The 82,177-nt window shown below is 40.3% G+C and carries 81 protein-coding genes; 45 read left to right on the top strand and 36 right to left on the bottom strand.

Features of this window, described 5'->3' with window-relative positions; genetic code table 11:
- Positions 1–107: 107 nt before the first annotated feature.
- From pspC to A923_RS0116840, 3 genes are all read right to left on the bottom strand, one after another.
- Positions 108–497, bottom strand: a complete 390-nt coding sequence (pspC, locus tag A923_RS0116830) for an envelope stress response membrane protein PspC (protein ID WP_017222857.1) — start codon at positions 495–497, stop codon at positions 108–110.
- Positions 494–715 carry an envelope stress response membrane protein PspB gene (gene pspB, locus A923_RS0116835; protein ID WP_017222858.1) on the bottom strand — a complete coding sequence of 74 codons (222 nt, stop codon included), beginning with the start codon at positions 713–715 and terminating at the stop codon, positions 494–496. The genes pspC and pspB overlap by 4 nt, the downstream gene beginning before the upstream one ends.
- A 131-nt stretch (positions 716–846) precedes the next feature.
- The gene (locus tag A923_RS0116840) at positions 847–1,287 is read right to left on the bottom strand and encodes a MarR family winged helix-turn-helix transcriptional regulator (RefSeq protein WP_017222859.1); all 441 of its coding nucleotides are present in this window, start codon (positions 1,285–1,287) and stop codon (positions 847–849) included.
- Positions 1,288–1,543: 256 nt separating this feature from the next.
- On the opposite strand from A923_RS0116840, the gene A923_RS0116845 reads away from it, so the two are divergent.
- Together A923_RS0116845 and A923_RS0116850 are read left to right on the top strand one after the other, a co-directional pair.
- Positions 1,544–2,308, top strand: coding sequence for a hypothetical protein (locus A923_RS0116845; protein ID WP_017222860.1), 765 nt, complete (start codon positions 1,544–1,546; stop codon positions 2,306–2,308).
- 53 nt (positions 2,309–2,361) lie between these two features.
- Complete coding sequence (locus A923_RS0116850) at positions 2,362–3,807, top strand: cupin domain-containing protein (protein WP_017222861.1); 1,446 nt, start codon at positions 2,362–2,364, stop codon at positions 3,805–3,807.
- Positions 3,808–3,862: 55 nt separating this feature from the next.
- Here A923_RS0116850 and A923_RS0116855 read toward each other — a convergent pair whose 3' ends face one another.
- The 5 genes from A923_RS0116855 to A923_RS0116875 all read right to left on the bottom strand — a co-directional run bounded on the left by A923_RS0116855 (position 3,863) and on the right by A923_RS0116875 (position 8,527).
- Positions 3,863–4,522, bottom strand: coding sequence for a potassium channel family protein (locus tag A923_RS0116855; protein ID WP_017222862.1), 660 nt, complete (start codon positions 4,520–4,522; stop codon positions 3,863–3,865).
- A complete protein-coding gene (locus tag A923_RS0116860; protein ID WP_017222863.1) occupies positions 4,522–5,607 on the bottom strand; it encodes an AI-2E family transporter in 1,086 nt (361 codons plus the stop codon). Before A923_RS0116860 ends, A923_RS0116855 begins: the two co-directional genes overlap by 1 nt.
- Before the next feature lie 26 nt (positions 5,608–5,633).
- Positions 5,634–6,719 (bottom strand): DUF2955 domain-containing protein, encoded by a 1,086-nt coding sequence (locus tag A923_RS0116865; protein WP_017222864.1) that lies wholly within the window; start codon positions 6,717–6,719, stop codon positions 5,634–5,636.
- On the bottom strand, positions 6,709–7,860 hold the full coding sequence (locus A923_RS0116870; protein WP_017222865.1) for an HlyD family secretion protein: 1,152 nt from the start codon (positions 7,858–7,860) through the stop codon (positions 6,709–6,711). The genes A923_RS0116865 and A923_RS0116870 overlap by 11 nt, the downstream gene beginning before the upstream one ends.
- Positions 7,861–8,149: 289 nt before the next feature.
- Positions 8,150–8,527, bottom strand: coding sequence for a MaoP family protein (locus A923_RS0116875; RefSeq protein ID WP_017222866.1), 378 nt, complete (start codon positions 8,525–8,527; stop codon positions 8,150–8,152).
- A gap of 367 nt (positions 8,528–8,894) precedes the next feature.
- Here A923_RS0116875 and A923_RS0116880 point away from each other — a divergent pair, with 367 nt between their 5' ends.
- From A923_RS0116880 to rimK, 4 genes are all read left to right on the top strand, one after another.
- The gene (locus A923_RS0116880) at positions 8,895–9,347 is read left to right on the top strand and encodes an Hsp20 family protein (RefSeq protein WP_026006302.1); all 453 of its coding nucleotides are present in this window, start codon (positions 8,895–8,897) and stop codon (positions 9,345–9,347) included.
- A 182-nt stretch (positions 9,348–9,529) separates the two neighbouring features.
- The gene (locus A923_RS0116885; RefSeq protein ID WP_017222868.1) at positions 9,530–10,060 is read left to right on the top strand and encodes an Hsp20 family protein; all 531 of its coding nucleotides are present in this window, start codon (positions 9,530–9,532) and stop codon (positions 10,058–10,060) included.
- Between the two features lie 221 nt (positions 10,061–10,281).
- A complete protein-coding gene (locus A923_RS0116890; protein WP_017222869.1) occupies positions 10,282–11,310 on the top strand; it encodes an arginase family protein in 1,029 nt (342 codons plus the stop codon).
- 88 nt (positions 11,311–11,398) lie between these two features.
- Positions 11,399–12,277 (top strand): 30S ribosomal protein S6--L-glutamate ligase, encoded by an 879-nt coding sequence (rimK, locus tag A923_RS0116895; protein WP_017222870.1) that lies wholly within the window; start codon positions 11,399–11,401, stop codon positions 12,275–12,277.
- Between the two features lie 294 nt (positions 12,278–12,571).
- Here rimK and A923_RS0116900 read toward each other — a convergent pair whose 3' ends face one another.
- On the bottom strand, positions 12,572–12,952 hold the full coding sequence (locus A923_RS0116900; protein WP_017222871.1) for a MaoP family protein: 381 nt from the start codon (positions 12,950–12,952) through the stop codon (positions 12,572–12,574).
- Positions 12,953–13,119: 167 nt separating this feature from the next.
- Between A923_RS0116900 and A923_RS23135 the strand changes: the two genes are divergently transcribed.
- On the top strand, positions 13,120–13,278 hold the full coding sequence (locus A923_RS23135; protein ID WP_017222873.1) for a hypothetical protein: 159 nt from the start codon (positions 13,120–13,122) through the stop codon (positions 13,276–13,278).
- A gap of 170 nt (positions 13,279–13,448) precedes the next feature.
- On the opposite strand, the gene A923_RS0116915 is transcribed toward A923_RS23135, so the two are convergent.
- On the bottom strand, positions 13,449–14,294 hold the full coding sequence (locus A923_RS0116915) for an alpha/beta hydrolase (protein WP_017222874.1): 846 nt from the start codon (positions 14,292–14,294) through the stop codon (positions 13,449–13,451).
- A gap of 165 nt (positions 14,295–14,459) precedes the next feature.
- Positions 14,460–15,047 (bottom strand): TetR/AcrR family transcriptional regulator, encoded by a 588-nt coding sequence (locus tag A923_RS0116920; protein ID WP_017222875.1) that lies wholly within the window; start codon positions 15,045–15,047, stop codon positions 14,460–14,462.
- A 321-nt stretch (positions 15,048–15,368) separates the two neighbouring features.
- Here A923_RS0116920 and A923_RS0116925 point away from each other — a divergent pair, with 321 nt between their 5' ends.
- Positions 15,369–16,496: a M14 family metallopeptidase gene (locus tag A923_RS0116925; RefSeq protein ID WP_017222876.1), complete on the top strand. Its 1,128-nt coding sequence runs from the start codon at positions 15,369–15,371 to the stop codon at positions 16,494–16,496.
- A gap of 218 nt (positions 16,497–16,714) precedes the next feature.
- The gene (locus A923_RS0116930; protein WP_017222877.1) at positions 16,715–16,987 is read left to right on the top strand and encodes an acylphosphatase; all 273 of its coding nucleotides are present in this window, start codon (positions 16,715–16,717) and stop codon (positions 16,985–16,987) included.
- A 48-nt stretch (positions 16,988–17,035) separates the two neighbouring features.
- On the opposite strand, the gene A923_RS0116935 is transcribed toward A923_RS0116930, so the two are convergent.
- Positions 17,036–17,347, bottom strand: coding sequence for an MGMT family protein (locus A923_RS0116935; protein ID WP_017222878.1), 312 nt, complete (start codon positions 17,345–17,347; stop codon positions 17,036–17,038).
- A gap of 1 nt (position 17,348) precedes the next feature.
- Entirely contained in the window at positions 17,349–18,245 is an 897-nt protein-coding gene (locus A923_RS0116940) for a methyl-accepting chemotaxis protein (protein ID WP_017222879.1), read from the bottom strand.
- 398 nt (positions 18,246–18,643) lie between these two features.
- On the opposite strand from A923_RS0116940, the gene ohrR reads away from it, so the two are divergent.
- Positions 18,644–19,087 carry a transcriptional regulator OhrR gene (gene ohrR, locus A923_RS0116945; protein WP_017222880.1) on the top strand — a complete coding sequence of 148 codons (444 nt, stop codon included), beginning with the start codon at positions 18,644–18,646 and terminating at the stop codon, positions 19,085–19,087.
- Between the two features lie 168 nt (positions 19,088–19,255).
- On the opposite strand, the gene A923_RS0116950 is transcribed toward ohrR, so the two are convergent.
- On the bottom strand, positions 19,256–19,948 hold the full coding sequence (locus A923_RS0116950; protein WP_017222881.1) for a VV20781 family protein: 693 nt from the start codon (positions 19,946–19,948) through the stop codon (positions 19,256–19,258).
- Between the two features lie 257 nt (positions 19,949–20,205).
- A complete protein-coding gene (locus A923_RS0116955) occupies positions 20,206–21,261 on the bottom strand; it encodes a transporter substrate-binding domain-containing protein (protein ID WP_237716235.1) in 1,056 nt (351 codons plus the stop codon).
- Positions 21,262–21,519: 258 nt separating this feature from the next.
- Between A923_RS0116955 and A923_RS0116960 the strand changes: the two genes are divergently transcribed.
- Positions 21,520–22,293, top strand: coding sequence for a DUF4377 domain-containing protein (locus A923_RS0116960; protein WP_017222883.1), 774 nt, complete (start codon positions 21,520–21,522; stop codon positions 22,291–22,293).
- Positions 22,294–22,349: 56 nt separating this feature from the next.
- On the opposite strand, the gene A923_RS0116965 is transcribed toward A923_RS0116960, so the two are convergent.
- Entirely contained in the window at positions 22,350–22,694 is a 345-nt protein-coding gene (locus A923_RS0116965) for a PilZ domain-containing protein (RefSeq protein ID WP_017222884.1), read from the bottom strand.
- Between the two features lie 234 nt (positions 22,695–22,928).
- Between A923_RS0116965 and A923_RS0116970 the strand changes: the two genes are divergently transcribed.
- The 11 genes from A923_RS0116970 (at position 22,929) to A923_RS0117020 (ending at position 34,841) form a co-directional block, all read left to right on the top strand.
- Positions 22,929–23,600: a response regulator transcription factor gene (locus A923_RS0116970; protein ID WP_017222885.1), complete on the top strand. Its 672-nt coding sequence runs from the start codon at positions 22,929–22,931 to the stop codon at positions 23,598–23,600.
- Positions 23,597–24,994, top strand: a complete 1,398-nt coding sequence (locus A923_RS0116975) for an ATP-binding protein (RefSeq protein WP_017222886.1) — start codon at positions 23,597–23,599, stop codon at positions 24,992–24,994. The genes A923_RS0116970 and A923_RS0116975 overlap by 4 nt, the downstream gene beginning before the upstream one ends.
- Before the next feature lie 261 nt (positions 24,995–25,255).
- Positions 25,256–27,331: a TonB-dependent siderophore receptor gene (locus tag A923_RS0116980; RefSeq protein WP_017222887.1), complete on the top strand. Its 2,076-nt coding sequence runs from the start codon at positions 25,256–25,258 to the stop codon at positions 27,329–27,331.
- 186 nt (positions 27,332–27,517) lie between these two features.
- Complete coding sequence (locus tag A923_RS0116985) at positions 27,518–28,324, top strand: DUF3450 domain-containing protein (RefSeq protein WP_017222888.1); 807 nt, start codon at positions 27,518–27,520, stop codon at positions 28,322–28,324.
- Positions 28,321–29,844, top strand: a complete 1,524-nt coding sequence (locus A923_RS0116990) for a MotA/TolQ/ExbB proton channel family protein (RefSeq protein WP_017222889.1) — start codon at positions 28,321–28,323, stop codon at positions 29,842–29,844. Before A923_RS0116985 ends, A923_RS0116990 begins: the two co-directional genes overlap by 4 nt.
- A 4-nt stretch (positions 29,845–29,848) precedes the next feature.
- Entirely contained in the window at positions 29,849–30,421 is a 573-nt protein-coding gene (locus A923_RS0116995) for a MotA/TolQ/ExbB proton channel family protein (RefSeq protein WP_017222890.1), read from the top strand.
- Positions 30,411–30,815, top strand: a complete 405-nt coding sequence (locus A923_RS0117000) for an ExbD/TolR family protein (RefSeq protein ID WP_017222891.1) — start codon at positions 30,411–30,413, stop codon at positions 30,813–30,815. Before A923_RS0116995 ends, A923_RS0117000 begins: the two co-directional genes overlap by 11 nt.
- Positions 30,815–31,429 (top strand): energy transducer TonB, encoded by a 615-nt coding sequence (locus tag A923_RS0117005; RefSeq protein ID WP_017222892.1) that lies wholly within the window; start codon positions 30,815–30,817, stop codon positions 31,427–31,429. Before A923_RS0117000 ends, A923_RS0117005 begins: the two co-directional genes overlap by 1 nt.
- A 56-nt stretch (positions 31,430–31,485) precedes the next feature.
- Positions 31,486–32,802 (top strand): tetratricopeptide repeat protein, encoded by a 1,317-nt coding sequence (locus A923_RS0117010; RefSeq protein ID WP_237716236.1) that lies wholly within the window; start codon positions 31,486–31,488, stop codon positions 32,800–32,802.
- 363 nt (positions 32,803–33,165) lie between these two features.
- Complete coding sequence (locus A923_RS0117015; RefSeq protein ID WP_017222894.1) at positions 33,166–33,471, top strand: hypothetical protein; 306 nt, start codon at positions 33,166–33,168, stop codon at positions 33,469–33,471.
- Entirely contained in the window at positions 33,471–34,841 is a 1,371-nt protein-coding gene (locus tag A923_RS0117020; RefSeq protein ID WP_017222895.1) for a PKD domain-containing protein, read from the top strand. The genes A923_RS0117015 and A923_RS0117020 overlap by 1 nt, the downstream gene beginning before the upstream one ends.
- A 135-nt stretch (positions 34,842–34,976) precedes the next feature.
- Here A923_RS0117020 and A923_RS0117025 read toward each other — a convergent pair whose 3' ends face one another.
- Together A923_RS0117025 and A923_RS0117030 are read right to left on the bottom strand one after the other, a co-directional pair.
- Entirely contained in the window at positions 34,977–35,387 is a 411-nt protein-coding gene (locus A923_RS0117025) for a hypothetical protein (RefSeq protein ID WP_017222896.1), read from the bottom strand.
- Positions 35,388–35,447: 60 nt separating this feature from the next.
- A complete protein-coding gene (locus A923_RS0117030; protein WP_017222897.1) occupies positions 35,448–36,263 on the bottom strand; it encodes a sterol desaturase family protein in 816 nt (271 codons plus the stop codon).
- Between the two features lie 93 nt (positions 36,264–36,356).
- Between A923_RS0117030 and A923_RS0117035 the strand changes: the two genes are divergently transcribed.
- From A923_RS0117035 to A923_RS0117045, 3 genes are read left to right on the top strand one after another with little or no spacing between them, the layout of a single operon-like run.
- Entirely contained in the window at positions 36,357–36,896 is a 540-nt protein-coding gene (locus A923_RS0117035; RefSeq protein ID WP_017222898.1) for a hemerythrin domain-containing protein, read from the top strand.
- Complete coding sequence (locus tag A923_RS0117040) at positions 36,896–37,291, top strand: DUF2249 domain-containing protein (RefSeq protein ID WP_017222899.1); 396 nt, start codon at positions 36,896–36,898, stop codon at positions 37,289–37,291. Before A923_RS0117035 ends, A923_RS0117040 begins: the two co-directional genes overlap by 1 nt.
- Entirely contained in the window at positions 37,288–38,733 is a 1,446-nt protein-coding gene (locus A923_RS0117045; RefSeq protein ID WP_017222900.1) for a hypothetical protein, read from the top strand. Before A923_RS0117040 ends, A923_RS0117045 begins: the two co-directional genes overlap by 4 nt.
- 93 nt (positions 38,734–38,826) lie before the next feature.
- Here A923_RS0117045 and A923_RS0117050 read toward each other — a convergent pair whose 3' ends face one another.
- Both A923_RS0117050 and A923_RS0117055 read right to left on the bottom strand, forming a co-directional pair.
- A complete protein-coding gene (locus tag A923_RS0117050) occupies positions 38,827–39,849 on the bottom strand; it encodes a calcium/sodium antiporter (RefSeq protein WP_017222901.1) in 1,023 nt (340 codons plus the stop codon).
- A 413-nt stretch (positions 39,850–40,262) separates the two neighbouring features.
- Positions 40,263–41,291, bottom strand: coding sequence for an endonuclease/exonuclease/phosphatase family protein (locus A923_RS0117055; RefSeq protein WP_017222902.1), 1,029 nt, complete (start codon positions 41,289–41,291; stop codon positions 40,263–40,265).
- Between the two features lie 342 nt (positions 41,292–41,633).
- Here A923_RS0117055 and A923_RS0117060 point away from each other — a divergent pair, with 342 nt between their 5' ends.
- The 4 genes from A923_RS0117060 (at position 41,634) to udp (ending at position 46,191) form a co-directional block, all read left to right on the top strand.
- A complete protein-coding gene (locus A923_RS0117060; protein ID WP_237716237.1) occupies positions 41,634–42,632 on the top strand; it encodes a virulence protein in 999 nt (332 codons plus the stop codon).
- Between the two features lies 1 nt (position 42,633).
- Positions 42,634–43,893 carry a DUF4056 domain-containing protein gene (locus tag A923_RS0117065; protein WP_017222904.1) on the top strand — a complete coding sequence of 420 codons (1,260 nt, stop codon included), beginning with the start codon at positions 42,634–42,636 and terminating at the stop codon, positions 43,891–43,893.
- Positions 43,893–45,203, top strand: a complete 1,311-nt coding sequence (locus A923_RS0117070; RefSeq protein ID WP_017222905.1) for a BamA/TamA family outer membrane protein — start codon at positions 43,893–43,895, stop codon at positions 45,201–45,203. Before A923_RS0117065 ends, A923_RS0117070 begins: the two co-directional genes overlap by 1 nt.
- A gap of 220 nt (positions 45,204–45,423) precedes the next feature.
- Entirely contained in the window at positions 45,424–46,191 is a 768-nt protein-coding gene (gene udp / locus A923_RS0117075) for a uridine phosphorylase (RefSeq protein WP_017222906.1), read from the top strand.
- Positions 46,192–46,321: 130 nt separating this feature from the next.
- Here udp and A923_RS0117080 read toward each other — a convergent pair whose 3' ends face one another.
- Positions 46,322–46,987: a glutathione S-transferase gene (locus tag A923_RS0117080; RefSeq protein ID WP_017222907.1), complete on the bottom strand. Its 666-nt coding sequence runs from the start codon at positions 46,985–46,987 to the stop codon at positions 46,322–46,324.
- Positions 46,988–47,165: 178 nt separating this feature from the next.
- On the opposite strand from A923_RS0117080, the gene A923_RS0117085 reads away from it, so the two are divergent.
- From A923_RS0117085 to can, 5 genes are all read left to right on the top strand, one after another.
- On the top strand, positions 47,166–47,669 hold the full coding sequence (locus tag A923_RS0117085; RefSeq protein WP_017222908.1) for a type II secretion system protein: 504 nt from the start codon (positions 47,166–47,168) through the stop codon (positions 47,667–47,669).
- Positions 47,670–47,965: 296 nt separating this feature from the next.
- Positions 47,966–49,447 (top strand): glucose-6-phosphate dehydrogenase, encoded by a 1,482-nt coding sequence (zwf, locus tag A923_RS0117090; protein WP_017222909.1) that lies wholly within the window; start codon positions 47,966–47,968, stop codon positions 49,445–49,447.
- Positions 49,448–49,544: 97 nt separating this feature from the next.
- Positions 49,545–50,264, top strand: coding sequence for a 6-phosphogluconolactonase (pgl, locus tag A923_RS0117095; RefSeq protein ID WP_026006306.1), 720 nt, complete (start codon positions 49,545–49,547; stop codon positions 50,262–50,264).
- Between the two features lie 561 nt (positions 50,265–50,825).
- Positions 50,826–52,028: a Na+/H+ antiporter NhaA gene (nhaA, locus tag A923_RS0117100; RefSeq protein ID WP_017222911.1), complete on the top strand. Its 1,203-nt coding sequence runs from the start codon at positions 50,826–50,828 to the stop codon at positions 52,026–52,028.
- 209 nt (positions 52,029–52,237) lie between these two features.
- Positions 52,238–52,861: a carbonate dehydratase gene (gene can, locus A923_RS0117105; protein ID WP_017222912.1), complete on the top strand. Its 624-nt coding sequence runs from the start codon at positions 52,238–52,240 to the stop codon at positions 52,859–52,861.
- A 256-nt stretch (positions 52,862–53,117) separates the two neighbouring features.
- On the opposite strand, the gene A923_RS0117110 is transcribed toward can, so the two are convergent.
- Positions 53,118–53,327, bottom strand: coding sequence for a cold-shock protein (locus tag A923_RS0117110; protein WP_006030497.1), 210 nt, complete (start codon positions 53,325–53,327; stop codon positions 53,118–53,120).
- A gap of 722 nt (positions 53,328–54,049) precedes the next feature.
- A complete protein-coding gene (locus tag A923_RS0117115) occupies positions 54,050–54,316 on the bottom strand; it encodes an acyl-CoA-binding protein (RefSeq protein WP_017222913.1) in 267 nt (88 codons plus the stop codon).
- Positions 54,317–54,951: 635 nt separating this feature from the next.
- Between A923_RS0117115 and A923_RS0117120 the strand changes: the two genes are divergently transcribed.
- Positions 54,952–55,770, top strand: coding sequence for a hypothetical protein (locus A923_RS0117120; RefSeq protein ID WP_026006307.1), 819 nt, complete (start codon positions 54,952–54,954; stop codon positions 55,768–55,770).
- Positions 55,771–55,846: 76 nt separating this feature from the next.
- Here the strand turns inward: A923_RS0117120 and moeB are convergent, their stop codons facing one another.
- Positions 55,847–56,644 carry a molybdopterin-synthase adenylyltransferase MoeB gene (gene moeB / locus A923_RS0117125; protein ID WP_017222915.1) on the bottom strand — a complete coding sequence of 266 codons (798 nt, stop codon included), beginning with the start codon at positions 56,642–56,644 and terminating at the stop codon, positions 55,847–55,849.
- Positions 56,644–57,876, bottom strand: coding sequence for a molybdopterin molybdotransferase MoeA (gene moeA / locus A923_RS0117130; RefSeq protein WP_017222916.1), 1,233 nt, complete (start codon positions 57,874–57,876; stop codon positions 56,644–56,646). Before moeA ends, moeB begins: the two co-directional genes overlap by 1 nt.
- Before the next feature lie 184 nt (positions 57,877–58,060).
- Between moeA and folE the strand changes: the two genes are divergently transcribed.
- Together folE and A923_RS0117140 are read left to right on the top strand one after the other, a co-directional pair.
- Positions 58,061–58,711: a GTP cyclohydrolase I FolE gene (gene folE / locus A923_RS0117135; protein WP_017222917.1), complete on the top strand. Its 651-nt coding sequence runs from the start codon at positions 58,061–58,063 to the stop codon at positions 58,709–58,711.
- Between the two features lie 195 nt (positions 58,712–58,906).
- Positions 58,907–59,494, top strand: a complete 588-nt coding sequence (locus tag A923_RS0117140) for a hypothetical protein (protein ID WP_017222918.1) — start codon at positions 58,907–58,909, stop codon at positions 59,492–59,494.
- 41 nt (positions 59,495–59,535) lie between these two features.
- Here the strand turns inward: A923_RS0117140 and A923_RS0117145 are convergent, their stop codons facing one another.
- Complete coding sequence (locus A923_RS0117145) at positions 59,536–61,509, bottom strand: exoribonuclease II (protein ID WP_017222919.1); 1,974 nt, start codon at positions 61,507–61,509, stop codon at positions 59,536–59,538.
- A 183-nt stretch (positions 61,510–61,692) separates the two neighbouring features.
- Positions 61,693–62,172 (bottom strand): glutathione peroxidase, encoded by a 480-nt coding sequence (locus A923_RS0117150; protein WP_017222920.1) that lies wholly within the window; start codon positions 62,170–62,172, stop codon positions 61,693–61,695.
- A gap of 276 nt (positions 62,173–62,448) precedes the next feature.
- Here A923_RS0117150 and htpG point away from each other — a divergent pair, with 276 nt between their 5' ends.
- The 3 genes from htpG (at position 62,449) to hemH (ending at position 66,351) form a co-directional block, all read left to right on the top strand.
- On the top strand, positions 62,449–64,359 hold the full coding sequence (gene htpG, locus A923_RS0117155) for a molecular chaperone HtpG (RefSeq protein ID WP_017222921.1): 1,911 nt from the start codon (positions 62,449–62,451) through the stop codon (positions 64,357–64,359).
- A gap of 176 nt (positions 64,360–64,535) precedes the next feature.
- Positions 64,536–65,180: an adenylate kinase gene (gene adk / locus A923_RS0117160; protein WP_017222922.1), complete on the top strand. Its 645-nt coding sequence runs from the start codon at positions 64,536–64,538 to the stop codon at positions 65,178–65,180.
- Positions 65,181–65,355: 175 nt separating this feature from the next.
- Positions 65,356–66,351: a ferrochelatase gene (hemH, locus tag A923_RS0117165; protein ID WP_017222923.1), complete on the top strand. Its 996-nt coding sequence runs from the start codon at positions 65,356–65,358 to the stop codon at positions 66,349–66,351.
- Between the two features lie 43 nt (positions 66,352–66,394).
- Here hemH and A923_RS0117170 read toward each other — a convergent pair whose 3' ends face one another.
- From A923_RS0117170 to A923_RS0117180, 3 genes are all read right to left on the bottom strand, one after another.
- Positions 66,395–66,700: a hypothetical protein gene (locus tag A923_RS0117170; protein ID WP_017222924.1), complete on the bottom strand. Its 306-nt coding sequence runs from the start codon at positions 66,698–66,700 to the stop codon at positions 66,395–66,397.
- A 178-nt stretch (positions 66,701–66,878) separates the two neighbouring features.
- A complete protein-coding gene (gene argA / locus A923_RS0117175; RefSeq protein ID WP_017222925.1) occupies positions 66,879–68,207 on the bottom strand; it encodes an amino-acid N-acetyltransferase in 1,329 nt (442 codons plus the stop codon).
- Positions 68,208–68,333: 126 nt separating this feature from the next.
- The gene (locus A923_RS0117180; protein WP_017222926.1) at positions 68,334–68,648 is read right to left on the bottom strand and encodes an HI1450 family dsDNA-mimic protein; all 315 of its coding nucleotides are present in this window, start codon (positions 68,646–68,648) and stop codon (positions 68,334–68,336) included.
- 193 nt (positions 68,649–68,841) lie between these two features.
- Between A923_RS0117180 and aroG the strand changes: the two genes are divergently transcribed.
- A complete protein-coding gene (gene aroG / locus A923_RS0117185) occupies positions 68,842–69,903 on the top strand; it encodes a 3-deoxy-7-phosphoheptulonate synthase AroG (RefSeq protein ID WP_017222927.1) in 1,062 nt (353 codons plus the stop codon).
- 152 nt (positions 69,904–70,055) lie between these two features.
- On the top strand, positions 70,056–70,550 hold the full coding sequence (locus A923_RS0117190; protein ID WP_017222928.1) for a DUF3085 domain-containing protein: 495 nt from the start codon (positions 70,056–70,058) through the stop codon (positions 70,548–70,550).
- A gap of 95 nt (positions 70,551–70,645) precedes the next feature.
- Here A923_RS0117190 and ylqF read toward each other — a convergent pair whose 3' ends face one another.
- The 4 genes from ylqF to A923_RS0117210 form a co-directional block, all read right to left on the bottom strand.
- Complete coding sequence (ylqF, locus tag A923_RS0117195; protein ID WP_033197654.1) at positions 70,646–71,572, bottom strand: ribosome biogenesis GTPase YlqF; 927 nt, start codon at positions 71,570–71,572, stop codon at positions 70,646–70,648.
- 323 nt (positions 71,573–71,895) lie between these two features.
- Positions 71,896–72,900 carry a LacI family DNA-binding transcriptional regulator gene (locus A923_RS0117200; protein WP_017222930.1) on the bottom strand — a complete coding sequence of 335 codons (1,005 nt, stop codon included), beginning with the start codon at positions 72,898–72,900 and terminating at the stop codon, positions 71,896–71,898.
- A gap of 98 nt (positions 72,901–72,998) precedes the next feature.
- Entirely contained in the window at positions 72,999–74,015 is a 1,017-nt protein-coding gene (locus A923_RS0117205) for an ester cyclase (RefSeq protein WP_017222931.1), read from the bottom strand.
- A 100-nt stretch (positions 74,016–74,115) separates the two neighbouring features.
- On the bottom strand, positions 74,116–75,411 hold the full coding sequence (locus A923_RS0117210; RefSeq protein ID WP_026006310.1) for an MFS transporter: 1,296 nt from the start codon (positions 75,409–75,411) through the stop codon (positions 74,116–74,118).
- 289 nt (positions 75,412–75,700) lie between these two features.
- Here A923_RS0117210 and A923_RS0117215 point away from each other — a divergent pair, with 289 nt between their 5' ends.
- On the top strand, positions 75,701–77,242 hold the full coding sequence (locus tag A923_RS0117215; protein WP_017222933.1) for a sodium:solute symporter family transporter: 1,542 nt from the start codon (positions 75,701–75,703) through the stop codon (positions 77,240–77,242).
- A gap of 63 nt (positions 77,243–77,305) precedes the next feature.
- Here the strand turns inward: A923_RS0117215 and A923_RS0117220 are convergent, their stop codons facing one another.
- Positions 77,306–78,217, bottom strand: coding sequence for a LysR family transcriptional regulator (locus tag A923_RS0117220; protein WP_017222934.1), 912 nt, complete (start codon positions 78,215–78,217; stop codon positions 77,306–77,308).
- Positions 78,218–78,391: 174 nt separating this feature from the next.
- Between A923_RS0117220 and A923_RS0117225 the strand changes: the two genes are divergently transcribed.
- A complete protein-coding gene (locus A923_RS0117225) occupies positions 78,392–79,585 on the top strand; it encodes a glycine C-acetyltransferase (RefSeq protein WP_017222935.1) in 1,194 nt (397 codons plus the stop codon).
- Positions 79,585–80,619, top strand: coding sequence for an L-threonine 3-dehydrogenase (tdh, locus tag A923_RS0117230; RefSeq protein WP_017222936.1), 1,035 nt, complete (start codon positions 79,585–79,587; stop codon positions 80,617–80,619). The genes A923_RS0117225 and tdh overlap by 1 nt, the downstream gene beginning before the upstream one ends.
- A gap of 417 nt (positions 80,620–81,036) precedes the next feature.
- On the opposite strand, the gene A923_RS0117235 is transcribed toward tdh, so the two are convergent.
- On the bottom strand, positions 81,037–81,825 hold the full coding sequence (locus tag A923_RS0117235) for a winged helix-turn-helix domain-containing protein (RefSeq protein ID WP_017222937.1): 789 nt from the start codon (positions 81,823–81,825) through the stop codon (positions 81,037–81,039).
- Positions 81,826–82,177: the final 352 nt, after the last annotated feature.

An 82,177-nucleotide genomic window follows, 5' to 3' on the forward strand; every position in this document is an offset into this window, starting at 1 on the left:
TAACAATACCATTACAACAACAATAGCACACGTAAAATCAACCTGTTTTATAGTCAACGCCGTTATCACTAAGGTGCTTATAATTAAGGCTGATAACAGGCTAATTGTTATGGCTGTTTAAATTCTCGATCCATTTTGAATGAAAAAGACGTCACATAACTTTCCATGTCTTGCAGGTCTTTATCAATACTATCGAGCTCTGTGGCAATGTTCTCAAGTAACTTCTCTGCTGTATGGCCTTGTTGCCATGGTTTTGTTTTCATCGAATGGTTGGCATAAATACTTTGTTGTTTTTGCTGCTTGATTGGCATTTTATCGAGCAGTAAACAGGCAATAATATAAAGTAATATTGCCAGAAAGAAACCGGTGAAGAAAAATAGCGCGACAAACACGACTCGTACCAACCAAACTTCAGCGCCTAGGGTGGCAGCTATGCCTGCGCAAACGCCGCCTAATTTGCCATTTTCAGTGTCTCGATAGAGTGGTGTTGTGATCATCGGTCTCTCCATTTTGGCGATTCTTGGTCTAAAATCTGCTCCAATGAGATAACCCGATCTTGTAATTTTTCAGTACGGCTAATCAATGTATGCAGCTTGTCTTTGTCTTTTTCTGACAGGCCTTGATTGCTTTTTCGTTTACTGCGGTAATATAAAATAAGCCACAATGGTGCGACGAAGACTAAGAATACGGTGACCGGTATTTGAATGAAATCCATGGTTATTCCTTATTGAACACAGGTAGCGGCAAATTAACGAAACGATACGCACAATTAATGATGGTTTATTATTGTATTTTATACATATATGGATTGTTTGTATTGCTTAAAACCATCGGCCTTACACTTTATTACGCGACGTCCGCCGTACTGGTGGTACTTAAATAATCATTCATGGCTTTTATTGATTGAGATAATGTATCAACTAACGTTTGTTGATCTCGAAACATCACCTGAAATTGCGTGGTTAACTCAGACTCTGTTGTCTCCACGACTTCCTTGCCTTGCGGTGTTAGTTGCAGCTGTTTTTTGTATTTTGATATGTCGATTCGAGCAATAAGGTCACGTTCTTCCAGCATGTTGACAATTTGATGCACTCGCTGAACTGAAAATCCTGTTGTTTGGGCTATTTTGTATTGGGTGATGTCTGGATTATCAAAAATGCTATTAAGCACAATATAAGCACCATAATTTAAGTGTTTTTTTTTCAATAGCACTTCAGCACTTAATCTAAAATACTCATTAAGTTTGTGTATCTCTTTGAAATAATTTTGTTTCGGATTATTTTGCATGAGTATCCTTTGGCTCATCAGGTGATGAACGAATCGCTTGTCTTGATAATTTTAATTATAACGCTTAACGCCTCGTTTAAATCATTCTTTATTGTGATGCAGGTCAAATGTTAAATAATAAGTGACAGTGTGCCACATTATGTTAACACACTGTTTTGACGATATTTTATGGAAAACAGTAAAGAAACTTTCAGGTTGTCATCCTACTCTCTAATGGTGATTGTAGAGACACATTCAGACATGGAAAGTTTAAAAAATGAAAATGACATTACCTAAAACATTACTCGCGTTAAGCTTATTTCAACCTCTGGTTGCGTTTGCTACTGAGGCTGATAACGAACCCGATTTGGCAGATTTAACCAAAGTGAACACGGCGTTAACGCTCGTTGTAAAAGATGATAGCAGCGGTGTTTTTAGCATGGAGGTATCAGGAAAGTATAGTGCCGATGTCTCGTATATGGTGCATGCCGAAGGGGAGTGGAATGATGAGCAAGAGTATTCAGCTTCGCGCTACCAATTTTATAATGTAATGAATACAGGTATGTCTTTCGCCCCTAAAGCGGGCGTGTCTTATGATTATTTTCGTATTTATGAAGACAATGACTATTTAGATGTTGATATGCATGCCATTGGTTTTGTGTCGTTAATTCCGATCAGTAAAAGTTGGAAATTAAATTTATTCCCGCAAGTGACTTACTTAGACGCCACATTTGATTTTAAACAAAATGGTGTTCGTAGTACTCAAGGAACCATGCTAGCGGCTTATTTGTCAAAATATGTGGGTGATAATGGCTCTTACTTCATGTTATTTCCGGAGTACTACAAAGTGTCTGGTGAAGGCGTGGAATACGAAAAACAGAACATTAACTTATCTTGGGGATCCACAATCACAGACGATAAGAAGTGGTGGTATATTTTACAGTATAGTCATACAGAAGAGGAACTTTCGCTTGATGGGATGAGTGATGGGTTAGTCAAAAACGATATATTTAAACTCAAGATAAGACGGTTCTTTTTTTAGTGAACGGTATCAGGCTTTCCATTTATAACGATGAATATTTTAAAGGATATAAAATGAAATTATCAACCCTCACCATTGCATTAGCGTTAGTCGTCTCTCCTGTTTTATCGCATGCCGAGCTGTACATTCCCAAAATGGGGGAAGTCTTTTCTTATAAAGATATCTCTCAAGAAATCTATGTAGAAAAGGCAGAAAATAAAAAGGATGATCCTGCTAATAGTATATTTGCAGCGATGCGGGAAAAACGTAAAGTCGATATGGCTAACCCAAGTGGCCCACAAGCATTTGTGGGTGAGGACGTTATTCAACCTGAATTTAGCGCTTCAACGTCACCTTGGCAGGCATTAGAAAACGTATTCCCGAGTGATTGGGATGCGATTAAAGCGGCATCGTCCATTGAATTAGCGCAGTTACGTACTGCGGTGAAAGTGAAAACGGTAATGGATCATCCTGATTTTAAAATTATTGAACTGGCGTTGGCGCCGGGTGCATTGTTGCCACGATTTTCTGATGCTGCACCGGGCAGTTTCCATGTGTTAGAAGGCGCAGTCGAAGTGACTGTTGACGGTAAGACGATCGCGGGTTATACCGGCACGTCGGTGAAGTTAGAGTCATTGTCGCAACGCCGTATTAAAGTTGTATCAGATAAGCCAGCTAAAATACTGTGGTTTCGCTGGGCACCGGCAGGTGATCAAACATACTTGAATTATGGCTATTACTTAACGGGCTGTAATTTCCATGCCCAACCTTTAGAAGCTGTTATGCCTGATGACTTTGAGCAATGGGATGAATCTGCACGCCAGCGCTTTACGCCTCTTCAACATCGCACTGTGTCTGAACCGGCTAAGAACAGCTTTTATGGTAGCCAAGTTAAACAGCTAGCGAAAATGAAAGATGAAGATGTTTCGGTATTGTCCCGTTATCCATTGACGCCGTTATTCTCAAATGAGAAAGATGTGCAATGGCTGGATTTTACTAAGATAGATGCTAAATCATTTTTCTGGTCAAAAGATGCAGCGAAAGGTGGTGATTTACTTGCCGCGTGGGACAAAATTGTGCGTATGAAAGGGATTTTTCAAGCCAAAGTGCCAGAGCAGCTCTATGACTTTAATATGTCTTATATTGCCAATGGTCCAAAAGGGAAGTATGTCACTCACTCCCATGCCACGCCTGAGTTTTATTATATCCTCGGTGGTGAAACGGAGTGGTTATTAAATGGTAATAAGTATACAGCGGTACCAGGTAATGTGTATTTCCACAGCCCGTATTGGGATCATGAAATGCAAGGGCTAAAAGAGGGAACACCAAAAGTGGCAATTACAGGGAGCTGGTCGCCACATGGCGATCGCAGTGTGTTCGAAAAAGACATGGTATTTACTGAAGCATTAACGACTCAGGTAAATAGCGCGGTATTTAGTGATAGCTTTAATTTCTATGACTTTAAACTAAAGCAGGGATTAACATTTGATGCTAAACAACAGGTCGTGATGTCTCACTAGGCAACGACAGCGGAGCTTATTGTGTTTTTTAGTCATCACAATAAGCTCCATTTTACTATTTGTGTGGCGTTTGGTTTAAGCGATTACTGACTAAGCTTGCCACCATAATGGCTAAGTAAAAACTGCCTAAAATAGATTCAATAAAAACAAAAAATCTTGGTATCGGTAACGCGGGGGAAATATCGCCATAACCCACGGTGGTTAAGGTGATGAAACTGAAGTAAATCGCTTCAAACATGTTATCCAGCCAAGGTTTCGCCTCGATACCATTAAACGCCTGCGGAAAAAGTTCGATTTGTATTAGATAGATAATTGCCCATGAGACACCAATAAGCAGGTAAACGCATATAGAACCGATAATCTGATTTTTGCTTACATACTCACTCTGCATGACCTGTTTTAGTGCTGTATGTGTGTGAGATAATAGAAAAATCAATAATGCGAATAAGGTCACCAACGAAAGATCATACTCATCAAAAAAGGTAACACTGCCTGATACTGCGGCAAGGGTCAGCAAAAAAGCATACCAATTTCGATAAAAACTTTGTTGATGCTTAACGCCAACAATTGAGAACCCCAAACAAATAATGATTAGCGCTAGTACTGTTTTTTGGCCTCCACTGAAAAGCTGCTGCATCATCGCACTGCTAAATAGCAAACCTAGGAGTGCGACAAGTAAAAAGTAGAAGTTGTCATCTTTCGATACTGTTTTCATTATGATTTTTCTTTTTCTTTTTCTTTTTCTTCAGCTTCGTTGATCAACCAAACGGTAAGTAGCTGATAGGTAAGGCTCAATACTACGGCGCCGACAAATAAGCCGATAATACCTGACATTACCATACCGCCAAGTGCACCCAGTAAGATAACCAGTACGGGTGTATCTGATCCACGCCCTAATAGCATAGGTTTCAGAACCGCATCACTCGCACTCACCAGAATACACCAAACTAAAAATAGTACGGCTGTGGTAGTAGTATCGACTGTGAATGCATAAATGATAGCGGGTAGTAATGCTAGGATTGGCGGAAGTTGAATGATCGCCACTATTAAGATTAAAAACATCCATAGTGCAACGCCTGGAATGCCTGCAATTGCAATGCCTAATCCTGCCATAATAGATTGGATAACAGCGACCCCGATAACGCCTTGTACAACCCCTCTTACTGTTGTTTTTGATATGGTTGTTAGTTCTTTACCTTGTTTGCCGCCGGTTAAACGACTTGCGATTAGTACGAAAGCTTGTTCACACTTATCTGCATTTACCATGAAAGCGCCAGCGATGACGGTTGAGATAATAAATTGAATAAAACTGCCTCCCAAACTGCCTAGAAATGAGGCCATTTTAGTTATTGTACTTTTCACTTCGTCACTGTAATTGGCTAGCATGCTTTCTAAGTTTGATGATGCTTGTAGAGCAAACCCATATACTTTGTCACCAATGATGGGCCAATCTTTGATACTGATATTTGGCGTTGGTATCACTATTGTCCCATCCTGAACACCAGTGACTAATGCTGAACCACCTGTATATATTCCTGTTGAAAGTGCAATCAGCGGAACTAAGAGTAGTAATACACCGATAACTGAAAGCGCCGAGCTTGCTTTACTTTTGCTTATGCCAAACTTGCTATTTGCCCAAGTCGCAATCGGGTATAATGCCGTCGCGATAATAGCGCCCCAGACCACCATGAGGAAAAATGGCTGTAAAATGGAATAGCACCAATAAATGAGTAACGAAATAGCGGCTATTTTTATATACACATCAATTGCTTGAGTTGAAAGGTTACTGTTGTTTGGCATGGGCATTCCCTATTTTTATATCAAGACTAAGGCTGTATTTGTAAGAATTTCCAGTTTCTTGTTTCTAAGAAGAAAGACACAAAGATCATGTAACCCCCCACTAAAAATAGTTGGAAAATACGTATAAACATATTGTTATCTATATCACCTCCGCTCATTAGGGTACTGCCTAACAAGACCAATACCGTGCTAAAAGCCGTTGCGTAAATCGGTGCTTTTTCAGGTTTAGTATAGATCTGTGTGGCAATCACAATGGCGACTAATGAAATAGATAAAGTATAAAATAATAAGTTTGGTACCAGCGACAGCATGGCGAAAATAGCAATCGCTAAGATACCGCCAATGCTATTAGTGATAATTAAAAATGTACTTAATTTGACGGATTTTTCACCGGTGATCATTAATGACAGTAAAGCAATGAACATCATCGTAAATAAGGCTTCGGTTATCTGAAAGGCAAAGAAAAAACAGACAATAGGAAAAGAGATTAGCATGGCTCTAAAGGCTGCATACCAGCGTTGTTGGGTTGTTAACGGCGATAATTGATAACCTTTAAAGTGAGCTTGTTGTTCAGGGAAGTAAATATGTACGAAGGCAAAAATAGCCACAGCTACCACGCCTGAACTCGCGAGTCCGACCGCTAAAAAGACGGATGCGCCTGGATTTGAAATTGCCATGAAAGGTAATAATAAGATGGCGATGATAAGGATCGTGGCAAATAAATTCCATTTTGGATCAGTAAATAAGTAGTAACCCCATAACATCATTAAGCCAATAAGCACGAGCATAGGTAGTGGGTAGTGGGTGATGCCATTGGATAAGAGCAAACCTAAGACGATGGTCGCTACCATTGCCATCAGCAATTCATAGATAGTTTCTTTATTTAACTCGGCTTTATCAACCAAAAACTTGGCGACAAAGACCGGCGCTACAAATGCTAAGGGCCAATTGAACAGCGACGCAAGCAATACCGCGAGGCCAACGCCGACGGTATAGCGGATGATCTTAACTTGAACTTGTTTATTGTCTAGCGGGTTGTTGTCGACCACGCTATTGTCGGACATTTTATCGGACATTTTATCGGACATTTTATCGGACATTTTATCGGACATAAGACATCAAGCTGACAACGCGGATCCACAACTTACCAAGCATATTAAATAGGGGATTATCATCGCTATAAACAATGACATCAGCTTGACCCCCTATGCGTATTAAGCCACTTGCTTGAGCTTGATCGAATTCGATTGAAATAGGGAGCATTTGCGTTTGGCGTAACCAACCTGTTTGATTGTTGGCTTGAGCAAGTTTACCAGCCTGTGAATTTTGTCCCCAATCGACGCCCCAGTCGACACTGGTTACTTTGCCTTTAATGACTTTACCGGGCGCAAAATCTAACGCTACTTCTACTTCATCGCCCGCTTCAATATTGCCCAAACTGTTCTCACTGAAATAGGCTTGAATCCAAATTTTTTCTGTCGAGACGAATGTCATTAATGGTTGTCCTGCAGACGCAAAAAATCCCTCTGAAAGGCTGAAATTGGAGACTGCACCCATTGTTGGCGCTTTAATGCTGGTACGTTCGAGGTTGATTTGAGCTTGTTCAAGCGCGAGTATCGCCGCCTTGATTTTACTGTTGTCTTCGCCATCTAAACCTAATTGTAATTCAGATTTTTTGAGTTCTGCTTCAAAATTAGTTACGTTGGCTCGCGCTGTGGCTAAATTTGCGCGGGCTTGATCAGCGTCTGATTGAGACATAATACCGCGTTTCGCCATCGCCAGAACGCGACTAGTTTGTAATTTGGCATTTTCAAGTTCAACATTCGCGCTGGTTAAACGTGCTTGTGAGGATGCGATCACCGCTGTTTGAGCGCCAACATCTTGGCCTGCGATCTTTAAGTTTTGTTCGGCTTGTTTGACTGCAATCTCAAAGTCACTCGGATTCAACTTAACCAGTACATCACCGGCTTGTACCGGTTGATTGGGTCGTACTAATATATCGATAACCTGACCGGAGACTTGTGGTTTGATCGGTACGACGTAACCTTTTACGCGAGCACTGTCTGTAGAAGGAATGATGCGGTCTGCAATAATACTAAAGACCAACATGCACGCAACCGCAATAAGTAAATAATTGGTAAGCTTGCGTACTTTGTTGTGTGTTTGTTTTTCTCTTGTCTCGTTTGTATCACTTGTTTCACTTGATTCTATTGTATGTGGTGTTTCTATGACGTTGACGTTGACTTCAGGCATGAGAGTCCCTAATGATGACTTAGATCATTGCTTATTTAGGGTGCGTTTAGGATTAATTTACGAGCCCAAGACTAAGGTGTAATATTATTATAGTCTATATTATCGGCTTTTTATCATGGGGTTATAATTATGCTGGGAAGCGCTATCGCATGCGCTTTATCATGATGTTGGACTGTGCTTGTCGTCGCAATCAAGTAAGTAAAGACCACGTTAGCTTACGTGCTCTTTACTCTTTCAATTACTCTCTCAATGAGACTGCATTCCAGACTTGCGGGGGAGGTTTAGCCAGTTATGAATCCAGATCTAATTCATCATAGGTGTTATCCATGTCTTCAAATGTCGATAATTCATCGACAAAGTAATCACGACTCGGCTGTTTTGCATTGCGCTTCGTTATTGAATGACGAGCTGTATTTGTGTGTGTGATTTTATGGCTATATTTGCGCCAGCACCGGGCAAAATCAGAGGTTAGTTCGAATTCGCCATCAAGCTCAGCGAGAAAGAAATGTTCATCAGCAGTGGCGGGTAAGATCTCGCCTTCTTGAAGTCGCAGCATTGTTAAACCGTAGTTTTCTAATAGCTGTGACTCATCTACATTAAATGCATTTTGTTGTTGAAAACCAAGCGGAAAATGCACTTCATCTAAAAATATACCCATGCTTCTCATATCGATTACCTTGCGTTAAATTAATTGTGTCTTGAACATTTTAACTACTGATTTAATTGTTCTCTAAACTAACGTTGGATTTTGACAGTTTAATGACAATGAAAAAAAAATTGTAATCAGACGTCACAATTGTGTTTAATTATTTTTTAAAATAATGACACTCTTTCCTTGAAAACGTCTCTCTGCATCCACATCTATTAATTAGGCGCTTTCGAGGCCTAACCAAAATAAAGTATCAACCACTGCCTAACGGAGTTTGTTGTGCTTAATGAAAATGACCATCAATAGAAATAAAATACATCATGGCTAGGCGCAAACTAATTTGGCTTAGTGACAATGATAATATTGCTCAATGGAGAATATGATTATGCGTACTTTCGACTTTACTCCCCTATACCGCAGTGCAATTGGTTTTGAACGTTTAGCAGCACTTGCTGAAACGGCTGCATCAAATCGCCAATCCGGCAACAACTTTCCTCCGTATAACATCGAACAAATCGATGATAATAATTATCGCATTACCATGGCTATCGCCGGTTTTGACGACGCTGAAATTGATATCTCAACGCAAAATAATGAATTATTAGTCAAAGGCACCAAAGAAACTGTGGCCAAAGAAGACGATAAACGTACCTTCTTACACCGTGGTATCGCAGAGCGTAACTTTGAACGTAAATTTGAGCTAGCAGACCATGTTTTTGTCAACGGGGCAGACATGAAAAACGGCTTGTTGTTTATCGATTTAGAACGTCAGCTACCCGAAGCGATGAAGCCGCGTAAAATTGTTATTAACGGCGCGAAAACCCTATCTGCTGAGTAATACCGTATAAATACGGGTCATCGTTACGGATGATAGCTCTGCAGTAAACACCCAAAATAAACCACATTCGTCTTAGCGGGTATTATCTCGCTAAGCGGTAACACCCGAATCTCTTAAAAAACTTGGGTATATAAGTGCTGCTCAGCAGGCTTATCGCTCTCTATTGTTTGAGGAAAATAGACATGACTACAACGACAACATTCGATTTCGCACCACTCTATCGCCACGCAGTTGGCTTCGACCGATTTGCTAACATGGCGCAAAAACTGATCGCGCAGCAACAGAATGACCAACAACGGACAGATCAGAAATTAACAGCCCAGCGTGCGGTTGATACTTGCAACGCTAAAAAACGAGCGGTTAAAAATGCAAATGCTAAACGTACAGAAGCGAGTTATCCACGTTACAATATTAGCCAAACGGGTGAGCTCGATTATCAAATTACGCTGGCGCTAGCGGGCTTTTCACTGGACGAAATTGATATTACCGTGACCGCAAATGAGTTGGTTATCAGCGGTAAAAAGCTGCCTGTAGAAAAAAGCACAACGCTATTACACCAAGGTATTAATCAAGCTAATTTCAAGCGTGAATTTGCCTTGGCCGATCATGTTCATGTTGTCAATGCTGATATGCATCAAGGGCTGTTGACGATTAATTTAAATCGTGAAATACCTGAATCATTACAACCACGTAAAATTGCTATTGGTCGTTAACAGGCCGTCTAAAGCAACGTTATAAAATACGGCTGTAAGACACCGTTTTCAACCTATTAAAGCGCATCAATTTTGATGCGCTTTTTTGTTATTTATTGTTATTTTATATGCAACACCACGACAAATTTTATTCATCGTCACGACAAAAAGAACTCATTTGCCAAATCTTGTCTCAAAGCGTTTAATCGCATTCTTTCGCGACTAAAAGGGGATAGGCGGAAATGACATTTACTCAACGATTACATCAGAATTTAAATCTTTGGTTTTGTTCGATTAAAGTGTTACGACCTTATAAACAACAATCGGCTCCCGGCGCTGTTTTATTAGGTGTCGCTGCGGATGGTCGATTCCCGAGTAATGTTGTCGCGGATAACAGTGTCGTTAACTTGCTATCAAAACCGGGTGGCTTAGAAAGTATTGCTCGACGTGTTATGCATGCGGCATTCACTAAAACCAATATACCGGTTTATAACGCCGGTATGCTCGATGATATCGACGGTTTTGATGATTTGGATGTCGATGATATTCAACTGGAACAATACCTAAAAGTACTGGTGTATTTAATGGCGGGTCATTTCCCTATTACGATAGGCAGTGCGGATTCCATTTCAATCGCCAACTATCAAGCGTTATCGGCGCATTTATACCAACAGCAATACCATCAACACCAGCATAACAAATGGTATGGCAGTGATTATGTCGCCGGTAATAACAAAATAGGAATTATTAATTTTGACCCGAACTTTGAGTTACGATTAACACCGTCACCTAAGCTGGATTCTGCATTCAATGCAGTGAATCAATATTGCTTGGAGACATTTAGAATTTTTAATTATTTAGGATTAGGCATTTGTAAACGCACAAACTCTGTAGACACGTTTGATTATGCTAAGCAGCTCGGTTGTGATTGGCTATTGGATAAACACATGAGTATCACGCATTGTGAACTCATTGAAGAAACATTAGCGCGATTCATTGAGCAAGTAGACCATATTCATTTGAGTGTCGATTTAGCGGTTATCTGTGAGCAGGTATTGCAGTCCAAGGAGAGTCATTTACATTCAAGTCAGACCCAGGGCATCACCCTAGAAATACTGACTTTTGCGTTAAAGATTATCGCGCGTAGTGGCAAGTTGAAAATGCTCGATATCGTCACGCTAAACCCTGAACTGGATTACAGCCATAAAACCGCTGCTTATGTGTCATCGATTATCTGTCCGGTATTACAACACCTGAAGGTATCGAATTAATTTATGAAATTGTGATTGTTGGTGATGTTGATTACCGCAGTTAAGAACAATTATTAAGTGTTATTAAAAGTTAAATAGAGAAAGTAAAATGAAAATAGCCATTTTATCGCAAGGCCCAACGTTATACTCAACACGCCGCATTGTGGAAACTTGTTTAGACCATGGGCATGAGCCTGTGGTGATTGATGTATTACGTTGTTACATGAATATTAACGATACCAAACCTTCCATTCACTTTGATGGTCAAAGCCTCGAGGGGTTTGATGCGGTGATCCCGCGCATTGGTACCGAAGTCAGCTTTTACGGTTGTGCGGTATTACGCCAGTTTGAAATGATGGGGGTATTTACCATTAATCCGTCGTTGGCTATTACCTGCTCACGGGACAAATTACAGTCGCTGCAGTTACTCAGCCAGAAAAATATTGGTATGCCAGTGACTGGGTTTGCCAATTCACCAACCGATATCCCGGATGTGATCAGTTTGGTGGGCGGGGCACCTTTAGTGATAAAATTGCTAGAAGGTACTCAAGGCATTGGTGTGGTGTTAGCAGAAACGAATCAAGCTGCTGAGAGTGTGCTTGAGGCGTTTATGGGCATGAAAGCCAACATACTGGTGCAAGAATATATCAAGGAATCGAAAGGCGCCGATATTCGCTGTTTTGTGATTGGTGATGAAGTTGTCGCTGCGATGAAACGCCAAGCACCTGAAGGCGAGTTTAGATCGAACTTGCATCGCGGTGGTCATGCTTGTCAGATTGATATTACCTCTGAAGAGCGTGCAACGGCGATTGCAGCAACGCAAGCGATGGGTTTGAAAGTCGCAGGTGTTGATTTGTTACGCTCTGAGCGCGGACCGTTGATTATGGAAGTAAACTCTTCACCAGGGTTGGAAGGTATTGAACGAGCAACGGATATCGATATTGCTAAGTTAATCATTACTTACATTGAAGAGAATATGGCAAGCTAACCGCGAGTAGTTGATAGAGTAATACCAATTCCGAAAATTAAGTGATCAAAATGATATTGCTCCTGCAAACCGCTCAAGACATCCCTGTTCGCTTAGACAAGGCCATCCATGGCATGTCTATTTGCGATAGGTTTGCGATAGCAATAGCATTTTTCTGTACAGTTATTTATAGGCATTGGTATAAAGAGTAGAAAGTCGAGAATAGAGAATAGAAAGTAGAAGGTAGAAAGTGCTTTTCGATAATATCCACCGTCATTATTATCGTGGATATTATCGTTTACATTGCGGATCCTGTCATAAGTCGAATGCTAAACTTCCGTATTCCTCATCGTTATCATCTTCTTCTGTACTGATATTCAGACCTGAATCATCACGCACGGGTGTTGCTCGTTTGGATTTTACTCGGATGGTCAGATTATTATCGAAACGCGTGATCTTGTTGTTGTATTTACGCCAGCAGCGCGCAAAGTGAGAGGTGGTAGGTAACTCACCATCTAATTCAGCCAAGAAATAGTATTCAGCAGCGGTTAGTGGCAGTAAATTACCTTCTTGTAATTGCCGCATGGTTAAACCATAGCTTTCTAGAATGGTGACTTCTTCTGGACTGAAAGTACTGTTTGTTTTAAAACCAAAAGGGAAATGTAATTCATCTAATAATACACCCATATTTCTCATGTCATCAACCTCATCATTTTTTGCAGATAATCGTTTAGTTTTTATAACTTGTACAACAAAAAAAATTGCTGGTGACGATGAACAGATTGATTTATTTTTTTGGCTAAGAGGGTGTAGTATTTGTATCTGGTGTGGTGCGTCAACACCGTCATATTGAGGAATTGAAAGTGGCTAAATTAGATCTTAAATTTAAAAAAAAACCAGTCTTTAGATTTGATGATGATAATGAGATAGGTATTGCAGTGCGTAAGCAAGAACAGCGTTCGCGTCGCAACTTACGTAAAGCGAAGAAAGAGATGGATGATGATGACAGCTTTATCCATTAAGGCTAAATAGGCTAGTGAGGTAAGTTAGTTCGGTAAGGTAGTTAGAGTCGTTAGATTAAATAAGCTCGCTAAAATTATTCGCGCTTTAGTCGTTTGAACCCACGACTAAAGCGCTGTTGTTTTTATCGCTTAATATTCTTCACCACAACGACGTCTAAATTAAGCTATGCCTAAATTAAACTGTCGAAAGCCGCCATGGTCGAATCACACTTAATCACGCGACCATGGCCTTGACCTTGTGTTGGTATTAAGGTGATTTTAGTTGCCGCGTTAGCCGCTAATTCTGAAGTCGCGAAATCAGCAAATCTATCACGTTTATCGTGCACTATCGTTGTTGCATGATGACGAGAGACCAGTTTTTGATAAGGGTTGATGGTATCTAAACTGTATTCATATTTGTCTTCAATATGTTCGATCATCGCGCCAAATAACTTCATTGAATATCCCGATTTACCCACCATGTTATATAAGTTATCGACGTAGTTGAGCACAGGTGCAATTAATAACAGTGGCAGCGCATCGACTTTTGGATGACGGCTTTCGAGTACCGATGCCGAGCCCATGCTGTGGGCTATGATACCTGCGACATCATCGACGTTATCAACGAGTTCATCAAAAGCTTGTACAAAAGCGGGCAGGTGAGCATGGCGACCTTCGCTTTGTCCATGTGCAGGGTGATCGTAAGCTAGCGCAGTAAAACCTTGTGCAGCGATGTGTTCCATTAACGGAAAAAACTGACTCGCACTACCAGACCAGCCATGGCTTAAGATCCACACCGGACCATTACCTATTTGATAAGTATTTAACCGCCCTTCAGAGGTCAAATGAGTCGAGCGTAATAAGCCCACTGGATCATCGCTGTTTGACGTACTACGTACAGGGGTAAGCAATAAGTTACGTGTTGTTTTTATGGCGTGTTTCGGTGCGATACTGTGATGTAATCGGGTTCCGATATTAATCATGCTACGACGGATAGTAAACTTGCTACGGGTATTAAAATAAATGTTGCTGCTCATGGTAAGTTCCTTAAATAACACCCTTTAAACGAACGGTCGTGCTATTTCTGTTGTGTTTAAAAGGCGTCGCCGCCCATTATTTGTTAGGTCTAAGTTTATTGATTAAGTCTAAATTAACTACTTTGTCTTATTAAACTAGGTGCCTCATTAAACTATTCTGACGTATTATTGCCACTGCTTATAAAGTTGTTTTACGCCTTGCCAAAAAAGGCTGCGTTCATCATTTTCAAGTTCGATGGAATGGAACAAGTGACTGCTTAAATACAGGCCATAAAATTGGAACACCGCTTGTCTTGGATCTAAGTCTTTGCGGAATAAGCCACTTTGTTGACCTTTACTGATCTGTATTTCTAAATAGCTGATCCAAGTATGCAGTTGCTTACGTAATGTTTGCTGCAAGATGTCTTGGTTACTATTACTTTCTTTCCACGCATCCATAAACATACAGCTGCCTTGGAATGAATGGTTCCAGTCTAACCAGTGGTGTAACAAGGATTGTAAGCGCGTACTCACATCGATATGTTGCTCGCGCCTCACGGCCACTATTACACGTTCGTTAAAACATTCACCGGCATATTCAATCACCGCGACTTGCAAGTTTTCTTTGGAATTAAAATGTGAAAACAAACCACTTTTAGACATGCCACAGGTTTTGGCAAGCACACCAATCGTTAAACTCTCTAGCCCAGTTTCACTGGCGATGGTGAAAGCTATATTGAGGATATGTTCGCGGGTTATACGACCTTTACTCATGACTATCCTTTAGGCTTGTTAGTGTGCTGGTTGTTTTATCAATGAAGACATTTTTAGCACGACCGTTCTTTTAATGCCAGCGTATGGTGAGTAATAGCTATAAAATATAACTAAGGTGGTAGCGTTAGAGGGCTGTTGATGTTATTTGTTGTGGTTGATTATGGTTACTGCGATACAAATTCGGGATCTTTTGTGCTGAGTTTTGTCAAAATATGGAAATTAAATAAGGTATTTAGTGTTATTAATAAAGATCTGCTCTACACACTTACACAGGGATCGTTTATGCTTAAGTCAATTTTAAAAGTGAATTAAGGAAGTCGTATGCGGATCACCGCCAATTTTGATGCTGGTAATATTGAAGTTATTAATTTAGATGACAAAAATGATGTTCAACTTGCGATCCGTCCGGACGTAGGTGAAGAGTTTTTCCAATGGTTTAACTTCCGTGTTGAAGGTGTAGTCGGTGAGCAATATACACTGAACATCATGAATGCTGGTGAAGCGGCTTATTTAGAAGGTTGGGAAAACTACCAAGCAGTTGCATCGTATGATCGCCAGCACTGGTTCCGTATTCCGACTTTTTATAAAGACGGTAAATTAACTATCATTGCCGATATGGATTGTGAATCAATGCAAATCGCATACTTTGCCCCGTACAGTTATGAACGTCATCAAGATCTACTTGCTGCTGTGCAAATGCACCCGCTAGTAAGCTTAGAGCACCTTGGTGAAACAATTGATAAACGTGACTTAACGTTAGTTAAAATTGGTGATGGCGCGGAAGGCAAACGTAACATCTGGATCACTGCTCGTCAGCATCCAGGCGAAACAATGGCTGAATGGTTAGTTGATGGCTTAATGCATAGCTTACTTGATAGTGACAACCCAACGGGTAAAGCATTATTAGACAAAGCTAACTTCTACATCGTGCCAAATATGAATCCAGACGGCAGCGCACGTGGTCATCTACGTACCAATGCACTCGGTGTAAACCTTAACCGCGAATGGTTAAACCCAAGCTTAGAAAAAAGCCCAGAAGTATTCCATACCATCAATAAGATGAAAGAAACTGGCGTGGATTTATTCTATGACGTACACGGTGATGAAGCATTACCTTTCGTATTCCTAGCGGGTTCTCAAGGTACGCCAAGCTATAACGACAGATTAGCTAAATTACGTGATCGTTTCTCTGAAGTGTTCAAACTAGCAAGTGCAGACTTCCAGTCAGAATTTGGTTATGACGTTGATGCACCTGGTACTGCAAATATGACTGTTGCGACTAACTGGGTTGCTGAAGAGTTTGATTGCTTAGCAAATACCATGGAAATGCCATTTAAAGACAATGATAACTTACCTGACCCTATGATGGGTTGGTCACCAGAGCGTTCTATTAAGCTTGGTGAAGCGTCATTAGTGGCGATGTTAGCTGTGGTTGACGACTTACGTTAATTTTTAATTGACCTGATGGTTGCTTATAAATAACGATATTAAGCCCGTTAGTTTACTGTTTTTAAAACAGGACTGATGGGCTTTTTTGTATCTGTAATGCGAAATAGGCGAGCTTTTGTGAGCTATATCAATTTGTTGAATTAATTAACGTGGTCTAAATAACGAATGTAGACATATACTCAATAATAGTTGATCAAGTTCGGTGAAGGATATGGGTTATGTTACAAGAAGGCAATCAGATCATTGTGCATGGCAGAGTGCAAATGGTCGGTTTTCGTTATGCGACTGTGCAACAAGCGCTGCAGTTGGGCTTAACCGGTCATGCTATTAATTTAAAAAATGGCGATGTCGAAGTGCAGGTATTTGGTGATAAGGTTGACCGAGACAAGTTAATCTTATGGTTAAGAGGCGGTCCTGATACTGCGCAGGTTGATGCGTTGGAAATTAGCGCGCTTGAGCATAAGCACCTGTCGAGCTTTACCCAGGGGTAACTTGCGAGATGCGATACGTCTTATAAGCTGTATGTCGTGATACCTATTCTATAGGTGGTTCATCGCTATTCTGTATTTCTTGAGTGAAATAGTGCCGTGTGCAGAAAGTAAAATACCCTCCGCGGCGAGCTGTTGCCGTTGGTAGTCACCACGATCACCTTGTAGCGATATTTTCCCTTGGCTATTCACAATACGATACCAAGGTAGTTTGCTGTCAGCCGGCAAGCGACTAAGCACTTTACCAACCTGACGAGCATGACTTGGCATTCCCGCTAACTTAGCGATATCACCATAGGTGGCAACCTTACCAACAGGTACTTGATAGACAAAAGCAAATACCTGCTGATCAAAGTTGTTCACATTAAAAACGCAGTTTAGTGACTAGTTGCTCACCTAACTGAACGTTATTTGATGAACCACTTAACGCTTCACGCGTATCACTTAGCAACGATTCCATACCCGTTTTAATTGTGTGAGAATGGCTTAACTGTTGTTGAACTTGACTGATGGTCTGTTCAACTAAGCTTGAGCTTGAATTCGCTTGTGATACTAGCTCTTGTAAGCTTTTCATTGTCACTGTTGCGATATCCACACTGTCATCAATAATGTTGGTTACTTGTTTTTGCTTATTAATGATGGCAGCAGAGATATCCATGATTTTTTTCATTTCACCTTGGATCTGATCTGCTGATTGATTTGCTGTATTTGCCAGTGCACGTACTTCATCGGCTACCACGGCAAAACCACGGCCATGTTCACCCGCACGTGCCGCTTCAATCGCCGCATTGAGTGCTAGTAGGTTGGTTTGATCGGCAATGCCTTTAATCGAGTCAACTAATTGACCAATATTCTTGTTGTTATCGTCTAAGTTGGCTAACAAGATAGTGAACTCTGCAATAAATCGCGCAGAATCGGTGATGTTGCCAGTTAGTTCTTCAAGCTGTTGAATACCAGTCTGAGAAATATTCGCTGTGCTTTGTGCAGAACTGAAAGAGTCATTAGATAAACTTTCAATCCCGCGTGATTGTTCCATAAACCCTTGAACTAAATCAAAGTTTTGTTCAATATTACCCAATCTTTTCGCTGACGATGTATTTACATTTTGGGCATTCTTGGTAATTTCTTGAGCAATAGACAATGCGCCACTGCTCTGTAATTGCTCTAAAATACTGACTTTATTTTGCAGTGCTGCTAAGTCTGTTTCTGAGATAAGAACTTGTCCAAGAGGGACTTTATTAGAGTTGAAAAAATTAAACATAGCTTAGATCTGCCTTATTCTAGTCGTTTATAATTTATAGCGGCAATTTTTGATCCGCTGTATACGGTTAAGCAATAATTAGACCGTAACGTCAATAGTGGATAATTTATTTTTGTTATTAATTATATAGTTATTGTTTATTACCATTTTGACCATTAAATGTTGGGTCATGGTGTCACATTTATCTCCCTGCTTGTCGTTAACAAGAGTTAGCAACCAGTTGATAAATAGTTGTTAAAATTGTGACGTATATATTATCGGCCGCAGCTGTTATTTGTTTAGCAATTTATGGCGCTATAATGTTAAAAGTTATGTGCTACGAATATTTTTGTAAAGCTATCGACATTTATCAAAAGTTAAGTATATTGTGCGCAAGACAATTAAGAGAGGTTACCCTGATGTCAGAATTGAATGAAGAGACGATGTTACACTTAGATAATCAGGTTTGTTTTGCTCTATACAGCGCAACGAATGCCATGATCCGTGCATACCGCCCAATGTTAAAAGCACTGGATCTGACTTACCCGCAATACTTAACTATGCTCGTATTTTGGCAACAAGATGCGATAAGTGTGAAAGTATTAGGGGAGCAATTACACCTTGATTCGGGCACGTTAACCCCTTTGTTAAAACGCTTAGAATTGAAAGGCCTTATTCGTCGAGACCGTAGTAAAGAAGACGAACGGGCGCGTATATTGTGCCTAACGGATGCGGGCACTGCATTAAAAGAGCAAGCAAAATCGGTCCCCCTGAACATGTTTTGTCATGCCGGTTTACCAAAAGAAGAATTATTGATGATGAAAGCCAGTTGCGAAGCATTACTGAGTAATTTAACCGATTAGTCGTGACGATTATGACGCTAATAACTGCGGTTATAATGAGAAAATAGTAATGAGAAAAAAGTAATAAGAAAAGAGTAATGAGAAAAGCACTGAGGGCTGCTGATTACAGCCCTTTTATGTGCGTTTTTATGTTAACGCTACATGATCACATGATGACAATAATTTAGGTTATTCTGGGCGCCAGCTTAGTGCACTTGCGATAGAACCTACTGCGATCAGATCTTGCTTGTCAGCCGATAAATCAGGCAGTGTTTGCAAGCTTAATAAACCATTGGTTTGTACTGCCGCAATACTTTGCGTACCTTGCTCAAATACGTAGCCGAGTGGATTTTCAACTGTCATGAATAAGTCATCTGATTTATGCACTGATTTTACATTTAAGTGTTCGTTGTTGATACGTACAACCCCCGATTCATACTTTGCTAGATCTAATGAAATGGCTGCGCTTGATGGTTGCATTTCATATTCACCAACAATTTTACCATCCATATTAATGTCACAATGGTACGGGTCGTTACCACCAAAAGATAAACCGCCAAAATTAACACTGGTGCCGCCACCGCTACAGACTAAACCCCACGTTTTGCCATTATCTGCTCGTGTTATCTCAGCAACCATTTTACCTTCAGTTGTACTGATTGTATTGAACCAAGTTGAACCTGATGAACTGCGATCGTATTTCCCGGTATATTTGCCTGCCATATCAAAGTTACCTTCCTGGCCTAAGCCCCAAAAATCGCCATCTGTTTTGATCAACATCTCTGGCTGCGCTTTCAATTCGCTAGTTTTGGTCATGAGTGCCACGCTACCACAGCCTGAAATGAGGGTAGCAGCAAGTACAGGAAGTATAAGTTTTTTCATAATATGTCCATTGTATATATCGGAAAATGACTAGTGTTGTCTTTAGGGCGGCATTATCATTATAAACATACACTAAGTCTAGTTTGATGAGCTGATTAAATGTAAGCGAATGTAAGCGCTTGTCAGCTTGTATTCGGGGGGAGGGGAAGTGAAAAAATAAGGCATAAATTCGAATAAGTAGGAGCAAGTGAAAATAGGTGAAACAAGTCAAAATAGGGCGAGATAGGTCAGTTATTAGTAAAGCCTGATAGGCTCAACTAATACTCTGCGAAGTATTGATTGAGCGCCTGCTGCCACTCTGGACTTTGGCGCACATTCAGCAGCGCACGGTTTAATTGCTCGGTGTAAGGGCTACTGTCTTTAATCGCTAGACCATAATTCTGTTTTTCAAACTGATAAGGCAATGCCGATATATGCTGATAGCGGCCCTCTTGCTTAGCCTGCTTAAGCTTGTATTTTAATATCGCATTATCTTCGACAATAGCATCTACTTCGCCGTTATTTAACGCCAGGAGCATATCATCGATATTGTTAAATGTTTGATGCACAATTCCTAAATTAGTCAGATAAATAGACGACGTGGTGGATACTTTAGCGCCGACATTGAGGTGTATCAGATCGTAGGGGCCTTTAATGTCGCTGTTCATCAAACCGAGTGTAAAGGTACTGGCCAGGATGGCGGTAATGCTGGCAATAAACAGCGTTGAGGTGATCCCGAGTAATACCGTGAGCACACGGCCTGTTAAGGTTTTAAATTCGAAGTAGTTAAATGGTCCTTTGGTGATAAATAATAACCCCAAAATGAAGGCCTCTAACCATTGTGCACGCTTTGATGGCATTGAATAGAGTTTTTCATTAATGTGGTGTTCAAGTTTATAAAATATCCCGCCAATAATGCCAGCCAACACGATGATAATCGCTAAGATTATAAGTAGCGTTTTGTTGGTGATTAAATCGATGAATGAGCGCAGGTAGCTTTTTTCTTTTACCGCAATCGCCAAGTGGGTTTCGTAAAATGAGTGAGAGAAATCCATCACTAACTCACGTTCTGGGGTAATCGAAATACAAGAGATACCGACTTCAACATTACCGGCTTCAATCTCATCGAGTAAGTCTTGCAAGGCATAGTTTTTAATCTGGTATGGTAAATCAAGACTGTTGGCGATGCGTTGCCATAATAGAATACTTAGCCCAGAGCTGGTGGATTGTGGACTCCCATTTGGATGTACACTCATGACAAAAGGTGGGCAGTGGTAACTGCCGACGTTAATGACGGGATTGCTTATATTATTAACTGGACTACTTACAGTCATTACACTACTTACAGTAATTGCTGAACTACTTATGTTAATAAGGGCGCTACTGATATTTATCACTGAACTACTGTAGCTATACGCTGCCATACTGTATAAATAACAGAATACACACAGTTTTATGATTGAACGTAACAGTGGCGGCATAACAATCCTTAGTGCATAGTCAAAAGCGCGGTATCAAACTCTGTCAAAGGTCTGGTGTATATTGTTATTTATTTACTAAGCTTAGTGGAAAACGGAAAAAGGTTTATTAATATGAAATTTAAATTGCCAGCAGCTTTATTATTAACGGGTATGTTAAGCGGGTTACTGATTGGCTGTACAAGTGGCAGCCAGAATGACGCTGAATCAAATAATGAGGGTACTAATACTGCCGTCGCGAAAACTGAAATTTATTGGGTTGCGCCCGAACGTGTTGCTTGTCAAGGTATCGTCCCCATGCAGTGCTTGGTGGTGAACAAAGTCGTGGATGGTAAAACCAGTGAGTGGCAGTATTTTTATAACGACATTGCTGGTTTTGAATATAAACCAGGTTCGTTTTATAAATTATCGGTGGAGACATCTGCAGTGGCGAATCCGGCCGCAGATGCTTCAAGCTTAACGTATAAGTTGATTGCAGAAATAGATAAAAAACAAAATCATTATGCCGAAAATACCATGTTAACCGAAAACCGACAATGGAATTTGAAGCAACTGACAGGCTTAGGTAACGTTAATCCGATGATGTTAAAACAACCTGCGTATATCAGTATTGCTGGTGATCGTTTGTCAGGGTTCTCGGGCTGTAATAATATCTTTGGTCAAGTGCAGCATTTATTTGAAGCTGAAGAAGTGCAGAATTCGTTGTTAAAGCTGGGCCCGCTTGGTTCTACGTTGATGGCGTGTGCGGATCCAAATGGCAATGCCGTTGAACAAAAACTGCAACAAGTACTCGGTGACGTGAATGCCATTAAAGTACAGTGGCCGTTCTTAAATATGTATCAGAATGATGAACTGATGATCCAGTTTGTAGCCGAAGATTGGGATTAATCAATTAATCAACTTGTTAATGCATTAAGCGCTTAGTGACCTTTTCTATGAGGTCATTAAGCTATATTAAGCGCAATACGTTCGATCAGTTTTATCTCACGACTAAATTTCACCGCCAGTAACTGGCTATCAGGTTCCCAGCGCACCACCTTTGAGGGGATCACGTCGGTAAAGTAATTAGCAAACTTAATAATGATCCCTTCACCAATACTAAATTTATCTTTAGTTTGAACTCTCGCTAACATCCCTGATTTTGAAATATTTATTACTTGTACTGGAATTTTGAAAAAATCAAATAATCCGAGTTTATCCACATATAATACCGGATACGGCTCCCAATAATTATAGCGAGTATGATCTCGGTTTAGTTTGAATGTCAGATCCTTTTTTACACTAAACATGGTACGTCCGTATATTCCCGTATGGGTTTGTATGTTTGCAGATTCGCAAATTGGTGTAGCTCATTTTTCAATATAACTGAAAATGAATAATTTATCATATTAACAGTCTGTAAAAATAAGCTTTTTTAGTTTTAGCTGTTGATCTGTATCAAGTGAGCTCGAATGTTTGTTGTACTTAACGTAGATCTTCATTAAAATGCTAATACGAATTGTTTTTATTTGGGTGTTTAAGCTGTGGCGCAAATTCTTATCGTCGATGATGATATACAACTATGTGAATTACTAACTGAAGTTTTAGCCGAAGATGGCTATGAAGTGCATAGCGTGCACTGTGGTGAAAGTGCGCTTGATTACATGCAGACCAAACCGGTTGATTTAGTCTTACTTGATGTCATGTTGCCTAATATTAATGGCTTACAAGTGGCAAGACGTATTTGTCAGCGCTTTGCTACGCCTATTTTAATGCTAACGGCGTTGGCGGATGAAAGTGCCATGTTGGATTGTTTGCAGGCTGGCGCGGATCAGTATATTGCTAAACCTTATAGCGTACCGGAACTATTAACCCGTATTCAAGTGATGTTACGCCGTGTTGGTTTGGAAAAGCAAAGACAAAACTTGGGTGGCGAGAGTTCTGTACTCACGCAGCTATCACGTTTGTCATTGACTGGCACTGAAGCTGAATTACTGGAATACCTTGTTTCTCGCCATGAAATTGTGGTATCGAAAGCCGAATTACAAAAACAAGTATTAAAGAAAGACTTATGCCCGTTCGACCGTAACCTGGATATGCACATCAGCAATATCCGCCGTAAGATGGTGCAGTCAGGTTTGTCTAAATTACATATCAAAACGGTACGTGGTAAAGGTTATAGCTTTTTTGAGCATGTCGGTAGTATGGTTATATGAAGTTGAATTGCTTAAAAAGCGCAAAAAAATGGTTCTTTTTAGGTGATCGCCAAGGACTGGCGTTTCGTTTATTCAGTTATTTTGCCATTACCCTCGTGTTGATCCTCAGTTTACAAAGTATCGCTGAAATGGCGTTAGTGCGGGTACTACTGCATCTGCCAACGACTGTTAAAACTGAAATGTTAGATCTTGCCGAACAGGCGAATTTATTACTGGATAGTAAAGACAGCGAAGGTAATGTAGACCGCGATAAACTTGCGGCATGGGAAGCGGCACAGTCGAGTTATTTATTTGTGCTTAATGATGATTTCGATGAAGTCAGTACGCGTGTTATGCATCCGCATTTTAAATTTAAACTGCGTTTTATTCGTCAACTCGATACCATTTTAGAAAAGCATGTGAGTAAGCCCGTTATTGGTTTGCCGTTACGATCAGGTTATCAGCTGGTGGTGCAGTTTTCTGATAAACAACATCCTGCCCGTTACTTCCCTTATTACTTTGCCGCTATTCAATTTGTGATCACCAGTATTCTGCTCGCTATATTTTCACTGTTACTGGCACGACATTTACAGCAGCCTTTGCATCGTTTGCAGGCGGCGAGTCGCGGTCTTGCTGAGGGGGACTTTAGTATTAGGGCTTCGCATCAGGTCGGTAACAGTGTGACTGAATTCAATCAGCTGGCACAAAACCTAGATGATATGGCGGAACACATTCAACGTTTAATTAGCAAACAAAAAAAACTGATCACGGACGTATCTCATGAATTACGCACACCATTAGCACGACACAGTTTGATCTTACATTTGTTGCGTAAACGCTGTCCGCAAGAAGTAGGCGGGTTATTAGACAGATTAGACAATGAATCAGCCGAAATGAATAATCTCGTTAGTGAAATACTGGAATGTAGTCGTTTAGAGCATGAGAATGTATCCGTGGCACTGGTGCCAACTCAGTTGGAATCTCTGTGTCAGATCCAAGTAATGCAAAATGAAATCGATTTAAAACCACAACAAACTTTAAATGTTGAATTAGATAATGCTACTCCTATGGTACTTGCTGACAGCCGCTTATGTTTAAGGGCCGTTAAAAATCTACTTGAAAATGCCATTAAATATGCAGGTGAAAACGCGGTTATTGCCTTAACGGTACGTCAGCAAGATAACATTGTTGAAGTCATTGTTACCGATGATGGTGTTGGTATACCTGCGCAGCAATTAGAGCGTGTCTTTGATCCATTCGTGCGTATTGAGCAAGCGAGAAACAAGCAATCGGGTGGTTATGGACTGGGACTAGCGATTGTAAAGGAAGCGATGCTGATCATGCACGGCGAAGTGGCCGCGGAACTTAATGTAAATAATGGCGTCACGGTAAAATTACGTTTTCCCATTCCTTAATGGTTATTAATGACTGTGTTTTTATAAAAACGGCTTATTTCACTCTGAAATAGGCCGTTTTACTATTCAATAAAGACTCAACTAGGTCAATAACTAACCACTCTTTCTGTTGCACTAATCTTTCGCTTCATTTCAAATGCAAAGAATGTAAATTTGATGCAAATGGTAATGATTATCAATTAGAATCCTGTTCATCAAGTCGACCTACTGTAGTAGGCGTGAAATTTAAATTAATGAAAGATGAATCGGAGATAACGGAATATGTTTTGTAAAACTCGATTAGCTGTCGTAATTGCGACGGTACTTGCAGCACCAGCAGCTTACTCTACTGAAACGGTAGAAACAGATGAGCACATGGAAGTTGTTGGCCGTGATTATGGCTATAAAGTTGATACCAACAGTACTGCAATGCGTGTTGAAGCAACACAACTTGAAACACCGGGACAAGTTACTGTTATTGACGAACAGCTAATTGATGAACAAAGAGCAAGCACACTTGGTAACGTACTTAAGAATGATTCAAGTATCTCTGCTGGTGGTGTAAGCCGTAACCGTGAATCGTTCAAATTACGTGGTTTTGATTTAGAAAGTAGCAGTGGTTTCTTACGTGATGGTAAACAGCATTGGTCGCACTACCGTCAACCGATTGAACTGCTAGAGCGTGTTGAAGTATTGAAAGGCCCTGCAGGCCTACTTTACGGTAAATCAGCACCGGGCGGCCTAGTAAACATGGTTTCTAAAAAGCCAACGTACGAAACGCAAGTGAATATCAGCCAAGATTTAGGCTCTAACAATGATTCACGTACAACCGCGGATGTAAGTGGTGCATTAAATGATGCGCAAACATTACGTGCCCGTGCGATTGTGTCTAAGCAAAGCTATGATTCATCACGCTCATATAGCGATGGTAGTACACCGTCGACAGAACGTTTTGTTGGTGGTCTATTTGTTGATTACGACATCAATGACAAAGTAACAGTATCTGTACATTACGATAAGACTAACGATAACGGCAGCGTAGATTCAGGTGCTTATATTGTTGATGGTAAACCTGTACTTGGCGAAGATCATATCTGGGATGCACAGTGGTCAACAATTGAAAATGACGTTGAAAATGCTGGTTTTGATATCGCCGCGCAGCTATCTGATAACTGGAATATGAAATTAGGTTATAACAACCAAGACTTCAGACGTCGTGATACAGAAAGTTTTACAGACCCAACAAGTTACAATCCAGCGACTGGCGAAGTTAATTATGAAGTATACGACCGACTAGATCACTGGGTATTTAATACCGCGTTTATTGATTTTGTCGGTGAATTCGATGCATTTGGTGTTCAGCATCAAACGTTAATCGGTGCGAACTGGTTAGGTTATTACTATTCAAAACTAAGTGAAAGCAGCGATGAGTTAACGGGTGTTGTTGGTCAACCATTTGCTAAGCCAAGCGGTACAAATGCTGAGAATGATCCGAGTAAATCGATTACTGAACGTGATTCATACGGTATCTATGTACAAGACATGGTTACAATTAATGACCAATGGCAAGTACTTGCTGGTTTACGTTTCGATCGTGAAGTAAATGAAGATCATACCTATAACAACGTATTACCGAAATTAGGATTGATTTATCATCCGAAACAAAACGGCTCGATTTACGCAACTTATTCTGAAAGCTTTGAACCAAAAGATCCTGTTAATAGTTCAAAAGATATCAACGATGGCATGGAGTTAGATCCTGTAAAAGGCAAGTTATACGAACTTGGTTCTAAATGGGAGTTAATGGACAACCAACTGCTTCTATCGGGTGCAATCTTCGATATCACACAAGAAAACATTGTGATTTCTCAAGATATCAGTGGTACTCAAACAGAAACAACACAAGCGGGTAAACAAGTTCACCGTGGTGCTGAATTTAGCGCTATGGGGTACGTGACTGAAGCTGTGTCACTTAGTGGTTCAATGACGTATTTAAACGCAGAAATTCATGATGAGTTTGATGCAGCTATTGACGGCAATCGCCCTGCTGATGTACCAGAGTTCTCTGCGAGTGTTTGGAGCCGTTACTCTTTTGCTAACAACACCGATGTAAACTTAGGTGCTATCTATGTTGGTGAACGTTTTGGTGATGAGAAAAATACTTACAAAAAAGACGCTTACACACGTTTTGATACCGGTATTGCGCACACGATTAATTATGATAAAGACATGGACCTTGTAGTACGTTTCAACATCGAAAACCTGTTTGATACGGATTACCTAGCGGGTGGTAGCCAAAAGAAAACTATCATCGGTGAAGGTCGTAACTACATGGCTTCAATCCAATTACGTTACTAAGAACACAGGTGGCTATATGCTGAGCGGCTATATTCTAAGTGACTATATGCTAAGTAAATACGTGCTCAAGCTAAATAGCTAAACCTGCATAAACAGCAGCAATCGACTCTTGGATCCCATAGATGTCGGTTGTTGCTTTTTGTGGTTTTATTCCTTTTTTAATTTTAACTCGAATGTAGATTAATTATGCTTAAAAATAAAACTTACTCTCTTGTTCTCGCTGCAGCATTGAGCAGTGTTACGTTTAGCAGTGTTGCGATTGCGCAAACGAATGGCAGCACACAAGCGCTTAATGATGCCCAAGCACTGACTGAAAAAATGAATAATAAGGCGGCGCACAGTCAGCATAAAATTGATAACAGTGCCGATCGTACTTTAAGCATGCAAGCAGAAATAGAACGTTTACAAGAAGAAGTCGACAACTTAGCTGTATATCGCGACCATCTTGCCAAATTAGTCAACAATCAAAATCAAGAGTTAAAGAGTTTAGACGAACAACTTCAGGGTATTAAAAGTACCCGCCAAGGCATAGTGCCATTGATGTACAAGATGCTGTCAGGGCTCGATGACATTATCAATACCGGTAAACCAATTAAGAAAGAGCAACGCCTAGCAAGGTTAGAAAAGTTAAATACCATGATGGGACAGGCTAATGTCAGTGATGCTGAAAAATACCGTCGTATCCTAGAAGCTTATCAAATCGAGATCGATTACGGCACTAAATTGGGTGTCTACCAAAGCGAAATTAGATTGGCGTCATCAGGGCAATCTATCACCGTTGATTTGTTGCATCTGGGCCGTATTGCCTTTGTGGCGCGTAGTCTCGACAGCGAAAATTACTGGCAGTGGCATGACGAACGTCAGGAGTGGGTGACGATCACAGAGCAGACTCAGGATATCGATAAAGCCTTCAAAATGGCCAATAAACAAATAGCCCCAAGCTTAATTTCTCTTCCTGTGACAACGGCACAAAATGTAGGTAATGCTCAATGAAAACATTTATTGCAATGAATCAAGCGAAATCACTTTTAGCACAAGCACTGTTAGCACAAGCACTGATGTTTGGCGCATTAACCTTTAGCGCACAGTCTTTAGCGGCGAACGATGACGTTGTCAACAATGAAGCTGCAGTAATCAGCGCAACATTACTCAACGACACTAAACAAGATAATAAGCAATTAATCACAGCGTTAAAGCAACGCGAAGCGGGTTTTAAATTAACAGAACAACAAATTAAGCAATTGCGTCAAACGTTATTAACAACACAACGCCAATTGCAAAATGAAACCGAAACACTAAGCCAACAGTTTACTCGCAATGAAGAACTATTAGCCAAGCAAGAAACGCGTCTACGTTTAGAAACCGGTAGCTTAGGTGAGCTATTTGGTGTGGTACGCCAATCGGCGAAACAGTTAAGCAGTGAAATTAATACGGCCGTCACGGCTATTGATAGTGCGACGTTTGCACCGGTTGTTGCTGATATTGTGGCAGCTAGAACCTTACCGTCAATGGTGCAACTCACTGGTTTATGGTCAGCATTAGCCGAGCAAATTAACGCCAGTGGTGATGTTAAAACAGTGAATGTGGCTGTTATTGATGGCGCAGGGCAATTAGCGGATAAACCGGCCGTACGTCTGGGCAGCATTGGCCTTGTCGGTGAACAAGGTTATTTAGCGTGGAATGGCGAGACGCAAACCGCTACTGCGTATCTAAAACAACCTCAAAATGGACCAACCTCGGCCAATCTATCTGCACCTAATACCGTTGCAAATGTGGTTGTTCTTGACCCATCTCGTGGTTTGATGCTCGCGCAATTAGAAAATACCCCAACATTAAAAGACCGTTTAGAAAATGGTGGCACTGTCGGTTACGTGATTATTTCATTATTGGTGGTTGGTTTATTCATCGCGCTGATACAAGGTATCAAGTTAGTGCTTGCTCGTCGTAAAATCCAGCAGCAATTAGCGGATCCTAGCGTGATAGGGGATAACCCATTAGGGCGTATTTTACAAGTGTATGTGGATAGCAAGGCTAAATCAGCCTTACTACATAGTACCGAAGCGTTAGAGTTACGTTTGATGGAAGTGGTCGTTGATGAACAACAAGGGCTAGAAAAAGGCTTGTCTATGTTGAAACTGCTGGCCGCTCTAGCACCTATGCTAGGTCTGCTGGGCACGGTGACGGGTATGATTGAAACATTCCAAGTGATTACTCAATTCGGTAATGGCGATCCGAAAGTGATGGCGGGTGGTATTTCAATGGCGCTGATCACGACTGTATTAGGTTTGGTTGCGGCGATGCCGTTATTACTGGCGCATAACATGCTAAGCACGCAAGCGGATAATATTCGCGATACGTTAGAGAAACAGGGCATTAGCCTCGTCGCTGAAGAAGCTGAAAAGTTAGCCATTGCGGCGGTTGAAAGCTCGCAAGTGAACAGTCCGCAAGTTAAAAGCTCGCCCGTTAACAGCGCTGCAGTTGCAAGTGCGACGCTCACCCAACACGCAGGTTAATCGCATGGACTTTGATATTACCTTTGCGGATTGGCTAAACAGCATCAATCACTTTATGCAACAAGGCGGGCCAATTCTGTATTGGCTTGCGGCTGTTGTTATCTTGTGTTGGTTTTGTGTCATGGAACGCTTGTTATATTTGTACGGTTATTTTCCTGCACTGCAACGCCAACTGTTAGCGCGTTGGCATGCTCGTAAAGAGCAAGAATCATGGCATGCTCACGCTATTCGTGGTGGCTGGTTATTGCAGGCGAAACAAGCGCTGCAACAGAACCTTAATTTTTTAAAAGTGTTAGTGGCTATCTGCCCTATGTTAGGGCTTTTAGGCACGGTTACCGGCATGATCAGTGTATTTGATGTCATGGCGACATTAGGTAGCAGTGAACCTAAGTTAATGGCAGCGGGCATTTCATTAGCGACCTTACCGACAATGGCGGGCATGGTCGCGGCACTGGCCGGTATGTTTGCCCATGCTCGATTAACTAAAGCTTGCGATACCCGTTATAACAAATTAGAAAAACAGTTAAGACCATCTATTAAGACAGACTATTTATTAAGGAAAGCGCATGAGATTTAATCGCCGTTCAGCTGCACGTGAAGATGCTCAAATTGATATGACGTCGATGTTAGATATTGTATTCATCATGCTGATTTTCTTTATCGTAACCAGTTCGTTTGTACGTGAATCAGGGGTTGAAGTTAACCGTCCGCAAGCCAGTAACGTGGTTAGCCAAGCGGGTGCCGGTATCTTTATTGCTATTACTTCGAACAACGATATTTTTATTGATAAACGCATGGTAGATGTAGAGCGAGTACAAGCTACACTTGAGCATTTATTGTTGTCGCAACCTGACGCGTCTTTGGTTATTCAAGCCGATGAGCATGCGTTTAACGGTACTGTGGTTAAAGTCATGGACGCGGCGAACGGCGCGGGTGTGAGTGGTATCGCATTGGCGGTGGAGAAGTCTTAATGTTACGTTTTTTATTGGCCATCCCTTTGGCTTTTGCTGTGACCTTAGGTTTATTTACGTTAATGGCGTGGATGGTCGATAACGGCAATACAGGTAAACCTGAAGAGTCGACCGCGCAAGCGTTCGATATCGTTATGGTTGAACAAGAACGTGATGTTAATCGTCGCCAGCGCGCACTGCCAGAGCAACCTAAAAACGCACCACCACCAACTGACAGTGTGCCAGTGGCGAATGCTGAGGTTAAGTCGTTAGCCTTACCCGATATGCCGGTACTTGGTATTGATATGGCCGGTATTGGTGTCGAAATTGGTTTGCCTGCGATAGGCGAGTTTAGTGCTAATCAGCAAGCGATGCCTTTGTATCGTGTTGAGCCGCGTTACCCATCACGAGCGATGAAACAAGGCGCGCAAGGGTGGGTGAAAATGTCATTTACCATCGATACCTTGGGTCGTCCGATTAATATCAAAGTGATGGATGCGAAACCAAGACGTTTATTTGAAAGATCGGCCGTAAAAGCATTAAGAAAATGGAAGTATCAGCCCAAGTTGGAAGCGGGAAAAGCCATGATGCAAGTTAATCAGACGGTTACTTTGGAGTTTAAATTAGAGCGATGATTAATTACTTAACTATTTATAAAACCAAGCTAACTATGTATAAAACCAAGCTAACTATGTATAAAACAAAGCTAAAAAGCACGTTGTTATTCGTCTTAATGTGTTTGTTTACATCATCAGCTTATGCAAACCCGCCGCAATTAACGCAGTTTATTGCCGGCAAGGTCCAAGCCGCACAAGCATTGCAACAACAAGATCGTTATAGCGATGCTATTGAGTTATTAACTGAGCTGACCCCACGACAAGCGTACGATCAAGCTTTTGTACATCGCGTATTAGGGATATTTCATTGGCAACAAGAAGATACGCAGCAAGCGATTAAATACTTATCCTTGGCCGTTGAGAGTCAGTTATTACCCACTGAGCAGACTTGGGTGACGCAGCGTATGGTTGCGGATATCTTGCTTAGCGAGCAGCAGTATAAGCAGGCGCTACCGCATTATTACGGACTGGTGAATAACTATGCGTTACTCGATGGCGTGCTGGTTAATACGCAGCTCAAAGCTGATGAAAATCGTAATAAGATAGCTAAACGTAATAACAAATCATCTGATATTAAGATCAAAGCGTTTACTGAACTTTGGTTACGTATCGCCCAAACTCATTATCAGCTGCGTGAATGGGATAAGGTACTGAGCGCTGTGCAATCATTCGAAGGGTTAAATACCCAAGGTGATCAAGTTCAGGCATTAAATTTACAACTGACCGCACAATCACAATTGCAACGCTGGCCTGCAGCGATTACTACGTTAGACCGTATCATTGCCGTTGAACCCGATAAGTTATTATGGTGGCAGCAGCTTGCTGGTTTGCAACTGCGTATCTCGCAGCCACAAGCAGCCTTAACTACCTTGATCCTAGCGCAGCGTCAAGGACTGGAATTAAGCGTTGCAGAGCGCCGCACTTTAGCGCAGCTTTACGCACAACAAGGTATTCCAGCGCAAGCTGCACATGAATTAGGTCTATTAGCGGCTAATATTACGGATAAAAACGAGCGTCAAAAACTGTTAGCCGAACAAGCACAATATTGGCAGATGGCAAAAGAATGGCATAAAGCCATTGGCACATGGCGTGAAGTTATTAGCTTGTCAGAAAATGGCGCAGCTGAATATCGTTGGCCACTTGCACAATTATTGTTACAACAAGGGCGTTATGAATCGGCGCTTGTGGAGTTAAAACACCCGCAAATTAAACAAGATAAAAGTAACAAGGAACAAGCGGCGATGGAATTAGCGAAAGTCCGTGCGTATTATAAATTAGCGCAATTTGATCGTGCGATTACCCATGCGAAGTTAGCCCAGCACCTTGCGCCATCAGCAAGTGCGAAAGGTTGGCTTAAGTATTTAAAGCAAGTACGTCAGATTAATAGTTAATACTTCAAGTCATAAAATTGAAGTAATAATTCTATTTATGTCGTTATGTTAGTAGTTAAGCTGGCATAGCGACCTCATTTAACGCGAAGGTTCACATTTTCAACCTTGTTATATAAATGCCGAACGTGGTCGGGTTACGACTTTAGTTTGAGGCTGTTTTTTCGTTATGCCTTGTTGTCACTGTCTACCATTTCATCCCCAAATAGCATATCTCATACTTCTTATTTTATCCTCCTCATACTGGCTAATTGTCGTTAGCACTTTTGTTTTTATTGTAAATGTTAGTCTTTGCTGCGGATGAATAAGGATTGTTCATCATCCAAATGGAACAAGTCATCGTAAAATTAAATAAGGATATTTATTATGTTGAAGAAGTTGCTTCTTGCAATGACATTGATGAGTGCGAGCACTGTTGCTATCGCACAACTTCAAGTCACAACCACAAGTTATGATAAAAACGTACTTGGCGTTATTAATGTCACGAATAGTGTTGTTGAGATGAACATTAATGAATCAGGGGATCTCGATCTAAACGGGATTGATGTCCAACTTGCAGACAGTAATTTTATTATACCGTGCTCCTCTAGTGCTCAAGTGACAATCACTGCAGCAGGCTTTGATGAAGAAGTTGATTGTCCAGGATTTGTTACTATCGAGGAGACTGAATAATGAAAAAATTATTACTCGTAATGACACTCGGGGCATTATCTGGCTGTATGAGTGACTCGGATGATACTGAGGAACTGAGTTCGCCGATCATCACTGCCGATTTTTCCACAGCGAAAGATGATCTTAAAGTTACTTTCACGAATACATCAACCAGTACTGATAGCCCAATAGACAGTTATCAGTGGGATTTTGGTGATGATTCAGCAGCTAGCTTTGCTATCAATCCAGTTTATACTTATACAGTGGCTGATACCTATAGCGTGCTACTTACTGTTACTACTGAAGACGGCGGCAGTACCAGTATTACGCGTGATGTTAGCGTGGCGAAAATACCTGGTAACCCAACGGCTGACTTTACTTATAGTCCCGATGGCTTAACGGTGACGTTTACTGATAGCTCGGCTGTGGCTAACGATACCATAGCCAATTACAGTTGGAACTTTGGCGATGTAGCACCGGGTAATACCTCGGCACTTGCTTCACCATCACATACTTACAGCGCCTCTGGTGATTATGATGTGACCTTAGATATTACGTCTGAGCTGGGTAATAAAACAGCTACTGTGAGTTATCAGGTGACTGTTACTGATAATGTAATCGACCCGGTGAATCCGCAGGCTGACTTTAGTTCGGTTGTTACTGATTTAGACGTTACGTTTACTGATTTAACCAGTGTAGACAACGGCAGTATTACTGACTATTTGTGGGGTTTTGGTGATAGCACATCGTCTGCACTTGCTTCACCTTCTCACTCTTATGCCGCTGGTGGCACTTACTCGGTGAGATTAGATGTAACCGGCAGTGATGGTACGACTGCAAGTAACAGTAAAGACGTTACTGCTTATGATCCTGCGATAGAACCGACTACACCGACGGTGAGCTTTACGTCTGATGCATTAGCTGAATTACCAAGTTTTACGGTTAACTTTACCGCTGACGCTGCCAATGAAACAAGTCCTATTACTACTTATGCATGGGATTTCGATAGCTTAGGTGCGTCGAGTGCATTTAACCCGACGTTTACCTTTGCTGATGCAGGTATATATACAATACAGTTAACAGTGACGTCAGAAGAAGGTATTGAAAACAGCTATTCGGAAAGTGTCGAAGTATTTGCCCCTGTGATTGAGTTACCTGAATATATTGCTTGTCAGGTTACCTCAACCTCGTCATCAAATGCTTCAAACAGAGACGAAGAGCTCGTAAGTTGTTTTGTCAGTGATGTAGCTATTTTAGATAAGAAGCAAGCGGGTGTTTGGTGTGCAGAGCAAGTATCTTCGTACATTACTGGTCCGGATTTCAGTGGTTTAAACTGGTTTCGAGCCCGCCCTACATTAACGGCAAATGTATTAGAAACTGCTTGTCCATAAACCGTTAATTGTAATGGTTACTACCATCCCAACGTCGTAATCGATATAAAGTGTAACGTTAGCCCTGTATTAGTTTATTCAAACTTGCAGGGCTTTTTCGTTTTACGGCGTTAATGTCTTAATCCTTTAACCTTTCTAACGTCTTAATAAAGCTAACAAGGCTAGTTCAATAATCTGGGTATCATTTAGCTGTTTATATTGGTCTTGTTGTTTTAACGTTTCCAGCATGTTTTTATGGGTTTTACTGAGCTTAAGATAATGGCTATTAACATCTAACGCTGCTAAATTTTGTGTTTGCAGTGACTCTGTTATCACACGTAAATAAGCAGGACGTAGGTGAGTTGTTAATATTTCAAAATACTGTGTAGGCTCTTCACCTTGGTATTCTGTTACCGCAATTTGCACATCGATAGAGACGTTATTGTCGATAAAAATTTCATCGAGTTGTTTTGTTGCTATATCCGCGGTCACTTTGCGACTGAGTTTACGTGCGTCATCGTTAGAGATCGTTGCAGCCGAATTTGAATTGTTTATAGAATGAGTCACGTCATGCGTACCTTTGAATGTTGTCTTTAGTATTATTTTAAATTGGATATTCAATATCGTTTATTTATTTCTAAACGGTTGCGTTAGCATATTCTGTATTTGGTATTCCTTAGCGTCACGAAAATACGGTAAACCGATCTGCATTTTTTGATGACCTAATGTAGGTTGCGCTTGGTAACTGCCAAATAAGCGATCCCACCAGGGTAAGCAAAAGCCAAAGTTACGGTTAGTTTCACGGCCATTGATTGAGTGATGCACTCGGTGCATATCGGGGGTCACTAATAAATAGCGCAGGTAATGGTCGACCTTAATTGGTAATCTAATATTGCTGTGATTAAACATTGCCGTCAGATTTAATAACATTTCAAATAATACCACGGCTATCACAGGGACACCCAGTGCAATAATAACGGTAATTTTGATCAGCATAGATAACACAATTTCGATGGGATGAAAACGGATCGCGGTGGTGAGGTCGATATCAAGATCGCTGTGGTGCATACGATGTAAACGCCATAAAACAGGTACTTTATGAAATAAGCGGTGTTGAAAATAAATGGCAGCATCAAGCAGTATTACGGCTAAAATAACGATGAACGAACTTGTCATAAGGTCTGTGTCAGCTATTAGGGAGACTAATCCCCATTGCTGTTGCTGGACATACAAGGCGGCATCGATAGCCAGAAATGGCATCAGTAGTTTTAGCGTGAGGTTATTCAACATCACCATCGCAATATTGTTGCCCCAACGCTGCAGTTTAGAAACGCTTAGCGGTCGTTTTGGCTGATAGTGTTCCCACACGGCTAATAATATAAATAAACCGATAAAAGCACCCAGTCGCAGTGCATTGCTGTTAATGATAAACCAGTCGCTCATACCTTGCTCCTAATGAGACTCTTTTAAGTCGTTATTGTGCGTTATAAACATGTCGTTGCCAAGTGTCGTTATGTTGCTACAAAGGCAAACAAAGTGCACGTAATCTTTATTGCTGCAATAGACATATATCAATTACAAGTAATGAGTGCTTCCGTAATATGGGCGTTATATCACTACTGTTTGTTACTTGAGGCTTATATGCACACTATCCCTGATTTTATGACTGCTCAACATCGCCATTGTGATGATTCTTTTATTGCTGCAGAATCTGCGGTATCGGCAAAGAAATGGCCAGAAGCTGATAGCCAGTGGGCTATATTTACAACGGATCTTGAGATCCATTTACAACAAGAAGAAACGATTTTATTTCCCGCGTTTGAGCAAGCAACTGGTATGACGATGGGACCAACGCAAGTGATGCGTGCTGAACATGCACAAATGCGTCAATTAGTGGCAGAAATGACGCAACAATTGTCTGTGCAGAATAAAGATCTATTCTTAGGGTTATCTGAAACCTTAATGATCTTAATGCAACAGCACAATATGAAAGAAGAGCAGATGTTATACCCAATGACGCAGGCGCACTTACCGGATGCAGATGCGGTATTGCAGCAAGTAAAAGCGTACTCGTAATGGCGATAACTTTACAATCAACTAAAGTGCAGTCAACAGAAGTACAATCTACCCCAATACAACCGGCTAAACTGCAAGGCATTAAGCTTGATGTAAGCGAGTTACCCATGCCTGAACCAATGCGTGAGGTATTACTGGCGTTAGCGGAATTGTCCCCAGGTCAGTGTTTGATTATTTATCACCGTAAAAACCCGACGCCGTTATATCCCAAGTTAGCAGCGTTAGGATTTGTTTACCGCGTTGATATTGATTATGGTTTTAACCAAGCATCGGCTCTTGTTGGTCATCAAAGTAATGATAATGGCAGTTGTGAAGATTTAGCCGTTATCATCAAAGTTGCTTTTAAAGCGGATGAATCGGCATTAGCCGCATTTTCTGAGCTGGAATTAGAATGAACCTTGCGGGATTAGACTTTGATAACATACCGCCATTTTCAGTGCCGATGCGGTTCTTTTTTGTCGCGCCTGTATTTGCATTCATCAGCGCGTTAATTATTGCTGTTGCTGGCGAGTCGATGTGGTTAACCCGCTGGCATCCCGCCACTCTCGCTGTTACCCATGCTATTGTGCTGGGCGTTATTTCTATGATCATGTGTGGGGCTATTTTACAGTTATTACCGGTATTGGCAGGCAAATCTTTACCCAAGGTTAAACTTATTTCAACATTGACTGTGATCTTGATGGCTGCGGGCACACTGTCGTTAATTCGTGCATTTTTAGCGAATATGTTGGTATTAGGTTTGGACTCAAGTAATAGTAATTTCTTTTTTGCTGTTTCAGGTATCTCATTTACCCTTGGTTTGGGTGGTTTTATCTGCGCAATATTATGGTTGATTAGACAGCGAAGTCAGGCCAGTGTATCAATCAATACAATGCGCTTAGGTTTTATTGCTATGCTGGTGGTTGGCATTATTGCCAGTTTACTGTTAGCTGGTTACTTATTCGCTAGCCAATTTAATATCACCAAGCAACTGACTGATAGCCATGCTAGTTGGGGACTGATTGGTTGGATCAGTTTAGTGATTATCGGTGTGAGCTTTCAAGTACTGCCTATGTTTCATGTTGCGCCTGCTTTTCCGCGTTGGTGCTCGCGTTATCTCCCTGGCTTTCTGTTCATTACATTGCTTATTTATACGTTAATGACCTTGGTTATCACCCAACTTACTGTTATTGATAGCATTGTGATTGAATCAATTGTTGATAGTGCAGTGTGGCAATTCATACAGACGATTTGTATTGGTTTATTACAGCTAAGCTTGATGGTATATGCTGTCACGGCTATGCATTGTTTATACCGACGTAAGCGAAAAATCAGTGATGCTAGTGTCACTTGTTGGTTTATTGCCTTAACGTGCTTATTTCTTTGCTGTGCTATTAGCTTAGTGATGAGTTTAGTGATGAGCTTAGACATGGGCTTAATGAATAATTCAGTGACAAGTGTTGAGGCTTTGCTATTCAATTTAGGTTGGTCACCGTTAACACTCGCATCGATATTTATCTATGGTTGGATATTGAGTGTGATCATGGCGATGATCATCAAGATAGTGCCTTTTTTGGCCTACCTACATCTGCAGCGTCAATGTGGTTTTCATCTGCAAGCATTTGCGTTATTACCTAATATGCACGAACTATTAAGTAAATCGCGGATGCAGTATTTATTATATAGCCATGTATTTAGTCTGTTTGCTTTGTGTATGACCTTATATAGTCCCCAGAATTACTGGTTATTATCATTAGCTATAATAGGGCAGTTTGGTTATTTATTGTTTTTGATGATCAAGGTCAGTAGTCGCTATCGTCATATAACAAGCGCTATTGATGAGGCGTTATTAAGCTAGCATATAATAAGTGTATAAATAAGTGCATCAAGGTAACTCTCGATGCACTATTTAAATGTGTAATGTCACTTAAGCTGTAATTTTAACTGTTGCCTAAGAGGTAAATAGTACCCAGGTATAACCAACAAACATAATCAACAATACCGCGCCAGAAAGGCGACCGAAGCGATAGTTTAGTTTACTGTCTGCCGCGATTAACGCGTCTGTTTGTTGCTCAGGTTTCAAATTAGAACGACGTTTATTCACGACAAAATAAGTCATGGTGAATGAGATAACCATAAATGCAGTCATAATCGACAGCATTGGAATATCACGTGTTAATACTTCTGCTGGCAGTTGTAAACCATCACCAATTAAGCCTGGGAACGCCAGCACACCTAATAGATTAAAGGTGTTTGAACCAATCACAGTCGCGAATGCAATTTCAGGCATACCACGACGCACACCAGCAATAGCAGCTGCCAACTCAGGTAGACTCGTCCCAAATGCCACAATTGTTAGACCAATCAATAAGTCGCTTACGCCCATTGCTTTAGCAAGTTGCACGCTACCCCAAACCATGATTTGTGAACTGATTAATAACATGATTAACATAGCGATAGTTTCGACTAATGCTCTATTTTGACTTACATCTAAAAATTCTAATTCATTTTCAACATCATCTTCAGACGATGATTTAGCCAAATAGACACAGTACAGTGCAAGTAATAGGATAAGCACTAGACTATCCCACATGGTAATTGAACCATTCGACATTAATGCGATCACGGCAATAAGTGCGATAACGAGAATCGGTAATTCACGTTTAATGAAGCGTACTTGAATAACAAGTGGCATAAACAAGGCACAAAGCGCTAATACTAAGCCGCTGTTGATAATATTAGAGCCAATGGCGTTTCCGACAGCTAGACCTTCTGCACCATTAAATGACGCGATCGCACTGACGACTAATTCTGGAAATGATGTACCAAAAGCAATGACGGTCATACCAATAAACATGACTGAAACACCAAATTGTTTGGCTAATGTTGATGATACTAAGATAAGACGGTCGGCACTGACGGTGAGTATAATGAAGCCAACTAACACAGCAATGATGGGTAATAATAAAGACATAGGATTCTCGTACGAGGGCATTTAGACATAAACAAGCGACACCCTGCCCTCGAAAGTAGGTGGTTACTTGTTCAAGTCTCATCAAACTTAGTATCGGGTTATTAGCTTTAAACTATTAGCTTTAAAGTATTAACTTCGAACTAGGTTGAATACACCACGACCTGTTGGTCAGTTATGTTGATGTATTCCTTCACGTGGTGAAGCGACTACTCCCTCGAATAGATGCGGGCATTATAAAATAGAATTAGGTTAACGCAAGCAGAAACTGTCATTTAATTACACAGTAATTTATATCGTCATTTACAATATTATTTATCGACAGGTAATCGCCTTTGAATCCAGCACCTTATTCTTAAATTAAGGGTTAAGGGTTAAGGGTTAAGGGTTAAGGGTTAAGGGTTAAGGGTTAAGGGTTAAGTCCTGAGTTGTAAATTGATTTGTACCACTGCATGATCGGTGCTTTCGCTATCACGTGCATAGATAGGATTAATCAGGTGGCGGTCATAGGTGTGGTAATCACTGACTTCATACAGGCTACGCTGATATTCGGCATTAAACTCACACGACAGTAAGATGTAATCTAATACTGAACCTTTATTAAAAAAGTAATGCGTCGGTGGGCGCGGGTCTGGTGTACTGCTTGCGATCACACCATTTGCGGCGTGTTGGTATAAAAACCAGCTATCCTGCAGGCTGAACTGTTTGACAATATCTTGTGCTTGCGGGTCTGAATTGAAGCGTAATGTGTTCATGGTTAAGTGAGATAATACCCCGTCGCGATCATTATCTAGTCGGTCATTAAAATCACCCATTAACATCATCGGATTGTTAGTCGCTAGTCGACGTTGGATCATTTGTTGGAATAATAACGCGGCTTCAGAACCGCGTTGCATTGATGATCCCCAACTACCGCACATTTGTTTGGTAAAGGCATCAAGCACAGCTTTGGTTGTCGCCAATTTATTATCGTCACTTTCTAACATCGGTCGTTTAGATTTAAAATGCACAACATAACAATCTGTTGTACCTAGGTGCGGTAATTCAATACTGGCACGCAGTGGTTTACGGCTAAATTGATATTCAGCAGACAATCCCATACTCACGGCAAGTTCGCTATCTGGCATGACAGCGGTGATATCTGTGATTGGGTATCGGGATGCTATCGCTACGACGGGACTACGGAAAATATAGTCTTCGATTACATCTGCGCTATCGACCACGGAAAAATACGGATAATCACAATCTGCGACTAATGCTTTTAATGAATCGGGGCTGAATACTTCTTGAAAACCGATCACGTCAGGTTGATGCTCAGTAAGATAATCTCTTATCCACTTCTGCTTTTTCTGCCATTGCACCTCGTCATAGATACGATCAAAGTCATAACAAGCATAGGGAGGCTCAATATAATTGAAAAGATTAAACGTGGCGATTTTTAGCATAGATAAGAAAGACCAGATAGATGGAAAGTAACTGTGATGGTTATAACAAGCTTAGCAGGATGGGGCAAGTAAGTATTTACGACATCTTTGCTTATAAATCGTTCAGGGTAGTTTGTGTAATTAATAACGTATTATTTGACAGTCTGTTGTTTTCGTATGCCCGACTATATCGACTTATTATCCACATATAGCTGATTTATATAAAATTAACCTGGTAAATAATAATGATGTTAATAATTGGTTACTGTAAGTTATTGTAATTTAATGTAATTCACTTTCCACATTGTTGTTTTCCTAAACGTGTTTGTTAGACTCCGCGCCTTATTAGTCTTTAGAGGTAGTATGATGAACAACAACACGCATTTCACAATGGCAATGACGGCACTTATCAGTAGCTCGTTTTCTGTATCCGCCAATGATCATCTATTTACCTCTACAGATTTAGACTCGGCCAACAACAGTAATGTGAAACATATTGTCGGCATTGAGCAGGCGCAGGTGCCGGTGGCATCGACGGCGTTAACTGCTGATGAAAGTGAATTACTCAGTGTTGAAGAATTCGATAGATATGAACGTAACTTTCCGATTTGGGCACAAGAAGCTATCGACCTTGGACATGAATTGCCCAAGCCGTATGGTTTTAGTATGACTTATATGAAGATGGAACAGCCTCTTGTTGTAGATTCAGTAGCTTTTAGTGGTATAAATCCTTGGGTAGATGAAAACGTTAAAGTTGGCACATCAACCGCACAGCAAGAGTCTGAAACGTTAACGCTTCGTGGGGATATTTGGGTGCTACCGTTTTTAAATGTATATGGCATTCTGGGTTACACGCAGGGCAGTAGTACTGCAGTGGTTAATCCGACTCTTGAGCGACCTCTATTCCCTAATAGACCTCCGCTTAGCTTAGGCACGCACGACTTTGAATTGAACTTTAAAGGTATTACCTACGGCGCAGGTACCACGATCGTTGGTGGTATTGATAATTGGTTTGCGTTACTCGATGTCAACTACACCAATACCGCATTGGATATATTAGATGGTGAAATCAGCTCAATTGTGGTCTCTCCACGAGTTGGCTATCGCTGGAAGTTCAAAGGCCATGATATGCAGTTATGGACTGGTGCTATGTATCAAAATGTAGAACAAACATTTGCGGGGAATCTCAAGGATATTGGCATCAACCTACCAGGTAAATTTGAAGTCGAGCAACACCTTGAAGACAAATGGAATACCTTAATCGGTGGGCAAGCGCAAATTACCAATAATGTTGATCTGCTCATGGAAGCAGGTTTAGGGACTCGCAGTAGTGTGATGGTTAGCCTAGGGTACCGTTTCTAATATGATGTCATTAGCTAAAGTATTTATTTTTGCATTTGGCGCGATGTTGTTAACCGCTTGCAGCCAAGATTGGCAAGTTCGTGCATTACCTACAGATGTCGCTGTCGCTGAAGCATTAACGGCGCAGCCTGATAAGAGTGTACTTGCAAGCACTGAACTAAATGGTTATTCAAGCCTAGAAATGCCTGGAGATGTAAGACCTTGCTGCGCGTTTGGTAATGCCCAAAAAGTCAAAGTAGGCACATTACAAGTACCATTCTTTCGTTACGCTAATACACTTGATGCGGATGATATAGGTGCTCATGCCTTTGACGCTGGCTCGTTTAGTTATGTGAAAGCATCACCCGGCGGTAGTAGCGGCGGCGAAAACAATGGCCAAATTTATACGCGACTTGGTGGTTTCATTGATTTAGCCCATGTACGCGATACCGCTGATAACACGGTTATTTTGTTTTATAAAATTTATAAGCAATTAGGTAAAGAAGCAAAAATTGAGTTACCACCTGAAATAGGGCCCCGTTACATCCAATTAAAAGCCCTTGATATAGAGCATCTGGATCCATTACAGCGCTGGAACTTAGCGGCTGATATCGCCGCAAGATTAGGTTACTTAATGGCGGAATCACATGAAATCGCACAATGGCACGGCTATCGTAGTTGGGCGCTTTGGTCTGAAGAGGTATCGGCTTATTCACCTGAAGATATCTATTCAAATATGCTGGGTGCTAAGATCGCCGTGGCATTAATCAGCAATAACTTAGCCATGAATAAAACCTTGTTTAATCAGCACATGAATGGCTGGTTAACCGCGGCAATCAATCAGCTTGAGCCTGTAACAGCCGAGCAAACGAACGCGTTGTTTGATGTGATTGACGGCGATTGGTGGGATTCAAAGGAACCATTACCCAATAAATTCATGCTGTTAAAACGCCATTATGCCTTGGGTGATGTTCAGTCGCCGTATTTAGTGGATAAACAAACTGCCCAAGCGCATGCGCATTGGCCTTTGCTTGCACCGCTCTATGAAGATGAACACCAAGCTAAACCGCTATCACTGTTACGTTACAGTCATGGGGTCGATATAGATGACGTGGCCAAGTTGTGGTTATTTATTGATGATAAGTTTAAAGCTAACTTTAGTCATATCCCTGCGGAACTGTGGGCGAATGGTTTTACCAGTGAGCAGTTTTTAGCATTGTCTGCATATAACCAGATTGAAGATGATAAGCAGTTAAAAGCCAAGCGCGAGGGTGATAAATAATGCTGATCCGTCGAGCCAAGCGATATCAAACCAAGCTATATAAAACCAAACTATATCAAACCAAGCTATATCAAACCAGGTTAGGGTTACCGCTACTGCTCTCTAGTTCATTGCTGTTGCTGACTAGTCAAAGTGCTTTTGCGGATACTCCTTCTCAAACAGATGGCACTCTTCATGTCGATAACAGTACTTATATAGAAAGTACTTATGTAGAAAGTGATGTAGATGAAAGCGCTCAGGTTGAGCAGGGCGGTTGGATCGATGGATTACTAGAGAACCTCGGTGCAGATGGCGAATATGACCAAGACAAGGTGATTGATTTTAGCGTATTACCCGGGCCTTTTTATAATCCGGAAATGTCATTTGGTGTTGGTGTCTCGGCAATTGGACTCTATCAGGTAGATAAAAATGATGAAGTAAGTCAGTTATCGACATTAATTATTAATGGCTTTGCATCTGCTAATGGCTCACTGGGGATTGCTGTCGCAAACAAAACCTTTTTACAGCAAGATACGTTACGGTTTTATGTTGATGCCGTTATCGCTGATGCGCCTGAAGTATATTATGGCCGCGGTTATGATGAAAATAGACAAGATGATAATAAGGTAACATTTGATAATCAGCAATTATCACTGGCGCCTTCGTTACGCAAACGTATTTCCGCGCAAAGCTTTATTGGTATTGGCATGGATTTTAACTATAGTTCAGCCGATGATATTGATCGCGGGCAGTCGCTAGTCGATAGCAGTATGTTGGTGGAAAGCAGCCGTAGTGTTGGGGCTAGCTTATTGGTTAATTACGATAGTCGTGACAGTGTGCTAAGTCCTCGTTCTGGGCGTCTTGTCGAGCTTGATTCGAAGTGGTATCGCCAAGAGTTTGGTAGCCAAGCTGACTTTAATGTTCAATCGTTATTATATAGTGAGTACCTGAGCATAGGTGAGAGCGGTGATGTATTGGCTTGGCAAGTTCATGGCCGCTTTACCCAGGGGGATGTGCCTTGGGATCAACTTTCGGCGTTAGGCGGTGGCGGGTTGTTACGTGGTTATAACTCGGGACGTTATCGCGATGAGCAAATGTTATTGGCACAAGTTGAATACCGTTTAAACCTACCAGGCCGTCATGGTATGGTATTTTGGGGCGGTGCTGGTGGACTTGCAGATAACATTGATAAATTATCAGCAGATGAAATATTGCCAACGGCGGGCGTGGGTTATCGATTTGAAGTTAAGCCCAAAGTTAATCTACGCTTAGACATGGGCTTTGGTAATGGTGATTCAGGGTTCTACTTTAATGTGAATGAAGCGTTTTAAGCGAACTTATTAACACGTTTAACGGAATTGATGAAAATACAGTTAAGTATTGTTTATAGATGTGAACATGAATGAAATATAATTAGGTTATATATGAAACATGTGATTATTATCACTTTATAGGCAAGCCTGCTGCTTTATCATTGTTTTTTAATATTTACCGCCATTTTTAATACTGAACTTTATAATGACGGTTCTCTCCGGTTTTAAGGAATATGCTATGACTACTGCAAACGTTTTTCACCTTGGTATCAATAAATCAGACTTACAAGGTGCCGAATTGGCTATCATTCCAGGTGATCCAGCGCGTGTCGAAAAGATCGCACAGCAAATGGAAAATCCTAAATTTTTAGCAAGTCATCGAGAATACACGGTTTATTTAGCTGAATTAGAAGGTAAGAAAGTCGTAGTATGTTCAACTGGTATTGGCGGTCCATCAACGTCTATTGCAGTTGAAGAACTTGCGCAGTTGGGTGTGACGACATTTTTAAGAGTCGGTACTACTGGTGCAATTCAAGAGCACATTAATGTTGGCGATATGATCGTTACAACTGCTTCAGTACGTCTTGACGGTGCCAGCTTACATTTTGCACCAATGGAATTCCCTGCTGTGGCCGATTTTGCCGTTGCTACTGAAATGAAAGCGGCTGTCGATGCTGAAGGCATTAAAGTGCACATGGGTGTTACTGCATCAAGTGATACTTTCTACCCAGGTCAAGAACGTTACGATACATTCTCAGGTCGTGTAACACGCCGTTTCCAAGGTTCTATGCAAGAATGGCAAGACATGGGCGTACTTAACTTTGAAATGGAATCTGCAACACTCTTTACTATGTGTGCAAGCCAAGGTCTTAAAGCAGGTTGTGTTGCCGGTGTTATTATTAACCGTACACAAAAAGAGATCCCTGATGCAGCGGCAATGAAACTTGTTGAAACAAGATCGATTAAAGTTGTGGTTGATGCAGCACGTCGTATGCTAAAAGCATAAAGTAGGTTTTACACGTATGTTATCGAAGTGATAATACGTAATAAACAATACTGATATTGAATATTAAGCCAGACTACACATGTAGGACTGGCTTTTTTCGTTTTAATAACAAACCGTAAATAGCTATCGTTTAGTGACTACAAGCAAAATAAACGGCTTTGTCACCCGCAGACCATTGAGGGTATTTATACATAATATCAGTAAATAATGTAGAGCTTGTGTGTCGTGCTAACCAAGCGCGTAATTTAGGGTAGGGCGATTGCTCAAACCAGACTTTATCAACGCTTGCAAACTGACGGATAAAGGGAAAGATAGCCATGTCAGCGAGACTCACATCTTCACTAATCAGATTATTATGCAATCTTAGCAGCAGTTCTAATTGAGTAAGGAAATGGCTGCCTTGCTCGCGATATTGTGCTTCAGTAAATTCAGGGTGGCGGTCAGCGTATTTATACTTATCTAAAATAGCTTTAAATTCGTTATCATTTTCATCGATCAGTGAGCTGATCTGTTTTTGTAAATTGGGTTGGTTCTGGCGGCACCAATCATTGCTGTCATTTTGCGTAAGCGCCCAGTGCATAATATCGCGACTTTCATCAATGACTTTTTTATTTTGAGTGACTAAAACTGGCACAGTGCCTTTCGGTGAGTAAGCTAACAAGCTTATTGGTTTATCTTTTAATACCACTTCTCTTAATTCAACTTCAACTTGGCTATAACAAATGGCGAGGCGCGCTCTCATTGCGTATGGGCAACGTCGAAACGAATAAAAAGTAGCAGGACGAGTAGGTCGCATTAATAGACTCCAACATAAATCATTTAAGATATTGAGATTAAACTATCTAACTTTGTTTTACTGTATCAAATCAGCGCGATATATACATTAAAATGATTATATTATTAGTCTTGAATAGACCGTAGATATGTTAGTATTCGGCCGAGATAACTGAACAAGTTTAAGGTATTAGATTTTAATGAATGAAAAAATGGGTTTTTCATTGCTGGAGTTAACATTTGTTATTGTGGTGCTTTCCGTTCTAGCTATGTTTGCTATCCCCGAATACACCAAAACGCACCGTGAAGCGAAAGTCGCTGTGCTGACTGATCTGCGTGGTAAATTAATCAATGCCGTAGACACCTTGAAAACTGCATCAAATATCGAATCACGTAAGCAGACCATTAACGGTCAAGCGTATGTTCAATATGACATCAGACAATCCTATCTTGTGTCTGGCAAGCTGTTACATCCGACTGAAATCTGCCATATCCTAGGGCTAACCTCTGGCCCCCTTGTTGAAGGCGATACCATTACTTCAATTGACGGCATGTATACCTGTAAAAATGTAAGCCCTAAACAGAGTTGGGTTAGAATGAATCAGCTTGAATCGACAGACTGCGCATTGTCATATATTGCCCATTACAATAATGAGTCTATCGCTAACGTTGAGATTAAATTGACTGGCGATTGTTTAGAGTGAATTGACGCTTAATTTACGCTGATTATTTATACACCTGTTAACATTGATTTAACCGCTTTAATTTTGTAAACCTTCGATAAATTGTTTCATTCGAAAGTCTTTGTCCATTTAATTAGAGCTACACTTTCGATCAAATGCCTATTTGTGGGTATTTGATGAATATATTGCTGAAACCATTTTAATTTTTGCTCATTTTGAGTGATAATGCCGCGCCTAGTCCGTTATCTATGCATCACGCAAACAGACTAGCGCCATATATTCTAATCTTTTCGATAAAATCTTTAGGAAGTAAAACCATGGTAAAACCTGAGAATAACAGTATTGTCATTTTTGGTGCTTCGGGTGATTTAACAAAACGAAAGCTACTCCCCGCGCTTTTTCACCTTTATGTCAATGAACTGTTACCTGAAGATTTTTCTATTTTGGGTGCGAGTAAAACTGCATTCACGGACGATTCATTCCGTGAGAAAGTAACTAATGATTTAATCCTAAGTGAAGGCATTACTCAGCAACAAGCTGAAGCGTTTAGTCAACATTTGTACTATATCTCAATGAATATGACCGACCCTGACAGTTATGTTGCTTTTAAAGATCGTTTAGAAGTCCTATCTGAGACGCATAACACGGTTGGTAATGCTATCTATTATATGGCGACACCGCCAAGCCTATATGCAGCAATCTCTGCAAATTTAGCAATACATAAACTGAATAAAGACCGTAATGGTTGGAAACGTTTGATCGTTGAGAAACCATTTGGTTATGACCTTGCTTCTGCAAATGCACTTGATGAACATCTACATACTTGTTTCCGTGAACGTCAGGTTTACCGTATTGACCATTACCTCGGTAAAGAAACAGTACAGAATTTATTAGTATATCGCTTCTCTAACGGATTATTCGAGCCGCTGTGGAATCGCAGCTTTGTCGACTATGTTGAAATTACCGCCGCTGAAAGCTTAGGTGTGGAACAGCGTGGTGGTTATTACGACCATTCTGGTGCAGTACGCGATATGCTACAAAACCACTTGTTACAAGTACTTGCTCTTGTTGCAATGGAACCGCCTGCGGTAATCAACGCAGATGCGATGCGTAACGAAGTGGTTAAAGTGATCCAAAGCTTACGTCCACTTGAAGAACAAGACCTACGTGATAACTTAGTATTAGGCCAATACACCAAGAGTATTGTGAACGGCGAAGAGATGCCGGGTTACCGTAGTGAAAAAGACGTTGATGAAGATTCTCGTACTCCTACCTATGTAGGAATGAAAATTATGATCGACAACTGGCGTTGGAACGGCGTACCTTTCTATGTGCGTACGGGTAAACGTATGCCAGAACGTTTGACTGAGATCGTGGTTCACTTTAAGAAGACACCACACCCAATCTTTGGTCAGAATGCGCCAGAAAATAAACTGATTTTGCGTATCCAACCAAACGAATCAATTCAAATGGACTTTGGTTTGAAAAAACCAGGTGCAGGTTTCACGGCTCAGCAAGTATCAATGAGTTTTGACTATAATAGTTTAGAAGAAAATAATCTGTTAACAGCTTATGAGCGTTTATTACTTGATTGTATGAAAGGCGATGCAACACTGTTTGCCCGTTCTGATGCCGTTAAAGCCTGTTGGGAATTCGTGCAGCCAATCTTAGACTACAAAAAAGAAGCTAAATCTTTATTTGGTTATAAGTGTGGTAGCTGGGGTCCGAATAAAGCAGATGAAATGCTTGAGAAAGATGGCCGAGAATGGCGTTTTTCAAGTGAAGAAGTCATTAACTAAATTACTGAGTTATTCTGGGTCATTAATTAAGTCGTTAATTAATGACTTAAATAGTTAAATAGCTAAGTCGTTAAATAAATAACAGTAGCGTGGGATCATGATGGATTATCGAACTTTTGAAACACCTGAACAAGTCGTTGAGTCATTAGCTCATTCACTTGTTGAATACAGCCAGCAAGATAAGCCGGTACATATCTCGTTATCAGGTGGTAGCACACCAAAACTTTTATTTAAAGTTTTGGCACAAGCACCATTTTCAACGAGTATTACCTGGGCTAATTTACATTTTTGGTGGGGCGACGAGCGTTGTGTAACACCTGATGATGCTGAAAGTAATTTTGGTGAAGCACAAACATTATTATTTTCTAAGGTAGCGCTACCAACAGAAAATATTCACCGTATTTTAGGTGAAGATGCACCAGAGCAAGAAGTCGTTCGTTTTGCAAAAGAGATGCAAGAATGTATCCCAATGCAAAATGGTTTACCTTGTTTTGATTGGATCTTACTTGGTATGGGTGGTGATGGTCATACTGCCTCATTGTTCCCAGGCCAAACTGATTATAATGATGACAATATTGCAATCATTGCGCAGCACCCTGAGTCAGGACAATACCGTATTTCTAAAACGGCACGTTTATTAGCTAATGCAAAACGTATTAGCTATTTAGTAATGGGCGCAGGTAAAGCACAAGTGATCAAGCAGATCCATGATAATGATGATGCGGCACTGGCATATCCAGCGGCACAAGTTAAAGCAACTCAAGGTACAACTGAGTGGTTTTTAGATGCAGACGCGGCAAAATTAATAAGTAATTAAGACAGAGACCGAATGGTTTAGTTTGATGTACTTAGTTTAAAGGCCTGTTAGTTAATTCTGACAGGTCTTTTTTCGTTCACTTGCTTATTTTTCATACTAGCCAATAAAAAATAATTCCTCATAAAACAAATTTTAAAGCGTTATAAAGCAGCGATCTTAAATTCAGCTAATATTAGTTTGACTTACATGAAGATCTCTTCTTAAATGGCGTTTTAAGCGCCTTCTCGACAGTATTTTATTTATATTCTTTGTGTTTTTATGTTTTACGTGGTTTTTTCAACTGGTTTCTAGCTTGTCACTAGCCATTTATGGTTATTTTTTGACGCCGGATTTGATATATATATGTGTGATTTACACATATTATGTGTCATATTATGTCGAGTGAAACGAAACGGTGGCAAAGCACCTTAATAGCGTTAAATATAATTATTGTTTAATTATTCTTTAATTAATAGTATTTGATAATACTGACATGTTTTCATTCTATAGTGGTGTAATGGATTAGCGTTGTTTTGTATTAAGCGACCATTTATAGATGAACAGGTAAGTATAAGGACAAGCATGAACAAGACACAAGATTCATTTTTATCTAGTTTCTTTAAACTAGAGTCTGCGGGTGGCATTACATTAATGTTCTCTGCTGTATTAGCGATGATTTTAGCTAATAGCCCAGCACAAGGACTATATACATTATTTTTAGATACACCAGTCGAGATTAAACTGGGTGGTTTAGAAATTGCGAAACCATTATTACTTTGGATTAATGATGGCTTAATGGCCGTCTTCTTCTTTTTAGTTGGACTCGAGCTAAAACGTGAATTAGTCGAAGGTGAACTCTCTGATCCGCGTAATATTATTCTACCGGGCGTAGGTGCTATCGGCGGTATGTTATTCCCTGCGCTTATTTATGTGTATTTCAACATAGATGATCCTGCAGCCTTAAGTGGTTGGGCTATCCCAGCTGCAACGGATATTGCATTTGCGTTAGGTATCTTGAGCTTATTAGGTTCTCGTGTGCCAATTAGTTTGAAAATATTCTTAACGTCGTTAGCTATTTTTGATGATATTGGTGCGATTCTTATTATTGCGTTCTTCTATACATCGAAGATCTCTCTTGGTGCATTGCTTGTGACGGCATTATGTATCCCTGTGTTAGCTTATTTAAATAAACGTAATGTTGAATCGAAATCCTTGTATATCATTGTTGGTATCGTCATGTGGGTAGCAATGCTGAAGTCTGGTGTTCACGCAACATTGGCTGGTGTTATCCTGGCTTTATTCATCCCAATGCAATCAAAAGATAAATCACATTCGCCATTGAAGAAGATGGAGCATGGACTACACTTTGTCGTGGCTTTTGTTATCTTACCTATCTTCGCATTTGCGAACGCAGGTATTAACTTATCGGGTGTTGGTTTAGAGCAAATCTTGCACCCAGTGCCTATGGGTATTGCGTTAGGTTTGTTTGTTGGTAAGCAAGTCGGTATCTTCGGTCTATGTTGGTTAGCAATTAAATGCAAGCTTGCTCAAATGCCAAAAGGCATGGATTGGTGTTCTTTATATAGCACGGCGATCTTGTGTGGTGTTGGTTTCACCATGAGTTTATTTGTTGGTTCACTGGCATTCGAAGAAACGGGTACTAACTTATTATTTGACGAGCGTTTGGGTATTATCTTAGGGTCATTACTCTCTGGTGTGGTTGGTTACTTAATGTTGAGATCATGTTTATCTAAACAAGAGAAGCAACAGAAATTAGCTAAATAATGTAACGCTAAGCTCATGATATAAAATATTAAAGCACTCTTAACTGGGTGCTTTTTCATATCTCCATTTTACAAGTCTATTCCGCAATTATCACACTCATAAGTCCAGTCGCTTATATCCGAAGGTTACCTATTTATCAGTTGAATATCTTGATTAAACAGGCTATTTTAAGATTAGAAATGTAGTTATCCCAATCAGAGAGCGTAGTCTTGAGCACTATAAAATCGATATTTGAACGTAATCGCGCATGGTCAGCACAGATTAATGAACAGTTCCCTGACTTTTTTGAACAACTTTCTAAGCAGCAATCACCAGACTATTTGTGGATCGGTTGCTCCGATAGCCGCGTACCAGCAAACCAGATCATGGCCCTGCCTCCGGGGGAAGTGTTTGTGCACCGTAATATTGCTAATGTTGTGGTACACACAGACTTAAATTGTTTATCAGTGATCCAGTATGCTGTTGAAGTACTTAAAGTGAAGCATATTATTGTCTGTGGTCATTATGGCTGTGGTGGCGTTAAGGCCGCAATGGGTGATGGTCAGCATGGTTTAATCGATAATTGGTTACGTCATATTAAAGACGTAGAACGTTTCCATATGGATGAACTAGAAGGCGTTTGTGGGGAAGATAAAATTGACCGCATGTGTGAACTAAACGTAGTCGAGCAGGTTCGAAATGTTTGTAATACTACGGTGGTTAAGCGAGCTTGGCGTAAAGGTGAAGAGTTAACCGTGCATGGTTGGATCTTTAACATCAGCAATGGTGTATTGAAAAGCTTAACGGATAGCATTAACTCGAGAGAGAAGCAGTTAGAAGTGATTACCAAATAGGTTCGTGCTGCTTAAGTTATACGATTACGTTTTAATGTTAATACTGGCGCTTTATAATTCTTTCGCCACTATATCGTCGGCATAAAAAATCGTTGCCATAATAAATAATGGGCATAAAAAAAGCCAATGAGATAACTCATTGGCTTTTTATTACCTGACAATAAATGCACCTAAGATGGCATGAATTTTAGGTAATAAAAAAGGTGAACTAAGTTCACCTTTTTTGATAACTGTTTAACCGATTAATAGTAAACTATTAAAGAGGTTTAACGTTCTCAGCTTGTGGACCTTTTTGGCCTTGACCTACTGTGAATTCAACTTTTTGACCGTCAGTAAGTACTTTGAAGCCATCTACTAAGATAGAGCTGAAATGTACGAATACATCTGGGCCGTTTTCTTGTTCGATGAAACCGAAGCCTTTAGCTTCGTTGAAGAATTTTACTTTACCGATTACTGTATTAGACATATTAAAAAACCCTGTATATATATACGTTATTAAAAAATTTTGTTAAAAAACCAGGGTGTAACTTATATAAACAATACAAAACACAATAATCAATACAAGTATTAACTAAAGCTCATTCTACCGATATAAACTAGCCTAATTTCTTAAGACGAATTATACATGGTTGGAGAATCATAGCAACACACTGATTGATTATTTTTATAAAATTGTTGTTTTCACTAGTAAAATCAACACTGAAGACCCTTGTTTGGTGCCTTTTTCGCCGTTGCAACCGCTATTTTATTCAATCTTAGTTCATATAACAGCCAATTCATATCCTGCTCCACATTTTTCATTTAGATAAAGCACGAATGGTTGCTTAGTTAGTGTTTATTGCTAGTTTAGATTGCTGCTTATCACTAGCGATTAAGTGTAAGGTTTTGATATTAAAAGTTATAAGTGGTTTTTATTATAAATATAGGTAGATGTAATCGTTCCCTGATAATAGGGTGCAGGCATATATATAAGATAAGATTAAGGAATGATGATGAGTAAAGGTGTTCGTAGACAGTGGTTTTTCAGCCAAAAAAAAGTAGTAAAGCATTTCATTAATAGATAATGGGCAGGGTAATTAAAGTATATTTCTTATTGAGTAGGTACAACCTTTCAAAATTGTCAGTAAATAGCATTATTTACTGACAACAGATTACTGACAACAAGTCATTTAACAAATTCGTTAATGATTAAGCCGCATTCTCTTCTTCTACACGTGAAATGTATTTTTCCATCGCTTGATCTGACGTTAAGCCACGTAATTTATCCCATGCAGTCCATTTAGCAAAACCAACCATATCAAAGATAGATGGCTTCTTAGTTGCTACATCACCCTCAGTTGCTTGCTTAAATAATGAATAAAACTCTAACTTAGTTTCTTGTGATGGTTTTTTCTTTGCTGTGCCGTTTTGAACGAGTTCTACTGTAGCGTCGAATTTAGCGCGTAGGTCTGTCATTTTATATTCCTTTATTTGTCTAAAATGTTGAATCAAAAAGTACTTAAATATTCATTAGTAAAAGCATTACAACGAGCAACGTCGTAATGCACCTACTAATGAGTAGTTAGTCACAGACGAATATTACCTTTATTTTGTGTTGAATACATCCTTTTATTTCAATTTTAGGTATGAAATTAAATAATGAAAAATCCTTATTATTCAATCTAATAACTTTTAAATAAGTATGATTTTTCTAAACTCGCACATCATTGTAGCGGCGGCTGTTAACTATTAACGGCTATCCATTACTAGGTTATAGCTGCAGCTTGCACGAATAATGTTTGTGTCGAGTACTCATCACCACTTTTTGTGTAGAAAACGAATCCCCACTCTTGTGTTTAGCGCTAATAGCTACTTTATGTTGAGAACTTCACTCTATGTCGAGTACTCATCGCCGACAGTAGCGCATGAATCATAATTGATGTGGCGCAGTAATAGTCTAAATCTAGAGTTTAAATGGATAATTAAACTTGATATATATGTGAGAAGATATATCATTACCCATTTGTAGTTACGACCTTTTAGGTGTTCATCGCTTGTATAAGTTAACACCATAATTCTGTAGCGCTAAACTCATTTTTTGTAAGTCAGATATGATCGAAAAACAACAGTCGAAGAGACAAATACCATTATTCGAGGCCGTATTGAATAATTACTCTATACTGCAACGCTGCCTGATGTTTACTTGCGCTATTTTAGTCGTAGGTACATTGGCATTCGCGGAACAAACAAATATCACATCATTTTTGTTTTCTAATCTGCCGATGGGCATTGGATTAACAAATAACTTTATTGCGCCGTTAGTAGCGATCGTACTACTCGCGGTTTCTTGCACTGCCTATTTTGGTATTGTTTGCACGGATAAGATTTCGTCATCGTCGCAACAAACGAAAAATGGTTCTGGATTTTTATCTGAATTACGCATCACGCTGGTATTCGGTGCTTGTTTCGGTTTGCTGACTGGTATTTTATGTAGCTTAATTTTTGTGATTGCAGAACCGCATCTACCACAAGCGTTTCTTCAGTATCATCAAATATTTAGCTCGTTAGACCTTATTTTAATTGCGTTGACAGCTGTGTTATCCAGCACATTATATTTATCGGTATTCATGTTACCGCTATCAAGTTTGTTATCAAAACTGATGTTGTTTGAAAACAAGCCTTCACAATTTAAATTAACCACCAATACCATTGTTATTTCATCCATCATATTGTCGTTGTTTATGGCTTTATCTGTGGCGCTGGTGACATCTACTTTCTCGATAAACCTGATTATTTTTATCGTTATTATATCGGCTATCACGGCTTCAACGTTAGGCTTGTTATATTGGTTTGTGGGACTGGAAGCGAGCTTGATTGCAAACCTGGTATATTGCTTATTGGTTTCTTATCTTGCACACATTTTCTTATAGTTGGGTTTGTATTCGACTTCTACTTGAAGAAAATAGAAAGCGCGATTTAGCTGATCATCGCGCTAGTTTAATTGTGTTATTTTGTCTGTGGCGTATGACAGACAGAACACATCGGTAATTTTGGTAATTTCATCGTTTGAAACGACAGTGTTAGACCATCGACAATTAAGACTTTACCTGTCAGTGGCTGACCAAAGTTGGCAATCACTTTAATCGCTTCCATAGCCTGCATCGCACCAATAATACCCACCATCGGCGCCATAATACCGGATTCAACACAGCTTAATGTTCCGCTGCCGAATAATTGGCTTAGACATTGGTAGCAAGGCTCATTATCGGCATACGTAAAGACACTAATTTGACCTTCCATACGAATCGCAGCGCCTGACACTAAGGGTGTGCGCAACGCGAAACAAGCACGGTTTATCTGCTCTCGTGTATCGACGTTATCAGTACAATCAAGCACAATATCATGCAATTCGATTAGCTTAACCATCTCATCTTCAGACAGTTTTGTGGTGATAGCTTGCACTTTACAGTGTGGGTTTATCTGCTCTAGTTCATGTTTAGCGGATAGCGATTTAAACTCACCAATGCGGCTATCACGGTGCAGTAACTGACGTTGTAAATTTGATAACTCAATATGATCAAAATCGACTAATGTCATCTTGCCGATGCCAGAAGAAGCTAAGTACTGACTACTAGCACAACCTAGTCCGCCTGCACCTATTATTAATACATTGGCTTGTTTTAAGGCTTCTTGGCCATCAAAATCAAAGTGGCGTAGCACGATTTGACGGTTGTAGCGTAACTCTTCTTGCGAAGACAATATGTCTTCGCAAGGCAAGTCACCACCAATAGAGGAGGTTGTCATTAATTTAAGATCTCGTTAAATGGTTCAATTGTGACGGTTTCACCAATTTCAACATTACCGCGATCTTGCTCGATAATGGCATAACAATTTGAGTGACTCAAGCTGCTGAATACGCCAGAACCTTGGCTACCTGTCGATACAACTTCAAGTTGACCTTGCGCGTTCACGCTATAGATAGCACGTTGAAAGTCCATACGACCGGGTGCTTTTTTCATTCTAGTGGTGGCAACGGCATTAAAGCGAGGTGTTGGTGTGAACACTTGATTGGTCATTTTTGCTAATGCCGGCACGACAAGTTGATGAAATGTCACCGTTGCAGAAACGGGGTTACCAGGTAAACCAAAGAATTTACTGCTTGGTAAGGTGCCGAATGCGAACGGTTTACCGGGTTTAATCGCCAATTTCCAAAAGCCAATTTCACCCAGTTCTTCGAGTAATATTTTAGTGTAATCTGCTTCGCCAACTGATACACCGCCAGATGTGATCACGGCATCAGCCACTGCATCGGCTTTAAGGAACGTTTCACGTAGTAGGTCTTCGTTATCAGGGACAATACCAAAATCAATAATGTCTAAATTCAAACGCGATAACATAGCGTTAATGCTGTAACGGTTACTGTCGTAAATCTCACCATTACCAAGCGGTTGACCTAAGGTTTTGAGCTCATCACCGGTTGAAAAAATAGCCACTTTTAGACGACGGTAGACTGTTACTTTATCAATGCCAATCGTTGCTAGCATGGGAATATCACGTGGGGTAAGGCGGCGACCTTTGGTTAATACAGCTTGGCCGATCGCGATATCTTCAGCAGCATTACGAATATTGTCATGCATTGGCGGTAAACTTTCGAAGGTAATAAGATCACCATCTACCTGTGTTCTTTCCTGCATGATAACGGCTTCACAACCTGTTGGTACTGGTGCGCCAGTCATAATGCGGATACAAGTGCCGAGTGGCCATTCACCATCAAACGGTTGACCTGCAAAGGCTTTACCTGCAAGTGGTAGGGTCATTGATTGAGTGAGGTCGGTGATGCGAACTGCATAACCATCCATTGCTGAATTATCAAATGGCGGGACATTCATTGGCGAAGATATGTCTTCAGCGAGAATATAATCGAGTGCTTCTGCTAAGTCTAATGTCAGTGTTTCTGTTACTGCATCAATATTGTCCAACATTTCTTGCATCGCTAAATCCAGTGGTTTTAGCCCTTGTACGTCACAACATCCCATCATATACCCTTGTGGTTATTTTTTAGTTATATCGTCAATTATGACAAACTCAACAGGTTGGCGAAAGGATCTATAACAATAAAATGCTTAATTATGGCTATTTAAGCTAATTTGTTTATCTTATCAATTGTTAGATGCTATTATGCGGCAATATTTTTAAGTCGATTCGTTTGTGGAGTAATTAATGACCTGCCTAAGTAAAGAAGCTTTATTAGTCCGTTCAGTCTTGGAAGAGCGAGGGTTAGAAACACCAATGATCGTAACTGGGCTATCAAGCGCAGAAAAAAAAGACCGCATTGAATCACATTTCACCGAAATTCTAAAATTATTAGAGCTTGATTTAAGTGATGATAGCTTAGCTGAAACGCCACACCGTATTGCCAAAATGTACGTGAATGAAATATTCTCAGGCTTGGATTATGCGTCGTTTCCTAAAATCACTTTAATTGATAATAAAATGCAAGTAGATGAAATGGTTAAGGTCAGTGATATTACCTTAACGAGTACTTGCGAACATCATTTTGTGACAATCGATGGTAAAGCGACAATTGCTTATATTCCACGTAGTAAAGTGATTGGTTTATCAAAAATTAACCGTATCGTGCAATTTTTCTCACGCCGTCCACAAGTGCAAGAGCGTCTAACGCAACAAATCTTAGTTGCGCTGCAGACCTTACTTGATTCACAAGATGTCGCTGTGAGTATTACTGCAACACATTACTGTGTAAAAGCACGTGGTGTGATGGATGCGACAAGCGAAACGACAACGACATCACTGGGTGGTATCTTTAAATCACGTCCAGAAACAAGAGCTGAGTTCTTGCATTGCCGTTAGTTAATACAGATTAAGTAAACCTAAACTGCAATTCTCGAGTGATTCCACTCTGCAGTTTGGGTTTTTACCTTTACATTAACTCATATCGTCTTGCCACATTTCGTCATAATTCATCTTTTTCCATCATTATTGTGAAATTTAATCGCCACACTTGTTTGTTTTAATAGCCTTATTGATAACTAATGAGTAGCTGAGATGAAGCAGATATTAAAACTAAATACATTGTGGAAATTACACACCGATGATCAGCCGCAGCAATTAGCGCAATCCCTATTACAGTCACTATTACAATCATTATTACTGTGCTGTTTTGTTGTTTTCTTAGTGGTAACAACGCGTTTTATCGTCAGCTATGCCAATAGTAGTTACGCTCAAGATATGGCGTCATTGACTATTTATGATGACAATGCGACGCAAGGCTTGGTCAATGTCGATGGTATTTATGCCGATGCGGAAAATATCGATCGTCAAGCAAGAGTGGATGTCAGCCTGGTAAAAGAACAAGTTCAATATGAACAAAAGTTAGCAGATTTAGGTTTTGTATTACAACAATATCAAATGATGGAATTACAGGCGTTTAATTTTGTTATTGATATGCCACAACGTGAACAAGTGACCACTGCGATGCTAAGTCATTTACAAAGTATGTTAACGGAGTTCATGGCGTTAAATCCAGATATTACTGCTAATTGGCAATTAGATCCAAATAATGCGTTGAAGTTGATTGTGCAGTTACATACAGAACGAAAAAGGCATTGGGGTGGGGCAGGCTTCATTATTTAGCGAGGGCAAGCAGTGCTCACCCTCGTTAAAATAAGCTGTTATTAAACTGCGACTGTTTCTACTGGTGTAGTAACAACTGGTTTAGCAACAACAGGCTTCGCAACTATGTTACGTTTTTCTTTGTTAACTTCTGCGATATTAACGAAGATAACGTCACCTAAGCTGTACTCAACTTGATCTTTAATGCTGATTTGGCCTGTTTCAACTAAGCATTTAACTTCTTTCTTATTATCATGTAATAAGCTAGCAGGGATAAATGCAACCGCACCATTTTCAAGTAAACGCACACGTAAACCACCGCGGTTAACATCCATGATGCTAGCCTCGAATGCTTGTTTGCTTTCTACCGCAGGTGTGAGGTAATCAACATATAACCAAGACGAGATATCACGTTCAGCCATTCTATGTTGACGGCGACGTTCTGACATCAAGATCACTTCATCTTCTGTTGCAGAGCGTGCTGTACCATTGGTTAATGTTGCTTTGATTAGACGGTGGTTAAGGATGTCACCGTATTTACGAATTGGTGATGTCCATGTTGCATAACCCTCTAAGCCCATCGCGAAGTGACGTTCTGCACTTGCACTGATGATGCTGTAGCTTTGCATACGACGTAAACGACTGTCTAACGCTGGATTGGCTTTTTCAGCCAATGTACGTTGTATTTCAACATAACCAGGTAAAGATTGGATATGTTCTTTGGTACATTCAATACCGTGTTCAGTCAGTAACTCAACAACTAAGTCAATCTTCTCTGGATCAAAACCAGCATGGGTATTAAATACACCCACATCGCCATGTTGACGGAATAAACGTGCTGCGGTGATGTTCGCTGCAACCATTGTTTCTTCAATCATTTGATTAGCAATGCGGCGATGTTCTACATGAATAGCAAGTACGTTACCTGTTTCATCTAGCTCGAAGCTGTAGTCAGGTTGGTCAGGGAATACGATTGCATTTTTCTTACGCCATTGTTGACGATGACGTGCAAACGTAGCCAGTGACTGTAGTTGCTCTGCAAGCTGTGCTTCAGGCTGCCACTGCGTTGATACTTCTTCAATCAAGTCTGATACTTGTGTATAAGACAGTTTATGCTGAGAAGTGATCCAAGCCGTGAAGAATTCAAACTCTTCAGCTAACGCACCATCTTCTTGAATAGTATAAGTACAGCATAATGTTGGGCGTTTTTCGCCAGCAACTAATGAACAAACACTGTCGCTTAATTCACGTGGCATCATTGGGATATTACGGCCCGGTAGATACACAGTGAACGCACGTTCTGCAGCAATTTTGTTTAATTCTGAATCAGCTGGGATATATGCTGTTGGATCGGCGATCGCAACCGTCACTTTTAAATTGCCTTCTGCTGTTTTTTCAACAAGCAGTGCATCATCCATATCTTGTGTAGACGCTGAATCGATTGTAAAGAATGGCTTATCGGTAAGATCAACACGCGCTGTGTCATCTTGAAATTCAACCGAGTCAGGCATAGCTGGTACATCTTTAGCCAAATCTTGGCGTGCTAATGTAACCCACCATGGTGCATTTGGATCGGTTTCAGTCGCGACGAAACTTGTTACTTCTGCAGCAAAGCTACCGTCTTTTAATGCATGAGATTTAAGTTGTGCAACAACCCAATCGCCATTGGCAACTTTATGCTCGCCCAGACCAACTAATTTTGCTCTGATTGGCATGTTGATAACAGGGCTATCAGCAAGAATGGTGAGTTTGTTTTTAGCAATGCTGATACGCGCAATAAAACGGGTTAATTTAGCTTCAACTAACGTATCCGGTTCTGCTGATGTTTTATCACCGTTGGTTTCGATATATGCTTTAATGCGATCGCCGTGCATGATTTTTTTCATGTGCGGTGGCGCAATGAAGTAGCTTTCGCCATCATCCGCTTCAAGGAAGCCAAAACCACGTTCAGTGCCTTTAACTGTACCTTCTACACTCGGCGTGTTTTGGCGCATATTTTGTTTTAATTGAGATAGTAGTGGATTGTCGCGAAACATGTAAAGCCTTCCTATAATGAATTGCGCATACTATACGACAGAGCCGGGCTAAGTGCCACCCCTGATACGGGGCATTTGTTGTAAAGTACAGCAATGTTAATCAGGGGGCTTTATCTATAAATATAACAAACTATTCAACTAAGTTATTGTTACTGCTAAATAGTTTTAATCATCACGATTGAGTTACAGTAATTTCTCAATGTCTTTTATCATGCCTTTTGGTGACAGTGTCGGTGCAAAGCGATCGACTACATCACCATCACGGTTAACCAAAAATTTAGTGAAGTTCCACTTAATGCCTTTACTGCCTAACAGACCTGTCGCTTCTGACTTAAGCCATTTGTACAGCGGGTCGGCATTATCACCATTAACATCAATTTTACTGAACATATCAAAAGTGACTCCAAAATTGAGCTGGCAGAATGAATTAATATCAGCATCAGACCCTTGCTCTTGTTGCTTAAACTGGTTGCAAGGAAATCCTAGAATAGCCAAGCCTTTACTCGCGTAAGTTTGCTGTAACTCTTCTAATTCAGCATATTGATTGGTAAAACCACATTTACTGGCGGTATTTACGATTAATACTGCTTGGCCATTATAATCACTGAGTTTTTTCTGTTCACCGGTGATTGTTGTTACTTCAAAATCATAAAGCTTTGTCATTGTAAGTCCCTTTTAAATAATAAATAGGTAGAAGTAAATAGCAGTGTAAATAAATAGATTGCGCGCAATATAATGGTTGTTGTGATATTAATATGCAAGCATTTTATAATTAAAAATGGCTTTTTTACATTGCTTTTTAAGTAGTTGCGTTTGCGCTCACAGATAAAATTTATTAATTGCCCTTGAAAACAGTGATAACAAACCCATCTATCTATTAACGAATAAATTCAGATGATTTGTAATCTGAATCACCCCATTAGAACAAAGGAACAAGTAATGACTGATACAGTTAATACTGAGACTCACGGCTTTCAAGCTGAAGTGAAGCAACTGCTTAAATTAATGATCCATTCTTTATACTCAAATAAAGAAATATTTTTACGTGAGCTTGTCTCTAATGCGGCCGATGCAGCCGATAAATTACGTTTCAAAGCATTATCAGATAATAGCTTATATGAAGACGATGGCGAGTTACGTGTACGTGTTACGCTTGATAAAACGGCCCGTACTATCACCATTTCTGATAACGGCATCGGTATGTCACGTGAAGATGTTATCTCGCACTTAGGTACGATTGCACGCTCTGGTACATCTGAATTCTTTGACAACTTATCTGGCGACCAAGCGAAAGATTCACAATTAATCGGTCAATTCGGTGTGGGTTTCTATTCTGGTTTCATCGTAGCAGATATGATGACAGTAAATACGCGCGCAGCAGGCGCAGCAGCAGACCAAGCCGTACAATGGGAATCTGAAGGTGAAGGCGATTACCGTCTTGCTGAGATCACTAAAGCAAGCCGTGGTACTGACATTATCTTACACCTACGTGAAGGCGAAGATGATTTATTGGATGCATGGAAACTGCGTCAAATCGTAAACAAATATTCTGATCACATCAGCATCCCAGTTGAAATGTGGAAAGAAGAGCAACCTGAATCAGACGGTCCTGACGGTGAAAAAACACCCGCAGTACCAGGTGAATGGGAATCGGTAACACGTGCAAGTGCATTGTGGACATTATCGAAAAACGAATTGAAAGATGAAGAATATAATGAGTTCTACAAGCACATTGCTCATGACTTTGAAGATCCACTCACATGGAGCCACAACCGTGTAGAAGGCAAGCAAGAATATACGAGCCTGCTTTATATTCCAGCACGTGCACCGTTTGATATGTGGAACCGTGAAAAAGAACATGGCCTAAAACTGTACGTTCGACGTGTATTCATTATGGATGACGCTGAGCAGTTTATGCCGACTTACCTGCGTTTCGTGAAGGGTGTATTAGATTCAAACGACCTGCCACTAAACGTATCACGTGAAATTCTACAAGATAATAAAATTACCACATCATTACGTACTGCGTGTACTAAACGTGTATTGACTATGCTTGAACGCATGGCGAAGAACGATGATGAAAAATACCTTAAATTCTGGGATGAATTCGGTCAAGCACTGAAAGAAGGTCCAGCGGAAGACATGGCGAATAAAGAGAAGATTGCTTCTTTATTACGTTTCTCTTCAACATCGGTTGGCGGTCCTGCACAAGCAGTTGGTTTCGGTAAATACATCGAGAACATGCCAGAAGGCCAAGATAAGATTTACTACATTACAGCCGATAACTACACCACGGCTGTAAACAGTGCTTACCTTGAAATCTTCAAGAAGAAGGGCATTGAAGTATTATTATTAACAGACCGCATTGATGAGTGGTTACTATCACACTTAACAGACTTTGATGGTAAGCAATTGGTATCAGTAACTAAGGGTGATTTAGACCTTGGCGACCTTGATGATGAAGATGCGAAAAAAGCCAAAGAAGAAGCAACTGAAGAATTTGCTAGTTTCCTTGAGCGTGCAAAAACAACATTAGGCGATAAAGTAGCCGATGTGCGTTTAACACACCGTCTTACTGCTACACCGTCTTGTGTTGTAACAAATGAAGATGGCATGAGCAGCCAAATGATTAAATTGATGGAATCTGCTGGTCAAGCTGTACCACCACAGAAATACATCTTTGAGCTAAATCCTGAGCACGAAATGATTAAACGTGTTGCTGATGAAGCAGATGAAGCGGTATTTACAGACTGGATTCAGCTATTGCTAGAACAAGCACAATTGACCGAACGTGGTAGTTTAGATGATCCAGCTGCATTTATTGCACGTATGAATCGTTTAATCGGTTAAGTACAATTTGCATAATTTAACAGTGTGAATGTGTTTTTTTATTAAACTACTCACAAAGTTATATACAAATAGGTAACAATTCAGGGCCGTACTTGAACACATCGGATTTCCCGTGTAGTCTAGCGGTTCTGAAATTTAAGCAATTTACACAAGCTAAATCAATTTAAGGGCAATTTATGCGTATTATTTTATTAGGTGCACCAGGTGCAGGTAAGGGAACTCAAGCACAGTTCATCATGGAAAATTATGGTGTTCCGCAAATCTCTACTGGTGATATGCTACGAGCTGCTATTAAAGAAGGTTCTGAGTTAGGTCAAAAAGTTAAAGCCGTTATGGATGGTGGCCTGCTAGTATCTGACGAACTAATCATCGAATTAGTTAAAGATCGTGTTAAGAAAGAAGATTGTGCGAAAGGTTTCCTACTAGACGGTTTCCCACGTACTATCCCACAAGCTGACGCGATGAAAGAAAACGGTATTGACGTTGATTTCGTACTTGAATTTGACGTGCCTGATGAAGAAATCGTTAAACGTATGAGCGGTCGTCGTGTTCACGCTGCTTCTGGCCGTGTTTACCACACTGTTTACAATCCACCAAAAGTGGAAGGTAAAGACAACGAAACTGGTGAAGATCTATCAATCCGTGCGGATGATGTTGAAGCAACAGTACGTAAACGTTTAGGTATCTACCACGATCAAACTGCACCACTTATTGCTTACTATGGCAAAGAAGCGGATGCGGGTAACAGCAAATATGTTACATTTGACGGTACTCAAACTGTTGATGCTGTAAGTAAACAACTAGCTGAATTACTTGGTTAATCAATAGATTAATAAATAGGTTAATAGATGGGTTAAATCCTTTCGATTAATCTGTATACGGCTACCAAACCTCGAGCATGCTCGGGGTTTTTTTATACCTAAATCTCAGCGAGTTATTGGATCCAAGTTACTTAATCGCATAGAATGGGAACACTCGTTAAACGATATAGTGATTATGTGTAATATGACTAAACAAAGTATTTTATTGGTTAACCTTGGTACGCCAGATTCAGCCACTCCAGCCGGTGTTAAAGCCTTTTTAAGACCATTTCTGTCTGATACCCGAGTGGTCAATATTCCACGATTGTTTTGGTTGCCGCTATTAAACGGTGTCATTTTGCCTTTGCGCTGTAAACGTGTCGCGAAAGCTTACCAATCGATTTGGTTTGATGATGGATCGCCATTATTACATTACAGCCTATTACAGCAGAAAGCGTTGTCAGCATTGTTTAAAGGTAAAGGGCAAGACGCAGGGCAAGACGTACAAGTTGAATTGGCCATGACGTACGGCGAACGCAGCATCAAAAATGCGATTGAAAAGTTACAACAAGCGGGTTCTGAACATATTGTGGTACTGCCGTTATTCCCACAATACTCATCAACCACCACTGCACCGGTATTTGATCAAGTGGCTAACTACCTGCAATCAACCATTGATGTACCAAGCGTGAGCTTAGTGAAGCATTATCACAACAACGCGGCTTATATTGAAGCATTAGCGTTAAGCGTAGAACGTCATTGGGCTGAAAAGGGCAGAGCTGAGAAATTGCTATTGTCTTACCATGGTATTCCTAAGTTCCTGGTTGAAAAAGGCGATATCTATGCTGATCATTGCGTTGAAACCACTGCACTGCTATGTGCGCGTTTAGGTTTAACGGAAGATCAGGTTGTGCATTGCTATCAATCGCGTTTTGGTAAAGCGGAGTGGTTGCAACCGTATACGAATGAAACATTAGTGAAACTGGCAAAAAGTGGCACTAAATCACTGGATGTGATCGCACCAGCGTTTGCAGTTGATTGTTTAGAGACACTAGAAGAAATGGCAATTGAAAATAAAGAAGTATTTGTCGAAGCCGGTGGTGAAGATTACCGTTTCATCGCTTGTTTAAATGCTGATGAAGCACATGTTCGTGCACTACATGCTGTTGCGAGTGAATACTTACGACGTTGATGCTCAGTTAATAGTTAATGATTGATAGCGAGTTAAGAGCTCGCTATTTAGCGCGGATCAAGCTGTGTTTCGCGTTCGCGAGTTTGACGCTAACGACTTGAGCACATTTCATGTTATTCACTTTTTCTACATCTGTGACCGAGTAGTGCCGCTTCAGCATCCAGTCCATTGGTTGCTGAAAGTTGTCCTCATCAACAATAAATGATTGGTTTTTTAGCCCACCTTCATCCACTTGCACGATCCATAAGCGCTTTTTACTGTCGAGTTGCGCGAGTAACCGCTGACTGACATGATTAAATAGCTGACTGAGATATTGAAATCCCTGTTGTAAGACTCGTCGTAATGACATGCGTTGAACTCTGACACAGAATGAGATGAGATTATAGGCTTAAATATTCGTAGGGTAGTAGTGGTTTGCGCACACTATGAGCAAGGCAAGTGTACCGAATTGTAACAAGTGGCTTTGTTTGTAGAAAAGAAGGCGGTAACTGATCGGCGATGTTCTGTTTTTCAGTTACTGCCAGATTTTATAAAGTCTTCATCAGAATTTTTGAACGGCGCTGTAAATTGTACAGTTCTTGTTTTTCAACAGGTAGCTGTTCCAGTTCGACAGGGTCAAAACCGCGCTCTCTAAACCAATGGATACTGTGCGTGGTCAGTACAAACAAGCTATCCATTCCTTGTGACTTGGCTTGTCGTTCTATTTCTTTGACCAATAAGTCTCCACGACTCAAGCGTCGATATTCAGGATGCGTTGCAACACTGGCCATTTCAGCAATATTGCCCGAGAAACAATACAGTGATGCACAGCCAATGATGGTGCCATCACGTTCAACCACAGTGAAGTGTTCAATATCTCGCACTAGTTGCTCTCTGCTGCGCTGTACTAACATGCCTTGGTCAACTAAAGGTTGCGTTAGTAACATAATACCTGGTACATCTTCAATTTTAGCGGGACGTGTTTGCTCGGCACTTTGACGGACGATTTGGGTACCGACACCATCGCGTGAAAACAGCTCTTGTAATAACGAACCATCCGTTTTGTAACTGACTAAATGACAGCGAGGAACACCTGCGAAAGAGGCATTAATCGCTGCTCTTAAGTAAGACGCTGTACCGCTATTGATGCCGCCTTGTTCTTCAAGTTCAGCTAAGCGTTCTTGCGCTTGTTCGGGGAACATTTCTGAAATAAGGTTACCGTTATAGTCCAATACACCTTGTGAAGAGCAAAAGTTGATGAGCTTGTGCGCATTGAGTTTGATGGCTATTTTGGTCGCGACCTCTTCAGCACTGAGATTAAAACTCTCACCGGTGACTGAGTAACCGAGTGGGGGAACGACAGTAATGGCATTTTGCGCCAGTTGATATTCCAATGCGTCAGTATCGACACGACGGACGCGGCCGGTATGACAAAAATCAACGCCTTCATCAACCCCAATCGGTTGCGCTGTAATGAAGTTACCACTGACGATATTAATTTTGACACCGTGCATTTGGGTATTGACCAAACTCATCGAGAATGCCGCTGTGATCTCATATTGGAGTTGACCAATGACTTGTTTAATGAACGGGAAGGCTTGTTCATCGGTGACGCGCTGGCGTTTATGAAACTGACTCTCGCAGTTATTATGCGCAAGTATCGTGTTGATTTGTGGGCGAGCGCCAAAGACTAATACAATGCGAATACCGAGTATGTTTAACAAGGCTATGTCATTGACGATATTTATGAAATTAGCATGCGCGATGGCTTCACCGCTCAATGTCAGTACGATTGTTTTATCGCGATGCGCGTTGAGATAAGGCGCTGATTGACGAAACCAACGTACTAACTGGTTATCTTGTTGACTCAATTCCATCTCCTTGGATTTAACCGCTACTCTAATATTTATAATAAATATTTATGTTAAACACTTTTTATAAATACTTACTTTAAAAGCTAATATTCCTTAAATCGAAGATGAAATCAAGTCACAGCTGAATGATTATTCAGTTTTCCAAATAATATGGATAAATTTATCGCCGGCTTTTTTCTTTACTAACACACGACCGAATACATCACTGAGTAAATCTTTGTCGTCAACCAGTCCAATGTGTAACTCACAATATTCAGCGTCATTAACACCCATTGCCACACTTGCAGGCCAATCGCTACCAAGATCAACGATATCAACAGCACCAAGATCTTCGAATTGCATGGCAAATAATATTTGGTCAGCAGGTGATAATTGGGTTTGAGCATCCTCTAAGAAGGCATCATAGGCAAAGTCAATTAGTTCATCTTCAGTTTTTAATAGCATGGAATTTCCAAATTTAGGGTATTTTGGCTGGATGTTACCTTAATCTTGGTAAGATAAGAATATTTCTTACAATATCCATGGCTTTTTTATGTCATTTCTAATTGCTTCCGAGTGAAATAGACGTTACATTGAATGCGGACAATATCACATTAGAGTACGAATGCCTGAGGGCGAATAAAGGAATATTATTAGTATGCATTATCAAACAGACGACGTCAGAATCCGTGAAGTAAAAGAATTATTACCGCCAATTGCAGTGTTAGAAAAATACCCTGCTTCTGATGATGTGACTAAAACAGTATTTGAATCACGTAATAGCATTAGCCAAATTCTTAAACAAGAAGACGATCGCCTTTTAGTGATTGTTGGTCCTTGTTCAATTCATGACACTGTTGCTGCATTAGAATATGCAGAGCGATTAGTGGCATTGCGTGAAAAGTATAAAGATACACTCGAAATTGTTATGCGCGTTTATTTTGAAAAACCACGTACAACGGTAGGTTGGAAAGGTTTAATTAATGACCCTTACCTTAATGACAGCTTCCAATTAAATGATGGTGTACGTATTGCGCGTAAACTATTGCTTGATGTGAACGCGATGGGCCTACCAACTGCGGGTGAATTCCTGGATATGATCACACCACAATATGTTGGTGATCTAATGAGCTGGGGCGCAATCGGCGCACGTACTACAGAATCTCAAGTTCACCGTGAATTAGCATCAGGCATGTCATGTCCTGTCGGCTTTAAAAACGGCACAGACGGTACAATTAAAGTAGCGATTGATGCGATTGGTAGTGCTAACGCACCGCACCATTTCTTATCAGTAACTAAATTTGGTCACTCTGCTATTATTTCTACTGCAGGTAACCCTGATTGTCATATCATCCTACGTGGTGGTAATAAGTCGACAAACTATTCTGCTGATGATGTAGCTACAATTACAACTCAGTTAGTAGCAGCTAAGCAAGACGTTAACATCATGATTGATTTTAGCCATGCAAACAGTGAGAAGAAATTCCAAAAACAAATGGATGTTTCGACTGACGTTGCAGGCCAAATTAGCGCAGGTAATGGCGCAATCTTTGGTGTGATGGTTGAAAGTCATTTAGTCGAAGGTCGTCAAGATCTTGTTGATGGTAAAGTTGAAACTTACGGTCAAAGTATTACTGATGCTTGCATCGGTTGGGCTGACACTGAAACGATGATGGCTCAGCTATCTGATGCAGTTGCGACACGCCGTACAGTTAAATAAGCAAGCGGTTAGCTGACTTGCATTAACACGCTGTTTAGGTATATAGTTCGAGTATATTATATATCTAAGCTGTATCAAGATGAATCTTGACGCAGTTTGAGTATTAAGCACAAACATTTGTTTGTGCTTTTGTCATTAAAGAGCGGACAAAAATGAAACGAATTATATTTTCTCTTGATGAAGTTTTGCCGATTGAAGCAGAAGCACTCGCTGCAAAGACTTTTACTCCTACTTATGATGATCTTTGGGACGCGACTAAGTTCAAAGGCTCTAAAGTTGTTGATGAACATGGCAACACTGAAGTTGAAGCATTAAGTAAAGGCCTTAACTTCTGGCCAGATGTTAATCAACTGAACCCTAAAAAGCTAACCGCACAATTAACCTTGATGGCTGAACACGGTGTGTTCATTATGAACAACGTTTCAAGTGATATCTCGCCAATTGAGCGTGGTACCCTAGCGTATGCACAAGGTTGCCACCCAGAGAACGATGCTGATTTCGAAATGAATCAAGATGATATTTTTGATGGTGAAATGGGCTCAATCACAATTCCATTGGAATGGGTGAATCGTTCTGTGAAAGCGGATAAGAAACAGTTCATTATTGAATTGGGTGATGATGACGATGTGCGTCTAATCATCAAATAAAGAATAAAATGTAGAATTAAATGATTAGAATAAAAAGAGCCTCTCGTTACTGTAACGAGAGGCTCTTTTTTTGCAATTTATTCAGGTCGAATAGATTAACGACGTCTTTTCTTTGGTTTACGTTTTTTAATCTTCTCGCCTTCAAGGGCTAAACGTTCGATAACCGCTTTTTTCTCTGCTTCAGCCATTGCTGGCGTTTCTAAGCTAAGACGACAGATTTTAGCAGTACGTAATTCATTAATTAGGATTGCAGCCGCTTTGTTCAAATCAACAAAACCACCAGGCCCTAAACAACCACGACCACGGCCAATGTCTTCTAACAATTCTACGTCTGTCTTGTCTAGGTTATCTAGCTTGTAACGCTCACGCATTGCTTCTGGATACGTTTTACACATGTATTCCGCTGCATACATACCGATATCATCATATTCAATCGCAGTGTCTTTAATTGCGCCTGTTGATGCTAAACGGTAACCAGAAAGTGGATTCTGTACTTTCGGCCATAACATACCTGGGGTATCTGATAATACGATACCGTTATCAAGCTTGATACGTTGCTGTTGTTTCGTTACCGCTGGCTCATTACCTGTTTTCGCAATAATACGGTTAGCAAGAATATTAATCGTGGTTGATTTACCCACGTTTGGAATACCCATGATCATCGCTTTAATTACTTTGTCAGCACCTTCTTTGTTTGGTACTAACTTACGCGCTAGGGCAGGGATCTTTTTGATCTCATGCACTTCTTGCGTCGTAAAGGCATAGGCTTTAACGCCTTCTTCTAATTCTAGATATTCTAACCATTCTGCAGTAATAATCGGGTCTGCAAGATCACTTTTGTTGAGAATTTTAATACAAGGAGTATCACCACGTAGCTCTGAGATCATTGGATTCTCACTGCTGTAAGGAATACGCGCATCAAGCACTTCGATAATGAGGTCCATTTGCGGCATTACTTCCGCGATCTCTTTACGGGCTTTATGCATGTGCCCTGGGTACCACTGGATTGAGCTTCTAGTCATTTGAAATATAAACCTTTTATTTTGTCTTTCTGTCACATGGGGTACTTTATGGGGTACTAAATGTGTTGGTCTGAAAGTTGGTTGCTAAAGCAGCGAGTAAACTTTTCCTGCAATAGTCTGATAATTGTCGCCAGTTTAACGTAATTAGTGATTTCGGTCACTAATGGTTGGTATATCTATGCAAGTAATTTTAGTTGAAAGTTGTGGGGGGGGATTTATCTATCGGCGTTATTTGCGCTATTCTAAGTCGCGGTTGTTGCGTAAACAACTCGCGAATTAGATTGAAACCCAGCCGTTTTTATTTCAATAGATGGGGGGATATTTTACCGTGTGGTTTTGCGTTCTATAAAATGCGCTGGAAGCATGAGCTTTACTAGCGTCGAATCATTCTGACTAATTTGGTCGACAATGATTTTTACAGACTCTCGTGCCAAACGCTTAAAATCCTGATTAAAAGTAGATAGCTGATAGTTTAACCATTCTGCTTGAGGGATATTATCAAATCCAATTACTTGTAAATCATCTGGAATTTTTAAACCAAACTCTAGACGAGCTACATCCATGAGCGCCATTGCAATATTATCGGTTGCACAAAATACGCCATCAGGTCTGTTGACTTGGCTCAGCACTACTCTGATTTCATCTAGAGCCTCTGTGTAGTCAAAGCTGGCTTCAACAACATGCGCTTGTTTATTTGTCAGGCTTTCAAACTCACTACAAAAACCAGCTTTACGCTCATTATTAGTGAAAGTGGGTATATCACCCGTTAAGTAGATTGCTGATGTTACGCCATTTTTGTGAAAATGCTTTGCGGCTGTTTGGCCTGCAGCGTAGTTGTCACTCACTACATGACTACTTCTTGTTCCTTCAACTACTCTTGCGAACTGAACAACAGGGATATTAAATTCGGCACATTCTTCATAAAGTGATTTGTTGAATGTTGCCGAAGCCGCGATTACACCATCGACACGATACTGAAAAATATTGGGAATAGAGTGGAGTGCTTCATCGTCAACTTGCCATGGGATCAGTACCGCTGAATAACCTTCTTTTTGTAATTCGCTGGATATTAATTGCAGCGTTTTCATGTGCAAAGGGTAATCAGTATCTGGAAAAACTAAACCAATAAGTTTAGATTCATTGGTGGTTAGGCTACGAGCAAAAGCATTGGGACGATAATTTAACGTTTTTGCAGCTGCAAATACTTTGTTTTTGGTTTTTTCACTGACAGAGCTGCCCGGCAAAAAAACACGAGATACCGTCGATTGAGATACGCCGGCTAATTTTGCAACATCTTTTGAGGTGGCGTTTGCTTTAGGTATATTCATGAGTGAGCTATTATTTTTAGTAAGGTGACTAAAACTAGAATAACATAATTAGGCAAGGTGTTCATAAGCCTGAGCTAATTTGCCCAGGCTTATTAATCCTAAAGGGTAGGGTTTGTTATTTGTTGAGTACGTTCAAATACATCTAAACCTTGTTGTTGTAACCAATAAGGTAGATCAATCAATACCCAGTTTTCAGACAATTTGTCCCCGTCGCGATAATAAACATCAACAACTTGCATGTTTGCTCTCACTTCGCCACCTGGCATACCTAAAAAACCACCTGTCGGTGTATTTGAAAGGTTTGGCCAACCGAAGAAACAAGAGAAACTGCCTTCAGCAAAACGACAAACGTGGCCATTGAATTTTTTGTCTTTTAAATTGTTACGGAACGGCAGTTGGTGCTGTTGTTGGTAACGAGGGATCGTATACGATGCGCCGATACCACAAGGGCCATACCATACCATGTCTTTAGACCAGCTTTTCGCAAGTACTTCTGGTGGGCAGCCCATTGCACCGCTATCGTTAAGCGCTGATAGATCATCAACCATTTTGTTTACTAGCGCTAGGGTAGCAATACCTTCGGCTGGATCTGCATCTTCGAATAATAAACCGTCGTGATTACGTGGACCAGGGTATACAAAGTGTTTGCCCGTTGACGGTGGTAGTGGGTAACAACCAGCTTGATCCATCATACCGAGTAAATCTAAGAACAAACCAGTCTTGGTGATTTTGCCATTTTCTACGCAACTAAATTCAGCGTAGCGAACATTCATAATTTTGCCTGTTGGGCGCATACCAAGGAATTCAGCATCGAATAACCCCATAAAGTGGCCCATGCTCATCACCCATGTTTCACCTGCAGCGACTTCATTTTCACCGGCGATGAAGATATCTTGACGACGTTGCATACGGGTCATCGATTTCATCATTGGTGACCAGAATATGTCAGCTGCTGCTTGTGCGCCTTGCTGTTCACGGAATGGGTACACACTACGCCATAGGTAGTCTTCTGAAGTATGCGATTTTAGTACTTCTGCTACATTTTCGTGCGTTGCTTTTTCCATTGCATCGAAATAATTACGTACTATTTTTTTCGCTTCTTGATATTTAGACATTTTATCTCTCTTTTGCTGACGAGCCTGTTTCTTACGGGCTAGAAAAAATAAATCATATTAGCGACAGGCGAGGTGCCTGCCGCTTAAATAAAGGTTGTTACTATGCGGTTGCTTGTTTCAGTGATTTTTCTTTGTAGAAAATACCGCCTTTTAATGTTTCAGGCAGAGAGAACCACAGTAGACCAGCAATGATCCAGATGATTGGAGAACCCCACATTGCGGTCTCTAGGTCTGAACGTTCTTGGATGTAAACCAATACCATTGGCGCCCACATGCCGATGATACGACCACCGTGGAATAAAGCTGCGCCAAAGTTACGCAGATGTGGAGGGAATAATTCAGAGAAATAACCACCCCATACTGCCGACGCAGATAAGCCGAAGTTGTATATAAGGCCAAGTATCGCTAGCATATTTAGGCTACCAATCATGACGTCGCTTGGTGCAACAAAGAATACTGAAGCCATGACACCGGCGATGATAAACCCTAGTGCGTTAACTTTACGGCCGTATTTGTCGGCAATAGCGCCCCATACCCATGCGCCGAATAATGAACCAAATGCAGATATAGAGAAAATGATACCGATGGTCGCGCCATCGAACTCTCTAACCTGTCTTAGATAGGTTGTTACGAATCCACTAAAGAATTGGTAACCATAGAAGTTAAGGCCGGCAAGTAATAGACATGAAAGCGTTAGTTTGCGGTAAGGTGCACTGAGCATTTCGCCCCAAGAACCTTTTTTCTTTTCTGCTCCAGCATTTTCTTGTTCAGCGGCTTCTTCTTCACCATATGCGATCACTTTTTTGTCGTTTGGTAAAAGGAAAATCATCAGCGCGGCTGCAACTAATGGTGGAATACCACCAACCCACATTAGGCTCTGCCAAGGTGCGTCAATACTGGTGATAAATGCCGCGTAGGCACCCATAGCCATTAAGGCAACAGAGAACATACTTGATGCAAAAGCCGTTAATTTACCACGTACACTGGGGGTAAATAGGCCAATCATCATTGATACTGCGACGGTAAAGTAACCACCGAGTGAAATACCGATAATAAAACGCATTAATGCCCACGTCGCGTAATCGGTAAACATCATATTAATAATGGTCGCACCACCATTTAGGGCGGTAATGACAATCAACGTCGACTTTTTGCCAAAGTTAGATGCAACCCAAGCACAACTTAATGCCCCTATAAGCGCACCAACCGATTGCCAAGTATAAAATTGAGCCGTATCCGCTAAGCTAATGTTGTCATACTCTTCAACAAGATAGGGACGGACGTAATCAATAATTACAAAGTTATAACAATAAAAAAAGTAACCCACCAAAATGGCAATGTACGCAGCAATACGCTGAGTCATTGGCACTTCGCTCATATGTTTCCGTTCAATCATGACCGATAGACCTCTTTAATAGGGACAGTTAATTATATTTAGGAAGGAAGTCGATTTTCCGTTTTAACATCCACTTCGTTCGAATTCGGGTGAATGATAGATTTTTAGGAAAAAAAGAACTGTGATCAACTTCAAAACTAAATGATTACGTACCCATTTGTGTTTTATTAGTCATTAATGATTTGTTTTAGTGATGAATATCGCAGTTACTCGGTGTAAATTTCCGTAATACTCATTTTTTGATAAGATGTTGTTACTATTTATTAACGCTGTTACTGGGAATATGCAAATGGTTACGTACTCAAGTCTTGCTGTAGTGGTGTGTTATATTATTATTACCTTATTAATAAGTTACTTAGTTAACTTTCGTTATAATAAAGGTGATGATTTCGCTACAGGGGGACAGCAATTTGGTTGGTTTACAGCCGGCGTTTCCATTTTAGCCACTTATATTAGTGCAATGACGTTTATTGGTATGCCTGGTTGGGTGTATAACTCGGGCATGGAAGCGATGAGTGTCCATTTAAACTATCCCATCGTCATATTCTTTACCGTTACTTTCTTTGTTCCGGTCTTTTACAAACTTAAATTAACATCAATTTATGAATACCTTGAACTGCGTTTTGGGATCTATGCTCGAACCATCAATTCGCTCGTATTTCTTGTTGTTCAATGTATCTCTGCAGGTATCATCTTATATGCGGTAGCACTCATACTTGTGCAAGTGATACCGATATCGATCTCTGAAGCCATTATTTATATCAGCTTATTTACAGCGCTATATACGTGTATTGGCGGTATATCGACGGTGATATGGACCGATATGCTGCAATCTATTGTGCTGGTGATCGGCAGTGTTGCCATTTTTTGTATACTACTCATGGATATAAATACCAAAGAATACTTGTCGCCAGATAATCTGACTATTATCAATACCAGCTTTGATCTTGGAGTGGATACGACGCTATGGGCGGGCGTTGTCGCGGTGAGTTTCTTACACCTGAGTGTCTATGGTACTAACCAGTTAATTATACAAAGAACGTTAGCGACCAAAAACGTTGAACATGCGCAAAAATCAATGTTGTTGTGTGGCTATAGTGCTTTCTTTATATACCTATTTTTCTCTGTGTTAGGTGTGTTGCTGAGTATTTATTATCAAAACCAACATTTTGATAATAGTAATGAAGTCATTCTTGATTTTGTTTTTAATCATACTAACCCAATTGTTATTGGGCTGGTTATTTCGGCATTAGCAGCGGCAGCAATGTCGACATTAGATTCAACTTATAACTCAATGGCAACTGTTGCTACCTTTGATATTTATAAACGCTTTGTGTGTAAAAATGGTTCACAGCGTCATTATGATTCTGTAGCAAGGAAAATGAGTCTGGTAGCCGCAGCAGCGGTTGTTATCCCGGCATTATTCGCCATATCGAATGAATCGGTGCTGAAAACAATTGCAAGTTTGACGTCGATTTTTGTTGGTATTCGATTGGGGTCATTTGTACTCGGGCTGTTCTTTCACAAGGCCAATGAAAAAGGGGTCATCGTCGGTAGTATTCTCAGTATCGTGGCGGTGTTCATTGCACGCTATGCCGATATATCGTGGCCATGGTTTGCCCCGATTGGCACCTTGGTATTCTTATTCTTTGGTGTGTTGACGAGTCGCTTCTATGGCAGTAATTCTATCGAGCAACAAGACTTCATTAAAAATCAAGCCGCCCTTTTTTCTAAACCTAAAGCGAGTCATTACGGCCTATTTGTTTTTGGCGCAATGACCATCGTTGCCTGTCTGTTTATACCTGATTGGCTCTTTGCTGTACTTTCATAACATGAACAAAAATGTCTATAGCATGAACAAATGTCTATGGCATATAGAAAGTGCCTAATGGTGTTAACTCAAATGTTGCATAGCATAATCGATAAATACTTTGAGCTTTGTAGGCATGTATTTGGTTTGGGCATACTGCAGTGCAATGATCCCCTGATAATTACTTTTAACCGTCCAACCGCAGAGAACCTCGGTTACATCGCCTTTGCGGATCGCTTCCTGCACGACGAAATCGGGAAAAATACCGATACCTAAGCCATTAATGACACCGTTTAAACGCATCTGAGAATGGTTGACTGCGTAACGGCCTGAAACGGTAACTGTATGGGATTCATCACCTTTGATTAAACCCCAGATGTGGTCGGTTTCATTCTCTGCTAAATAAAGGCAATCGTGTTGTGTTAATTGTTCGGGGTGAGAAGGGGTGCCTTTTTCTTTTAAATAATCAGGGCTTGCACATAATACTAAGCAGGTTTTACCTATCTCTTTTAGCACCAAGTTTTCATCTGGCTTATCCGTTAGCAAAAAGGCGATATCGATACCGTGTGCAAAGATATCTATTGGCCCATCAATCGCCCGCAATTTAAGTTGGATCTGCGGATATTGCTTTAAAAACGGGATGACAAAAGGCTGCAGCACCACATTCAAAAATGCTTCCGGTGCCGCAACCGTTATTGAACCTGCGGCTTGGGTATGTTCGACACTGGATATTTCTACCGCTTGCTTTGCCGCATTCACCATAGGGACACATTGATCGTAAATCTTCTGCCCCGCGTCGGTAATGATCAGCTTTCTGGTTGTACGCTCAAATAGTTTAATTGATAAAGCTTGCTCAAGTCGGGTAATGGTTTTGCTCAATGCTGAAGGCGTGACATTTATTTTTTTTGCCGCGGCCGTAAAACTGCCTTCTTGAACAACTAAAGTAAAACTCGCCAAGTCGGGTAATAAGGCGATTAATTTTTGAGATATCATCATTCTATTTGTGCCTGTGTTTCACTAATGTTTTTCCGTATAGAGGGATAATAGTCTTATCTGCGATCAATTAGAATAGTTTCATAGTATAAATTATTTCATGACTTGTTCGGCTTTTCTTAATAATAAGTAGCTAATAACAAGTTGTTTCAAATAAAGCTAAAAAGGAATATTTACATGACTTCTACATTCTACAATCAGATCAGTGAGCAAATCGAAGAAGTAAAAGCGGCAGGTCTGTATAAACAAGAACGCGTTATTACTTCAGCTCAAAAAGCGGCTGTGTCTATATCTACTGGTGAAGAAGTTTTAAACTTCTGTGCTAATAACTACTTAGGTTTAGCGAATCACCCAGCACTTATTGAAGCTGCAAAATCGGGTATGGATACGCATGGCTTTGGTATGGCGTCTGTGCGTTTTATTTGTGGTACTCAAGATTCGCATAAAGAACTTGAGCAGAAGTTATCAACATTCTTAGGCATGGAAGACACGATCCTTTATACCTCATGTTTTGATGCTAACACTGGACTTTTTGAAACCATTCTTGGTAAAGAAGATGCGATTATTTCTGATGCATTAAACCATGCTTCAATTATTGATGGTGTTCGTCTTTGTAAAGCGATGCGCTTCCGTTATGCAAATAATAATATGCAAGAATTAGAAGCACAGCTAATCGCCGCTACTGAAGCGGGTGCTCGCCATAAGTTAATCGTTACTGATGGTGTATTCTCAATGGATGGCGTTGTTGCCGATTTACCCGGTATTTGTGATTTAGCAGATAAATACGGTGCTTTGGTAATGGTAGATGACTCTCACGCTGTTGGCTTTATGGGCGCAAATGGCCGTGGTACCCACGAACATCATGATGTGATTGACCGTATCGATATCATTACCGGTACCTTGGGCAAAGCAATGGGCGGCGCTTCAGGTGGTTACACTGCGGGTAAAAAAGAAGTAATCGATTGGCTTCGTCAACGTTCGCGTCCTTATTTATTCTCTAATTCAGTTGCACCAGCTATTGTTTCTGCCTCTATTCGTGTGCTTGATTTACTGGCAGAAAGTGATGGTCTGCGTGATACTTTATGGGCTAACTCTGCTCACTTCCGTCTACGCATGGAAGCAGCTGGTTTCACGATGGGCGGTGCTGATCACGCGATCATTCCAATCATGCTTGGCGATGCAAAAGTGGCGGCAGACTTTGCTGAACGCGCACTTGAAAAAGGCATTTATGTAGTTGGGTTCTCTTTCCCTGTGGTACCAAACGGTAAAGCGAGAATTCGCACACAGATGTCTGCTGCACATAGCAGAGAAGAACTTGATAACGCGATAGATGTATTCATCCAAGTTGGCAAAGATATAGGTATTATATAATGAAAATTAAAGCGCTTGCTAAATTAAAACCAGAACAAGGCATCTGGATGACTGAGGTTGATAAACCTGAAGTTGGCCATAATGACATTCTGATTAAAATCAAAAAAACAGCTATTTGTGGTACCGACGTTCATATCTTTAATTGGGATGAATGGGCACAGAAAACGATTCCAGTACCTATGGTTGTTGGCCATGAGTATGTAGGTGAAATTGTTGGTATGGGCCAAGAAGTACGTGGCTTTGCAATTGGTGACCGAGTATCTGGTGAAGGCCATATTACGTGTGGTCATTGTCGAAATTGCCGTGCTGGACGTACACATTTATGCCGTAACACTACAGGCGTTGGTGTTAACCGTGAAGGTGCATTTGCTGAATACTTAGTTATCCCTGCATTTAACGCATTCAAACTACCAGATGATATTTCTGATGACATGGCAGCAATCTTTGACCCGTTTGGTAACGCTGTACACACCGCATTATCATTCGATGTTGTTGGTGAAGATGTATTAATCACTGGTGCTGGTCCAATTGGTATTATGGCCGCTGCTGTATGTAAGCACGTTGGTGCACGTAATGTTGTGATCACGGATGTTAACGAATACCGTCTCGACCTAGCGCGTCAAATGGGCGTAACACGTGCAGTTAACGTAGCAACGGAATCACTTAAAGATGTGATGGACGAGCTTAAAATGACAGAAGGCTTCGATGTTGGCCTAGAAATGTCAGGCGTACCATCTGCATTTAGCGATATGCTAGACAAGATAAACCATGGCGGTAAAATTGCTATGCTAGGTATTCCACCAAGTGACATGAGCATTGAGTGGGGCAATGTTATCTTTAAAGGTTTAGTGATTAAAGGTATCTATGGCCGTGAAATGTTTGAAACATGGTACAAAATGGCTGCATTAATTCAGTCAGGCTTAGACCTAACACCAATCATTACGCATCACTTCCCCATTGATCAATTCCAAGAAGGTTTTGATATTATGCGTTCAGGCATGTCAGGTAAAGTGATCCTGGATTGGGAATGCTAAAAAGATAAGATCTTTGAGGGGCGTTAGGCCCCTTTTTTGTTTGTCCTGCAAAGCTGGTATGAATGTGATGTATTAATTTATCCCCATCGATTATTCAAAAACGAACAATAAGTTGAATACTTCAGCTGAAAAATAATTGCTATTTTTATTCTTTTACGTGGTTCATTCTTCGTTTAATGAAGAGATAATCAGTAATAATATAAAAATTTGGTCGGAGGGTTAACTAACTGTGTACAATCTATGCTCATACGTTGAACCAATGAATACTTAAGGTCAAACGTATGAATACTGGTTAGAATACCAAGCCGTTACTAGAATTAATGGTCTATTACAAGTCACCTATCAATAATGAGTATCATAATATTTTAGAGTTATTAAAGCTAATCTCTAAAGTAGTAAGTAAACTGAGTTGTTGAATCAATATAAAATGCATTTATTTTTTTCTTTATTTATACTAAGTTCTAGAATACGACCATTAACATTTAGAATGCAGTTATCTTCTAAAAATCTATAATTTCTTATTAAATCAGGCTCATACTGACTATCTGCAATAGAAAAAATATTAGCGTTAGGGTAGTGACTATAAAAATCTACTGATGTATTAAGTAAATAACTATGTGAACCTACTGTAAATCTATATCCTACATCTCGAACTAGAAGATGGTTATGCTCATCGTAAGCATAAAAACTATACTCCCATTTTATTAAAAAAATATTAACTCTTAGATTATTGTAATTATGTAATTTCGCCGTAGCTTTAAAATCTCGCCCAGACGAAAAAGTAAGATTGAAAATCATAAATACCATCAATGAAAGTAAAAAAAATGTTACAATAATCAGCTTAAAAGTTAATAAGTGGTTGGGTTTTTTCTTTTTTATAGTAGGTGCTAATTCGTCGCTGATAGATATTAATTTCAAATCAACACGGTAACCTTTTTTATGTACTGTTATGACGATGTCAGAGCTGCCAATAAGGCTAGATAATTTTGCTCTGGTTGTTTTCACTAAGTTATTTAGACTGGCCTCACTAACAATATTACTCCATAAATTATCAAGTAAAAACTCTCTACTTACACACTCCCCCTTTACATCAATCAAGAATAGAATTAACTCTAATTCCTTTTTTATAAATTCTACTTTTCTATCTTTCTCCCCATGTTCATTACAAATAAAAGCATTACATTTTTCCTTGTCGATATAAATCATGTAGAACCTACTGCAAATAAATAACTTAGTTTTAAAGTGGTGATTACAAAAACGATTTAATTAAACTTTATATACACTTAACATACAAACTTCAATACAAATCATAACATAAAATATTTTTCATGTATTTTTCATTTATTTCACTTACTTTTACTTTTTTTACTTATTTAATTTTAAATTTTACATTTAAATCATGTATTTATATGTGTTTTCATACATAGTTAATGAGTCGGGGATATTGGTAACATAGCGGTTTTATTTAGGGGGTATTAATTAAGTGGTAGATATTTATAAATATAACATTCTAACTAATCAGTAAATTATTATTCATTTAAGTTATAAGTTATAACTT

This window comes from Moritella dasanensis ArB 0140 (assembly GCF_000276805.1).
Lineage (GTDB): Bacteria > Pseudomonadota > Gammaproteobacteria > Enterobacterales > Moritellaceae > Moritella > Moritella dasanensis.

Excerpts from the sequence above, each read along its gene's own strand:
- A923_RS0117220 (WP_017222934.1), bottom strand. The coding sequence starts at position 78,217 with ATGATGATATCTCAAAAATTAATCGCCTTATTACCCGACTTGGCGAGT.
- A923_RS0116870 (WP_017222865.1), bottom strand. The coding sequence starts at position 7,860 with ATGCCTGAAGTCAACGTCAACGTCATAGAAACACCACATACAATAGAA.
- A923_RS0117235 (WP_017222937.1), bottom strand. The coding sequence starts at position 81,825 with ATGATTTATATCGACAAGGAAAAATGTAATGCTTTTATTTGTAATGAA.
- A923_RS0117145 (WP_017222919.1), bottom strand. The coding sequence starts at position 61,509 with ATGTTTCGCGACAATCCACTACTATCTCAATTAAAACAAAATATGCGC.
- A923_RS0116990 (WP_017222889.1), top strand. The coding sequence starts at position 28,321 with ATGAAAACATTTATTGCAATGAATCAAGCGAAATCACTTTTAGCACAA.
- A923_RS0116860 (WP_017222863.1), bottom strand. The coding sequence starts at position 5,607 with ATGCCAAACAACAGTAACCTTTCAACTCAAGCAATTGATGTGTATATA.
- ylqF (WP_033197654.1), bottom strand. The coding sequence starts at position 71,572 with ATGACTAGAAGCTCAATCCAGTGGTACCCAGGGCACATGCATAAAGCC.
- A923_RS0116865 (WP_017222864.1), bottom strand. The coding sequence starts at position 6,719 with ATGTCCGATAAAATGTCCGATAAAATGTCCGATAAAATGTCCGATAAA.
- A923_RS0117205 (WP_017222931.1), bottom strand. The coding sequence starts at position 74,015 with ATGTCTAAATATCAAGAAGCGAAAAAAATAGTACGTAATTATTTCGAT.
- A923_RS0116885 (WP_017222868.1), top strand. The coding sequence starts at position 9,530 with ATGACTACAACGACAACATTCGATTTCGCACCACTCTATCGCCACGCA.
- A923_RS0117015 (WP_017222894.1), top strand. The coding sequence starts at position 33,166 with ATGTTGAAGAAGTTGCTTCTTGCAATGACATTGATGAGTGCGAGCACT.
- A923_RS0117110 (WP_006030497.1), bottom strand. The coding sequence starts at position 53,327 with ATGTCTAATACAGTAATCGGTAAAGTAAAATTCTTCAACGAAGCTAAA.
- A923_RS0117210 (WP_026006310.1), bottom strand. The coding sequence starts at position 75,411 with ATGATTGAACGGAAACATATGAGCGAAGTGCCAATGACTCAGCGTATT.
- hemH (WP_017222923.1), top strand. The coding sequence starts at position 65,356 with ATGTGTAATATGACTAAACAAAGTATTTTATTGGTTAACCTTGGTACG.
- A923_RS0116915 (WP_017222874.1), bottom strand. The coding sequence starts at position 14,294 with ATGAGCAGCAACATTTATTTTAATACCCGTAGCAAGTTTACTATCCGT.
- A923_RS0117140 (WP_017222918.1), top strand. The coding sequence starts at position 58,907 with ATGAAGCAGATATTAAAACTAAATACATTGTGGAAATTACACACCGAT.
- A923_RS0117010 (WP_237716236.1), top strand. The coding sequence starts at position 31,486 with ATGTATAAAACAAAGCTAAAAAGCACGTTGTTATTCGTCTTAATGTGT.
- A923_RS0116845 (WP_017222860.1), top strand. The coding sequence starts at position 1,544 with ATGAAAATGACATTACCTAAAACATTACTCGCGTTAAGCTTATTTCAA.
- A923_RS0117120 (WP_026006307.1), top strand. The coding sequence starts at position 54,952 with ATGATCGAAAAACAACAGTCGAAGAGACAAATACCATTATTCGAGGCC.
- A923_RS0117000 (WP_017222891.1), top strand. The coding sequence starts at position 30,411 with ATGAGATTTAATCGCCGTTCAGCTGCACGTGAAGATGCTCAAATTGAT.
- pspC (WP_017222857.1), bottom strand. The coding sequence starts at position 497 with ATGATCACAACACCACTCTATCGAGACACTGAAAATGGCAAATTAGGC.
- A923_RS0117005 (WP_017222892.1), top strand. The coding sequence starts at position 30,815 with ATGTTACGTTTTTTATTGGCCATCCCTTTGGCTTTTGCTGTGACCTTA.
- A923_RS0116855 (WP_017222862.1), bottom strand. The coding sequence starts at position 4,522 with ATGAAAACAGTATCGAAAGATGACAACTTCTACTTTTTACTTGTCGCA.
- A923_RS0117170 (WP_017222924.1), bottom strand. The coding sequence starts at position 66,700 with ATGTCATTACGACGAGTCTTACAACAGGGATTTCAATATCTCAGTCAG.
- A923_RS0116955 (WP_237716235.1), bottom strand. The coding sequence starts at position 21,261 with ATGACTGTAAGTAGTCCAGTTAATAATATAAGCAATCCCGTCATTAAC.
- rimK (WP_017222870.1), top strand. The coding sequence starts at position 11,399 with ATGAAAATAGCCATTTTATCGCAAGGCCCAACGTTATACTCAACACGC.
- A923_RS0117045 (WP_017222900.1), top strand. The coding sequence starts at position 37,288 with ATGAACCTTGCGGGATTAGACTTTGATAACATACCGCCATTTTCAGTG.
- A923_RS0117180 (WP_017222926.1), bottom strand. The coding sequence starts at position 68,648 with ATGCTATTAAAAACTGAAGATGAACTAATTGACTTTGCCTATGATGCC.
- A923_RS0116875 (WP_017222866.1), bottom strand. The coding sequence starts at position 8,527 with ATGAGAAGCATGGGTATATTTTTAGATGAAGTGCATTTTCCGCTTGGT.
- A923_RS0117070 (WP_017222905.1), top strand. The coding sequence starts at position 43,893 with ATGCTGATCCGTCGAGCCAAGCGATATCAAACCAAGCTATATAAAACC.
- A923_RS0116900 (WP_017222871.1), bottom strand. The coding sequence starts at position 12,952 with ATGAGAAATATGGGTGTATTATTAGATGAATTACATTTCCCTTTTGGT.
- A923_RS0117065 (WP_017222904.1), top strand. The coding sequence starts at position 42,634 with ATGATGTCATTAGCTAAAGTATTTATTTTTGCATTTGGCGCGATGTTG.
- adk (WP_017222922.1), top strand. The coding sequence starts at position 64,536 with ATGCGTATTATTTTATTAGGTGCACCAGGTGCAGGTAAGGGAACTCAA.
- A923_RS0116960 (WP_017222883.1), top strand. The coding sequence starts at position 21,520 with ATGAAATTTAAATTGCCAGCAGCTTTATTATTAACGGGTATGTTAAGC.
- A923_RS0117085 (WP_017222908.1), top strand. The coding sequence starts at position 47,166 with ATGAATGAAAAAATGGGTTTTTCATTGCTGGAGTTAACATTTGTTATT.
- moeA (WP_017222916.1), bottom strand. The coding sequence starts at position 57,876 with ATGGGATGTTGTGACGTACAAGGGCTAAAACCACTGGATTTAGCGATG.
- A923_RS0117040 (WP_017222899.1), top strand. The coding sequence starts at position 36,896 with ATGGCGATAACTTTACAATCAACTAAAGTGCAGTCAACAGAAGTACAA.
- A923_RS0116975 (WP_017222886.1), top strand. The coding sequence starts at position 23,597 with ATGAAGTTGAATTGCTTAAAAAGCGCAAAAAAATGGTTCTTTTTAGGT.
- A923_RS0116980 (WP_017222887.1), top strand. The coding sequence starts at position 25,256 with ATGTTTTGTAAAACTCGATTAGCTGTCGTAATTGCGACGGTACTTGCA.
- A923_RS0117150 (WP_017222920.1), bottom strand. The coding sequence starts at position 62,172 with ATGACAAAGCTTTATGATTTTGAAGTAACAACAATCACCGGTGAACAG.
- A923_RS0116840 (WP_017222859.1), bottom strand. The coding sequence starts at position 1,287 with ATGCAAAATAATCCGAAACAAAATTATTTCAAAGAGATACACAAACTT.
- udp (WP_017222906.1), top strand. The coding sequence starts at position 45,424 with ATGACTACTGCAAACGTTTTTCACCTTGGTATCAATAAATCAGACTTA.
- A923_RS0117030 (WP_017222897.1), bottom strand. The coding sequence starts at position 36,263 with ATGAGCGACTGGTTTATCATTAACAGCAATGCACTGCGACTGGGTGCT.
- folE (WP_017222917.1), top strand. The coding sequence starts at position 58,061 with ATGACCTGCCTAAGTAAAGAAGCTTTATTAGTCCGTTCAGTCTTGGAA.
- A923_RS0117190 (WP_017222928.1), top strand. The coding sequence starts at position 70,056 with ATGAAACGAATTATATTTTCTCTTGATGAAGTTTTGCCGATTGAAGCA.
- A923_RS0117055 (WP_017222902.1), bottom strand. The coding sequence starts at position 41,291 with ATGCTAAAAATCGCCACGTTTAATCTTTTCAATTATATTGAGCCTCCC.
- A923_RS0116880 (WP_026006302.1), top strand. The coding sequence starts at position 8,895 with ATGCGTACTTTCGACTTTACTCCCCTATACCGCAGTGCAATTGGTTTT.
- A923_RS0116920 (WP_017222875.1), bottom strand. The coding sequence starts at position 15,047 with ATGAGTAAAGGTCGTATAACCCGCGAACATATCCTCAATATAGCTTTC.
- A923_RS0117115 (WP_017222913.1), bottom strand. The coding sequence starts at position 54,316 with ATGACAGACCTACGCGCTAAATTCGACGCTACAGTAGAACTCGTTCAA.
- ohrR (WP_017222880.1), top strand. The coding sequence starts at position 18,644 with ATGTCAGAATTGAATGAAGAGACGATGTTACACTTAGATAATCAGGTT.
- htpG (WP_017222921.1), top strand. The coding sequence starts at position 62,449 with ATGACTGATACAGTTAATACTGAGACTCACGGCTTTCAAGCTGAAGTG.
- A923_RS0116965 (WP_017222884.1), bottom strand. The coding sequence starts at position 22,694 with ATGTTTAGTGTAAAAAAGGATCTGACATTCAAACTAAACCGAGATCAT.
- A923_RS0116995 (WP_017222890.1), top strand. The coding sequence starts at position 29,849 with ATGGACTTTGATATTACCTTTGCGGATTGGCTAAACAGCATCAATCAC.
- A923_RS0117050 (WP_017222901.1), bottom strand. The coding sequence starts at position 39,849 with ATGTCTTTATTATTACCCATCATTGCTGTGTTAGTTGGCTTCATTATA.
- tdh (WP_017222936.1), top strand. The coding sequence starts at position 79,585 with ATGAAAATTAAAGCGCTTGCTAAATTAAAACCAGAACAAGGCATCTGG.
- A923_RS0117225 (WP_017222935.1), top strand. The coding sequence starts at position 78,392 with ATGACTTCTACATTCTACAATCAGATCAGTGAGCAAATCGAAGAAGTA.
- A923_RS0116925 (WP_017222876.1), top strand. The coding sequence starts at position 15,369 with ATGCGGATCACCGCCAATTTTGATGCTGGTAATATTGAAGTTATTAAT.
- aroG (WP_017222927.1), top strand. The coding sequence starts at position 68,842 with ATGCATTATCAAACAGACGACGTCAGAATCCGTGAAGTAAAAGAATTA.
- A923_RS0116850 (WP_017222861.1), top strand. The coding sequence starts at position 2,362 with ATGAAATTATCAACCCTCACCATTGCATTAGCGTTAGTCGTCTCTCCT.
- zwf (WP_017222909.1), top strand. The coding sequence starts at position 47,966 with ATGGTAAAACCTGAGAATAACAGTATTGTCATTTTTGGTGCTTCGGGT.
- A923_RS0116930 (WP_017222877.1), top strand. The coding sequence starts at position 16,715 with ATGTTACAAGAAGGCAATCAGATCATTGTGCATGGCAGAGTGCAAATG.
- A923_RS0117200 (WP_017222930.1), bottom strand. The coding sequence starts at position 72,900 with ATGAATATACCTAAAGCAAACGCCACCTCAAAAGATGTTGCAAAATTA.
- A923_RS0117215 (WP_017222933.1), top strand. The coding sequence starts at position 75,701 with ATGGTTACGTACTCAAGTCTTGCTGTAGTGGTGTGTTATATTATTATT.
- A923_RS0116950 (WP_017222881.1), bottom strand. The coding sequence starts at position 19,948 with ATGAAAAAACTTATACTTCCTGTACTTGCTGCTACCCTCATTTCAGGC.
- A923_RS0117080 (WP_017222907.1), bottom strand. The coding sequence starts at position 46,987 with ATGCGACCTACTCGTCCTGCTACTTTTTATTCGTTTCGACGTTGCCCA.
- A923_RS0116940 (WP_017222879.1), bottom strand. The coding sequence starts at position 18,245 with ATGTTTAATTTTTTCAACTCTAATAAAGTCCCTCTTGGACAAGTTCTT.
- nhaA (WP_017222911.1), top strand. The coding sequence starts at position 50,826 with ATGAACAAGACACAAGATTCATTTTTATCTAGTTTCTTTAAACTAGAG.
- pgl (WP_026006306.1), top strand. The coding sequence starts at position 49,545 with ATGATGGATTATCGAACTTTTGAAACACCTGAACAAGTCGTTGAGTCA.
- A923_RS0117020 (WP_017222895.1), top strand. The coding sequence starts at position 33,471 with ATGAAAAAATTATTACTCGTAATGACACTCGGGGCATTATCTGGCTGT.
- moeB (WP_017222915.1), bottom strand. The coding sequence starts at position 56,644 with ATGACAACCTCCTCTATTGGTGGTGACTTGCCTTGCGAAGACATATTG.
- argA (WP_017222925.1), bottom strand. The coding sequence starts at position 68,207 with ATGGAATTGAGTCAACAAGATAACCAGTTAGTACGTTGGTTTCGTCAA.
- A923_RS0116890 (WP_017222869.1), top strand. The coding sequence starts at position 10,282 with ATGACATTTACTCAACGATTACATCAGAATTTAAATCTTTGGTTTTGT.
- A923_RS0116985 (WP_017222888.1), top strand. The coding sequence starts at position 27,518 with ATGCTTAAAAATAAAACTTACTCTCTTGTTCTCGCTGCAGCATTGAGC.
- A923_RS0117060 (WP_237716237.1), top strand. The coding sequence starts at position 41,634 with ATGATGAACAACAACACGCATTTCACAATGGCAATGACGGCACTTATC.
- pspB (WP_017222858.1), bottom strand. The coding sequence starts at position 715 with ATGGATTTCATTCAAATACCGGTCACCGTATTCTTAGTCTTCGTCGCA.